Annotated in this window: 100 protein-coding genes, 1 tRNA gene and 3 pseudogenes (2 of these 104 only partly in view); 22 read left to right on the plus strand and 82 right to left on the minus strand. The window is 70.3% G+C overall.

Annotated elements, in window-relative coordinates:
* From IF12_RS0114955 to IF12_RS0114965, 3 genes are all read right to left on the minus strand, one after another.
* A protein-coding gene (locus IF12_RS0114955) for a PH domain-containing protein (protein WP_051704425.1) crosses the window boundary here: on the minus strand, positions 1-1,095 show its 5' portion. It extends 474 nt beyond the left edge of the window; only the first 1,095 of its 1,569 coding nucleotides appear in the window; it begins with the start codon at positions 1,093-1,095; its stop codon lies off the left edge, out of view.
* On the minus strand, positions 1,092-1,598 hold the full coding sequence (locus IF12_RS0114960) for a PH domain-containing protein (RefSeq protein ID WP_030159679.1): 507 nt from the start codon (positions 1,596-1,598) through the stop codon (positions 1,092-1,094). Before IF12_RS0114960 ends, IF12_RS0114955 begins: the two co-directional genes overlap by 4 nt.
* A gap of 190 nt (positions 1,599-1,788) precedes the next feature.
* Positions 1,789-2,415, minus strand: coding sequence for a DoxX family membrane protein (locus tag IF12_RS0114965; protein WP_231492612.1), 627 nt, complete (start codon positions 2,413-2,415; stop codon positions 1,789-1,791).
* A 267-nt stretch (positions 2,416-2,682) separates the two neighbouring features.
* Between IF12_RS0114965 and IF12_RS23150 the strand changes: the two genes are divergently transcribed.
* On the plus strand, positions 2,683-3,693 hold the full coding sequence (locus IF12_RS23150) for a glycosyltransferase family 2 protein (protein WP_166659603.1): 1,011 nt from the start codon (positions 2,683-2,685) through the stop codon (positions 3,691-3,693).
* Positions 3,690-4,652, plus strand: coding sequence for a lysylphosphatidylglycerol synthase domain-containing protein (locus IF12_RS23155; protein WP_051704428.1), 963 nt, complete (start codon positions 3,690-3,692; stop codon positions 4,650-4,652). Before IF12_RS23150 ends, IF12_RS23155 begins: the two co-directional genes overlap by 4 nt.
* Here IF12_RS23155 and IF12_RS0114975 read toward each other — a convergent pair.
* The 20 genes from IF12_RS0114975 to IF12_RS0115070 form a co-directional block, all read right to left on the minus strand.
* A complete protein-coding gene (locus IF12_RS0114975) occupies positions 4,610-5,737 on the minus strand; it encodes a glycosyltransferase family 4 protein (RefSeq protein ID WP_030159688.1) in 1,128 nt (375 codons plus the stop codon). The two genes, IF12_RS23155 and IF12_RS0114975, sit on opposite strands and share 43 nt — an antisense overlap.
* A gap of 10 nt (positions 5,738-5,747) precedes the next feature.
* Positions 5,748-6,881, minus strand: coding sequence for an endonuclease/exonuclease/phosphatase family protein (locus IF12_RS0114980; protein ID WP_051704429.1), 1,134 nt, complete (start codon positions 6,879-6,881; stop codon positions 5,748-5,750).
* A gap of 12 nt (positions 6,882-6,893) precedes the next feature.
* Positions 6,894-7,835, minus strand: a complete 942-nt coding sequence (locus IF12_RS0114985) for a UbiA prenyltransferase family protein (protein WP_051704430.1) — start codon at positions 7,833-7,835, stop codon at positions 6,894-6,896.
* Positions 7,783-8,892 carry an NAD-dependent epimerase/dehydratase family protein gene (locus tag IF12_RS0114990; protein ID WP_369807730.1) on the minus strand — a complete coding sequence of 370 codons (1,110 nt, stop codon included), beginning with the start codon at positions 8,890-8,892 and terminating at the stop codon, positions 7,783-7,785. The genes IF12_RS0114985 and IF12_RS0114990 overlap by 53 nt, the downstream gene beginning before the upstream one ends.
* Positions 8,893-8,894: 2 nt before the next feature.
* Complete coding sequence (locus IF12_RS0114995) at positions 8,895-10,307, minus strand: aspartate aminotransferase family protein (protein ID WP_030159696.1); 1,413 nt, start codon at positions 10,305-10,307, stop codon at positions 8,895-8,897.
* Positions 10,294-11,379, minus strand: coding sequence for a glycosyltransferase family 2 protein (locus tag IF12_RS0115000; RefSeq protein WP_051704431.1), 1,086 nt, complete (start codon positions 11,377-11,379; stop codon positions 10,294-10,296). The genes IF12_RS0114995 and IF12_RS0115000 overlap by 14 nt, the downstream gene beginning before the upstream one ends.
* Positions 11,380-11,618: 239 nt before the next feature.
* Positions 11,619-12,599: an aldo/keto reductase gene (locus IF12_RS0115005; RefSeq protein WP_030159700.1), complete on the minus strand. Its 981-nt coding sequence runs from the start codon at positions 12,597-12,599 to the stop codon at positions 11,619-11,621.
* A gap of 19 nt (positions 12,600-12,618) precedes the next feature.
* Positions 12,619-13,425: a BTAD domain-containing putative transcriptional regulator gene (locus IF12_RS0115010; RefSeq protein ID WP_030159702.1), complete on the minus strand. Its 807-nt coding sequence runs from the start codon at positions 13,423-13,425 to the stop codon at positions 12,619-12,621.
* Positions 13,426-13,780: 355 nt separating this feature from the next.
* Positions 13,781-14,977 (minus strand): sulfotransferase, encoded by a 1,197-nt coding sequence (locus IF12_RS0115015; RefSeq protein WP_030159704.1) that lies wholly within the window; start codon positions 14,975-14,977, stop codon positions 13,781-13,783.
* A 77-nt stretch (positions 14,978-15,054) separates the two neighbouring features.
* Positions 15,055-15,384 (minus strand): hypothetical protein, encoded by a 330-nt coding sequence (locus IF12_RS0115020; RefSeq protein ID WP_030159705.1) that lies wholly within the window; start codon positions 15,382-15,384, stop codon positions 15,055-15,057.
* Between the two features lie 379 nt (positions 15,385-15,763).
* Positions 15,764-16,894, minus strand: a complete 1,131-nt coding sequence (locus IF12_RS0115025) for a cytochrome P450 (protein ID WP_030159706.1) — start codon at positions 16,892-16,894, stop codon at positions 15,764-15,766.
* 8 nt (positions 16,895-16,902) lie between these two features.
* Positions 16,903-18,072, minus strand: a complete 1,170-nt coding sequence (locus IF12_RS0115030) for a cytochrome P450 (protein WP_051704432.1) — start codon at positions 18,070-18,072, stop codon at positions 16,903-16,905.
* Between the two features lie 2 nt (positions 18,073-18,074).
* The gene (locus IF12_RS0115035; protein WP_081913625.1) at positions 18,075-19,505 is read right to left on the minus strand and encodes an amino acid--tRNA ligase-related protein; all 1,431 of its coding nucleotides are present in this window, start codon (positions 19,503-19,505) and stop codon (positions 18,075-18,077) included.
* Positions 19,506-19,557: 52 nt separating this feature from the next.
* Positions 19,558-20,769 carry an MFS transporter gene (locus IF12_RS0115040; RefSeq protein WP_030159709.1) on the minus strand — a complete coding sequence of 404 codons (1,212 nt, stop codon included), beginning with the start codon at positions 20,767-20,769 and terminating at the stop codon, positions 19,558-19,560.
* Positions 20,770-20,810: 41 nt separating this feature from the next.
* Positions 20,811-21,698, minus strand: a complete 888-nt coding sequence (locus tag IF12_RS0115045) for a radical SAM protein (RefSeq protein WP_030159715.1) — start codon at positions 21,696-21,698, stop codon at positions 20,811-20,813.
* Positions 21,688-22,521 (minus strand): hypothetical protein, encoded by an 834-nt coding sequence (locus IF12_RS0115050; protein ID WP_030159717.1) that lies wholly within the window; start codon positions 22,519-22,521, stop codon positions 21,688-21,690. The genes IF12_RS0115045 and IF12_RS0115050 overlap by 11 nt, the downstream gene beginning before the upstream one ends.
* Positions 22,518-23,489, minus strand: a complete 972-nt coding sequence (locus IF12_RS0115055; protein ID WP_030159719.1) for a hypothetical protein — start codon at positions 23,487-23,489, stop codon at positions 22,518-22,520. Before IF12_RS0115055 ends, IF12_RS0115050 begins: the two co-directional genes overlap by 4 nt.
* Positions 23,486-24,823 (minus strand): radical SAM protein, encoded by a 1,338-nt coding sequence (locus IF12_RS0115060; RefSeq protein WP_030159721.1) that lies wholly within the window; start codon positions 24,821-24,823, stop codon positions 23,486-23,488. The genes IF12_RS0115055 and IF12_RS0115060 overlap by 4 nt, the downstream gene beginning before the upstream one ends.
* Positions 24,824-24,978: 155 nt before the next feature.
* Positions 24,979-25,164, minus strand: coding sequence for a hypothetical protein (locus tag IF12_RS0115065; protein WP_030159723.1), 186 nt, complete (start codon positions 25,162-25,164; stop codon positions 24,979-24,981).
* Between the two features lie 234 nt (positions 25,165-25,398).
* Positions 25,399-28,374 (minus strand): glycine--tRNA ligase, encoded by a 2,976-nt coding sequence (locus IF12_RS0115070; protein WP_030159725.1) that lies wholly within the window; start codon positions 28,372-28,374, stop codon positions 25,399-25,401.
* Between the two features lie 363 nt (positions 28,375-28,737).
* Between IF12_RS0115070 and IF12_RS27035 the strand changes: the two are divergent.
* Positions 28,738-29,094 (plus strand): annotated as a pseudogene (locus IF12_RS27035) (ATP-binding cassette domain-containing protein); the annotation flags it as partial.
* A 13-nt stretch (positions 29,095-29,107) separates the two neighbouring features.
* Here IF12_RS27035 and IF12_RS0115080 read toward each other — a convergent pair.
* Together IF12_RS0115080 and IF12_RS0115085 are read right to left on the minus strand one after the other, a co-directional pair.
* Complete coding sequence (locus tag IF12_RS0115080) at positions 29,108-29,524, minus strand: arsenate reductase ArsC (protein WP_030159729.1); 417 nt, start codon at positions 29,522-29,524, stop codon at positions 29,108-29,110.
* Positions 29,525-29,622: 98 nt separating this feature from the next.
* Complete coding sequence (locus IF12_RS0115085) at positions 29,623-31,080, minus strand: FAD-dependent oxidoreductase (protein WP_030159731.1); 1,458 nt, start codon at positions 31,078-31,080, stop codon at positions 29,623-29,625.
* A gap of 112 nt (positions 31,081-31,192) precedes the next feature.
* Here IF12_RS0115085 and IF12_RS0115090 point away from each other — a divergent pair, with 112 nt between their 5' ends.
* The gene (locus IF12_RS0115090; protein WP_030159733.1) at positions 31,193-31,555 is read left to right on the plus strand and encodes a helix-turn-helix transcriptional regulator; all 363 of its coding nucleotides are present in this window, start codon (positions 31,193-31,195) and stop codon (positions 31,553-31,555) included.
* 43 nt (positions 31,556-31,598) lie between these two features.
* Here the strand turns inward: IF12_RS0115090 and IF12_RS24240 are convergent, their stop codons facing one another.
* The gene (locus tag IF12_RS24240) at positions 31,599-32,177 is read right to left on the minus strand and encodes an alpha/beta fold hydrolase (protein ID WP_030159735.1); all 579 of its coding nucleotides are present in this window, start codon (positions 32,175-32,177) and stop codon (positions 31,599-31,601) included.
* A 110-nt stretch (positions 32,178-32,287) separates the two neighbouring features.
* Complete coding sequence (locus IF12_RS0115100; RefSeq protein ID WP_030159737.1) at positions 32,288-32,821, minus strand: hypothetical protein; 534 nt, start codon at positions 32,819-32,821, stop codon at positions 32,288-32,290.
* A gap of 360 nt (positions 32,822-33,181) precedes the next feature.
* Between IF12_RS0115100 and IF12_RS0115105 the strand changes: the two genes are divergently transcribed.
* From IF12_RS0115105 to IF12_RS0115120, 4 genes are all read left to right on the plus strand, one after another.
* The gene (locus tag IF12_RS0115105) at positions 33,182-33,556 is read left to right on the plus strand and encodes a helix-turn-helix transcriptional regulator (protein WP_030159739.1); all 375 of its coding nucleotides are present in this window, start codon (positions 33,182-33,184) and stop codon (positions 33,554-33,556) included.
* Positions 33,549-35,540, plus strand: coding sequence for a cation-translocating P-type ATPase (locus tag IF12_RS0115110; protein ID WP_030159740.1), 1,992 nt, complete (start codon positions 33,549-33,551; stop codon positions 35,538-35,540). Before IF12_RS0115105 ends, IF12_RS0115110 begins: the two co-directional genes overlap by 8 nt.
* A 119-nt stretch (positions 35,541-35,659) precedes the next feature.
* Positions 35,660-36,616, plus strand: coding sequence for a cation diffusion facilitator family transporter (locus IF12_RS0115115; RefSeq protein WP_051704433.1), 957 nt, complete (start codon positions 35,660-35,662; stop codon positions 36,614-36,616).
* Positions 36,617-37,108, plus strand: a complete 492-nt coding sequence (locus IF12_RS0115120) for an HXXEE domain-containing protein (protein ID WP_030159742.1) — start codon at positions 36,617-36,619, stop codon at positions 37,106-37,108.
* Between the two features lie 261 nt (positions 37,109-37,369).
* Here IF12_RS0115120 and IF12_RS0115125 read toward each other — a convergent pair whose 3' ends face one another.
* The 3 genes from IF12_RS0115125 to IF12_RS0115135 form a co-directional block, all read right to left on the minus strand.
* A complete protein-coding gene (locus IF12_RS0115125) occupies positions 37,370-38,803 on the minus strand; it encodes an MFS transporter (RefSeq protein ID WP_081913627.1) in 1,434 nt (477 codons plus the stop codon).
* Positions 38,804-38,875: 72 nt separating this feature from the next.
* Positions 38,876-39,235, minus strand: a complete 360-nt coding sequence (locus IF12_RS0115130; protein WP_030159747.1) for a metalloregulator ArsR/SmtB family transcription factor — start codon at positions 39,233-39,235, stop codon at positions 38,876-38,878.
* Positions 39,236-39,330: 95 nt separating this feature from the next.
* Positions 39,331-39,819 (minus strand): MarR family winged helix-turn-helix transcriptional regulator, encoded by a 489-nt coding sequence (locus IF12_RS0115135; RefSeq protein WP_030159749.1) that lies wholly within the window; start codon positions 39,817-39,819, stop codon positions 39,331-39,333.
* 118 nt (positions 39,820-39,937) lie between these two features.
* On the opposite strand from IF12_RS0115135, the gene IF12_RS0115140 reads away from it, so the two are divergent.
* Entirely contained in the window at positions 39,938-40,729 is a 792-nt protein-coding gene (locus IF12_RS0115140) for an SDR family NAD(P)-dependent oxidoreductase (RefSeq protein ID WP_030159751.1), read from the plus strand.
* 284 nt (positions 40,730-41,013) lie between these two features.
* Positions 41,014-41,340 (plus strand): NAD(P)H-binding protein, encoded by a 327-nt coding sequence (locus tag IF12_RS0115145; protein ID WP_030159753.1) that lies wholly within the window; start codon positions 41,014-41,016, stop codon positions 41,338-41,340.
* A gap of 444 nt (positions 41,341-41,784) precedes the next feature.
* Here IF12_RS0115145 and IF12_RS0115155 read toward each other — a convergent pair whose 3' ends face one another.
* Positions 41,785-42,468, minus strand: a complete 684-nt coding sequence (locus IF12_RS0115155) for a type 1 glutamine amidotransferase domain-containing protein (protein ID WP_030159756.1) — start codon at positions 42,466-42,468, stop codon at positions 41,785-41,787.
* Positions 42,469-42,557: 89 nt separating this feature from the next.
* Here IF12_RS0115155 and IF12_RS0115160 point away from each other — a divergent pair, with 89 nt between their 5' ends.
* On the plus strand, positions 42,558-43,499 hold the full coding sequence (locus tag IF12_RS0115160) for an NAD-dependent epimerase/dehydratase family protein (RefSeq protein ID WP_030159763.1): 942 nt from the start codon (positions 42,558-42,560) through the stop codon (positions 43,497-43,499).
* A 452-nt stretch (positions 43,500-43,951) separates the two neighbouring features.
* Here the strand turns inward: IF12_RS0115160 and IF12_RS0115165 are convergent, their stop codons facing one another.
* The gene (locus IF12_RS0115165; RefSeq protein WP_030159765.1) at positions 43,952-44,512 is read right to left on the minus strand and encodes a hypothetical protein; all 561 of its coding nucleotides are present in this window, start codon (positions 44,510-44,512) and stop codon (positions 43,952-43,954) included.
* A 1,159-nt stretch (positions 44,513-45,671) separates the two neighbouring features.
* Here IF12_RS0115165 and IF12_RS0115170 point away from each other — a divergent pair.
* Positions 45,672-46,874, plus strand: a complete 1,203-nt coding sequence (locus IF12_RS0115170) for a sulfotransferase (protein ID WP_030159767.1) — start codon at positions 45,672-45,674, stop codon at positions 46,872-46,874.
* A gap of 205 nt (positions 46,875-47,079) precedes the next feature.
* Here IF12_RS0115170 and IF12_RS0115175 read toward each other — a convergent pair whose 3' ends face one another.
* From IF12_RS0115175 to IF12_RS27275, 4 genes and pseudogenes are all read right to left on the minus strand, one after another.
* Positions 47,080-48,168, minus strand: coding sequence for an acyltransferase (locus tag IF12_RS0115175; protein ID WP_030159769.1), 1,089 nt, complete (start codon positions 48,166-48,168; stop codon positions 47,080-47,082).
* Positions 48,169-48,290: 122 nt separating this feature from the next.
* Positions 48,291-49,031, minus strand: a complete 741-nt coding sequence (locus IF12_RS24245) for a DUF4097 family beta strand repeat-containing protein (protein ID WP_051704434.1) — start codon at positions 49,029-49,031, stop codon at positions 48,291-48,293.
* The gene (locus IF12_RS0115185; RefSeq protein ID WP_035749177.1) at positions 49,028-49,669 is read right to left on the minus strand and encodes a TetR/AcrR family transcriptional regulator; all 642 of its coding nucleotides are present in this window, start codon (positions 49,667-49,669) and stop codon (positions 49,028-49,030) included. The genes IF12_RS24245 and IF12_RS0115185 overlap by 4 nt, the downstream gene beginning before the upstream one ends.
* Positions 49,670-49,783: 114 nt before the next feature.
* Positions 49,784-49,943: pseudogene (locus tag IF12_RS27275) on the minus strand (transposase); the annotation flags it as partial.
* An 82-nt stretch (positions 49,944-50,025) separates the two neighbouring features.
* Here IF12_RS27275 and IF12_RS25705 point away from each other — a divergent pair.
* Complete coding sequence (locus tag IF12_RS25705; protein ID WP_133884310.1) at positions 50,026-50,700, plus strand: hypothetical protein; 675 nt, start codon at positions 50,026-50,028, stop codon at positions 50,698-50,700.
* A 40-nt stretch (positions 50,701-50,740) separates the two neighbouring features.
* Here IF12_RS25705 and IF12_RS23170 read toward each other — a convergent pair.
* From IF12_RS23170 to IF12_RS0115220, 6 genes and pseudogenes are all read right to left on the minus strand, one after another.
* Positions 50,741-52,294 (minus strand): annotated as a pseudogene (locus IF12_RS23170) (ISL3 family transposase).
* A gap of 121 nt (positions 52,295-52,415) precedes the next feature.
* The gene (locus IF12_RS0115200) at positions 52,416-56,897 is read right to left on the minus strand and encodes a tetratricopeptide repeat protein (RefSeq protein WP_030159775.1); all 4,482 of its coding nucleotides are present in this window, start codon (positions 56,895-56,897) and stop codon (positions 52,416-52,418) included.
* Positions 56,894-58,120, minus strand: a complete 1,227-nt coding sequence (locus IF12_RS0115205; protein ID WP_081913629.1) for a 5'-methylthioadenosine/S-adenosylhomocysteine nucleosidase — start codon at positions 58,118-58,120, stop codon at positions 56,894-56,896. Before IF12_RS0115205 ends, IF12_RS0115200 begins: the two co-directional genes overlap by 4 nt.
* Positions 58,117-58,857: an NUDIX domain-containing protein gene (locus tag IF12_RS0115210; RefSeq protein ID WP_231492613.1), complete on the minus strand. Its 741-nt coding sequence runs from the start codon at positions 58,855-58,857 to the stop codon at positions 58,117-58,119. Before IF12_RS0115210 ends, IF12_RS0115205 begins: the two co-directional genes overlap by 4 nt.
* A gap of 313 nt (positions 58,858-59,170) precedes the next feature.
* Entirely contained in the window at positions 59,171-60,352 is a 1,182-nt protein-coding gene (locus IF12_RS0115215) for an IS701 family transposase (RefSeq protein WP_081913664.1), read from the minus strand.
* A 59-nt stretch (positions 60,353-60,411) separates the two neighbouring features.
* Positions 60,412-61,212, minus strand: a complete 801-nt coding sequence (locus IF12_RS0115220) for a Nif3-like dinuclear metal center hexameric protein (RefSeq protein ID WP_030159783.1) — start codon at positions 61,210-61,212, stop codon at positions 60,412-60,414.
* A 107-nt stretch (positions 61,213-61,319) separates the two neighbouring features.
* Between IF12_RS0115220 and IF12_RS25710 the strand changes: the two genes are divergently transcribed.
* The gene (locus IF12_RS25710; protein ID WP_133884311.1) at positions 61,320-61,592 is read left to right on the plus strand and encodes a hypothetical protein; all 273 of its coding nucleotides are present in this window, start codon (positions 61,320-61,322) and stop codon (positions 61,590-61,592) included.
* Between the two features lie 297 nt (positions 61,593-61,889).
* Here the strand turns inward: IF12_RS25710 and IF12_RS0115225 are convergent.
* The 11 genes from IF12_RS0115225 to IF12_RS0115275 all read right to left on the minus strand — a co-directional run bounded on the left by IF12_RS0115225 (position 61,890) and on the right by IF12_RS0115275 (position 70,653).
* Positions 61,890-61,963 (minus strand) — tRNA-Pro (locus tag IF12_RS0115225).
* Positions 61,964-62,053: 90 nt separating this feature from the next.
* Positions 62,054-63,427 carry a ribosome biogenesis GTPase Der gene (der, locus tag IF12_RS0115230; protein WP_030159785.1) on the minus strand — a complete coding sequence of 458 codons (1,374 nt, stop codon included), beginning with the start codon at positions 63,425-63,427 and terminating at the stop codon, positions 62,054-62,056.
* Positions 63,420-64,097, minus strand: a complete 678-nt coding sequence (gene cmk, locus IF12_RS0115235) for a (d)CMP kinase (protein ID WP_030159787.1) — start codon at positions 64,095-64,097, stop codon at positions 63,420-63,422. The genes der and cmk overlap by 8 nt, the downstream gene beginning before the upstream one ends.
* A 91-nt stretch (positions 64,098-64,188) precedes the next feature.
* Complete coding sequence (locus tag IF12_RS0115240) at positions 64,189-64,563, minus strand: YccF domain-containing protein (protein ID WP_030159789.1); 375 nt, start codon at positions 64,561-64,563, stop codon at positions 64,189-64,191.
* Between the two features lie 44 nt (positions 64,564-64,607).
* Positions 64,608-65,345: a pseudouridine synthase gene (locus IF12_RS0115245; protein ID WP_030159791.1), complete on the minus strand. Its 738-nt coding sequence runs from the start codon at positions 65,343-65,345 to the stop codon at positions 64,608-64,610.
* A complete protein-coding gene (gene scpB / locus IF12_RS0115250; RefSeq protein ID WP_030159793.1) occupies positions 65,332-66,081 on the minus strand; it encodes an SMC-Scp complex subunit ScpB in 750 nt (249 codons plus the stop codon). Before scpB ends, IF12_RS0115245 begins: the two co-directional genes overlap by 14 nt.
* Entirely contained in the window at positions 66,074-66,940 is an 867-nt protein-coding gene (locus tag IF12_RS0115255; protein ID WP_051704437.1) for a ScpA family protein, read from the minus strand. The genes scpB and IF12_RS0115255 overlap by 8 nt, the downstream gene beginning before the upstream one ends.
* 78 nt (positions 66,941-67,018) lie before the next feature.
* Positions 67,019-67,948, minus strand: coding sequence for a ParA family protein (locus IF12_RS0115260; protein WP_030159797.1), 930 nt, complete (start codon positions 67,946-67,948; stop codon positions 67,019-67,021).
* A gap of 167 nt (positions 67,949-68,115) precedes the next feature.
* On the minus strand, positions 68,116-69,237 hold the full coding sequence (gene ald / locus IF12_RS0115265) for an alanine dehydrogenase (RefSeq protein ID WP_030159798.1): 1,122 nt from the start codon (positions 69,235-69,237) through the stop codon (positions 68,116-68,118).
* A gap of 275 nt (positions 69,238-69,512) precedes the next feature.
* Complete coding sequence (locus IF12_RS0115270) at positions 69,513-70,082, minus strand: NUDIX domain-containing protein (RefSeq protein ID WP_051704438.1); 570 nt, start codon at positions 70,080-70,082, stop codon at positions 69,513-69,515.
* 31 nt (positions 70,083-70,113) lie between these two features.
* A complete protein-coding gene (locus IF12_RS0115275; protein WP_030159803.1) occupies positions 70,114-70,653 on the minus strand; it encodes a TetR/AcrR family transcriptional regulator in 540 nt (179 codons plus the stop codon).
* A 92-nt stretch (positions 70,654-70,745) separates the two neighbouring features.
* Here IF12_RS0115275 and IF12_RS0115280 point away from each other — a divergent pair, with 92 nt between their 5' ends.
* Entirely contained in the window at positions 70,746-72,269 is a 1,524-nt protein-coding gene (locus tag IF12_RS0115280) for an MFS transporter (protein WP_035749180.1), read from the plus strand.
* A gap of 85 nt (positions 72,270-72,354) precedes the next feature.
* On the opposite strand, the gene IF12_RS0115285 is transcribed toward IF12_RS0115280, so the two are convergent.
* From IF12_RS0115285 to IF12_RS24250, 15 genes are all read right to left on the minus strand, one after another.
* A complete protein-coding gene (locus tag IF12_RS0115285; RefSeq protein ID WP_030159807.1) occupies positions 72,355-74,739 on the minus strand; it encodes an excinuclease ABC subunit UvrA in 2,385 nt (794 codons plus the stop codon).
* A gap of 202 nt (positions 74,740-74,941) precedes the next feature.
* Complete coding sequence (locus IF12_RS0115290) at positions 74,942-75,352, minus strand: VOC family protein (protein ID WP_030159808.1); 411 nt, start codon at positions 75,350-75,352, stop codon at positions 74,942-74,944.
* 10 nt (positions 75,353-75,362) lie between these two features.
* Positions 75,363-75,782, minus strand: coding sequence for a helix-turn-helix domain-containing protein (locus IF12_RS0115295; RefSeq protein WP_030159810.1), 420 nt, complete (start codon positions 75,780-75,782; stop codon positions 75,363-75,365).
* An 88-nt stretch (positions 75,783-75,870) separates the two neighbouring features.
* Entirely contained in the window at positions 75,871-77,565 is a 1,695-nt protein-coding gene (locus tag IF12_RS0115300; RefSeq protein ID WP_133884312.1) for a CTP synthase, read from the minus strand.
* 93 nt (positions 77,566-77,658) lie between these two features.
* The gene (locus tag IF12_RS0115305; protein WP_030159814.1) at positions 77,659-79,887 is read right to left on the minus strand and encodes a hypothetical protein; all 2,229 of its coding nucleotides are present in this window, start codon (positions 79,885-79,887) and stop codon (positions 77,659-77,661) included.
* Between the two features lie 7 nt (positions 79,888-79,894).
* Positions 79,895-80,992 carry a glycosyltransferase family 4 protein gene (locus IF12_RS0115310; protein WP_030159816.1) on the minus strand — a complete coding sequence of 366 codons (1,098 nt, stop codon included), beginning with the start codon at positions 80,990-80,992 and terminating at the stop codon, positions 79,895-79,897.
* Complete coding sequence (gene murJ, locus IF12_RS0115315) at positions 80,989-82,644, minus strand: murein biosynthesis integral membrane protein MurJ (protein ID WP_051704439.1); 1,656 nt, start codon at positions 82,642-82,644, stop codon at positions 80,989-80,991. Before murJ ends, IF12_RS0115310 begins: the two co-directional genes overlap by 4 nt.
* A complete protein-coding gene (locus IF12_RS0115320; protein ID WP_030159820.1) occupies positions 82,641-83,537 on the minus strand; it encodes a hypothetical protein in 897 nt (298 codons plus the stop codon). Before IF12_RS0115320 ends, murJ begins: the two co-directional genes overlap by 4 nt.
* A 10-nt stretch (positions 83,538-83,547) precedes the next feature.
* A complete protein-coding gene (locus IF12_RS0115325; RefSeq protein WP_030159823.1) occupies positions 83,548-84,477 on the minus strand; it encodes a copper transporter in 930 nt (309 codons plus the stop codon).
* Entirely contained in the window at positions 84,474-85,670 is a 1,197-nt protein-coding gene (gene steA / locus IF12_RS0115330) for a putative cytokinetic ring protein SteA (protein ID WP_030159825.1), read from the minus strand. Before steA ends, IF12_RS0115325 begins: the two co-directional genes overlap by 4 nt.
* Positions 85,671-85,742: 72 nt before the next feature.
* The gene (gene recN / locus IF12_RS0115335) at positions 85,743-87,491 is read right to left on the minus strand and encodes a DNA repair protein RecN (protein WP_030159827.1); all 1,749 of its coding nucleotides are present in this window, start codon (positions 87,489-87,491) and stop codon (positions 85,743-85,745) included.
* A gap of 58 nt (positions 87,492-87,549) precedes the next feature.
* Positions 87,550-88,464, minus strand: a complete 915-nt coding sequence (locus IF12_RS0115340) for an NAD kinase (RefSeq protein ID WP_030159829.1) — start codon at positions 88,462-88,464, stop codon at positions 87,550-87,552.
* A gap of 80 nt (positions 88,465-88,544) precedes the next feature.
* Positions 88,545-89,342 (minus strand): TlyA family RNA methyltransferase, encoded by a 798-nt coding sequence (locus tag IF12_RS0115345; protein ID WP_030159831.1) that lies wholly within the window; start codon positions 89,340-89,342, stop codon positions 88,545-88,547.
* Between the two features lie 45 nt (positions 89,343-89,387).
* Positions 89,388-89,594 (minus strand): hypothetical protein, encoded by a 207-nt coding sequence (locus IF12_RS0115350; RefSeq protein WP_030159833.1) that lies wholly within the window; start codon positions 89,592-89,594, stop codon positions 89,388-89,390.
* Positions 89,591-90,307 (minus strand): hypothetical protein, encoded by a 717-nt coding sequence (locus IF12_RS24250; protein ID WP_030159841.1) that lies wholly within the window; start codon positions 90,305-90,307, stop codon positions 89,591-89,593. The genes IF12_RS0115350 and IF12_RS24250 overlap by 4 nt, the downstream gene beginning before the upstream one ends.
* Positions 90,308-90,534: 227 nt before the next feature.
* On the opposite strand from IF12_RS24250, the gene IF12_RS0115360 reads away from it, so the two are divergent.
* Both IF12_RS0115360 and IF12_RS0115365 read left to right on the plus strand, forming a co-directional pair.
* Positions 90,535-90,873 carry an SCP2 sterol-binding domain-containing protein gene (locus tag IF12_RS0115360; RefSeq protein ID WP_030159843.1) on the plus strand — a complete coding sequence of 113 codons (339 nt, stop codon included), beginning with the start codon at positions 90,535-90,537 and terminating at the stop codon, positions 90,871-90,873.
* A 236-nt stretch (positions 90,874-91,109) separates the two neighbouring features.
* Positions 91,110-91,457 (plus strand): SCP2 sterol-binding domain-containing protein, encoded by a 348-nt coding sequence (locus IF12_RS0115365; protein WP_030159845.1) that lies wholly within the window; start codon positions 91,110-91,112, stop codon positions 91,455-91,457.
* A gap of 124 nt (positions 91,458-91,581) precedes the next feature.
* Here the strand turns inward: IF12_RS0115365 and IF12_RS0115370 are convergent, their stop codons facing one another.
* Together IF12_RS0115370 and IF12_RS25715 are read right to left on the minus strand one after the other, a co-directional pair.
* Positions 91,582-92,628 carry an HAD-IIA family hydrolase gene (locus IF12_RS0115370; RefSeq protein WP_030159846.1) on the minus strand — a complete coding sequence of 349 codons (1,047 nt, stop codon included), beginning with the start codon at positions 92,626-92,628 and terminating at the stop codon, positions 91,582-91,584.
* Positions 92,603-93,310, minus strand: coding sequence for a hypothetical protein (locus IF12_RS25715; RefSeq protein ID WP_051704441.1), 708 nt, complete (start codon positions 93,308-93,310; stop codon positions 92,603-92,605). The genes IF12_RS0115370 and IF12_RS25715 overlap by 26 nt, the downstream gene beginning before the upstream one ends.
* Between IF12_RS25715 and IF12_RS25720 the strand changes: the two genes are divergently transcribed.
* Positions 93,227-94,858 carry a hypothetical protein gene (locus IF12_RS25720; protein ID WP_133884313.1) on the plus strand — a complete coding sequence of 544 codons (1,632 nt, stop codon included), beginning with the start codon at positions 93,227-93,229 and terminating at the stop codon, positions 94,856-94,858. The two genes, IF12_RS25715 and IF12_RS25720, sit on opposite strands and share 84 nt — an antisense overlap.
* Here IF12_RS25720 and tyrS read toward each other — a convergent pair.
* From tyrS to IF12_RS0115410, 6 genes are all read right to left on the minus strand, one after another.
* Positions 94,848-96,104, minus strand: coding sequence for a tyrosine--tRNA ligase (gene tyrS / locus IF12_RS0115385; RefSeq protein ID WP_030159848.1), 1,257 nt, complete (start codon positions 96,102-96,104; stop codon positions 94,848-94,850). The two genes, IF12_RS25720 and tyrS, sit on opposite strands and share 11 nt — an antisense overlap.
* Before the next feature lie 69 nt (positions 96,105-96,173).
* A complete protein-coding gene (locus tag IF12_RS24260) occupies positions 96,174-98,021 on the minus strand; it encodes an RNB domain-containing ribonuclease (RefSeq protein WP_051704443.1) in 1,848 nt (615 codons plus the stop codon).
* Positions 98,022-98,151: 130 nt separating this feature from the next.
* Positions 98,152-98,868: a cupin domain-containing protein gene (locus IF12_RS0115395; RefSeq protein WP_030159852.1), complete on the minus strand. Its 717-nt coding sequence runs from the start codon at positions 98,866-98,868 to the stop codon at positions 98,152-98,154.
* A 2-nt stretch (positions 98,869-98,870) separates the two neighbouring features.
* Positions 98,871-99,782: a PmoA family protein gene (locus IF12_RS0115400; RefSeq protein WP_035749183.1), complete on the minus strand. Its 912-nt coding sequence runs from the start codon at positions 99,780-99,782 to the stop codon at positions 98,871-98,873.
* Between the two features lie 49 nt (positions 99,783-99,831).
* Complete coding sequence (locus IF12_RS0115405) at positions 99,832-100,929, minus strand: Gfo/Idh/MocA family protein (protein WP_197034740.1); 1,098 nt, start codon at positions 100,927-100,929, stop codon at positions 99,832-99,834.
* Between the two features lie 121 nt (positions 100,930-101,050).
* Positions 101,051-103,363: a beta-glucosidase gene (locus IF12_RS0115410; protein ID WP_035749185.1), complete on the minus strand. Its 2,313-nt coding sequence runs from the start codon at positions 103,361-103,363 to the stop codon at positions 101,051-101,053.
* A gap of 306 nt (positions 103,364-103,669) precedes the next feature.
* On the opposite strand from IF12_RS0115410, the gene IF12_RS0115415 reads away from it, so the two are divergent.
* Positions 103,670-104,692 (plus strand): LacI family DNA-binding transcriptional regulator, encoded by a 1,023-nt coding sequence (locus IF12_RS0115415; RefSeq protein WP_030159856.1) that lies wholly within the window; start codon positions 103,670-103,672, stop codon positions 104,690-104,692.
* A gap of 64 nt (positions 104,693-104,756) precedes the next feature.
* Here the strand turns inward: IF12_RS0115415 and bioB are convergent, their stop codons facing one another.
* Positions 104,757-105,812, minus strand: coding sequence for a biotin synthase BioB (bioB, locus tag IF12_RS0115420; protein WP_030159857.1), 1,056 nt, complete (start codon positions 105,810-105,812; stop codon positions 104,757-104,759).
* Between the two features lie 238 nt (positions 105,813-106,050).
* On the opposite strand from bioB, the gene IF12_RS0115425 reads away from it, so the two are divergent.
* The gene (locus tag IF12_RS0115425; protein WP_133884314.1) at positions 106,051-106,986 is read left to right on the plus strand and encodes an NlpC/P60 family protein; all 936 of its coding nucleotides are present in this window, start codon (positions 106,051-106,053) and stop codon (positions 106,984-106,986) included.
* Positions 106,987-107,046: 60 nt separating this feature from the next.
* Here the strand turns inward: IF12_RS0115425 and IF12_RS0115430 are convergent, their stop codons facing one another.
* Entirely contained in the window at positions 107,047-108,090 is a 1,044-nt protein-coding gene (locus tag IF12_RS0115430) for a TerC/Alx family metal homeostasis membrane protein (RefSeq protein WP_081913634.1), read from the minus strand.
* A gap of 269 nt (positions 108,091-108,359) precedes the next feature.
* Here IF12_RS0115430 and IF12_RS0115435 point away from each other — a divergent pair, with 269 nt between their 5' ends.
* Positions 108,360-108,650, plus strand: a complete 291-nt coding sequence (locus IF12_RS0115435; RefSeq protein ID WP_030159863.1) for an antibiotic biosynthesis monooxygenase — start codon at positions 108,360-108,362, stop codon at positions 108,648-108,650.
* Here the strand turns inward: IF12_RS0115435 and uvrB are convergent.
* Entirely contained in the window at positions 108,647-110,728 is a 2,082-nt protein-coding gene (gene uvrB / locus IF12_RS0115440) for an excinuclease ABC subunit UvrB (protein WP_030159865.1), read from the minus strand. The genes IF12_RS0115435 and uvrB overlap by 4 nt on opposite strands.
* A 78-nt stretch (positions 110,729-110,806) precedes the next feature.
* On the opposite strand from uvrB, the gene IF12_RS0115445 reads away from it, so the two are divergent.
* Positions 110,807-112,222 (plus strand): hypothetical protein, encoded by a 1,416-nt coding sequence (locus tag IF12_RS0115445; protein WP_030159867.1) that lies wholly within the window; start codon positions 110,807-110,809, stop codon positions 112,220-112,222.
* Between the two features lie 124 nt (positions 112,223-112,346).
* Here the strand turns inward: IF12_RS0115445 and coaE are convergent, their stop codons facing one another.
* From coaE to polA, 3 genes are all read right to left on the minus strand, one after another.
* Entirely contained in the window at positions 112,347-113,537 is a 1,191-nt protein-coding gene (gene coaE, locus IF12_RS0115450) for a dephospho-CoA kinase (protein WP_030159869.1), read from the minus strand.
* Positions 113,538-113,611: 74 nt separating this feature from the next.
* On the minus strand, positions 113,612-115,114 hold the full coding sequence (gene rpsA / locus IF12_RS0115455) for a 30S ribosomal protein S1 (protein WP_030159872.1): 1,503 nt from the start codon (positions 115,112-115,114) through the stop codon (positions 113,612-113,614).
* 214 nt (positions 115,115-115,328) lie between these two features.
* Positions 115,329-115,343, minus strand: partial view of a DNA polymerase I gene (gene polA / locus IF12_RS0115460; protein WP_030159874.1) — the 3' portion only. The gene runs 2,685 nt beyond the window's last position; only the last 15 of its 2,700 coding nucleotides appear in the window; the start codon falls outside the window, past its right edge; its stop codon occupies positions 115,329-115,331.

Below are 115,343 nucleotides of genomic sequence, written 5' to 3' on the forward strand. Positions count from 1 at the left end.
CGGGAGCGGCGCGTCGAGCGGGCAGGGGTCGCCGAGCACGCGCGCGGCGACTCGCCGGGCGACGCGGACCGGGCCGCGCGGCAGGATCGCGGTGGGCTGCTCCATGTCCCACACGCTCAGGCCCGTGGTGATGACGTTGGTGTCGGCCATGCCCATCCAGCGCCACAGCAGCGGCTCGCCGATCGAGAGGCCGCGCAGGCGCGCCTCGTCGCGGTTGACCTCGCGGGTGCTGAACAGGCCGCGTCTGGTGCGCAGGTGGGTGCTGCCGCCCGTGCGCACCCGGGCGAGTTCGAACTTCCAGTACGCGGTGAAGAAGTTGACGCCCATGCCGATCGCGCCGACGGCCCCGCCGACGACGAGCACGGCGACGGTGACGCCGAGCCAGCCGAGGGCGTCCCAGTCGGCGGCGCGCGAGGCGGCGCCGTAGAGGTCGACGCCGAAGGTCGAGACGAGCCAGAACAGGCCCCACAGCAGGCCGGCGGCCATGAGGTACGCCCAGACGCTGAACATGTTGTAGACGACCCACCAGGGGCGGAGGGTCGCGAGCACCTCGGCGTCCGGTTCGGTGTCAGCGTTCTCGGCCGCGGGCGCGGCGAGGCCGAGCAGTTCGCGCCGGAGCCGCGCGGCGTCGTCCTTGGACAGGGCGTCGAGCAGCAGCGCGGCCTCGCCGGCGCCGTTCTGCTGGCCGGCGCCGACGGTGACGACGCGGAGCCCGGCCGCCCGGTGCCGGAGCTTGGCGTGGGTGTCCACGCTGCGGATGCGGTCGAGGTGCACGGTGCGGTGGCGCCGCACGAAGGCGCCGGTGCGGCGCTGGATCTCGGTTTCGGTGACGCGGTAGCTCGTGAACGCCCACCGCACGATGTCGGTCACGGCCCCGAGGCCGCCGAACAGGGCGACCAGCAGCAGTGGCCACAGGGTCGACAGGGTCGGTTCGACGTCGAAGAATCCGACGGCGACCACGCCCGGGGCCAGGGACAGGACGGTCTTGGCGAGGTCGACCCAAACCACTCGGACGCTCAGCCGCCGCCACGGCTGCTCGGCCGGGTCGGTGTCGGTCGGGGCGGTGATCGCGGCGTCGTCGGTCGGGGCGCTCATGTGGCGTCTCCTTCGGCGAGTTCGGCGACCATCGCCAGGCGCTTGGCGGCCTCCTCGGCGGTGCGCCGGTCGAGCCCGCGGATGCTCACGGCGCCATAGGAGGAGGCGGTGGTCACCCGCAGTGTGGACAGACCCAGCAGTTGCTCGAAGGGGCCGCGCACGGCGTCGACGGTCTGGATCCGGGAGGTCGGCGCGACCCGCCATTCCTGGACCAGCCACCCGCTCGAGGCGTAGGTCGCGCGTTCGGTGATCTCCCAGCGGTGCACCCGGTAGCGCCACCACGGCTCCACGAGCAGCCGGGCGGCCAGGACCGCGCTCGCGGCGACGATCGGCGCGACGAGCCAGACGCGGGCGGGTTCCCAAACGGCGTAGGAGACGACGAGCGCCGCGAGCACCGGGCCCCAGCGGGACAGGGCTCGCAGCATCCACCACGCCACCGCGCGCCGTTCGATCCGCAGCCGCGGGGCGCGGATCGCGATCGCTTCCGCCTCAACCGATGTCATGATCTCCGACTCCAACCTTCAACGGCCGACCGAGCGTCGGTCGGTGGCGTGATCGGTCGGGGACGGGTCGAGGTGAGCCACGGCGTTCGCAAGCCATGGTGCCGAGGAGGCCAGTCTTGACCGATCGGTCTAATCATATACCGATCGGTCAAGACTTTTGCGACCACGGGTTCCGCCGGAGGCGGCGGGGTCAGCGCAGGATCGGGAAGCGCCGCACGAGTCCGACACTGCGCCAAGGGAGGCCGAGACCCCAGCGGTCGCCGGCGCCGGTGAAGACGAACGCGACCATGACCGCCGCGAAGACGAGGTGCGGGTCGACGAACGGGTTGGTCTCCAGCGGGAGCATCGAGTACCACAGGGCCAGCATGAGCACCGCGCCGCCGATCGACGCCAGGCGCATGAGAACGCCGAGGATGAGGCCGAGGCCCAGGCCCGCCTGGGCGATCATGAACAGCCAGTCGGCCCAGGGCTGCCCGGCGACACCGCTGAACATGCCGGCAGTCCCGCCGGCGAAGAACCCGGCGGTCGGGCTGCCGCCGTCGATCCACCCCTGGCCCGAGGGGGTGTTGTAGCCGAGGCCGAAGGCCTTGTCGAGGAAGGCCCACAGGAAGATCCAGCCCAGGAGAATCCGGACGACCGCGAGGCTGCGCGGCGGTCGGGGCTGGGTCGCCGATTCGCTCTCGGTCGCGGGTTCGGTGTCGGCGGGTTCGTTCAAGGAGGTGTTCGCGGCCATGCGCAATCCCTTGGGGGTAGGGACGACGGCGGTGCGGGGCGGGCCGTCGCCGGAGAACATCGAGAAGTGAGCCGAAATTAGCATGTGGACGATGCGAGCACAATCCGATGGGCCCATTGGAAGCCGTTTCGAGCGGGCTCGTCAATGAATATTCCAGGTGGAGTTCAAGCGGTGATCAAGCCGTCGTACAGGTGCCTGTGAAAGCGGTTGAGCTGGTGATTCGTGATCGTGTGTCGTCGCGGTGAAATGAGGCGCGCAATGGCCTGGTCCCATTGTTCAGGCTATTGCAGGCCGTACTCCGTTCAGGTCGAATATCGGTTCGCTCCAGTGCCGTCCGGGATGCTGGAGGGCATGACGACGCAGCTTCCCTGGTCGGTGGTCGTCCCCTGCCACAACGCCGCCAAGACCCTCGAACGGTGCCTCGCCGCCGTGGCCGCGCAGACGGCCGCCCCGGCGGAGGTCATCGTGGTCGACGACGCCAGCACCGACGCGACGGCCGCGATCGCCGAGCGGTTCCCCTGCCGCGTCGTCGAAGTCGACCCGAACCGCGGACCGGCGGCCGCCCGCAACCTCGGCGCGGCGGAGGCCGGCGGGGAGGTCCTGTTCTTCCTCGACGCCGACATCGAGTTGCACCCCGACGCCCTCGAACGCGCGGCCGCGGCCCTGGAGGCCCCGGAGGTCGGCATCGTCCAGGGGATCTACGCCGCCGAGCCGATGATCGACGACGGGCCGGTCGAGCGGTACAAGACCCTCTTCGAGCATCGCTGGCGCTCTGACGCGGCGGGCAGGACCGACGTGACCCTGTTCGCGCTCACCGCGATCCGCGCCGAGGTCTTCGCCGAGGCGGGCGGCTTCGACGAGGCCCTGCGAGCGGGCGAGGACGTGGAGTTCGGCTCCCGCGTGCGGCCTGAATGGACGGTGTGGACCGATCCGTCGGTGCTCGGACGCCATGACGACGTGGACCGGCTCGGCGGGCTGCTGTCCGAGCAGTGGCGCCGCTCGCTCCGGTTCGCCGAGCTGTTCGCCCGCGCCCGCCGCTCGCCCGCCGCGGGGAACACCGTCCGCACCGGCGCGTACGGCCCGGCGGCGGTGCTCGCCGCCGCAGGGATCGTCGCCACCGCACCGCTCGCGCTGTGGTCCCCTTGGCTCGCAGTGCTTCCGGTGGTCTTCGCCGTCGCGTTCGGCATTGCGAGCGCCCCGCTCCTCGCCGACGCCGCGACCCGCGGCCTCCGTTGGGCCGCGGCGGTGTACGCGCTGCACCTGCTCTACGTCGGCACGGCCGGACTCGCGAGCCTGGCCGGGATCGCGCGACCCGCCGTCTGGCGCTCCCCCGCCCGCGAACACGGAAAGGTCCGCGCGTGAAACGACTCCTCTGGCGCCTCTCGGGAATCGCCGTCGTCGTCGCGGTCGCCGTCGCGATCGCCGTGGCCATGCGCGGCCAGGACTGGAGCCAGGCCCTCGACTTCGCCACCGGCGAGCACGTGCCGCAGATCGCCTTGGCCGCGTTGGTGAACCTCGCAGGACTGGTGCTCGGGATGCTCGCCTGGCGGGCGCTCGTGAACGGCGCGGGCGAGCCGATCCCGCTGCGGGAGGCCGCGAACATCCACTTCGCCGGGATGCTCGTCAAATACCTGCCCGGTCGATTGTGGACACTCCTGGTGAACATGCGCATGGGCGCGGACGTGGGCGTCGGCGCGGGCCGCATGGCGGGCGTCTACGTGCTCAACATCGGGGTCATGGTCACCACCGGGATGCTCGTGGGCCTCATCGCGGCCCCGGCCGCCCTCGGCGACCGCGGCTGGTGGGTACTCCTGGCCGCGCTCCCCGCCCTCGTGCTCCTCGCCCGGCCGACGCTGGTCAACAAGGGCATGGGACTGGTGCTGCGCGTCTTCCGAAGGCCCGCTTCGCCCCTCGTGTACAGCGGCCGGTCGATCCGCGGTTCGCTGGTGTACCAGACGATCGCGTGGCTGGTTTCCGGACACCACCTGTGGCTGCTGGCGGTGGCCGCCGGCGCCGACCCGGGCCGGTCGTACCTGCTGTGCGTGGGCCTGTTCGGTCTCGCGCTGGTGATCGGCTCGCTGGTGGTGATCGTGCCCGACGGTCTCGGCGTGCGCGAGGGAATCCTCGTGGCGGCGCTGACGCTGGTGCTGCCACTGCCGATGGCGGGCGCGGTGGCGGTGACGAGCCGGGCCGTGGCGACCCTCGGCGAGGTCGGGGCCGCGCTGGCGGTCTACGCGTGGGCGGCCCGGGCCCGCCGCAAGCGGACCCGGACCGCCGATCAGAACGAGCCCGAGGCGGTCTCGGCGAGCAGCGCCGCGTAGGCGTCGAGCGTGGACGCGGCACTGAACGAGGCGGCCGCGCTCGCCGCTCCGGCGGCCCGCCTCGACTCGCCATAGCGGCAGACGCGTTGGAGCGCCGCGAGGAGCGCGGCCTCGTCCCCGGCTTCGAACAGCTCGCCGAAGCCGGTGGTCTGCAACGGCACCCGCATACCGGGCAGATCCGAGGCGACCACCGGGACCCCGGACATCATGGCCTCGGTCTGCGTGATGCCGAAGGACTCCTCGGCGACCGAAGGCAGCGCGAAGGCGTCGAGCGACGCGTGGAAGTCCGCGATGGACTCCTCGTCGAGGCGGCCGAGGAACCGCACGCGGTCGTCGCCCGCGGCCAGGCGCCGCAGGTCGGCGACCACCGCGCCGCCGGCCACGCCCTCGTCGCCGGCCAGGAGCAGCCGGGCGTCGGGGTCCTCCCAGTCCAGGAAGGCCCGCACCAGGTGGTGCAGCCCCTTCTCCGGCGCCATGCGCCCCAGGAAGCCGACGTGCGGTCCAGCGCCGTCGCGGAACGCCGGGAGGCCCGGTTCGCGGCGGCGGCACGGTGGCGAGACGGCGCACACCCGCCGCTGTTCCATGATGGACCAGTGCCGGGAGGACTTCGCGTGGTCGGTGTTGGCGACCACCACGGCGGCCGAACGGCGCAACGCAGCCGCCACGGATCGCTCGACGATCGCCACCTGGGCGCCGGTCATGAACCCGCGCGAGAGCCACACGTCGTCGTGGTGGTGGGCCACCACGGGCGTGCCGCGCGCGGCCCGCGCGACCGGCCCGGCCTCCAGCATCGGCAGATGCAGGTTCACCACGCCGGAGTCGCGGGCGATGCGGCCCGCCAGCGCGGCGAATCCCGGGCTGATCACGCCGCGTCCGATGCGCGCGGCGACGCGCGCGCGGTGGACGTGCACGCCGCCGCGGATCTCGAAGCGCGGCAGCGAGTCGTCGTGCCTGGAGGCGACGGCGGCGACCCGTTTTCCCTTCGCGGCCAGGGCTTCGGCCACGTCGACCGCGACCTTCGTGAGCCCGCTGGTGTAGGGGGCGTAGTAGTTGAGCACGACGCAGGCGTCGTATCGTCGGTTCACCGGCGGTCTCCTATCGGATGTCGAGGCCGACCGTCTGGGCGTCGTGGTCGGAGAGGCCCTCGCCCGAGACGAGCGAGTATTCGGTGACCGCCAGGCCGCCGCCGACGCACACCCAGTCCAGGCGCCACCATTTCGGGAACGGGAAGCGGATCGCGGGCCAGCTCACGGGCATCACCGAGTCGGGGTCGGGGCAGACGAGGCGCTCGCGCATGGAGGCGATCCCGGCGCTGAGGATGGTGGAGTTGAAGTCGCCGCCGACGAACACGGGGTTCGGGTTGGCGTCGAGGTCCTCGTTCAGGACGGTGAACTGGGAGGTGCGCCGCTGGTACTGGGCGCGCACGTACTCGTAGAAGTCGGCCTTCAGCGGCGAGGCCTCGCCGGTGGGGACGGGCACCGAGAGGTGCAGGTTGTACATGGAGACGATCTGTCCGTCGACGTCGAGGTCGGTGCGGAGGATCTTGGTGGTCCAGTACTCGCGCCACGGGTCGTCGGCGGGCGGGGCGCCGGGGTCGCCGGCGTCGATGAGGGCCTCGGTGTCGAGGGCCTTGGTCTCGACGATGGGGTGGCGCGAGAGGGTGACCATCTCGCTGGCGATGGCGATCTCGTAGTCGGGGAAGTGCTCGCGGAGGGCGGCCTCGTCGTCGATGCGCTCGACCCGGTCGGTGCGGGTGAGGTACTCGGTGAGGAGGTAGACGTCGGCGTCCTGGGCGAGCAGGTAGTCGTAGAACTCGTCGGCGTCGTCCCAGCGGTAGTGCCAGTAGTCGGCGTTCCAGGTGAAGACGGTCAGGTCGGTCTCGCCTTCGGCGCCGGCGCCGCCGACCAGGGCCGAGAGGTTGATGCCCGCGATGGGGTAGGCGATCGCGAACAGGGCGATGTGGACTATCCACAGTCGCCAGCGGATGCCACGGAGGGCGCGGATCGCGGCGAGGGCGAGCAGGGCCGAGGGCACCAGGAGCGCGAAGGGCGGCACCATCTCGATGAGGGACCACCACCAGACGCGGCCGCTCAGGATCAGGTGGGCGAGGAGGAAGGCCGCCCAGAAAGCGGTCGCGCCGACGACGAGGCGGGTGCCCCAGCACCATCGCCGCCGCGGCGTCTCGGGCTCCGCGTCCGCTTCGGGGGCGCGGTTCTCGGTCAGGCTCATGGTCTCTCGCAATCATTCGCCGTAGAGGGCGGACAGGTCGAACAGGGCCGAGGCCCCGATGAGGGCCAGGCAGCCCGCGGCGATGGCGAGGAGGACGGGGTCGCGCAGTAGCAGCCGCGTCGGGTCGCCGTCCCCGCCTCGCAGTTCGAGCCGCTGGAGGTAGCGGAACAGGGCCATCAGCAGCAGCGGCACCAGCAGCATCGCAAGGGGGCCTTTGGATTCGCCCGCGTGCGGGCCGCCGAGGGCGAACAGCAGGAACGTGGCGGTGGCGAGCCCGCCGGAGATGGAGATGAACTGCTCCAGCAGCGTGGCGGTGTACCCGCGCAGGGCCGACCGGTGGGCCTCGCCGGCGACCTCGATCTCCCTGCGGCGCTTGCCGAGCACGAGCAGCAGGGAGAGGAACAAAGTCGAGAGGACGACGAGGCTCGCCGGGGTGGTGTCGAGCACGAGGTACCCGGCCAGGGCGCGCAGGGGGAATCCGGCGGCGACGGCGAACATCTCCAGGACGGGTACGCCTCTGAGCTTGCGGCTGTAGGCGAAGTTCAGGCCGACGTAGGCGCCGATGGGGATCAGCAGTTCGGGGGCCGCCGCGATCGCGAGGCCGGCCGATCCGACGCCGCAGACGACGGCGACGAGCACCGCCTGGCGCACGGTGATCGCGCCCGAGGCCAGGGGCCGCAGCCGCTTGACGGGGTGGTGGTGGTCGCGGAACCGGTCGGCGATGTCGTTGACCGCGTAGACGAGTGAGGACGCGAGCATGAACGCGGCCACCGCGAGCGCGGGTCCGGCGAACGTGGCGCGCTCCCAGACCTGCGGGTCGAGGAACGGCAGCAGGACCGCGACGTTCTTGACCCATTGCCGGGGCCGCGCCAGTGCGACGGCGCCCGAGACGGTGCGGAGGCTACGCGTCCGAGGATCGGCGGGGGCGATCCCTGGGGACTTGAGGCTGGTCATGGCGGCGCTCCTGCGTTCGTGCGGGTGGGAAGAGGATCTTGGCGCCGGCGAGCATCCCCTGGCGCCACCGGTCCGAGCTGGTGGCCCCGGCGGCGCCGCGGGGGGCTTCGGGACGCTCGCGCCACCACCGGAAGGTGCGCAGGATCGCGTCGCGGTTGGCGTGCTCGGGGGTGAACCCGAGCCGCTCGGCGGCCTTGGATATGTCTACATAGGAGTCGGCTTTGAGCTTGCGCACCAGGCGGTCGTAGACCGGTGAGAGTCCGAGCGCCGAGGCGGCGCGGAGCATCGCGATGGCGGGGGCGGCCGGGACCGACCGGATGCGGGCGCCGCGGCCGACCTCGTCGAGGACGGCCTGGAAGTCCTCGCGGATGGTGCCGAACTCGGCCGCGCCGATGTTGTACGTGCCGGCGGCGGCCGCCTCGGGGGCGGTGAGGACGCCGCGCACGGCGCGGGCGAGGTCGTCGATGTCGAGCATCTGGACGCGCACGTCGCCCTTGCCGATGACGGGGAAGCCGCGGCCCTCCTCGGCCCATTCGAAGAGCATCCCGAACAGGCCCAGGCGGCCCGGCCCGAGGAACGTCTTGGGCCGCACGACGGTCACGCACCGGTCGGCGCGGTGCGGGACCACGAGCGCCTCGGCCTCGGCCTTGGCGGCGCTGTAGGCGTCGACCGGTTCGTGCGGGTGGTCCTCGGGCGTCGGCACGAGGCTCGGGAGCCCGTAGACCGCCGTGGAGGAGATGTGGACGACCCGGCCGACGTCCGCCTTCGCGGCGGCGCCGACCATCGACCTGGCGCCGTCGACGATGATGGACCGGATGTCGGCCTTCGGGTACGAGGGCAGGGCCGAGGCGCAGTGGACGACCGCGTCGCAGCCCTCGGCCGCTTCGCTGAGCGCGGTCTCGTCGCGCACGTCGCCGGTGTGGACCGTCAGGCCCTCGGCGGGCGGGACCGGCCGCAGGTCGTAGGCGGCCACGGCGACGCCGTCGGCGAGGAGGTCGGCGGCGACGCGCGAGCCGAGGACGCCGGCGGCGCCGGTGACGAGCACGCGGGAGGGCAGGGCTACCACAGGCTGCTCACCTTCTGGACCAGGAAGCGGCGCACCAGTCGGCCCAGACCCGCCGCGAGGGTCTCCTCGATGGCGGCCAGACATCGGTGCACCTCCTCGACGGGCGTCACCAGAGGCGGGCCGATCACGACCGGATGCTCCCCGTTGAGCGTGTAGTACAGGTAGATCCCGTGGTCCTCGTACATGGCCTGGAGGAACGCCGAGGACAGGAGCTTCTGCTGGAAGCCGGGGTCCTTCGCGAGGCCGCCGGGCACGACCTTCATCAGCGGCTCCACGAAGGACGGTCCGCCCTGGAGGAACAGGCCCCACAGGGCTCCCGAGCCGCGCACGTCGGCGACCTCGTCGGGGAAGGCCTTCGCGATCCGGTCGAGCCCTTCGGAGAGGACGGTCCCGATCTCGCGGGCGCGCGCCGGGTAGTCGTCCTCGATCGCGATGTTGACCGCCTCGATCGCCGTCGCGCACTCCTCGCCGAAGCCGTAGTAGGTGGTGCTGGTGGTCTGGAGCAGCGCGTCGCCGAGGTTGTCGTACGCCTTCTTGTAGACGCGGCCGCGGACGGTGAACCCGGAGATAGAGGACTTGCCGCCGCCGAAGGCCTTCGAGGTGCACAGGATGTCGGGTACGAGGCCCTCGTAGCGCATGAAGTGGAAGAGGTTCCCGGTCTTGCCCCAGCCGGTGTAGATCTCGTCGAAGACCAGGACGATGTCCTCGCGGTCGCACAGCTCCCGGAGCCCCCGCAGGAACTCCTCGGAGCACTGGCCCATGGTCGAGGCGCTGAACGGCTCGATGAGCAGCGCGTACACGTCGCCGGGGTGGGCGGCCACGGCCTTGCGCACCGATTCGAGGTCGTCGTACACGAAGTCGTCGATGCCGGGGATCGTGGGGAAGCTGAACCCGTGCCCCTGCGAGCCGGTGAGCCCGCCCGAGCCGAGCAGCTTGCCGTGGAAGGCGGAGGTGGCCCGCAGGACCGTGTTCCTCCTCCCCCGGTGGTACTTGTAGGCGCACTTGACGGCGCCTTCGACGGCCTCGGCGCCGGAGTTGGGGAAGAACGAGTGGTCCAGGTCGCCGGGGAGGACTTCGGCGAGGTTGTGGCTCAGCGCGGCCAGGTACGGCGAGAAGAAGGTCTTGTGGACCTCCATGCGCCCCTTGTCGGCGAAGCGGCGGCGCGCCTCGATGATGCGGGGGTGGTTGTGGCCGTGGGTGAGCACGCCGACGCCACCGGTGAGGTCGGTGACGCGCCGGCCGTCCTTGAGGTGCAGGTAGCAGCCCTCGGCCCGGTCCACGAGCTCGCGCCCGAACCCGAACGAGGTCATGAGCGAGACCTGGCTGCTGTTGATGTAGCGCCGGTAGAGCTTCTGGACCTCCTTCAGGTCCATCGACTCGGCTTCATCGATGTCAATGAGTGGCATAGGGTTCGCTCCTCGAGGGGTGGCCAGTGGGGTGGTCGGTGGAGTGGTCTGCGGCGTGGGTCGGGGCGGTGGTCGCCGGGGTGCGGCTCCGGGCTGCGGGCAGGCCGCAGAGGATGCCGCAGCCGAGCACGGCCGTGAAGCACAGGTGCACGGCCGCGAGCTGCGCGGTCTTCGCGAGGCCGAGGTGCCGCCGGGCGTAGGCGTAGAGCCCCGCGTCGGAGGCCAGAGCGATGAGGAGCGCGGCGGCGGTGACGAGCAGCGCCTGCGGTGCGAGGAGAACGAACGGCAGGGACGCGAGTGCGGCGCCGACCGCCGCGAGGGACCGCATCCGGTTGATCCGCTCCAATCGCACCCCGCGGGGCTTGAGCGACGGCAGCGGCACCGACCGCTTCCATTGCGTGCGAAGGGCCTTCGCCAAGGTCGAACCGGCGTCGTGGCTCCCGGCAACGGTCTCTGTGATGAGGAGCTTCGCGCGCCCGGCCATCCGCGCCGAGTACTCGACGTCCTCGCAGTCGCGCAGGCGCTCGTCGAGGGGCCCGAACCGGTCGAACACGGACCGGCGCACGGCCGCCACGGCGAACACGACCACATTGGCCGGTCCCGCGAAGCGGTGGCGCCAGTACGCCTCGCGCAGCACCAGGTAGTGCTCCACGATGCCGCGCCCGCGCAAGGGAACGGGCACGTAGGTGCCGTGCACGATGTCGAGTTCGGGGTCCTCGGCGAGCAGCGCCGCCGCCCGCTCGACCGCGTCGGGACGCAGCGCCACGTCGGAGTCCACGAAGAACAGGACGTCGCCGCGGGCGGCCGCGATGCCCTCGTTGCGGGCCCCGGACGGGCCGCGGTTGCGCGCCAACCGGACCACGGTGCAGCCGAACTCGGCGGCGATCAATGCCGAGTCGTCGGCGCTGGCGTCGTCGACCACGATGATCTCGTCGGGCGCTCGGGTCTGGTCCCGCAGCGCCGCGAGGCACTCGCGGAGGGTCCCGCTCGCGTTGTGGCAGGGGACGATCGCGCTCACGACCGGTGGCGCGCCGTCCCCTCGGTCGGGTTCGGCGGAGCGGTCTCGTCCCATGGCTCACACTCGCTCAGTTCCGTGGCACCTGTGGTGAATCATCTGGTACTGAACGTAATCGTCGCTGCTGGACCGCACCTCGATCCGGTCTCGACCGTGCCTCAATCGCGCCTCGACTTCGCCTCGACCCTGCCTCGACGGGCGCTCGATCGCTGCTCGACCTCGCCTGGAGCGGAACTGAATCGCGCTCCGCGTCCGGTCGGACGCGGAGCGCGACGGTACGTCGGGACGCCTGCGGATCAGGCCTCGGAGAGGCGCCGGTAGGTCTCGGCGTCGAGTTCGATCGCCGAGGCCCCGAGCGCCTCGTCCAATTGGGACACGGTGCTCACGCCGAGGATCGGGATCACGGTCGCCGGGCCGGCGGTCAGCCAGGCGAGCGCGAGCTGGTTCGGCGTCACGCCGAGCGCCGCCGCCTCCTCGCGCAGCACCGCGATCCGGCGCTCCGAGCCCGCGTGGTCGTAGTCCACAGGCGCGCCGGGCGGCCTGCGGTCCGAACGGGAGAAGGCCCCGTTCGACAGCGGCGAGTACGCGAACACCGGCAGGTCCTCGGACACGGCGTAGTCGAGGAGCTCGTCGCTCGCGCCGAGCTGGATCGAGTCGGGCACCGGCACGGTCAGCGGCCGCGGGTACAGGTAGGTGTGCCGCTGCTGGATCGCCTGGTAGCCGGCACGGCCGGCGCGCTCGGCCGCGGACCTCGCCCGCTCCAGCCGCCAGCTCGCGTGGTTGCTGGCCCCCAGCACCCGCACCGAGCCGTCCTCGACCAGGCGGCCGAAGGCGTCGACGGTCTCCTCCAGCGGCGTGGCCCGGTCGTCGGCGTGCGCGTAGTACAGGTCCACGGTCGCGACGCCGAGCCGCTCGCGGCTGCGCGCGAACTGCTCCTCGATCACCTTGGGAGACAGCCCTTCACGGTTTCCGCCGTGGTAGGGCTCCTCGGGTCGGGCCGGCGCCGAGCCGACCTTGGTCGCGATCCGCACCGTCCCGGCCGCTCCGCGGGCGGCGAGCCAGCGGCCGATGAGCGCCTCGCTCTCCTCGCCGGTGCCGCCGTCGGCCCAGAACGCGTAGCAGTTCGCGGTGTCGAGCAGGTTCCCGCCCGCCTCGGCGTAGCGGTCGAGGATCGCGAACGCCTCGCCCTCGGCCACGGTGGTCCCGAAGTACATGGTCCCGAGGCTGAACTCGGCGGCGTCGAAACCCGCGGCGCCGCCGATTCGGTGCTGTCGCATGGTGCTCCTTCTGTTCGGCTCACCGCTGCTGCGCGGTGAGGGTCAGGTGTTCGGTCCACAGCTCGTCCTGGGACCGGTCGGCCAGCAGGTCGCAGAACAGGTCCTGCGCGCGCTGGGACGGGCCGATCCCCAAGTCCTCCTTGAGCAGCGAGCGCAGGTCATGGTAGGCCACGAGCGCCTCGCCGCGCCGGTCCTCGCGGGCGAGGCCGAGCATCAGGAGGATCCAGAGCCGCTCGCGGAACGGGTGGCGCCGCACGAGCGTCGCCAGCTCCGCGAGGGTGTCGCTGCGCGCCCCGGCGCGCAGCCGCAGCGCGAGCGAGGTCTCCAGCGTGTCGATCCGCAGCTCGTCGAGGCGGCGGCGCTCCTGCGTGGCGAGCGGGCCGGTCGCCCCGTGCAGCGCCTCGGCGTTCGACCAGTGGCCCAGGGCCCGGTCGAGCGCTTCGGCGGCCTGGTCGAAGTGGCCGGCCCAGAGCGCGGCCATGCCGGTGCGGCGGTCGGACTCGAACTCGTCGACGTCGAGCGTCACCGAGGCCGGGTCGATCGAGTAGCCCGGCCGCAGCGACCGCAGGAGCCCCTGCTCCTCGGTGCTGTCGGTCCTGCGGCGCAGGCGGCTGATGTAGGTGTGGACGACGTTGACGGCGCTCGCGGGGGCCGCGTCGCCCCACAGGTCGGCGATCAACTGGTCGACCAGGACCGGGGTGCCGCGGCGGATGACGAGGATGCCGAAGCACTCCCGTTCGCGCGCCGGTCCGAGATGGACGGACTCGCCGTCCCGGGTCATGCCGATGGCGCCGAATAGGCGCACGGTGGTGTAGGGGGTGCTCATGCTCACCTTCGAGTAGTCGCGACGGCCCGCGCCGGGCGCGGGAGTGGGTGGCGGCGCGGAGTGGCGGTGGGCGGCGACTTCGTTGGCGCAGCGCTCCCATGGACGGCGGTCGAGACATGGGATCTGAAACGGTGCCTGGTGGGCGAAAGGGGGTTTCGAGTGATTTGTGAAGCCGCGGCGGCATGTTCGTGACGCGCCGGACACGGAGATGAGATCATCCTAACAGGATCCGACCAGGGATGCGCAAGTGAACGGTCACCGAACGTCAAGTCGCCCACCGATGTGGTGGCGATTCGGAACGGCGGCGCGGTTCCGCATGGGAGCGATGACGATCGGGCGGGCGTCGCCCCCGGCGTCAGTTCAGGTGGGTGACGAGTTTGATGTAGTCGCCGAAGGCCTCGTCGACGTCGGCCTGGGTGAGCCCGTAGTCGGCGAGGGCGTACTCGTGCTTGCGGCTGTCCGTGGGCCGCTCCAGCGAGCGCTGGAGGTTGGCCTCGTCCTTCGGCCCCCACTGCGCCCCGATCTTCTCGTAGAGTTCGGGCACATAGGTGTAGGGGTCGGCGTTGAGCCGGTGGTAGGGCACGTCGATCACCGAGCCGGGCCGCAGGTGCGGCCGGGCCTGGCGGGCGCGGGCGATGCCGCCGGAGAGCAGGTCCAGGAACCTCCGGCCCTGGGCGTGCCTGTCGACCCGGCGCAGCATGAGTCCCATGGCGGTCTCGTTGAGGGAGCAGACCGAGGCGATGACGGTCATGGGGTCGCGGTGGTTCCACACGAAGATCGCGTCGGGGAACACCGTCTGGATCTCGCGGAGGTTGAAGGTGTCCATCGGGGACTTGAGGATCCAGCGTCTGCGCTCGCGCCCGTACTGGAGGACCTGGAGGGACTCCTTGAGGTAGAGGTACTCGGGGACCCTGTCGTGGGTCTCGAGCCACTCGGCGTAGTGCGGGACGGGCGCTCGCGTGAGGTGGTAGTGGGTGTGCGGGACGATCAGGAACGACTCCTCGGGCCCGGTCGCCGACATCGGGTGCTGGGAGGGGAAGACCGGCATGAGCTTCTCGAGCATCGACAGGCCCTTGGCCACCTCGGCGATCCGCGCGTCGCGCACCTCGGGAGGCTGCTCCAGGTCGATGTTGTACATCTCCCACGTGAGCGGGCCGCGGTGGCCGGGCGAGCCGGCGAGGATCTTGTGCGTGAGCGTGGTCGCGGTGCGGGGCAGGCCGATGATGAAGACGGGCCTCTCGATCGGCTCCTCGGCGATCTCGGGGTGGGCCTCGCGCAGGCGGCGCACCCGCAGGCGGTTGACCAGGCGCCCCGCGAACTCGGCCTTGACGCCGAGCCAGCCCATGGGGGTCATGCCCTTGACCTGCGTGTAGCAGTCGAACGCGAATTCGAGGTCGTCGAGCCACTGGCGGTCGTAGTCGAAGGTGAACCGTTGATCGGCCTCGGCGGCGGCGACGAGCTTGGACCAGGTCCGGGCAGAGTCGCGGCGGGAGGCGAGCGCCGGCGTCAGCACGACGTTCAGGACGGAGGCGAGGGCGGAGACGCGGCGCATGGGGGATGCATCCTCTCGAGGGGGTTCGGCGCCACCCTACTACTTCCCATCGGCTAGGGGGACAAGCCGTTCGCGCCTCATCCGGTCGCCGAGCCTCCGAGCGGGCACACCGCGCGGCAGTCGCCGGCGCGTCCCATCTGGAACGCGCGCTCGCCGATGCTGCCCTCGGGAAGGGACTTGGGGTCCACCAGTCCGCGGAACGCGGCGAGCACGACCATCTGGAGTGTGGTCTCGGCGCCGAGCTTCTCCTTGATCGTCTCTATCTGCCGCCGCAGATGGCGGACGGAGATGTCGAGCCATGCCGCCGCGGTCTGCTGGTCCGGGGCGGCGATGACGTGCGAGAGGATTTTCAGTTCCGATTCAGTGAGCGGCGCGATCTTCGAGGCGCGCGGTGCTGAAGGGCTCACTTGCAGTCCTTTCCATCCATGATCACTCGGGTGCGGTCGAGGATCCGGCGGCGGTGAAACCGCTGCGTGCGGGGTGCGATCGCGGTCCGGCGATGGCGTGTCACGGCGTGGTCCTCATTTTAGGGCGGCGGAACTACTCTGCGCGGCAATCGATTACGACACGAGTCGTGATCAGAACCTTTGAGACGCAGGGGTTTCGGGGTGGGGAAGTCGCGGTAGGCGACCTTTGATCCTGTTGTGGCGCGAGGGGGCGCAATGGCGGTGGACACCGCATTGAGGACCATTCAAGTATCGTTCTCCCGTCCCTTCAAGGCAGGCGACCGGCGAATGACAGGCGGGATCGCGCCGGCACGGTGAATAGGGTGGACACGGTCGGGCCTCAGACGAGCCAGCGCCGCATGCCCGGACCGATGTCCCATCCGTCCGTCCGCAGCCGCATCGCGGTCAGCGCATCGACTCCGGTCGACTCCAGCAGCGCGGTCACCGCCCGTCGGGCCAGCGGGGCCCCGATGCAGGCGTGGCGTCCCTTGCCGAACGAGAGGTGGAACGGGCCTTCGCGGTCGGTCCGGATCCGTTCGGGGTCGGGGAACCTCCTGGGGTCGCGGTTCGCCGCGAGCAGGACCAGCACGACCTGGTCGCCGGCCCGTATCGTCTTGCCGTGCAGGTCGATCGGGTCCTTCGCGAACCGCACGGCGAAGTGGAACGGGGCCGCCAGCCGGATCAGCTCCTCCACGAACCGGTCTCGGTGGGCGGTGAAGTCGGACCACAGGCCCGGATCGGCGCGGATCCGCTCGACGGCGTACATGGCGACGCTCAGGGTCGGCTCGATCGCGCCCGTCAGGACTTGGGCGTAGATCGCCACGGCGTCGTCGCGGTCGATGGCGCCGCTCCTCCGTTCGTCGCCGAGCGCGGCGCCGAGGGGGCCGCGCCGGTCGGCGACGGCGGCGTCGACGTACTCCCCCAGTGCCGCATAGGCGGTGAGGGCTTCGGTCAGGCGCTGTTCGGTGGCCTCCTGCCCCGACATGGGCGCGAGGATCGCCTCGGCCCACAGCGAGAGTGCACCGTAGTCGGCCGGTTCGGCGCCCAGGAGCCGGGTGAGGCCGGCGCCGATGGCGTCGCGCAACCGCTGCGGCGTCTCGATGTCGGGGCCGCCGCGCAGCGCCTCGCCGACCGCTCGGGCCGCGGCGTCGATCTGCCGGGGTTGGAAGAGCGGGTGCATGAGTCTTCTGAGGACGGTGTGGTGCGGCGGGTCGGTGAAGGCCGGCCATTTGGCGATGAGCGCGTCGAGACGGGCGCGCGCGGTCGCGGGCGGTTCGTCTGGGGCGGCCACCGGCTGCGCGGCCAGTCGCGGGTCGGTCAGGAGCGCGGCCACGTCGTCGTAGCGCGTGACGAACCACGATCCCGATCCGGGTTCCCGGAAGGCGGGTGCGCGTTCCCGGAGGGCGTCGAACCACCGGATCGGCCTCGGAGCCGCGGTCGACTCCGGTGCTTGGGCCGACAGGTCTGCCATGGCGGCTCCTACCACTCGACCGGCAGTGCGGTGACTCCGTAGGAGCCCGCGGTGTCCTGCATGGGGACCTCGTGTTCGGGCACGGCCAGCCGCAGGCCGGGGAACCGGCCGAAGAGCTCCTCGAAGATCACGCCGAGCTCGACGCGGGCGAGGTTGTGGCCCAGGCATTGATGCGGCCCGTAGCCGAACGCGAGGTGTGAGTGGCGTTCAAGGTCGGGGCGGTGCGATTCGGCGTCCTCGAACCGCGCCGGGTCGCGGTTGGCGACCGGCAGCGCGGCGACGACCGGCTGGCCCGCGCCGACCGTTCGGCCGCCGATCGCGACGTCCTCGGTGGGGAGGCGCAGCACGCCGAGGTTGTTGGTCGGCAGGAACCGCAGCAGCTCCTCGACCTCGGCGTCGCGGCGGTCGGGGTCGCCGAACCGATCGGCGGCATCGGGTCCTTCGGTGAGGTAGTAGAGGACGCCCATGCCGACGATGTGGGAGACGGGGGCGTGGCCGGCCATCCGGAGCGCGAGCGCGAACGAGGCGCCGACCTCGTCGGTGGCCTCCTTCGCGGTGAGCAGTTCGCTGAGGAGATCGTCGCCCGGGTCCTCGCGCTTCCGGGCGGCCAGGCCGACCAGGGCGTCCCACATCGCCTGCATCGCGCCGAGTCGGTCCGCGCCGAGGTCGTCCCCGTCGATGACCTCGATCTGCTCGCTCAGGAGCGCCTCCAGCTGCGGCGGCACGCCGATCAGGTCGCAGACGACCCGGGCGGGAGCCGGCCACGCGAACGCCTCGAACAGGTCCGCGGGAGCGCCGCCCCGCCGCATCCGCTCCAGTTGCTCGACGACGATCGCCCTGATGCGCGGGGCCGCCTTCCGCGCGGCGCGCATCGTGAACTGGCCGGTGAGGAGCCTGCGGTACCGGGCGTGCTCCTCGCCGTCGAGTCCGAAGAACCAGCCCGGAATGCCCTCGCCGCCGTCGAGCGGCGGCGGCTCGTTGACCGCGGAGACGAACCGCGGATCGGCCAGCATGGACTTGACCTCCTCGAACGAGGCGAGCAGCCACGCGGGCCTGCCGCTGGGGGTGTCCAGCGGGGCGGGGGCGGCGGTGTCCCGCACCCGCTCGTAGTCCTCGATCACCCCGAACGGGCAGCGCCGCTTGAGCCCTTCGGCGCCGGGGACGGGCAGGTTCGCCATGGTCACTCCTCCCCGGCGGCCGGCGGGCGGTTTCGGCGGTGGGCGTGCGGACCGGCGTCCCCGACGAGGCGGCCGGTGCCGTCCCGGGGGTACAGCTGCGCCTCCTGCGTCGCGAGCAGTCCTTCGAGGACGGTGAGCAGGCGTTCCCAGCCGACGAACATGCCGACCATGCCCGGGGGCGCGGATTCGAGCGCGTCGATCAGGTAGCCGAAGCGCCCTTCGGGGTCGGCGATCCCGGCCCTGCCGAGGTTCTCCGCGAACTGGGTCCGGTCGGCGTAGGCCCGCACGTGCGCGACTTCGATGCCCTTGAGGTACAGCTCGGCGTCGGCGATCCGCTCGTTCCCGTCCGGGTCGGTCGCGCGCCGGGAGGTGATCGAACGGACCGGGTAGGCCGATTCGGACTGCTCGTCCTCGCGCCACTCCAGCGGGAGGTAGGCCTCCCAGGCCGGGTTCCACTGGAGCGCGACGGCGGCGGAGATGTCGTTGCCGGGCATGACGTAGGAGGCGGCGGTGTCGAGGATGCGGTGCACGGCGGCGGCGGTGGCGTCGCCGGTCTCGACGGCCAGCCGCACCTCGGCGCCGCCGCGCCGCAGCGCGTCTTCGTCGCCTTCGAGGGCGATGACGCTCGCCCCGGCCTCCTCCAGTCGGTCGACCAGGACGCGGCGGGCGGCCGCGGGCCAGGTGGAGGGGACGGTGAACAGCGCGACCCGCTCCAGTTCCACCGCCCGCCCCGTCGCGGTCACGTCGGGCATCCCCTCGGGCGCGCTCACCAGGAAGTCCACGTCGTCGAGGTCCACGCCCACGGCTTTCGCGAGGGTGCGGATCAGGTCCTCGACCTGCGCCATGCAGTCGCCGAGGCCCTCGAAGGTCGTCGCGAACACGAGCTGCTCGAACTCCATGAGGTAGTGCTCGGAGGAGGCCGCGCCGTCGCCCCCCTCGTAGCGGAAGCACCGCCCGAAGGCGAAGCTGCGGTCCAGGCCCTCGGCGAGGGCGGTGTAGAGCGGGAACTCGGGCGATTGCAGGATGCGCAGGTCGATGCCGTCCATGCGGCTGTGCGCGAGCTGGAACTCCTCGGCTCCGTACTCTTCGGAGCGCGACCAGATCATGGGCAGCGCGATCTCGTCGAAGCCGCGCTCGACCAGCCACTCCCGCGCGGTCCGGCGAAGCCCGGACGCGGTCGAGAGGTGGCCGGCGGGCCGCACCGCGAGGCGGGGCCTGCGGCGGGTGCCGGACTCGCCGGTCCCGTCCACCTCGATCTTCCCGACGGTGAGCCGGGCCGGTTCGGTCCGCTCGCCGAAGACCACCGCCGGGGCCTCCCGGGGCAGTCCCCTGGGGACGCCTTCGAGCTCGATCCAGCCGCGCATGGTCGCGAGGTAGTCCGTGCCCTTGTCCCGGATCAGCCAGCCCGCAAGCCGCTCCATTCGATGCTCCATCCGATCGTTCCTCTCCTTCAGCTTCCGGCCCGCGACGCCGGCTTCGCCTTCATCAGGGACGCCGCCCCGCCGGTTCGAGCGCTTCGGCCGCGGCCTCCGGTTTCGACGCGGACCTGGAGCGGTCCGCGATGAAGACGGCCGCGCATCCGGTCGCCACGGCGATCGCGCACCAGCGCACGGCCCCCTCGACCCCCAAGAACTCCCACAGCAGCCCGGCCACCAAGTCCCCCAAGGCCATCGAGAGGCCGAGGACGGCGCCCATGATCGAGGTCATGGTCGACCGGAGCCGGTCGGGGAACAACTGCTGCGCGCGGATCGCGTTGACGCACATCAACAGGCCCGTGAGCGCCTCGGCGGCGACCAGGGCCGCGCCGGTCGCCACCGCGCCGGTGCCGACGGCGCACATCACCGCGCAGGTGAGGACCAGTCCGACCGGGAGCACCCGCCGCGCCGGGAACCGCTGCGTGAACTTGGTGGCCCACGCGCCCACGGCCGAGGCCACGGTGAACACCAGCAGCACCAGGCCGAGCGACTCAGGCCGCAGCCCGATCGTCTCCATCGACAGCGGCTGCCAGGTCAGGATCAGGACGGTGAGGAGGAACCCGATGAGGGCCGCGTGGATCATCTGCGTGCGCAATTCGCCGGTGGCCGCCAGCCGCAGGCCGCGCCCGAGCAGGCGCAGCGTGGAGTCCCTCGTGGCCGACCGCTGCTCGGGCCAGCGCAGGCGTACCCACAGCGCCACCGGCAGCAGCAGCGCCCCGGCCACGATGATGGTCCGGTCGACGGCGAGGTGGTCGGCGGTGAGGAACACGCCCGCGGCGGCGGCGCTGGAGGCGGTCCACCGGACCACGTGGACCCGGCGCATCACCGCGGCGATGCCCTCGTCCCCGATCTCCTCGCGCAACCGGTTGAGCACCAGCGAGGTCGGGGCCCCGGAGTAGCAGGACTGGCCGATGCCCCACAGGGCCAGGGCGACGGTGAACATGAGCATCGACTGGGCGAACCCGAACGCCACCAGTCCCAGGCCCCACATCGCCAGGCCGGCCACGAGGATCCGGCGCTGGCCGTACTTGTCGCCCCAGGCGCCGCTGGGGGTCTCGACGGCGTTCGCGAGCACCCCGGAGATCGCCAGCGCGATGCCGATGGTGGCCCCGGTGAGGCCGCCGTCGAGCATGTGGACGATGACGGTGGCGCCGAACACGAAGTCGGCGAACGAGACCAGTGCGACGAGGACGCACAGGCGGCGTATCAGGACGCGTTGCATGTCGAGGGGGGCTCCATTCGCGGTCGGGTGCCGGGGCGGGGTCAGGTGAGCACCAGGCAGTCGAGCTTCACGCAGGATCCGGGGCGTTTGGCGGCCGCGGCGGCGCTCTTGCGTTCGAGCACGTCGCCGGGCTCGGCGGTCGCGATGTTGCCGAAGGATTCGGCGCCGCGTTGCGGGCACAGCCAGATCTCGCCGTCGGAGTTGACGAAGACGCCGCGCTCGGCGGCCCCGCAGCCGGGGGTGGGCGAGATCTGGCCGGTTCCGAGGAATCTGCGGAACCGGCGGTAGTAGCCGTCGCGGCCGAGCAGGTCGCGGTGCTCGTCGATGAGGGCCGACAGCGTCGCGGTGGCTTCGGGGCCGATCGAGCGCAGGCTCAGGGGGTGGGTCTCGGGGACGCCGACGGGCATGAGTTCGAGGGCGAGTCCGTGGGTTCGGGTGAAGCGGACGATCTCGGGGAGGTCGGCGTGGTTCTTGGCGGTGACGACGACGCAGACCTGGAGGTCGCGGACGCCGTGCTCCACGAGGCGGGAGATGCCTTTGAGGGTGGCCTTCGTGCCGCCGCGCACGCGGTCGCCGATGTGGTCGGAGACGTGGTCGATCGAGACGTGGACCTCGGTGCCGGAGGCTGCCAGGAGTTCGGCGGTCTCGTCGCGGACGAGGACGGCGTTGGTGAAGACGGCGGCGCTTCCGGCGTGGCGGGTGGCGACGTCGAGCAGTGCGGGGAAGTCCTCGCGCAGGAGCGGTTCGCCGCCGGTGAAGTTGACGCGCTCGATCGCGATGCCGGCGTTCTCGCAGCGTCGGAGCCAGCGGTCGTAGGTCTCGGGTCCGACCGGGGTCGGCGCGTATTCAGAGGTGCCGACCTCGTACCAGCAGTAGGTGCAGCTGAGGTTGCAGGAGTTGGCGATCATGAACGTCTGCTCAGACAGCATCGGAGGGTCCCTTCATCGCGTCGGGCGGCGGTGCGTCCGCGATCGTGCGCGGCAGTCCGGCCCGGGCGCGCCGTTCGGCTTCGTTCGTGGCGGCGGTGAACCGTTCGAGTCCGGTGTCCTCGCGCAGGGTGCGGCGGAGGTCCAGGACGAGCGAGGCGCGGTCGGCGATGCCCGGGTCGTCGGCGCTCGTCTGGCGCTTGTAGACGGTCGCGTAGATCTGGTCGGCCTCGTCGCCGAGCACCCGCACGGCGATGGTCCAGGCGATGGCGTCGATCCAGGCCTCCCAGCGGGCGTGGGTGGCGGGCGAGAGCCGCAGGCGGGCGCCGAACCACTGGTGGAGCAGTTCGTGGAGGACGTAGAGCCATTGGGTGCCGACGGCGGCGGGCTGGAGGCGGTGGGAGATCAGGACGGCTCCGGGGAGGGAGAGCGCGCGGGGCCAGTCGTGCCGGCTGGAGTAGACCTCGACGTCCCAGTCGAGGGGGCCGAATTCGGCGAGGCAGTGGCGCCAGGCGGCGGCGAGTCGGCTCCAGGCCGGGTCGCCTTCGTATCCGCCGTCGGAGCGGAAGCGGACGCGGTGCGCGAAGCCGTGGTCGCCGTGGGGCACGGCGAGGAGTTCGCCGGTGCGGGGGTCGGCCAGGCGCGCGAGGGCGTCAAGGTTGTGGAGGGCGAGGTTGTGGATCGCGAGCCGTTCCCAGGTGAGGGATCGGGTGAGGGTCTTGTCGAGCGGTGCGTCGAAGGCGTGGGCGGCAAGGGCCGGGTCGCCGCTGCCGGCGACGACGGGTTCGGTGAGGGCGCCGAGGTCGGGCGCGGCGGTGCGGTTCACGGCGACACCGCTTCCGCCCCTTGGTCAGCCGAGATGAGTTCGAGCTGCGCCGAGCGCGGCAGCGGGAGGTCGTAGTGGCGGTCGTCGGCGATCTCGCCGCCGATCAGGGTGTTGTCGCCGAAGCCGACGTGCATCGAGTCGGCGGCCTTCTCCCCCAGGGAGGTCACGGGCAGCCAGCGGGCGTCGGGGTTGACGCCGAAGCCGATCTCCACGATCGGGCGCGGATCGGCGGGTCGGTCACTGCCCGGTTCACTGATTTGTCCTTCATGGACGGTGTAACGGCGCGGGCCGCTCGTCGCGTTGTGCACGTCGAGGTCGCCGCTCACGGCCTCGGGTCGGCAGGCGATCCAGACCTCCCCGAGGGGCAGTTGCAGGATCGGCAGGTCCGTTCGGGCCGAGCCGAAGTCGGTCCGGACGGTCCAGGGGCGCCGCACGCGCAGTGTCCGATCGTCTCCGAAGTGGATCTCGATCGCCGCGCTGTCTTCGAGCGTCGCGGCCAGTCGGTCGGCGCGTTCGCGCAGGGCCGCCACGGGTGTCGCGAGGGCGCGCAGGTAGACCGATTCGAGCGGTTCGGTGAGGGCCGGGTCGGTGAGGCCGTGCGGGAAGTCGACGCTTGCGAACGCGATGCCGTTGCCGCACAGGAGGCGCAGCGCCTCGGGTCCGCCCGCCTCGTTGCCGTCGCCGCCGAACGGATCGTGGTAGACCACCGCGTCGCAGGCGAGGCGTTCGCCTTGGAATCGGACGTGGGACGCGTGTTCGTCAGGGGCGGGAGGGCCCCAGCGGCGGTCGCCCTCGGCCAGGGTCCGCCGGATGGGGTCCCAGCCGCGGCGGGCGCAGTGCTCCGCGAAACGGGTCCATAGGGGATGGTCGCCGCGCGAGACGATCAGGACGCGCCCGGGTGCGGGGCGGAGGCCGTCGAGGGCCTCCGCCATCTGCGCCGCGGCCGCGTCGGAGCGGGAAGGGCTCATGCACCACTGCCCGAGGTGAGGACCTCGGTGGTCATGGTGCGCATGAAGTCGCAGCGGTCGGCGCTGAGCTTGTCGCCGCCCCAGAGCAGCTTCTCGAGCGTGCAGGGGCCGCCGCAGATCTGGCTGGCGATGCAGCCGTCGCACTCCTCGACGGTCGGGCCCTCGAAGTGCCAGCGGCGTCCGAGTTCGATCGGGTCGCCGCCCTTGGGGACCTCCACGCGGTGGTCGTTGTGGTGGACCAGGCACAGCGAGCGGCGCCCGTCCGCGCTGACGTACACCGGCCAGGTGCCAGCCTCGGACTGGAAGAGGTTCCCGTCGATGCAGTGGTCGGACTGCGGGATCTTGGTGCGCAGGTGGAGGGGGATGAACGTGCCCGGGGCCTGGAAGGCGATCCCCCGCTCGTCGCAGTACAGCCACATCTCGAAGACGGCCTGGGCGAGTTCGACGCCGCCGGTCTCCCAGCCGGTCGCGGTCGGCTGCGGCGAGTTCAGGGCGATGACGGCCGGTTCGATGCCGGACTCCTCGGCGAACCAGCGCACGTATCGGGGCAGGGACCGGAGGTTGAGCTGGGTGGCCGTCATGAGGATGGCCGGCTCGCCTCCGAGGGCCGACCAGCGTTTGATGCCCTCGGCGGCCTTCTCGTAGCTGCCGCGGCCGCTCTTGAAGATCCGCATCTGGTCGTTGATCTCGGGCGGGCCGTCGAAGCTGAAGATGAGTTCGAACCGCTGGTCGAGGAGCCACTTCGCGCGGGTGTCGGTCAAGACGGTGCCGTTGGTGGTCATCGTCTGGCGGTAGCCGGAGATCCGGCCCTCCTTGAGGGCCTTGGCGACGGTCGCGTTAGCGAGCTGGATGAGCGGCCATTCGAGGAGGGGTTCGCCGCCGAAGTACTGGAGGCTCACGGCGTCGCCCTCGGCCTGCTCGATGAACCATTCGAGCGTCTCGGCCATCGTCTCCTCGCTCATGCGAGGCTGGTCCTCGGGGTAGAGCGCCTGCTGGAAGCAGTAGGTGCACGCCATGTTGCACCGCTCGGTGAGCGACATGCGCAGGCTGTTGAAGTGGCCGCGGCCCTTGGCGGAGGTGGACTTGCGGCTCTCGAGGAGGCGTTCCATGGCCTTGCCCGGCCGGGTGGGCTCGGGGACCAGCAGCCCCTCCTCGATCAGGGCCTCGACGTCGACGCCGGCGGCGTCCACCGCGCTCGCGCCGCCTTCGTGCTCCTTGAGCACGCGGGCCTCGGCGGCGGTCAGCTCCCAGGAGTCGAGGCTGACGCTGTTGAAGGCCAAGTGGCGTCCCTGGCGTTCGATCAGGTGGACGTAACGATCGAGGAAGAGTTCCACGCTTCTGCTCCAATGCACCGGGACCTGCGACGTACGGGCGATCACGGATCGATCTCGAGGTGACTTCGAATCCCCGGCGTCGGAGCGGGGCTCCTCGGCGGGTTGACGGTTCAACGTGGAGGAGTGCGTCCTCGCACGTTGAACCCAGTCAGCCGTTAACGACTGGCCGCTTCCGCCAATTCGGCGGCCGGGGCCTCGACGGTCTCGGACTGCTCGAGGGCGGCCAGGAGCGCCGCCTCGAAGCTCTCCTCGGACCCCTCGTCCGGAGACATCAGGGGGGAGTAGGAGGAGCGGGCACAGATGTTCCCGTGCCCTTCAAGAGCGACTTCGAACTTGCGCATGTCGTTCCCCAATCCTAAATAGACCTACTTGGCGTAGGCGAGGTTGCTGACGCGCACAATGCTCCCGAAGCGGCGCGCTCCACGCAACGGCGATGTCCCAATGCGGACCCGGGCGAAAGCGCGTAATCTGCCGATACTGTCGGTGCACTACGATGGGTGGTTTTCCCCGTTTCGTCGGCGGCGCAGCAGAAGACCGGCTGCGCTGGGCGCAGCCGGTCTGGTCGTGCGGGTCGGTCAGAGCTGGACGGCACTCCAGTCCAGGAGGGCGGCCGCGTTCCGGTCGAGGGCCGCGAGGAGTCCGAGGCGCTGGGACCGGACCTGCGGGTCCGGGTCCATCACCAGGACCTCTTCGAAGAAGGCGTCCACGGCCCCGGGCAGGCCCGCGGCGCGATCGATCCACTCCCCCAACCGGTCGCCGCCGAGGGCGCCGAGTTCGGCGATGAGCTGCTGTTCGCTTGCGGCCGTGAGGAGGCCGAAGTCCGACAGCGGTGCGGCGTCCGCGGGCAGGATGCGGCCGACGCGCTGGATCGCGGCGGCGAGCCGCTGGAAGCGGTCCGTGCCGACCGCGGATTCGAGTTCGCCGAGGCGCTCCTCGGCGAGGGCGGGGCGGTCGGCCAGCGGCAGCACCGCGGCCACCAGGTCGAAGCGGTGGCCCTCGTCGTTGAGCTGCTGCGCGAGGCGGTCCCGGAGGAACCCCTCCATGGCGTCCGCGTGCGCGGCGGTCACCTCGACCGGTTGCGCGGCGGCGGCCGCGCGCAGGCCCTCGTGGAGCGAGACGCGGGCGAGAGCGGGAGCGGCGGCCCGGTGGACGGCGATGAGGCCCAGTGCGGCGCGGCGCAGCGCGAAGGGGTCCTTCGAGCCGGTGGGCATGCCCACCGTCGAGCCGAGCCCGGTGAAGAAGTCGAGGCGGTCGGCGAGGGCCAGGAGCGCCCCGGCGGTGCTGCGGGGCACGCGGTCCCCGGCGTGGCGGGGCAGCTCGGCCTCGAACAGGGCCTCGGCGACCGCGCCGTCCTTTCCGGATGCCACGGCGTAGGTGCGCGCCAGTGTCCCTGCGAGACTGGTCATCTCGGTGACCAGCTGCGAGCCGAGGTCGAACTTCACCAGCGAGGCCGCCTCGGTGAGGACGCGCCGGTCCTCGCCGGCGACCCCCGCGAGGTCGGCCAGGCGGTGGGCGATCGCGCCGACGCGTTCGGCGCGGTCGGCGATGGAGCCGAGCTTGTCGGCGAACGCGAGGCGGCCGAGCCGCTGCCGCATCTCCTCGATCGGCGTCTTGAGGTCGGCGCGGTAGAAGAACGCGGCGTCCTCGAAGCGGGCGCGGAGCACGGCCTCGTTGCCGACGCGGACCGTGGCCTCGTCAATCGGGCCGTTCGCCACGGCCACGAAGTGCGCCAGCAGTTCGCCGTCCGCGCCGCGAACGGGGAAGTACCGCTGGTGCTTGCGCATCACCGAGGTGAGCACCTCGTCGGGAAGGTCGAGATAGGACTCGTCGAAGGACCCGAGCACGGCCACGGGCTGCTCGACGAGGAAGTTGACCTGGTCGACCAGTGCCGCTTCGGCTTCGAAGTCCACGGTGCCGTCCACCGAGCGGGCCGCCGTCGCGGCCTGCTCGACGATGAGGCGGCGGCGGGCGCCCTCGTCGAGGACGATCCCGTTGCGCTCCAAGGCCGCGGCGAACTCGTCGGCGGCCGCGACCTCCAAAACGGGGGCCTGCGAGGAGCGGTGGGCGCGGGTCAGGCGGTCGGCGGCGAGCCCGGAGGCCGCGGCGGGGACGACGTGCGGCCCCCACAGCGCGGTGAGCCAGCGGAACGGGCGGGTGAAGGCCAGGTTCGGGTCGGACCAGCGCATGTTCTTGCCCGAGCGCAGGCCCGCGGCGATGTCGCCGACGAGGCCCGCGAGGACTTCCAGCGCGTGGCGGCCGGCCTGGTGGCGGACCACCGCGACGTGCGTCGTCCCCGAGTGCTCCACAGTGGTGAGATCGGCGACGTCCACGCCGTTGGAGCGCGCGAAGCCGAGCGCGGCCTTGGTCGGGTTGCCGTCCGCGTCGAAGGCGGCGGCGGTCTTGGGGCCGCGCGCGGTCACCGTCCGGTCGGCCTCGGCGGCCGCGACCGCCTCGATGCGGGCGACGATCCGGCGGGGGGTCGCGTGGACCGCCACGTCGCCGTGATCGAGGTGCGCGCCGTCGAGCAGCGCCTTGAGCCGCTGCTCGACATGGGCCCTGGCCGCCTGCGCTTCGGTCGGCGGCATCTCCTCGACGCCGATCTCGAACACGGCGGTCTGCGGCAGGGTGTCGGCGGGGACGACGAGCGGCGCGGGGGCCGCCTCGACCTGCGGCGAGGCGGTGCCGAGCGGGAAGCCGTCCTGGCCGCGCTTGGCGATCCACTGCTCGGCGACCTCGTGGGCGAGGCTCCGCATCCGGGCGAAAGCGGTGGCGCGGTCGGAGGTCGACACCGCGCCGCGGGCGTCGAGCACGTTGAACGCGTGGGACATCTTCAGCACGTTGACGTGCGCGGGGATCGGCAGCCCGAGCTCGACCATGCGGGCGGCCTCGTCGCCGTAGCGGTCGAACAGCTCGCGGTGGGTGGCGATGTCGGCGTCGTCGAGGTAGTAGCGCGACATCTCGTACTCGCCCTGGCCGAAGACCTCGCCGTACTTGACGCCGGGCGCGTAGGCGATGTCCTTGAAGTGCGTGACCCCTTGCAGCGCCATGAGAATGCGCTCCATGCCGTAGGTGATCTCCACCGACACCGGGTCCAGGGCCACGCCGCCGGACTGCTGGAAGTAGGTGAACTGGGTGATCTCCAGCCCGTCGAGCCAGACCTCCCAGCCGAGCCCCCAGGCGCCGAGGGCGGGCGAGGCCCAGTTGTCCTCGACGAAGCGGATGTCGTGGGCGCCGGTGTCGATCCCCAACGCCTCCAAGGACTCCAAGTAAAGCTCCTGGGCGTTCCCGGGTTCGGGCTTGAGGATCACCTGGAACTGGGTGTGCATCTGGATGCGGTTGGGGTTGTCGCCGTACCGGGCGTCGTCGGGCCGCACGGACGGCTCGACGTAGGCGACCTTCCACGGCTCCGGCCCGAGCACCCGCAGCGAGGTCGCGGGGTTCAGCGTTCCCGCACCGACCTCGGTGTTCATCGGCTGGACGGTGAGACAACCACGGCCGCTCCAGAAAGCAGTCAGGCGCGCCAGGGTGTCTTGCATGGTCAGGTCGGTCACGGTACTCACCTCGGATTCAGGGTTCATGTCGGATTGCCCTCAGAGGACGCGGGGCGGCCGCGCCTCGCGGCGGATTCGGGCTCCGAAGGGCGCGGCGCTCGGGACACGCGGCCCGGCGGGCGCTGGAAAGCGATCGTCAACATGTGCAAGGTGTTCCTCAATGCGAACGGAGTCCCAATCGCGAGTCCCCTCGCACGGCACCTGGATGGAGTCGCTCAGGGGGCATGGTATCGGTCCCGCGCCCGGATTCCCCGGCCGGGTTGAATCCCGAAGACGGCATGTATCAAACGATGCAGATATCTCGACCATGCTGCGCGCCGTCGGCGGGGCCGTGCGCCGGTCGGGAGGGCGCGTCACCGTCGCAGTTTGTCCGGCGGCGAGCGGCGGCGGGCCCTCATCGCTTGGGCGCTGGCGCAGGCCGCGACCCACCTGCTGCTCGACGAACCGACCAACCACCTCGATGTCCGCTACCAGCACGAGATCCTCGCGCTCGTGGCCGGACTGGAGCTGTGCACGGTCGCGGTGCTGCACGACCTCAACCTCGCGGCCCGCTACTGCGACGCGCTGGTCCTGCTCGACCGCGGCCGGATAGCCGCCGCCGGAACCCCCGACGAGGTCCTGCGGCCCGAGGTCATCGAACCGGTCTACCGCATAACCGCCAGGCGCTTCGACATAGAGGGCGTCCCACAACTCCTCTTCGCCCCGGGCTCAGGGCGATAGGTCGGCGCTCGGACTAGCAGGGAGGCTCCGCGGGCAGCAGTTCGCCTATGAGGGCTTCGACGCGGGCCTTGATCTCGTCGCGGATGGGGCGGACGGCTTCGATCCCTCGACCGGCGGGATCGTCCAGTCTCCAGTCGAGGTAGCGCTTCCCGGGGAAGACCGGGCAGGCGTCGCCGCAGCCCATGGTGACGCACACGTCCGCGGCCTCGACGGCGTCGGCGGTGAGGAGCTTCGGGGTCCGGTCGCCGATGTCGATGCCGACCTCCTTCATCGCCTCGACCGCGGCCGGGTTGACCCTGTCGGCAGGGGCGGACCCGGCCGAACGGACCTCGATGCGGTCGCCCGCGAGGCGGGTGAGCCAGGCGGCGGCCATCTGCGAGCGCCCTGCGTTGTGGACGCAGACGAAGAGCACGGACGGTTTTGAGGACATGTCGGCGTTCCCTTTTCGGTCGGATGTCGGCGGGCGGTCTCGGTTGCGGGCAGCGGAAAGCGCTCCTCGATCGAGCAAGAAGACGGCACTCACTTTGGTCAGCCGCAGCAGCCGCCGGTCTGCTTGAGTTCGATCCGCTCACCGGCACGGCCGTGCACGGCGCCGGTGGCGAGGCCTCGCGAGCCGATCGTCACCGGCTCGGGAGCGGCAGTGCCGCAACCGGAGTCGGCGCTCGCGGTCGATCCGCAGCAGCCTTCCGCGTCGGCGATGCTGGTGGCCTCCAGGGATCTACTGGAAGAGCAGACGCCGGTCTCGGGCAGGTCGAGTTCGACCTTGTCGGCGGCCTCGCGGTCGCCGGCCAGCGCCGCGGCGATGGAGCGGACCTGCTCGTAGCCGGTGGCGAGCAGGAACGTCGGCGCTCTCCCGTAAGACTTCATCCCGGCGAGGTAGAACCCCTCGTCGGGCTGCGCGAGGTCGGCTTCACCGTGCGGCGGGACGGTGCCGCAGGAGTGGAAGTTCGGGTCGATGAGCGGCGCGAGCCTCGCGGGCGCCTCCACGGTCGCGTCGAGGTCGAGCCGGATCTCCCGCAGCATGTCGAGGTCGGGGCGGAATCCGGTCGCGGCGGCGACCTGGTCGGCCTCGATGACACGCTCGCGACCGTCCACTTTCCCGACAACCGCGACCGAGCCGTCGTCGCGCTCCTCGAAGCGGTCGACGGTGAACCCGGAGACCAGCTCGATCGCGCCGGACTCGACCAGTTCGCGCAGGCGGGTGCCGATCGTGCCGCGCGCGGGGAGCGCGTCGGCGGACCCGCCGCCGTACAACCGCGCCGGGGAGTCGCCGCGGATCGCCCAGGTCACGGTCGTGCCCGGTGCGGCTTCGGCGAGGCTCGCGAGGTTGAGCAGCGTGTTCGCCGCCGAGTGGCCCATGCCGACGACCAGGGTCCGCTTGCCCGCGAAGCGGTCGCGATCGGCGCCGAGGACGTCGGGCAGCGGCCCGGCCGCCCAGGAGGCGTCGTGGTCCTCGCCCCGGGCGGCGAGCCCGTGGGCGCCGAGGGGATTGCGCCGGCCCCAGGTGCCGGAGGCGTCGATGACCGCGTCCGCGGTCAGGTCCTCCCACTCCCCCGCCGTGTTCCGCGTCCGCAGCAGGTAGGGGCGGCCCTCGCGGCCGATGGTGCGGGTCTTGTCCACGCCTTCCCGGGCGACGGCGACGACGCGGGTCCCGTAGCGGAGGTGCGGGGCGAGCTGCGGTGTCTCGGCGAGCGGGGCGAGGTAGGCGTCGATGAGTTCGGCGCCGGTCGGGAGGCCGTCGGGGTCGGGCGCGGTCCAGCCGCGGGCTTCGAGCAGGCGTCCGGCGGCGGCGTCGATGTCGAAGCGCCACGGGGAGAACAGGCGCACGTGCCTCCATTGGGCGATCGCCGAGGCGGGACCGTCTCCGGCTTCGAGGACGATCGGGGTCAGTCCGCGCTCGACCAGGTGGGCGGCTGCGGCCAGACCGACCGGGCCGGCGCCGATGACGGCGACGGTCGACACCTGGCGGTTGACGGGATTCGACATGGGAGGGCTCCTGGAATCAGCTCTAGGTGACCGCTTGAGGCGATCACATCAACTGACGTAAGTAATATCAGTGATTGCTGTTGATAGCAAGTTCTGTGGTTTACTTGACGGCATGACCCGCCTGATCGAGCTGGAACTGACCGACGTGAGCGCCGAGGAGCACTCCGACGCCTCCTTGATCGCGCACGCCAAGGACCTCGCCCCGAAGTTCAAGGCCCTGGCCGACGAGAACCGACTCGCGATCGTCCTGCTGCTCTCGGAACACTCCCGGACCGTCCGCGAGCTGACCGAGGCCACCGGCCTGGCCCAGACGCTCGTCTCCCACCACCTCACGCCACTGCGCGAACTCGGCCTCGTCTCGGTGACCCCCAAGGGCCGCAGCAACGTCTACTCCCTGTGCTGCGAGGCCTTCTCGGCGCCCATGCGCGCGCTCGCCGGACTGTCGAACCCGGTCGAGCACAACGGCTGCTGCTAGGGCGTGTTTGGGCCACGGGCCCGACCGCGCGAAGGTGAGCAGGTCAGCTCGCCAGAGCGCGGAGGTCGTCGGTGAAGCGCTCGGCCCTGCGCAGGTGCGGGAAGGGCGCGGGCGTCTCGTAGACCTCGCAGCGGGCCGCGGGCGCGCGTCGCCGGAGCCAGTCGGTGTAGCCGTCGCGCGGAGCGAGGGCGAACACCGACAGGTACGGGCAGCCGAAGCTCCTCGATCCGTCCACGATCGCCCGCAGCTCGGGGCAGGGACTCTCGGCGGTGTCGAGGTAGTGCTCGACGGCGACCACGGCGTGGGCCAGGTAGCGGGCCGCGAAGACCGCGGCGACCAGCGCCGCAGACTCGTGCCCGACCACGATCGGCGCGCGCGTCCCCGACCCGGCGGTGAACGACGCCAGGTCGTCGGCGAGATCGCCCGCGTCGCCGTGGCCGGGCGGGTCGAAGACGGCGACCGCGCAATCGGCGGCGAGGCCGGCGGCCACCGGCCACCACGCGGAGCGGTCGAAGGACGGGTCGTTGATCAGGTGCACGGGGCGGCCGCGGCCGCTCCACTGTTCGCGGGTCCACGCGCGGTCCTGGTGCCTGCGAAGGTTTTCGGCACGCGGAGTCGACATGGCAGGTCTCCTGTCAGAAGGAGGGAAGCACGAGGGCGCCCGGCACGGCCGGGCATGACGCGGCCGGCGCCCGGTCGGGCGCGGCGGCGCAGGGAAGTGCTGCGAAGCGTTCAGGAAGCGGCGGTCGCGGGCGGCGCGCGGCCGGCGACGGCGGGCGCCCAGTACCGTGCGGGGAATCCGCGCAGGCGGGACGCGTGGATCGTTTTGGCCGCCGCGGGTTGGCGCGGCGACTCGTCGGGAGCCATGAGCGTGCGCAGGTCGAGGTCGAGCAGGCGGTGCCACAGCAGTGAGGAGACGGAGCCGATGAGCGCGTAGACGCTCGCGCCGATCAGCAGGACCAGGAACGAGGGCATGCCGTGCTGCCCGGCGACCGCGCGTTCGGCGAAGTCGGTGGCGATGAACGCGCCGATCGACAGCACCAGCGGCAGCCGCGGAGCCCCGGGGCGCCGGCGCGCGGCCGAGGTCCGCTTCGGAGCGGGTGAGGCGAGCAGGGCCAGCAGGGCGCCGACCACCAAGCAGCCGAACAGGAGCGCGGCGGTGCCGGCGTTGTGGTCGAGGTGCCAGGCGTCAGGGGCGGCACCGGCGATGTGCGCGTGGTCGAACAGCCACGTGGAGGCCTCGTGCGCCGCCGTCCAGCTCAGCAACCCGAACGCGAGGGCCGAACCTGCGCTCAGCAGGCCGATCCCGGTACGTCGGCGCTGGCCGTCGATGGCGTCCTCCTCGCTCGGGTTGTGTCGAGCCTATCGGGTCGCGCCGGTCGCCCGTCCGGCAACAAGAATGATATTCGGATCTCTTCGGCGACAATGCCCTTACGCGCGGACACAACCTAGTGGAGGGGCGGGACGCCGATTGCAGCGGTGTCCCGTCGACTCGCAGGCCGAAGGCGGGCGGGCCCCGGCGCAAGGGCCGGCGCTCAGCCGAGGTCGATCACCGACCCCGTAGCGGCGCGCCATCGCGCCGCAAGAGGCCTTGCATTCATCGTCACTCAACGATAATATCGCAAAATGGTGATGAATGAAGTCGGCGCGTGCCGCCCCACGGGCACCGGCGCCGCCGAAGCCCTGTTCCACAGCCTCTCGGACGGCGCGCGCCTGGCGATCGTGCGCCGCCTCGCCGACGGCGAGGCGCGCGTGGCCGACCTGGTGACGCAGCTCGGACTCGCCCAGTCGACCGTGTCCCAGCACGTCGCGTGCCTGCGCGACTGCGACCTCGTCACCGGCCGCGCCGAAGGCCGCCAGGTCTTCTACTCCCTCGCCCGCCCCGAACTGCTCGACCTGCTCGCCGCCGCCGAGCGGCTCCTCGCCGCCACCGGCAACGCCGTGGCCCTGTGCCCCAACTACGGCGTCGACAGCCGGGACGACGAGGCGTGCTGTGAGTGAGGCCTGCTGCGACCACGACTCGCCGCGCCCTGAAGCCGACGAGCACGGCGACGACCACGGCGTCCGGACCCTCTGGGATGTCAAGGAACTGCGCTTCGCCGCCGCGGCCGGGCTCGCCCTGCTGGCCGGTTACGCCCTCGGCTGGGCCGACGCCCCCGACCGGGCCGCACTGGCGCTCAAGGCACTCGCGCTGGTCATCGCCGCCTGGACCTTCGTGCCTTCGACACTTCGGCGCCTGGCGCGCGGCCGGATCGGCGTCGGCACCCTCATGACCATCGCCGCGGTCGGCGCCGTCGCCCTCGGCGAGATCGGTGAGGCCGCGACGCTGGCCTTCCTGTACGCCATCGCCGAGGGGCTCGAAGAGTACGCCGTCGCCCGCACCCGCCGCGGCCTGCGCGCGCTCCTCGCGCTCGTGCCCGACCGCGCCACAGTGGTCCGCGGCGGCAACGAGACCGTCATCGACCCCGCCGAACTCCGCGTCGGCGACACCATGATCGTCAAGCCCGCCGAGCGCCTGGCCACCGACGGGATCGTCCGCGAAGGACGCACCGCCCTCGACCTCTCCGCGATCACCGGCGAGTCCGTACCGGTCGAAACAGGCCCCGGCGAGGCGGTCCACGCCGGATCGATCAACGGCACCGGAGCCCTCACCGTCGAAGTGACCGCCGGCGCCGAGGACAACTCCCTGGCCCGCATCGTCGCGATCGTCGAGGCCGAGCAGTCCCGCAAGGGCGCCGCCCAGCGCCTGGCCGACCGCATCGCCAGACCCCTCGTGCCAGCGGTCATCGCCGCCGCGGCACTGGTCGCCGCGCTCGGCAGCCTCCTCGGCGACCCTTCGGTGTGGATCGAACGCGCCCTGGTCGTGCTCGTCGCCGTCTCCCCCTGCGCGCTGGCGATCGCCGTACCGGTCACGGTCGTGGCCGCCGTCGGCGCCGCCTCCCGGTTCGGGGCCCTGGTCAAGGGCGGCGCGGCCCTCGAAGCGCTCGGACGGGTGCGGACCGTCGCGCTCGACAAGACCGGCACGCTGACGGCCAACCGGCCCGCCGTAGTCGAAGTCCAGACCCGCCTGGGCCGGACCCGCGAGGACGTGCTGGCCGTCGCCGCGGCCCTCGAAGCCCGCAGCGAGCACCCGCTCGCGCGCGCCGTTCTCGCCGAAGTCGAGGCCCCTGCCGCCGCCACGGCGGTCGAGGCCGTCACCGGAGCCGGGATCACCGGCCGACTCGACGGCGCCGAAGTCCGCCTCGGCCGACCCGGCTGGATCGACCCCGGGCCCTTGGCCGAGGCCGTCGCGCGGATGCAGGGCGAGGGCGCCACCGTGGTCCTGGTCGAAGACGACGGCCGGCTCATCGGCGCGATCGGCGTCCGCGACGAACTGCGACCCGAGGCGCGGGAGGTAATCGAGGGCCTGCACCGCGACGGCTACCGCGTCGCGATGCTCACCGGCGACAGCGTCGCCACCGCGCGGGCCCTCGCCCGACAAGCCGGTATCCGAGACGACGCCGTGCACGCCGAGCTGCGGCCCGAGGACAAGTCCCGCCTCGTCGGCGAGCTCGGCCGCGGCGGCCCGGTCGCCATGGTCGGTGACGGCGTCAACGACGCCCCCGCGCTGGCGACCGCCCACGTCGGGATCGCCATGGGCTCCATGGGAACCGATGTGGCGATCGAGACCGCCGACGTCGCACTCATGGGCGAGGACCTGCGCCACCTGCCGCAGTCGCTGCGGCACGCCCGCCGCGCCCGGTGGATCATGCTCCAGAACATCGGCCTCTCGCTCGCCCTGATCGCGGTGCTGCTGCCGCTGGCGCTGTTCGGGGTCCTCGGACTGGCCGCGGTCGTGCTGGTCCACGAGCTCGCCGAGGTCGTGGTCATCGCCAACGGCGTCCGCGCGGGCCGCTTTCACGGCGCCCTTGCCGCGAGGCCGGGCACCTCCTCTACGGCAGTCGCCGCGCTCCAGCCGGTCGAATCACCCGAACCTATGCGCTGACGCCGAGCGGCACCCGGCGTCTGCCGGGTTCCGCTTGACTCGGCGTGCGAAGCCGCGTAACCTCCAACCTATACATGCACGCATTGCAATATGATATTGATTTTCAAGGTTAGGAACCCATGGGACACGCACACGACCATGCACCGGGGCACGCGGGCGGCCGACACGCCTGGCGACTGCGGGCGGCACTCGCCGTGATCGGCGCCTTCTTCGTCGTCGAGCTGGTCTTCGGCCTGCTCTCCGGCTCGCTGGCGCTGCTCTCCGACGCCGGGCACATGGCCGCCGACGTGATCACGCTCTCGGCGGCCCTGGTCGCCACCCGCCTCGCCACCAGGCCCGACACCACCGGGCGCCGCACCTACGGCTCCTACCGGGCCGAGATGTTCGCCTCGGGGTTCGCGGTCCTGATCATGCTCGGCATGGCGGTCTACATCGTCATCGAAGCGGTCGGGCGCATCGGCTCGGAGCCGGAGATCCAGGTGGGCCCGATGCTCGTCGTCGGCGCGCTCGGCCTGGGCGCCAACATCGCCGCGATGCTCCTGCTGCGCTCGGGCGCCGACGAGAGCCTCAACGTCAAGGGCGCCTACCTCGAAGTCGTCGCCGACACCGCGGGCTCGGTCGGCGTGATCATCGCGGGAATCATGGTCGCGGTCACCGGGCAGGCCGCCTGGGACACTGGGGTGGCCTTGGCGATCGGCGTGTTCATCGTCGCCCGCGCGCTCCCCCTCGGACGCCAGGTGCTGGCGATCCTCGCGCAGCACGCGCCCCCGGGCATCGAGCCGGCCAAGGTCGCCGACGACCTCGCGGCGATCCCGGGCGTCCGCGAGGTCCACGACGTGCACCTGTGGACGCTCACCTCCGGGATGCACGTGGCCACCGCGCACCTGGTCACCGAGCCCGGCACCGACGACCACGCCGCGCTCGACCGGGCGCAGCACCTCTTGCGCGAGGACTGGGGCATCACCCACGCCACCGTCCAGGTCGAACCCGCCGACCACGCCGACTGCGACGAACCGGGCCGCTGCCCGCCCCCGACGACCACCGGCACGAACAGCGTTTCGGCGCAAGGAAACTGAATGATCACCCTCCCGATCAGCACCGCCCGGCCGACCCGGGCGCAGCCGCAAGCGGAGTGGCCGTTCCTGCTGCCGTACGCGGTGTACGTGGTGCACACCCTCGAAGAGCTGCCGGGCTTCGCGGCCTGGGCGAGCGCGCACTTCGGACCCGAGACCACCGGCGCCTTCGCGGCCTACCACATCCCGCTGATCCTCCTGGTCGGCCTGACCGGCTGGCGGGCGATGCGGACCGGCGGCCGCGTCTGGGTCGTGCTCGCCACCGCCTTCCAGATCCAGTTCGGCCTCAACGCCCTGTTCCACCTGACCGTGTGGGCCGGGACCGGCGACTACTCCCCGGGAGCAGTCACCGGCGCGACCGTGAGCATCCCCGCGACCGTGTACTACCTGGTCTGGGCCCGAAGGCACCGCATCGCCACCGGCCGCCAGGTCGCGGCGGCAGCGGTGATCGGGGCGCTCATCGCCGCCGCAACGATCGGGTTCCTCTTCCTCTGACCGGATCGGACCCTCGCACACCGCTGCGTCTTCCAGCACCGGGCCGCGTCCGACGCGGCATCGCCATACCCGCCGTAGACCTTCCCGTGCCTTCCCGATCCCGCTCCGGCGACACGCCGGCCTGAACATCGACACCGAATTCGCCCCGGGACCGAACGGGTTCTGGACCGAACTCGAAGGCCCCGGAGGCGTCAAGGACCGTGCCGCGCCTTCACTCCTGGCGTGCCGAGCTTCGCCGGTGCCGCACCGCGTGCCGCCTGGTCAGCGTCGAGCGGAGGCGACTCGGGCGGGTTCGTCGGGAACCGGAGTCGCGGTCCTTGGCCAGGCCGCCCGCTCCTCGTCGCACGGCAAAGCGGTCGCCGTCGCGGGCCAGCGGTGATGCAAGGGGTCGATGACGAAGTCGTGCGTGTGGGCCCATCCGCGATCGGTCGGGCGGGCGTCCGCGAGATGCGGGTCCTGCGGGCTGAGCCGGGCGTGGACGTGCGCGAGGGCCGTGGATTCACGGGCGGGCCAAGACGCGAGGCCCGCCGACGCCGCGGCCATGGCGACGACCGCCAGTACGGCCGCCGCGGTGCCCATGCCCGCCTGGGCCGCAAGCCATCCGGCGACCGGATAGGTGATGAGGAACCAGCCGTGCGAGAGGGAGAACTGCGCGGCGAACGCGGCGGGGCGGTCGCCCGGGGAGGCGGAGGCGGTCACCAGGCGGCCGGTCGGCGTCAGGATGGCGCCCGTGGCGGCCCCGAGCAGTGCCCAGGCCGCGAGCAGACCCGCCCACCCCAGGAGGTTCAAGTGCAGCAGGGCCGCGCTGACACTGAGGACCGCCCCGAGCGTGAACGCCGCCGGGACCATGACCTGCCGGTCGGTGAGGCGGCGCAGCAGTCGCGGCAGCAGCAGCGCGGCGAGCATCGAGCCGCTCCCGTAGGCGCCCAGCGCGATCGCCACAGCGGTACGGTCGCCTCCGAGCGTGTTCTGCACGAGGACGACGGTGTTGACGACGACCATGGCGGTCGCGGCGGCCACCGCCAGGTGCATCAGCAGCAGCGCCCGCAGCCGGGGCGTGGCCAGGTAGATCCGGAAGCCCTGTGTCGTTCGCTCCCAGCGCCTTCGCTCATGCCGGGCCGGGGCGAGCCGGGGCAGGACCACCGAGGCGACCAGGACGGCCGAGGCCACGAAGCCGAGGGTGGTCCCGGTGAACAGCCACTGGTAGCCGACCGCGGTCAGCAGCACCGCCGCCAAGGCCGGGCTGAACAGGCTCTCCAGGTCGTAGGCCAGCCGGGAGAGCGAGAGCGCCTTGGTGTACTCGTCCTCGTCGCCGAGCACGTCGGGAATGGTCGCCTGGAAGGCCGGTGTGAACGCGGCCGAGGCCGATTGCAGGACCAGGACGAGCACGTAGATCTGCCAGACCTCGGTGACGAACGGCAGCGCGAGCGCCACGGCCGCGCGGGCGAGGTCCATCGCGACCATGAGGGTCCGGCGGGACAGGCGGTCGGCCAGAGCGGTGGCGATCGGCCCGATGAGCAGGTAGGCGAGCATCTTGATCGCCAGCGCCGTCCCGAGCACCGCGGTCGCGTCGGCGCCGGCGAGGTCGAAGGCGAGCAGGCTCAGCGCGACGGTGGCCAGGCCGGTGCCGGTGAGGGCGACGACCTGGGCGGCGAACAGGTGGCGGTAGGTGCGGTGGCGCAGTACGGCGAGCACGGTGCGGTCCTCGGTCCGGAGCGGGTAAGCATCGAACCGTAACATATATGTGCGCAATTGCGCACATGACATCTACGCGTGCCAGGGCTCGCCGGTGACCTGGTGATCGGCGCGGCTGAGCGCTTCGAGCACGAGCCTGCGCAGATGCCCGTCGGTCATCGAGTAGACCACGCGCCTGCCTTCGCGGCGCGAGTTGACCAGCCCGGCAAGCCGCAGTTTCGCCAGATGCTGGCTCACCGCCGGACGCGCCGCCTCGGTCGCCGCGGCCAGCGCGGTCACGTCGGCCTCGCCCTCGGCCAGGGCCCAGAGCAGTTGCAGACGCGTCTGGTCGGCCAGGAGCGCGAATACGGCTGCGGCGGTGGCGAACTGCTCGGTGCTGGGAGCGGCGTGATGCAACTGGGGTGCAGGAGCCTGCTCCTGGCGATCGGGCATGAACCCATCCTAGAACCCCCGCCGACCCCAAAGCGCCCCGCAGAAGAAGGAGAACGCCCGCCGGAGAGCGAAGGGGACTCAGACGAACGCCTCCATCACCTCGGCGGTTCCCACTCCTGCCCGTCGCCGATCGCGCGGGTGATGCGGCGGCTGATCTCGCGCAGCTGCCGGACCTGCGGCTTGGTCAGGCGGTCGAGGACCAGGCGGTGAACGGTCTGCGCGTGGCCGGGCGTGGCCTCGTCCACCTTCGTGCGTCCGGAATCGGTCAGGATCGCGAGCGTGAAGCGTCCGTCGACGGGATCGGGTTCCCGCCTCACCCATCCCCTGGACTCCAGACGTGTGACCGCCCGGGACAGGCGTGAGAGGGAGCTGTTCGCGTAGCCGGACAGAACGCTCATCCGGAGCGTGCTGTCCGGTGCGTTCGCGAGCGCGTAGAGGACGCCGTACTCGAAGTGCGTCAACTGGGCGTCTCGTTGGAGCTGGCTGTCGAGTGCCGCGGGCAACCACTCCAGGACGGTGGCCAGCGCGGCCCAAGTCTCGAGATCCTCGCCGACGAGAGCAGTAGGAGTATCGGGAGTCGTCATGTGAGGCAGCCTACCGGACGGTCCGTTCGGATTGACTTGCTCAGTCAAGTGAAGCGGCCTAGCATTCACTTGACTGAGCAAGTAATCGCCGCAGCGCGGCCCGAGCGAGACGGACATCATGGATCTGGAACTGACTGGCAGGCGAGCTTTCATAAGCGGCTCGACGCAGGGCATCGGCTACGCGATCGCGGAGGCACTGCTCAACGAGGGCGCCGCCGTGGTCGTCAACGGACGCAGCGAGGTTCGTGTACAGGCGGCGATCGACAGCCTCCGAACAGCGGTTCCCGGCGCGGACGTCACGGGCATCGCGGCGGACTTCGAGAAACCGGAGCAGATCCAGCACCTGCTCGATCAGTTGGGCGACGTCGACATCCTCGTCAACAACGTCGGCGTGTTCGAGGTCAAGAACTTCACGGACATCTCGGATGCGGACTGGCAGCGCTACTTCGACGTCAACGTCATGAGCGGCGTTCGGCTCTCCCGACACGTGCTCGGCCGCATGATCGACCGTGGATGGGGCCGGATCATCTTCATCGCGAGCGAGTCGGGCGTGAACGTGCCGGCCGACATGACGCACTACGGCATGACGAAGGCCGGCATGCTGGCCCTCGGCAACGGGCTGGCCAAGCTCACCCGGGGAACCCAGGTCACGGTCAACACCGTCGTCGGCGGGCCGACGTACTCCGAGGGCGTCGCCCAGGCGGTCGAGCAGATCGCACAGGCGCAGGCGATGCCCGCAACCGACCTTAAGAACGCGATCGCGGCGGGGAACCAGACTTCCCTACTACAGCGGTTCATCGAGCCGGCCGAGATAGCGAGCCTCGCGACCTATCTGGCGAGCCCCCGCGCATCGGCCACGAACGGCGCGGCACTACGCGCCGACGGAGGAGCCCTGACAACGCTCCTCTGACCCCGCCGGCCCCGCAAACGTGGTGACCGGCGTCACTCGGTCGGCCAGGTCGGCCCAGGCCACGCGACTGCTGGCCGAATGACTCGCCCCCGCATTCGCCGACACACGAACGCGACGAAGTCGACCTCCATATAGGTGCCGAGGCCGCTGCCGCGCTCGGGCCGATCTACTATCGGGCCACGATAGAACACGGCGTCGCGGATCGACCCCTCTAGACACCGCCGTCGGCACCTGGCCGGACCGACTACTTTGTTCTCACCCCCATCCTCCCGAGGCGGGCTGTCATGGGGAAGACGGCCGATCGAGCCGCGCACGGCGTGCCCGAATCCCGCGACCGCTCGCTGTACTCGCTCGCGACCTGGACCGGCGTCGCCGAGAAGCTGAAGGACAAGGAGTCCATGGAGCCGTTGATCACCGGCTCCGATCTGGACTGGACGAGCGTGCGTCCTCCAGCACCGAAGTACGCCAAAGCCACCGGGAGGTACGGAGTCGGCGAGCAGCTCCCGATCAAGCTCCGGCATTCGATCGGCCTGGGCGACCTCGCCACGTCCATCGTCGGCGAGGCGGAGGACCCCCGCTTCGTGCAGGGCTGTCCGAGGATCCACCGATGAGCACGGCCCCCGCTGAAGGAAAAGGTAGCGGCCGTCACCGGCGCGACCGGCGGGATGGACCGGGTCGCATTTGAACTCGCGCGGGCCGGCGCGCCCGTGGTCACGGTCGCCCGCGCGGACGCACTCCAGAAACAGATCTGACGCCGTGCACCTACTGGTGAACAACGCCGGCGCGTGAACCTCGACGGGCTCGAAATCCACATCGCGGTCGACCACCTCGCCGCATTGCGCATAGATCCCGGCGAGCTCTTCGATGCCCGCCTTCGTGACCATCGAAAGTGGATCGTAAGCACCGATCGATTCGACACGAGCGCATGCATGATGAGCGAGACCCTCCGTGTCAGCGTCGCCGCTTTCGGCGAACGCCCTATATCGCGGCCACTCTCGCCTGCTGGGGCCCTGTGGCCTTCACCTTCGCATGAACCCTCATGCGATCTGATCGGCTCAGAGGAGCGCGGCGACGTGCTCTGCGGTCGCTTTCGCGGATTGGGGGTTCTGTCCGGTGACCAGGTTGCCGTCGCCCACGGTGTAGGAGACGAAGGGCAGTTTGGCTTTCTCGTAACGCGCGCCGCGCCGCCGCATCTCCTCTTCGGCGTTGTACGGCACAAGCTTGTCGACCCTGGCGAGCACCTCCTCGCGCCAGGCGAAACCGGTGACCTTGCGCCCGGCGACCAGAAGCGACCCGTCCGAGAGCCGGGTGTTGAGCAGGCCGCAGTAACCGTGGCACACCGAGGAGACGATGCCGCCTCGTTCCCAGATTTCTCGCGTGATGCGTTGCAGGCCTTCGCTGTCGGGGAAGTCGTACATCACGGCGTGCCCGCCGGTGAAGTAGACGGCGTCGAATTCGGCCGGGTCGATCGCGTCGGGGTGCGCGGTGTCCTCCAGCAGTGTCATGCGCGCCGGGTCGGCGTGCCAGGCCTTCGCGGTCTTGTCGTAGTTCGGGAACTTCAGCGACCGCGGCTCCAGTGGGGCGGCCCCGCCTCGCGGGCTGACGAGGGCCTGCGTGAAGCCGCGCTCTTCGAAGACCGCCCACGCGTGGGTGAGTTCAGAGAGCCAAAGGCCGGTGGGGTGGGACGGATCGTCGTAGTGACCGACGTTCGTGACGACATGCAGGATGCGTTTGGTCATGGAAATGCCTCCCCGATCCGGTCGGGACGAGCGTACTCCCGCGATACGCTCCCCCGGAAGAGTTCACGCATCGGAGGTCGAGGTCAGGTATGCAGACAATCCTGGGGGCGAACGGGCAGATCGCGGTGGAACTCGCACGGCAGCTTCACCAGAGTTACACCACCGACCTGCGGCTGGTCAGCCGCAACCCGCGCAAAGTCAATCCCACCGACGTCCTCGTGTCGGCCGACCTGCTCGACGCCGAGCAGACTACCGCGGCCGTCGAGGGCAGCAGCATCGTCTACTTCACGGCAGGGCTGCCGCCGAACACCCGGCTGTGGGAGCAGCAGTTCCCCACCATGCTCCGCAACGCGCTGGACGCGGCCCGCGCCGCAGGTGCGAAGTTCGCCTACTTCGACAACACCTACATGTACCCCCAAGACGACCGCGTCCAGACCGAGGACACCCCGTTCGCGCCACTCGGCCGCAAAGGCCGCGTCCGCGCGGCCATGGCCTCGATGGTGCTCGACGAGATGCGCCGCGGCGACATCCCGGCCCTCATCGGCCGCGCTCCGGAGTTCTACGGCCCGGGCAGGACGCAGAGCTTCACCAACGCCTTGATCATCGACAACCTCAAGGCCGGCAAGAAACCCCGCGTGCCGGTGCGGGACGACCGCCGACGCACCCTGATCTGGACCCCCGACGCCAGCCGAGCGCTCGCGGCCTTGGGGAATACACCGGATGCGTTCGGGCAGACCTGGCACCTGCCGGTCTGCGAGGACCGGCCCACCTACCGCGAGTTCGTCGCCTTGGCCGCGGCAACTTTCGACCGCGACGGCGGGTACGCCGTGATCCCCAAATGGGCACTGCAACTGGCAGGGGTGTTCTCCCCGCAGGTACGGGAACTGCGTGAGCTCCTGCCGCGATACGAGCACGACAACCGTTTCGACGCCACGAAGTTCACGACCAGGTTCCCGCAGTTCGCGATCACCGACTACCGCACCGGACTCGACCTCATCCGCTCCGAAACCGGCCACACACCCGCGACCTGACCAGGCCACATGCACGAGCCACCGCCATCGTGGTGCGACCAAGCGGCATGCCCGCGGCAAGCAAACGTGTCGGAAAGCGTCGGGTGCAGTTCCTTTCAAAACCGGATCACGCCGCCAACGCAGTTGAGCGCGCCCGAGCGAGGGTGCGGGAGGCATCTCCCGCTCGCGGGCGCTGCCCGACGGCCAATCCGACTGGGCTGCGCCCTCCACGACGTCAGTCTCTTAGCGCCACTCCGGTCGGCCACCTCGGCGAAGCGCGTCCCGACCCGTCCGACCAACCCACCGAGATCCTCGCCTTCCCGCAACCGCCATCGTGTCTCGGCGGTCTTCACCCTCGAAATGCCCTACTCTGCGATGTCCACTCTGGCGTCAGCACCAAAATCATCGCAGTTAGAAAGGCACTTTCCGGGCCACTACACCCCAACGTGACCAATGGCCATGAAATCATCAGGTCAACTCATCGCCGACAGGACCTGATCGAAGACAGGTGTCAACTGCGCCGCGAACTCGGCGTCCGCGTTCACCACGTAGGCACTCACGACACCGTCCTGGGTGACGCCTTCGATGATGCTGCCGTTGCGGTCGCACACCCGGCTCTGGCCGTCCGCGCCGGCCAGGCTAGAACCGCTGTTGTCGGCACACAGGCTCTCGAACTCGCTCCAGATGGTGGGGGCGTCGGCATCGCTCACCACATCGGTGCGCAGCGAGTACGGGTCTCCATATTCGTCCTGGCCCGTGGTGAAGAGGCAGACGGTGGCAGAGACAGTCTCATTCGTCTCCAATGGATGATCGGTGAGCCGCTGCTCCATCACCCAGTCGAGTCCGGTGATGTCGGAGAGCTCGGACTCGCTGATCGGGCAATCCTCGGCAACCGCCTCAGGCTGCGCCGCAGCTTCCGCAGTGGTTTCGCCCATGCCGTCAGGCTCGGTTGTCTGCTCGTCGTCGCCGCAGGCTGCCGTCAGGACCAGGAGCCCGCCGACAAGTACGGCACTGGTAAACGTCTTCAGGGACAAGATCGTTCCTCTCGTGGGAGCTTTGTCCACTCTGCCCGTGATCGGGACCGGTGAAGTTCCACCCCGGAGACTGAACACCGGGTTTCATGCCGTGGGGGCGTTGGGTTGACGGTAGCAGACATGAGCCTCGTAAGTGGTGCGTCGAAGTTGGACCGTTGCAGCTAGAGTGAGGGGCATCCGCGTCATCCCCGGTTTCGAGGAAACGACTTGGGACCTCGCCTACGACCTGCCGACGGGCCCTACGAGACCGAATTTGAACAAGACTGACCGTAAAGCAGGGACCTCCACGCCCAAGGCTCGGTGCGGCCCGCAAACGCTTCGCGGCCAACATCACCAACTGCAACACCACCGCGCTCCACTGCCGCGCCGACCGAGTGTCCTTCATCGATGCACCGCGCGACGGTCGGGTCGAGCCGGAAGCATCGAAGCGCGTCTTCGCTCGATAAGCTCCGATTCGAGGACCAATTCGTGGGCTACGGCGCGACCGTCCGCGGCGACCTGATTGCAGGATCGGCCACTGTTGCGTCGTTGCCTTCGACGGTCCCGTAAGGCAATCGTGTTCAGCCGCATCGGTTCCCCACGCTTGCTCGGAAGCGGCGTTCTCCGGCCTTCTGGGCTCGGGCTTGGCGGCAAGGGAACCGTCTTCGATGCGCTGGTACTCCTCGGGGGACGGTCGCGACTTCGCCGTCTCCGTCGCGCTAGTCACGGCGGTACCTGGCGCGGGCGGTGAGGTGCAGGACCGTGGCGGTGATGAGCAGGACCCCACGCCTGCGGTCACCCAGCCCCAGGTGATCGGGCCGATGCCGAGCAGGGTGCCCGGTGCGCCGATGGCGAGAGCGAACAAAGCGAGGATCAACAAGCCCTTGGCCGAGGCGATGTTCGCCGAGTGGGCGGCCGAGCGAGACGTTGAGCGGCCGGCTGATAGACGCGGTGCCGATGCCGCGTCTTCGCGGCACCGGCACCGTCTACGACACCGACAGCCTGAGTTGGCTGTACTCATCCACGCTAGATCTACGCCAGACCCGTTGAGAGTCAACCGAGACGCGCTATCAACGGTGGGCTGAACTGCGGGCCCGCACTGCCGCCCAGGACGGCGTCCGAACATGACCGTGAGAGACTGACTCGCGTTCGTTCCACTGCCCCGAGAGGACGTACCCCCATGCGCCGTGTCGCCGGTTGGGTCAAGCCCCTGAACGCCGTGATGTCCCCCGCCCTGTCCCGGGCGGTGAAGAACCCGGACAAGGCCTTCGCGCAGGCACTGGCGAAGGCCGAGCAAGCCGCAGGCGCGAGCGCCGACATCGACCCCGCGTTCATCGTGGACTACCGGGAACTGATGCGCCGTTTCGCGCAGGTCCACGACATCTCCTACCTGGGCTGGGCCGCGACGGTGTCTGAACTCCAGATGCGCATGGAGAACCGGCTGCGGATCAAACGCCTCCACGCCGACCACCCCGAGATCGCCCACCAGCCCATCGACCGGCCGATCGTGGTCGTTGGCCTACCGCGGACCGCGACCACACTGGCGCACAAGGTCATCGCCGCACCGGAGGGCAACCGCGCGCCGATGATGTGGGAGTTCCACCACGCCGACCGGTTCGACATCGACCCAAACCTGCGCGAACAGCGCCTCAAGAAGGCCCGCCGGATCTCCGCGGCGGTCAACGTCATCACCCCGATCTGGGAGACCATCCACCCCAGCACCGCCGAGACCCCCGAGGAATGCGTGCTCTCCCTCCCGCACGGCCTCCAGTGGGGCACCCGCTTCAAGCTCGACGGGTACCGGGAGTGGCTGGCGCAGCGGGACTTCGTGCCGGACTACCAGTACCTCAAGGAGTTCCTCCAGGTGCTCCAAACCGGCGATCGGCCGCGGCGCTGGGTCCTGAAGTCCCCGTTCCACCTGTACAATCTGGGCGCGCTCCTCAAGGTCTTTCCCGACGCCCACATCATGTGGACACACCGCGACCCGCAGACCGTGATGGGCTCGTGGTGCTCGCTCGTGGAGACCGGTACGGCCCTGTGCAACCGGCACCTCGACCTCCACCAGATCGGCCGCGAGTGGCTCGACTCCCTGTCGTGGATGGTCGAGCAGGGCCGCATGTCGCGCCTGGAGATCCCGAAAGAGCGGATGATCGACGTGTCGTACCACCAGCTCACCGCCGACCCGTACGGACTACTCCCCCGCATCTTCGAGCGGCTCGGCCTCGACTGGACCTTCCGCGAGGAGGGCAACCTTGAGACCGTGCTCGCGCGGCCCGGCATGCGCCGCAACCACGAGTACACGCTCGAACGCTACGGCCTCGACTCCGACATGGTCGACGAGGCGTTCGGCGACTACACGAAACTCGTCAACTCGATCCGTTAGCGCGGCGCCACAAGCGATTCTCCAACCGGGCGGCGTGCGCGGTCCTCGATCAGCCACAGCCGCATCCGCTCACCACGATCGCGACTGGCGTCCAATTGGACCGTGTGTCTCAGTTGGCGAGTTTCTTGTAGCAGGTGGGCCGCATCGGATTTGCGCCTCGGCGACCAGGACGTCCCCGGTCACCGAGGCTGGCGATCGTTCCTTGCTACCGTGCTCGGACGGCCTTCGAGGCCGGCGTTGTGTTCTTGAGTCCGAACATGAACCGGTTGGGCCCGGTTCTGCGGATGACCTCATAGGTGCCGAAGCTCAGCCCGAGCGTGCCGATGGCGATGAGCGCATAGGGGATCGGCCCGTGGTCGATGACGCCGACGACGTAGAAGGCGACGGCGACCAAGATGGTCTGGTGCACGATGTAGACGGGGAAGGCCGCCGGATTGAAGTAAGCGGTGAACTTCGAGTGGACGTTGAAGTAGCGCTTGCCGTAACCGAGCATCGCCAGCAGCGTCACCCAGGTAGCGGCGGCTCGCCATGCCTCCGTGAGCGGGCCCGATTGCGGGCCGAGGACCGTGAGTTCGACGGCGATGCCTGCGGCCCCGAGCAATGCGAGGGCCAGGAACGTCCTGCGGGAGCGTTCGAGTCGGTCGAGGACGGCGTCGTCGGAGGCGATGAGGAAGCCGAGCAGGACATAGGCGGCGTACACAAAGATGTTCTTGCCGCTGAGATCAGGCAGCATCGCCAGGGCGGCCAAAGCAAGGGACGGAACGATGACCAGGCCCGCGCCACGCAGCGGGCGCGGCAGCCGGTCGTGGTGCCCCAGCCGGGTCATCAGCGGCAAGAGTGCGAGTGAGATGACGAGCAGGAACAGGATGAACCACAGGTGCGCCGGTGAGATGCCGCCGGCGTACTCGGACCAATCGGAGAAGTCAGTGAAGTACTTCACGAGGAAGTCCAGGTAGTCGTCCTTGTAGCCGAGGTGGAACCTCATCGCGTAGTACGCCTGGGGCGGGACGATCAGCAGGCAGCCGAATAGGAACGGCACCAGCAGCCGGGCGAATCGCTCGCGTGCGTACTCGCCGCCCGTCCGCTTCCGGAGGGCGTAGCGGCTCGACACGCCGGAGAGCAGGAACAGCAGCGGCATGAACCAGTACGACGAGGAGACAATGACGTCAGCGACGGCGTTGGGTTCGCCCTTGATGTAGAAGTCGTTGCGATCGTCGAAGATACGGGCACTGTGGTAGGGGATCAGATAGAGGATGGCGAGGTTGCGTAGCCAGTCGATGTAGTCCTTGCGCATGGCCCAGTGCCTTTCGGGGGGAAGGTGCGGGGGCGGCGATCCTGGTCAGTCGCCTAGGAATCGGGAGCAACACACATCGGCCCGGTGGTCAAGGGTGCGCGGGTGCGATCGCTCTTGGGTGGTCAATCGGCGGTGAGCAGACTGATGGCGCCGTTCTCGGTGGTGATGTCGACGCGGCGAGGACTGGTGTCGGTCCCGGCGAGGTCGTTGTCGATGGCGCCGTTGTCGGTCGTTGTGGTGACCTGGTAGTCGGCCGGGGGAACTGCGACGGTGACCGCGCCGTTCTCGGTGGTGACGCGCACCAGGTCGGGGACCGTGCCGAAACTGAGGTCGACGGTGCCGTTCGAGGAGACGGCCTCGACGCTCTTGGAGGAGACGTCGGTGACGGCGATCGCGCCGTTGTCGGTGCGCAGGTCGAGTGGACCTGCGGCCTCCTCGATCGTGATCGCGCCGTTGTCGGTGCTGACGGTCGTCGCGGCCCCGAGGGCGATGGCGGTGACCGAGCCGTTCTCGCCCTCGACGGTTACCGGGGTCGCGGGCGGGACGGTGATCTCGTAGCGGATCGTGCAGTCCCCGAAGAAGCTGAAGCCGCAGTCGGCGGTCAGATCGAGGCGCTGGTCGTCGAGGACCGGTCCGGCCTCGACCTCGCGGCCGGCTGTGACGTGGCGCGTGACGGTGATGGCATCGTCCGCATCGCCGGGCTCGGCCTCGCGGATGTCGAGGTCGGCGCCCGCGACCTCGATGGTCAGCTCGCCGCTGAACGCGCCGAGGTTCCAAATGCTGTCATCGGTCCCGGTCGCGCACCCGCCGAGTGCCGCGGTCAGGGCGAATCCAATGGCTGCCGCGATCGGCGCGACCCTCATCGGTTCTCTCCGGGTCGCTCGGGGGCGATGAGCGCGGTGAGCGTGGCGCTGATGGCCGCCTCGACGGCCGCGGCGTCGACGCGCTCAGGATCGACGGCGTGCTCCATCGACAGGCCGTTGCTCAGGCAGTGGACGATGAGCCCGGCCATCTCAGGATCGACGGCGGTGCCGCCGCCCAGCCGTTCGGCCACGGCGGCGATAGCCTCGGCAGCGGCCTGCCGCTGGGACCGACGGAGCGGAGCGAGGACCGCCCGGACCTGCTCATCGTGCCTGGCCCGCGAGGCGAACTCGAGACCGAGCTGGCCGCGTTCGATGTCGCCGGTGATTTCGCTGGCGACGAGCCTGGCCGCACCGGCAACGGCCCCTTTGATGTCGTCGACACCGTGCAGGTGCTCCATGACCGCGCTGAGCTCGGTGTCGGCACGGTCGGCTAGGACCGAGCCGAAGAGTTCCTGCTTGGACTCGAAGTTGGAGTAGACGGCGCCCTTGGTGAATCCGGCGCGAGCGGCGATGTCCTCCAAGCGGCTCTCGCTGTAGCCGCGTTCGGCAAACTCTTGTGCAGCAGCCTCACGGAGTCGCCGTCGGACCTCGGCGCGCGGTGTCCGTCTGGCGACGGCAGGCGTGTTGGAGTCGATCATGACTGAACCGTAGCATACTCACGAGTATTGAATACTTTCCAGTATTGAAAACGCGGATCTTCAGAGCGTGTCTCGGTTAGCGAGTTTCTTGTAGCAGGTGAGGGCGGCGACGAGGGTCGGAGGCAAGTGCCACCAGGCGCAGCCGGTCGTCAACACGTACACGATCGCGCAGAACACCTGCCGGTCATCGACTCGCGGGATACCGGCCGCCCTGGGCTCGCTTCGGCGAGGCCGGGAGCAGCGGCTCGGTGATCTCCCACAACCCATCAGGCACAAGGCGCTTGGAGAACTCATCCACACCAGATCCATACGAGACACCTTGTACACCAACTGAGACACGCTCTAAGCAACTGAGAATGGCTAATACGCCCTATGAGCGCATCGCTCGGGAACGAATATTCAAGGCAGGGCAGAAGTTTAGTACCTTCCCTTGGGTGAACACCGCGACAGCACTCTTCGAACATGCCGGGCGGTGCTGGCTTGCCTCCGAAATTGCAATCATTGGTGCTGCAGCTCCGTTGAATCTTGGATATTCGAAGCGGCCCGGAGCGTCAGCATTTGGACAGACATCACATCCGTCCGAGTTGGTTGCCCAGACTCGCGAGCATTCCAAGAACACGGAGTGGTGGCAAGAAGAACTCGCCACAGTCAAGGACGAACTGGGACGGGCGGAATGGGCTCTGGCGCTGTGGAGCGTAGCGGATGGCGTAGTGATTTCGAACCTTCTATCCCTCTGGTCTGATGTTATCGGCGAGCTGCCAGAAGCTCGCCGCCGAACCGTACTCCGCGCAGCAGAGCAGATTGCTCAGAGCGGCTGGCTAAGCGCACGGCCGGTTACCGGTGAGACGAACGATGCTGAGCTGGCAGCCTTGATTGAAATCCGCGCACCAGATGTCCGTTCGACCAGGCCACGAACTCGGACCCCTCAGGACGTAGCATCGGTCGTTACTGCTCACGTGCCGAAGTCGCTCCTCAGCGTCGCCCGATCTCACCGATGGCTCAAGGTTGATTCCATGGCTACCTACCGGTGACGGAGGTGTCAGAAAGATGGCTCTGTCGCACTTTCGGTGGTCACGAAGGGTGATTGAGTCTGAGCAGGATTCGGTGGCGGAGGAGCTCGAAGCCGGCCCGTCCGTACATCTGGCGCATGAGCTGCTTGGTCCTTGTGTTGACGCCCTCGGTGCGGCCGTTGTGGAACGGGAGGGTGAGGGCGGCGGCAACGGCAGCCCGGTCCTGGTCGAGGCCGCGGGTGAAGGAATGCAGGTGCGGCAGGTCCTCGGCCCGGACGGCGTCGATCCACGCTTCGAGCCGGTCAGCGTTGCCGGCTGCGGGACGAAGGAGCGTCGCGAAGTTCCGGGTGTGCCCGGTCAGGGCCTTCATCTCGGGGCAGCGGCCGGTGATCTCGTCGAGCAGTCCGCGCTGCTTGTCGCTGAGGTGGGCGGGGTCGGTGAGGATCAGGCCGGTGAGGCTGCGCGGGGAGATCGGGCGGCGGTCGGCTTCGACCCGGTCCTGGTTGATGTAGCGGTGCAGCAGGTTCGAGGTCCCGGTGTAGCCGAGTACCTTGATATCCCGCAGCAGCTGCGCCACGGCCACGGCGCGCTCGGCCCTGCGGCGTTCGCGTAGGTAGTCGCGGTAGGGGTCGACCAGGGTGGTCCGGTATTACGGGGCCGAGCGGAGCCGTTCGGGCTCGGCGGCCCGGGCGTAGCGCTTGACGGTGTTAAGCGAGAGCTGCAGGCGGCGGGCGCATTCGAGGAGTCCGGCGCCCTTGTCAACGAGGTCGTGGACGGCATGCCATCGTTCGAGCGTGTTCCAGGCCTGCTTCGTCGCGGTCGATGCGGGGCCGCCCTTGGCCCAGCAGGCGGCATGTGCGCGGACTTCTTTGAGTGCGGCTTCGGCGTAGTTCTTCCACACGTGCCACCGGTCGGCGACCTGGACCGCGTCGGGGAGGGCATTCGTGACGGCCTGGGCGTAGGCGGCCGAACCGTCGCGGCACACGACTTCGACGCCCGGATGCGCCTTCAGCCAAGTCTGGACGGTGTCGGCTTTCCGGTCGGGTAGGACGTCGACGCGGGCGCCGGTGGCGGCGTCGATCAGGACGGTCGCGTAGCGCAGGCGTCGTTTGAGAGCGAAGTCGTCCACGCCGAGCACGACCGGGACCGGACGCGTCGGCAGCGGGAGGCGCATGAGGATCCGGATCGCGGTGTGACGCGAGATCTCCATGGCGAGGGCAGACAGGGTCCGCTGGCTCGCGCGTCCGGCCAGCTCACGAACCACCGCACCCAGTTGGGTTGCGAGCCGGACCGTCCGGCGCTGATAGCGTTCGAGCGCCCCGGGGACCTGTTCGCGGAACGTCCGGCGCCCGCAGCCGGAGTTCTGGCAGCGCAACCGCCTCACGTGCACCGCCACAGTCACCGGGCGTCCGTCGACCGGCAGATCCGCCACCGTTCGCTCCTCGAACGCATGCACGCGCGCCGAGGGGGAACCGCAATCGAGGCACGCCGCCGGGCCTTCTCCGGTTCTCGCCTGGATCAAGATGCGATCACCCAGGTCAGTGGACCTCTGAAAATCCAATCTCGATAGTCCTGAGAAGACTATTCCTGTGATCTCGTTGCTGCTACACCAGATCGATCATCCCCGATCACTCTTCGTGACCACCAAAAGTGCGACAGAGCCAACTTCCTGACACTCCCCGACGGAGCCCTGGTGTCGCAGGCTATCTGGAACGCACTGTGCGGCGACTTGGCTACTATGGGTTGGAACGACTTTGCTTTCGCCTGGCAGTCTCAACGAAACCAAGGACGGCCTGCTCCATGCTGTGGTTGCCAATCGCCTGGAAGAAGGCCGCGGACTCCAGGTTGAAGGCGATGCCCTCCTCGAGGTGATTCGTGTCGACGAGCATGGCACCGAGCATCATTCGCGCGATGCTCTCCTGCTCGTGGTCGCCAGATGCTCGAGCGAGCTCGAAGTGCCGCCTTGTGATGGGCGTGGCTTCTTCGTAGCGTCCGAGCTTCATGAGGTTCATCCCGAGGCTTCTCAGCGCCGCGGCCTCGTTGTCGTGGTTGCCCACCTCGCGGTAATCATTCGCCGCCGCCATGAACGCACGGAGGGACGCCTCGACCAGTCCGCCCCTGTGGAGTGCGGCGCCGAGGAGGTGGTGGCTCATCGCCCGTTCCCCGAGATTTTCGGTCCGACCGTATGTGTCGACCGCTCGTCTGAGGGCGACTATGGACTCCTCGTATCGTTCCAGGCCCATGAGGGCGTCGCCGAGCAGTCGCAGGGCCCTCGCCTCGTAGAGTGGGAGACTACCAATCTGCCCGTAGATGCCCGCGGCCCGCTGGGCGGCGGTGACAGTTTCGGCGAACCTTTGGAGCTCCATCAACGCGGAGCATTCGTTGAGCAACGCCGAGCCTTGGACGTCGGGCATGCCCAGCGGTTCGAAAAGCGCCCCGGCTTCGCGGTTGGCGGCGACCGACTCCTCGTACCGTCGCTGCTTGTAGCGGGTCTCTCCAAGGCCGTAAAGCGCCAGGGCTAGGTTGTTCAGCGCCAGTTTCTCGCGTCGGCCGTCGCAGGTCCGCTGGAAAATTGCGGCGGCCCGGCGGCTGACGGCGACGGATTCCTCGTACTGACCGCCTGACCTCAGGAGGTTGGAGAGCTCTCCTAGCGCCTTGCCTTCTTCGGCGAGAGCCCCCGCGCTCCGGTAGGCGGCGACAGTGCGTCGGCCCGCGAGGATGGCCTCGTCCGTCCGGTTCAAGCCTTCGAGCGCCTCCCTGACGCGGCTCGAAGCGAAGCCCTCGTTGCGATGGTCGCCCAGGTTCCGGTAGAGGTCGGCTGCCTCGTTCCCGGCTGCAGCGGCCTCCTCGAAGTGCTCGGCGTACCCGAGCGCGGCCGCGAGACCGACGAGGGCGCCGGCCTGGCCGGAGGGGTCAAGTTCGCCTCGGCCGATTTCGAGTTCACGCCGGTAAGCGGCGGCGGCCTCCTCAAAGCGGCCCGCTGAGAAGCTCGCGATGCCTAGGTGGTGCCGCGTCTGCCGCTCCAAGGTGCGGTCGCCGACGCCCGCGAATAGATCTGCGGAGCGGCCGAAAGCCCCTGCGGCCTCCTCGGACCGTTGCAGCTCGTTGAACGCGTTGCCCAAATTACGCAGCGCCATCGCTTCTCGGTCGCGGGCACCGATCTCGCGGCAGATGGCGGCCGCCTCCTCGCATACAGTCACGGCATCCTCGGCCCGTCCGACGGAGGCGAGGGCGGCCCCGAGGTTGGTCAGCACGCTTGGCAGGTTGTCGCGGTCGCCCGTGCTTCGAAGGATCTCCTCGGCGCGCCGCAACGGGACCAGCGCCTCCTGAAACTGTCCGAGGTTGAGCAGAATGACGCCGAGCCTGGCGCCGAGCCTGCCCTCGCGAGTGCGGTCGTAGGCGGCTTGAAGGGCGGCAGCCCGCTCATACGCGGGCACAGCTTCGGCCAATCGCCCCATTTTGTACAGTCCGTCGCCGAGGTGCTCCAAGGAGTCCGCCTCTTCCGACTGATGGCCGCTCTCTTTGTAACTCTCGGCGGCCTGGCGGCTGAATTCGATCGACTCCTCGACCTGACCCACTTCGAACAGCGCGCGGGCCAGGTTGTAGAAGGGCCTCCCGTCGGCGGGCGTGGCCCCTTCCCCTATCGCCAGCTTGATGTTGAGAGCACGCTGGCAGGTGGTCACGGCCTCTTCGTACCGCTGGGCTTTGATCAGGGCGGAGCCGTAGTTGGTCAGCGCCACCATCTCGAGCTTGCGGTCCCCGATCCGGTGGAGGATGTCGACGGCCTCCTTGCAAGCAGCGACCGCCTCGGCGGCGCGTCCGGACCGCTCCAGGCCGAGGCCCAGGTTGAGTAGCGCCGCGGCCTTGCTATTGAGATCGTCTGCGCGCTCGTCGAGGTCGGCTGCCCACTGCGAAAGGACGGCGGTGTCCGCATATCGCTGCTGGTCGGTCAGCTGGGCGCCGAAGTTCAGGAGCATTTGTGAGACTGCTTCGGGTGCATCGGGCTGATACAGGGGCGTGGCCTCACGGAACACGGCTAGTGCCTCGTCCCGGCGGCTGAGCTCGGTCAGGCGGATGCCGCGCTCGATGAGAGCCACGGCGAGGTCGGTGCGGTAGTTGGATGGATGCGCCTCGAACTGACTGCGGCTCAGAGCGACCGCCTGCTCGGCCGCGTCGAGGGCCTCGCCCCTGCGGCCGAGGCCGGACAGCTGGATCGATTGGTTGAGAAGGCACTTCGCCAGGAAGTGGCTTCGCTTGCCGGGATCCTCCTCGTTCGACCACAGGTCGATGGCCTCCATGCCGACAGCCAGCGCCTCCTCGAAGCGCCGCATGCCGGCGAGCACGAGGCCGAGGTTGTTCAGGCTGACCGCGAGCCCGCCCCGATCGGCGGCGGGGCCGGCAGTGAGCTGCTCGCGGAACAGGGCCACGCCTTCCTTGACGGCGGTGAGGGCTCTTTCCTTGCGGCCAAGGAAGAACAGTTCGATACCTAGGTTGTTCAGCGCGCCGGCGAGCTTGGTCTGCTCCACAGCGATGTCGGTCGCCGCCAGCTTCCGGTAGATGGCCACGACCTCCTCGTATGCTTCCACGGCCGCCACCCGATGGTCGGCGTTGGAGCGATGCAGCCCAAGGTTGTGGAGCATCCGGGAGCGCTCGGCGAGGTCGGTGACCTTCGTGAGCCGGTACGCGGTCAGGCGTTCGACTATCGCCAGGATGCCGGAGTTGAGACCGGACCGGCTGCCGCTGGGGAGTAGCGGTTCGATCGCCTCCAGCACGGCCAAGAGGTCGGGGTCGACGTTCTCGTCCGTGGGGTGAGTCGAACCGAAACCGATTGCGATCAAGGCGGCATTGCCAGCGGCGACGGCGAGTCCAGGCGCCGAGCGCAACAGGGGGTACATGACCTTCCTGGCCAAGTGCGGCCACCGGGCTGCGGTGGTAACGAGCACTGTCACCGCTCGCGGGGTCCAGGGCCGGGTCGGGTCGGCCAGGAGCGCGGCCGGCGCCGAGGTCGTCCAAGGGTCGGGGAAATGGTCAGCGCTGCCGTGGCCGGGGGTGAGGAGAGCGACGAAGTCCTCAGCGAGCCGGTCGGGGTAGAGCGGTTCGAGCACCAGCGTCGGATCCTTGGACGGGTAGCAGAACCCGTGGTCGTCGAGAAGGCGCCTCGGACCCCCCGGGATCGACAGCGGCGCGACGGCCGCGACGCCGACAGCGTGCTCGACAGCTCCGGTGAGGGCGGCGGTGTACACGACCTTCGCCATTGCCATCGGGCTGGTCACGAACTCCAGTCCGTCGCGGACGTTCTCGTGGAGCCGCGTCCAGAATTCGCGTTCGCGGTCGAGCAGGTAAGCCGAGAGGCCCGCGCTGTCGACCGGCACGCTGCGGCCGCTGATGTGCGCGTCGGCGCCGACCAGGGCGCTGATGTGCAGGGTCAGGGTGAGCCCGAAGTCGTAGTGGCCTAGTGCCCTCGGCTCGCGGATTACGCTCGGGTCGTCGATCCCATAGAGCTGTGCGAAACGCGATCGGGCGGCGTCGAACACGCGCTCGCGGTCGCCAGCCCGATGAGGCAGCTCATCCAGCGCTTGTGCGGAGGTGTCGCCGCGGCGGGCGAGTTGGCTCCGCACCGCGGGCCACGAGTGAGCTGATCGCGCGATCAGCAGGACGCGTACCGGGACCGGGGTCTGACGGGAGAACAGCCGGTTGGCGAAGAGCCAGTCCAAGTGCTGCATCGACCAACGGTCGGCGTAGTCGACGAGCACCAGCAGGCCTTTCCGGTCACCAGTGCGTATGTCTTGACTGCCTTGGGATTCGGGGGTGATCTGCCCGCCATGGTGGACTTCGATCAACTTCCATCCGGCCGCGGCCGACAGCTCCGCGAACCGACCGGCAAGGCGGGTCTTGCCGCGCCCGCCGGGGCCGTGGAGCCAGCGCACCGCCAGGTCGTCTTCCTGGTCCCGCCAGGCCGCGAGGTCGGCGAGTTCGCTCTCTCGGCCAGTGAAGGGGACGACGCCGAACTGCGCGTCGAGAAGTCGGCTGGGCTGCTGTCTCCATCGCGGGTTCGGCTCGCCGGTTGGAGGTCGGTGTTCGGCCAGGGTGTAGACGGGGCGGCCGTCGCCGTGGACGTGCACGTCGGCGTTGATCGCGCCGTAGGCGAAGCCGCCGAAGGCGTAAACGTTCTGGATGATACGCGGTGTTTCGCCGCCAGGTTGCCGCTCGAGGTTCACGATCGCCTCCCGCCATCAGCGGTGTCCTGGCTGGGCAGGCCGTAGTTGTAGATGCTGCCTCCGATGACGCCCTGGGTGATGGTTCCCTGGCCGTTGGCGATGTTGTGCTGCTGGATCGGCGGTTGCGACGGGGTCAGTTGCTGGAGCGCGATGAGGACCTTGCGCAGCTCGTGCTGCGCCTCGGGGTGCTCTTCGAGGAGATGGCGCAACTCGGTGCGCCAGTCCTCGGTGACGCGATCGCGGGTGGCTTCGTCGCCTGCGGCGAGTTCGGCGGCGGAGTGGTGCAGTTTCTCGCTGATCCGCGCCTCATCGCCTTTTCCCGAACGGCGCCATAGCTTCGGGATCTTCTTCAGCGATGCGAGGAGTCCGGCGGCAAGGGCTTTGACCAGTTCATTGCCGCCCTCTACAGCGAGAGCCTCGATCGGGTTCACGGGGTGCTCCTCGGCTTGGTCGGTTGATGGTGCTGCGAGTGCGGTGTCGCTGATCAGTGCTGCCGCGAGTTCGACGGCGAACGCGGCGGCGTTGGCGGCGGCGCGTGGCTGCCAGTTGGCGTCGTTGGCTGAGGTCTTGCCGCCATCCGCGCGGTCGCTGATGCCCCGGATGATCGCGGCGGGGGCGCCGTTGAGGTGGCTGGCTTGCGCGACTCCGGCGGCCTCCATTTCGATGGCGGCCGCGTCGTTGTAATGGTCGCGGATCCAGAGGGCTTCGTTCGAGATCCGTGAATTCTGGACGATCTCGCCGGCGGCAATCGGCCGGAAATGGACCTTCGGTGGGCTGGTTTCAGGGGGTAGGCGGTGCCTCCAAGTATCGGAGCGGTCGACCTCTTGGGCGAGCTGCAGAAGTTGGTGTGCTGTCTCCCAGGTCCGGGGCCGTGCTCTGAGGCCGTCATCCTCGCTGGTGCCACCGTGGTAGGCGTACACATGCGAGGCCACTACTACATCCCCGAGCTCTACAGCGTTTCCAAGTCCTCCTGCTACTCCGACGAACAGTACGGCGACAGGGGAGAATTCCTGGATCGCCCGCTCGGCGACAACTGCAGCTGGAGCATTGCCGACCCCAGTGAGGCAGAGGGCGATCCGGCATATGGAATCGTCGACGCTTCCCGCCTCGAAGAGCGTTCCGGCTTTGTGGCGGTGCCGCTCGATGCTGCGGAGGTGTTGTCGAACTTCCATGTATTCAGTGTTCAACGCCGTCAATATAACGACGGTGCGTTTGTCGCTCATTGGTGTTCCTCGGCTCTGGGGGTTCGGTCGGGGCGTGTCAATGGGGGGTGCAGTGCGGTGGCAGAGCCGGCGCGGAACAGTCGCGCCGGACGCCCTTTGGCTTCGCGCCGTTCGGTTCCGGTTGACTCGATGAAGCCTTCGACACGCTGGACCTTGCGGTAGAAATTCCGCAGGTCGAGATCGGCACCCCAAACGGCTTCGTATACGCGCTGGAGATCCGCGATCGTGAATCTCTTGCCGCAGAATGCCGTAGCGAGCGGTGTGTGTTCCAGTTTGGCGCGGGCCCGCTCGACGGCGTCTTCAACGATCGCCAAGTGGTCGAAGGCCAGCTTCACATGGCCTGAAAGGACGTCGTCGACCGCAGTCCATGCCGCCGCGGAGGCATCGGTCCCCGCGACAGGCTCGGGTAGGCCGGGGGCGATGGCCAGGTATGCCACGGACAGCACCCGCCCGCGCGGATCACGGTCAGGTGCGCCGTAGGCGCCGACCTGCTCGATGTGCAACGCGGAGCCGTCGAGTCCGGCCTCTTCGTGCAGCTCGCGAAGGGCGGCGTCATAAATGTCCTCGCCTGCGCTGCTGAGGAACCCACCGGGGAGCGCCTGGCCGCCCTTGAACGGCTCGATCCCGCGCTCAACCAGCAGCACGTCGAACCGGGACTCGCGCAAGGTCAGGATCACCAGGTCGACCGCAATGGGGATCGCCGGCGGCACCCACGATTCTGTTGCATCCTGCTGCACTGAGACCTTCTGATTACTGTCTAAATGACAGTAATATTAGAGGATGATGCTTAGCAAGGCAACCCCTCCAAAGTTCGGTTTCGACGGACGTGTTGGCGTAGCCGCCGACCCCGAGTGGTTGAGTTGGGCATTGGACTCAAATTCGGAAGCAGCGCAGCTATTTTCGCTGGTCGATGGGTCTAGCACGACAGCCGTAATCCGTTGCGTTGCTTGTGTTTTCGCTGGTAATGGGATTGTCTAGCGCGCGCCTGGTGGCGGCGGCGCCAGTACGAGGCTTGGAGGGCGCTGGTGAGGGTGCGAGCGGGGTGAAGGACTATCGCCAGGAGACGGCGGATTTCGGGGACTGTGAGGTTTCCCAGCTCGCGTGGGCTTTTGGGTCGGTGGCGGCGGTGACGGCGAGAAAGGCGTGCGCGAGCATCGCCATGGAGATGTGCCGGTACCAGCAGTTCCACTTGCGGACCTGGTAGTGGTCGAGTCCGCATTCGTTCTTCGCGGCTTGGAAGCACTCCTCGATCGCCCACCTGGCTCCGGCGACACGAACGAGCTCGGCCCTGTCGATCGAGTCGGGGTGGAAACACAGGTAGTAGGCGATGTCGGTGGGGTCGGGGAGCGAGCGGCGGGCCAGCAGGGTGCGGGCGAAGCCGATCGGGACGTCGCCGAAGTTGGGGACCGTGGCCCAAGCCCAGTCGTACTCCCGCTCACCGCGGACCCCGGGCCCGGCCGAGACGGTATGCCACGCCTCCTCGGGCGCACGAGCGACCAGGGTGTCGACTCGACGGTCCCCGTCGAGGTCAGCCACGGTCTGCTTCACGGGCACCTCAACCACATAGGGCATCCGGCGGGCTTCGAGGAAGGCGCGGAACTTCCCGTCGCGTCCGTAGGCTGAGTCTGCGGCCACCCACCCGGCCTCGACCCCGGCATCGAGGGCGCGGCCGATCATCGCCTCGGCCAGGCGGGGCTCGGTCAGTACCCCGGCGGCAACCCGCTCGGCCGGGATGCCGGCCTTCGTGCAGCGGTCGGGTTCGTCAATCCACGATTTCGGCAGGTAGAGCTCGCGGTCGATCAACGCCCGGCCGCTCTCACCGGCGTAGGCGAGGAACACTCCCAGCTGGGAGTTCTCGATCCGGCCCGCGGTCCCCGAGTACTGGCGCTGCACCCCGGCCGACCTGCGGCCCTTCTTGACGAAGCCGGTCTCGTCGACCACGAGCACCCCGCCGGGACCAGCAAGGTGATCAGCCACATAGGACTGGAGTGGATCCCTTACAGTGCCGGCGTCCCACACCGCCCGGTCCAGGAAATACTGCACCCCATCGGGGTTCGGATCCCCAGCCGCCTCGGAAAGCTGCCAAGCCGTCTTCCGCTCGATCGGCGCCAGCAGCCCCGTCAGATACGCCCTCGCCCGCCACCGCACACTCGCCGTCCGGAACACGCCAGCAACCTGCGCGAACGCGTCATCCAGCCCCGAGCTCCACACCGAGATGTCCTCTACCGCAATATCATCAAACACCGAAGGATGATAAACACCTTGCCGCACAACGGATTACGGCTGTCGTGTTAGCCAGGCAGGGTGCGGAAGGGATCGGCGGTGGGGAGGAAGGCGACGGGGAGTCCGGGCAGCATGCCCGCCAAGCGGTCCGCCGTCTCGGACATGCCCTCCTGCTCGGAGGGCACATGCCCGATGACGATGAGCCCCTTGGCCAGACCGGCGCTCACAGCGTCCGCGGCGTAGGCGGCGGTCTCCCACTCATTCGACTCTCCAATGAGGAGCGCATCGACTTCGGGGAGGGCGAGTACGGCACGGTTCTTCTCGAAACCCCAAAAGCCGGGATGGATGCCGGCGACGGCGACGGGCAGCCCGGGGTCGCCGATGTAACGGAGGGCGCAGGCGCCGAAGGCCCGCGCCGCATGCTCGGCGAGCGAGCCGAGCGTCGTGGCCGGGATGTCGAAGACCGTCGGCAAGTCGGCGCGTTCGAAACCGTGCCAGCCCAGGGCATGTGCGGCTCCAGCGACGATCCGGTCAGGACGCGTGTCGTGCACCGCGTCGTGGAGACGTCGCACGACCAGCCGGTGCCCAGCGATGAACGCCGACTTCTCACGGTGGACGGGGTCGGTCTCAGCCGCCAGCATCGCGCTCCACTCCTCGCGGTGGTGGAAGTACAGCGGCTCGTGCGAGATCACCAAGTCGAGGCCCTGTGCAACCGCGCGCTGTAGCACGTCCAGCGTGGCCATCATGGTGAAAGCGACGCCGTGGACCTCCTGATCCGGGTCGCCTGCAAGGAACTCGTCGACGGTCGCCTCCCGTCGAGGCACTCCCAGCAGAACATCAACCAGATTCACCACGTCGTGCGCCGTCATCGCCACGTGAGCACCCCTTTTCGAGACTCGCACCGGTTCCGGCGGGAACCCCGGTCCTGGCAAGACTATCCAAGGCGAGCGGGCGTCCCCCACGGGAACGGGCAGGAATGACGCCCCGCGAACGCTGCGGTGGTCGCGACGAGGCGCTCGCGTGCGGGGACGGTCTCGTCATCGCCCCTACCGGTTCCGGCAAGACCCTCTCCGCGCTCGACGGCCTCGCCACCGCGACCCACCGACTCGAAGCGCGACTGCCGCGTCCTCTACCTGTCCCGTTCAAGGCCCTCGGCGTCGATATCGAACGTAATCTCAGCGCCCCACTCGTCGGCATCCACGCAGAGAGCACCCGTCTCGGCCTGCCCAGCCCGGCATCCGCGTCATGAACATCACCACCGGCGAGAACCTCCGCGAACTGACCCTCGACCCGGGCCGCGACTGTCAATCCACCGGCCGACCCGAAGGCCCCACCAGACCCGCATAGCAAAACAGGCCGAACCCATTGCAGGTTCGACCTGTTTCGAATCTCCTGAGAATCGACCGCCCGGACCTCACCAATGCCCTCGAACTGCTCCGCCGCTACTGCACGGATGTCATGACCGACCTTCCCAGTGGACAGCAAAAGAGCCGCGACTCCCGTCACGGCTCTTCTCGTGCCCAAACCTCAAATAAGGCACCTTCTGTCGGGCTGACAGGACTTGAACCTGCGACCCCTTGACCCCCAGTCAAGTGCGCTACCAAGCTGCGCCACAGCCCGTTTTCCGCCGCGTTGTCCGCAGCGGTGACAACTTTAGCGCATGGGATCCGGCTTGGATGAGGCGAGGTCCCCGCTGTGAAGTTGCTTGCGTTATTTCTTGGGGCGCTTGCGCGGTTCGCGGGGTTTGACCACCAGGTCGATGGGGCTTCCCACGAAGCCGAAGTCCTCGCGCAGGCGGCGCTGGATGAATTTGAGGTACTGCTTGTCGAACGGCGCGTTCGTGAAGAGGATGAAGCGCGGCGGTTCGGTGGTCGCCTGGGTCGCGTAGATGACCTTCGGGGCCTTGCCTGAGCGGGTCGGGTGCGGCGTGGCCGCCTGGAGCGCGCTGATCCACTGGTTGAGCTCGCCGGTGGTGATGCGCTGGCCCCAGCCTTCGAGCGCCTCGCGCAGGGCCCGGGCGATCTTCTCGACCGCGCGGCCGGTCATCGCCGAGACGTTGACGCGGGGGGCCCAGGAGACCTGCGCCAGTTCGCGGTCGATCTCCTTTTCGAGGTAGTAGCGGCGGTCGTCGTCGACGAGGTCCCACTTGTTGAAGACGAGGACCATCGCGCGGCCCGACTCGGTCACCTGGGTCAGCACGCGCTGGTCCTGCTCCGAGATGGTCTCCGAGGCGTCCAGCATCACCAAGGCGACCTCGGCGGCCTCCACGGCCGCCTCGGTGCGCAGCGCGGCGTAGTACTCGGTGCCCGAGGCGAACTTGACGCGCTTGCGCAGGCCCGCGGTGTCGACCAGGATCCAGTCCTCGCCGTCGATCTCCACGATCGAGTCCACGGGGTCGACGGTGGTGCCGGCAACGTTGTCGACGACGGCCCGGTCCTCCCCCGCGATGCGGTTGAGCAGGCTCGACTTGCCGACGTTCGGGCGCCCGACGAGGGCGACCCGGCGCGGCCCGCGCTCCTTGAGCTGCCCGGTGGGCTCCTCGGGGAACGCCCAGATGATCTTGTCGAGCAGGTCCCCCGAGTTGCGCCCGTGCAGGGCCGAGATCGGGAACGGCTCGCCCAGGCCGAGGCTCCACAGCTCGTGGACGTCCGCCTCCTGGCGGTCCGAGTCGGCCTTGTTGGCCACCAGGATCACCGGCTTGCGGGTCGAGCGCAGGATGCGCACGGCCGCCTCGTCGGCGTCGGTCGGGCCGACACGCGAGTCGACCACGAACACGATCACGTCCGCGGTGCGCATGGCCAGCTCGGCCTGCGCGGCGATGGACCTCGCCATGCCCTCGGCGTCGGGGTCCCAGCCGCCGGTGTCGACCAGGCTGAAATCGCGCCCGGCCCATTCGGCGTCGTAGGCCACCCGGTCGCGGGTCACGCCCGGCTCGTCCTGCACCACCGCGGCGCGGCGGCCCAGGATGCGGTTGACCAGGGTCGACTTGCCCACGTTGGGGCGCCCGACCACGGCCACCGTCGGGACCGGACCTCGCTCGTCGTCTTCGGCGTCGAGTTCGGTCCAGGTCGCTTCGTCACTCATCAATGTCCCTGTTGCTCAGCAAGGCCAGAATCTTGGCCACTACCTCCACGATCGGCAGCGTCGTGGAGTCGATCACCACGGCCCCCTCGGGGGCCTCCAGGGGCTTGGTCGTCTTCGAGTCGACGCTGTCGCGCCGCTCGATGTCCTGCTTCGTCGCCTGCTCGTCGGCGCCCAGCTCGGCCGCGCGGCGCTTGGCGCGCTCGACCGGGTCGGCGGTGAGGTAGACCTTGACGTCGGCGTCGGGGGCGACCACCTCGACGATGTCGCGGCCCTCCACGACGATGCCGGCCTTCGCTTCGGCGATGATCCGCCGCTGCTCCTCGATGAGGAACTTGCGGACCGTCTTGTTCCCGGCCACCGCCGAGACCGCCTTGGTGACGTCCTCGCCGCGGATCGCCAGGTCGGCGTCCTCGCCGTCGACGCGGGTGAAGGGGTCCTCGGGGGTGGTCCCGAACTCGAGCTTGGCGTTCTTGACCGTCTTGGTGACCTGCGCGGTCTGGGAGGGGTCCACGCCCGCCTTGAGGACGGCCAGGGTCGCGGCACGGTACATCGAACCGGTGTCGAGATAGGCGGCGTCGATCGCGGTCGCGAGGGTCTTGGACACGGTCGACTTACCCGCCCCCGACGGGCCGTCGATCGCGACGACCGGTCCGCTCTTCTGCTCAGGCACTATCGCGCTCCGTTCTTCAACTGCAAACCACGCAAACCTACATCATGCCGGGCCGCGCGCTCCCCACGGCGAACGCCCGGCCCGGTCGGGATCAGGCGCGATCGACCACCCGCGCCCCCATGGGCCACAGGGCGAGGGGGATCATCTTCCAGTTCGCAATCGCCAGCGGGATGCCGATGACCGTGATCGCTTGCAGCAGACCGGTGAACAGGTGCGCCAGCGCCAGCTCCCAGCCGAAGAGGATCAGCCAGAGGATGTTGCCGACCAGTGAGAAGCACCCGGCCGACCGGTCGTAGACGACGGTGCGCCCGAAGGGCCACAGCACGTATCCGGCCAGCCGCATGTTGGCGATTCCGAACGGGATCGTGACGATGAAGACGCAGAACACCAGCCCGGCGACGAAGTACCCGATCGCGAGCCACAGCCCGGCCAGGACGAACCAGATGACGTTCAGAATGAGAGACATGCTGAAACCCTAACCGGCCCAAACGGGTCTGTCGGTACAGCCAGCTAGAGTCCGACCTCGCGGTAGAGCAGTCCGACCTCGTCGGGGGTGAGCCTGCGGATGGTCCCGGGCTTGAGGTTGCGCAGTTTGATCGGGCCGATCTCGGTGCGCACCAGGCGCGAGACGTGGTGGTCGACCTCGTCCATGAGCCGCCTCACAATGTGCTTGCGGCCCTCGTGGATGGTGATCTCGATCAACGACTGCCCGGCGTGCTCGTCGATGATCTTGAGCTTGTCGGCCTTCGCGGGGCCGTCCTCGAGTTCCACGCCGGCGAGGAGCCGGTTCCAGGTGGCCTTGTCCATGATCCCGTTGACCTGCGCGCGGTAGACCTTCGGCAGCCCGTGCGAGGGGTGCATGATGCGGTTGGCGAGCTCGCCGTCGTTGGTGAGCAGCAGCAGGCCCTCGGAGTCGGTGTCGAGCCTGCCGACGTGGAAGACCCGCTGGTCGATGCCCTTGGCGTACTCGGCCAGGGACAGGCGGCCCTCTTCGTCGTCCATCGTCGAAATGACCCCGCGCGGCTTGTTGATCGCGAAGTAGACGGTGTCGACGTCGGTGATCACGCGTTTGCCCGAGACGTGGATGACGTCCTTGTCGGGGTCGACGCGCTGGCCGAGGCGGGCGGGCTCGCCGTTGACCTTGACCTTGCCGCGCGAGATCAGGTCCTCTGCGGCCCGTCGGGAGGCGATCCCGGCTTGGGACAGCACTTTTTGCAGGCGAATGCCTTCGGCGTCAGCGTTGTTCATCTTCCTCGATATCCGTCACGTCGTCGGGCAGGAACGGGGCCAGCTCGGGTAGCTGGTCGACCGAGTCCAGGCCGATCTTCTCCAAGAACAGGGTGGTGGTGCGGTAGAGCGTCGCCGTCGAGTCCGGGTCGGTCCCACACTCCTCGACCAGGCCGCGCGCCAGCAGCGTGCGGATGACGCCGTCGCAGTTGACCCCCCGGATGGCCGAGATGCGGCCCCGGGTGACCGGCTGCCGGTAGGCCACCACGGCGAGCGTCTCCAGCGCCGCCTTGGTGAGGCGGGCGGAGGCGCCGTCGGTGACGAACCGCTCCACGTACTGGGCGTAATCGGCCCGGGTGTAGAAGCGCCAGCCGCCGGCTTGGCGACGCAGATCGAATCCGCGCCCGTCGCCAGTGTATTCGGCGCTCAATCGACCGAGCGTCTCGCGCACCTGTGAACGTGGCCGCTCCAATACCGCGGACAGGAACTCCTCGGTCAGGGGCTCCTCGGCGATCATGAGGATGGCCTCCAGGACCGCGCCGAGGTCGACGTCCTCGGGGACGGGGACGGTGTCGATGACCTGGTCTTCGGGTTCGTCCTCGGCCTGCTGGGGGACGACGGCGACGGCGCGGGCGTACTCGTCGGTGTCGCCGACCGGTTCGTCGGCGGGCGTGTCCGCGCGGGCCGGCGCGCCCTCCTCGCGCTGCCACGGCGGGCGCCATTCGGCGATCTCGTCCGGTCTCAGGTGCTCACTCATTCGTGGGTTCCTCCCCCGTCTCCGGTGTTCCCGCGTATTCGTCGACGTCGATCTCGGCGGGTGCGGTGCCGCCGAGCCAGCGCACCGTCAGCTCGCCGAGGGCCTGCATCTGCTCGAAGCCGACCAGGGCCTCCCGGTAGAGCTCCAGGAGCGCGAGGAACCGGGCGACGACTTCGAGGTGGGTCTCGCAGTCGGAGGTCAGGGCCCGGAAGGTCGCGGTCTGGACGCGGTTGAGGCGCCTGCTGAGGATGACGGCGTGCTCGCGGACCGAGACGCGCTGCATGTGGACGTGGTCGGTGCCGACCACTTGCGCGGGTTTGGGTCTCATGGCCTTGCCGGCCAGGATCGCCAGGGCTTCGGGGGTGAGGTCGAGCACGAGTTCGGGGAGCAGGCCTTTGAAGCGGTCTTCGAGGCCGACGTTGCGGGCGACGCGGGTCGAGGCGGACTCGGCGAGTCCGGCGAGGGCGCCGGCGGCCTCTTTGTAGGCCTTGTACTGGAGGAGGCGGGCGAAGAGGAGGTCGCGGGCTTCGAGGAGGGCGAGGTCCTCTTCGTCGTCGACGACGGTGCCGGGCAGGAGCCGGGCGGTCTTGAGGTCGAGGAGGGTGGCGGCGACGAGCAGGAACTCGGAGGTCTCCTCGAGGTTCCAGGCCTCGTCGAGGTTGGTGACGTAGGCGATGAAGTCGGAGGCGACCTGGTGGAGGGCGATCTCGGTGACGTCGAGCTTGTGCTTGCCGATGAGCTGGAGCAGCAGGTCGAAGGGGCCCTCGAAGTTGTCGAGCCGGAGGTGGAAGCCGCTCTCGGCCTCCTCCGGTTCGCCCTCCCGCTGGGTCGGGAGCTGGGGCGGCTGCTGGTCGGTCACGCACGCAAGCTTAGACGGGCCCTGCGGCCACTACCGGGTGAACTCTGGGTTTCCTGGGGCGGAAGGCGTTCGGCGGGGTCAGGACTTGTCGGTCGCGGCGATGAGCTCTCTTGCGAGCTGGCGGTAGGCGCGGGCTCCGGAGGAGGCGGGGGCCCAGGTGGTGATGGGCTCGCCGGCGACGGTGGTCTCGGGGAAGCGGACGGTGCGGGTGATGACGGTGGAGAAGACCTTGTCGCCGAAGGCCTCGGCGACGCGCTGGAGGACCTGGCGCGAGTGGGTGGTGCGCGAGTCGTACATGGTCGCGAGGATGCCGTCGAGTTCGAGGTCGTAGTTGAGGCGCTCGCGGACCTTGTCGACGGTGTCGAGGAGCAGGGCCACGCCGCGCAGGGAGAAGAATTCGCACTCGAGGGGGACGAGGACGGAGTGGGCGGCGGTGAGCGCGTTGATCGTCAACAGCCCCAAGGAGGGCTGGCAGTCGATGAGGACGTAGTCGAAGTCGGGGATGACCGGGCGCAGGACCCGCGCGAGGGTCTGCTCGCGGGCGACCTCGTTGACGAGCTGGATCTCGGCGGCGGAGAGGTCGATGTTGGCCGGGAGGAGGCGCAGGCCCGCGACGTTGGTCTTGACCATGACGTCGTCGATGTCGACGTCCTCCTGCATGAGGAGGTTGTAGACGGTCAGGTCGAGCGTGTGCGGGTTGGTGCCGAAGCCGACCGACAGCGCCCCCTGCGGGTCGAAGTCGACCAGGAGCACCTTGCGGCCGTATTCGGCAAGGGCCGCACCGAGGTTGATGGTCGTGGTGGTCTTGCCGACCCCGCCCTTCTGGTTGGCCATGGCGATGACGCGGGCGGGCCCGTGGCGCTCCAGGGGCTGGGGCTGGGGGATGTCGCGTTTGCCGGTGTAGGTCTCGGGGTCGGGCGAGGACAGGTCCCCGTCGCCGTCAGCGGGAGGCACCTGCGCGGCCCCGCGCAGGGCCGCCCATTTGTCGTTGCTGTCCACACTGCTCATTTCCGCCTCCGGGTGAAGAGTCGACACCGGGTGCCGGGGGTCTCACCATTGCCTGTCATAGCGACTGTACGTCAGTGTATCGAGGCTGTCGACGGCTTGGGAGACTCCGAGGCACCCGGCGTGAGTTCGCCCGCTGTGCATTGGGGGCGCTGGGACCCGAGGAGGCCTCAGTGTTCGGCGAGCACCTGTTCGACCGGCTTGAGCGGCAGGTGGTGGGTGATGGCGACGGGCACGTTGGCGACCTGCCCCGCATGGGTGTTGAGGCCGCGGGCGAGGGCCGGGTCGGCTTTGAGCGCGGCGGCCCAGCCGAGGTTGGCGAGCTTCATGACGTACGGGAGCGTGGCGTTGGTGAGCGCGTACGTGGAGGTGTTCGGGACGGCGCCGGGCATGTTGGCGACGCAGTAGAACAGCTTGCCGCCGTGGGTGAACGCGGGCTCGTCGTGGGTGGTGGGCTTGGAGTGGGCGAAGCAGCCGCCCTGGTCGATGGCGATGTCGACGAGGACCGCGCCGGGCTTCATGTCGGCGAGGACCTCGTCGTCGACCACGGTGGGGGCCTTGGCTCCCGGGACGAGGACGGCGCCGATGACGAGGTCGGCCTCGCGGCAGGCGCGCTTGACCTCGAAGCGGTTGGAGACGATGGTGCGCAGGCGCCCCTGGTAGAGGTCGTCGGCGGCGTGGAGCTTGTCGAGGTTGAGGTCGAGCAGTTCGACGTCGGCGTGCATGCCGACGGCGATGGCGGCGGCGTTCATGCCCGAGACGCCCGCGCCGATGATGACCACTCTGGCGGGGGCGGTCCCGGGGACGCCGCCCATGAGGGTGCCGCGCCCGCCTTCGGGCCGCTGGAGGTGGTAGGCGCCGGCCTGGACGGCGAGGCGGCCGGCCACCTCGCTCATGGGGGCGAGGAGGGGCAGGCGGCCGTCGGCGGCCTGCACGGTCTCGTAGGCGATGCCGGTGACGTGGTGTTCGAGGAGCGCGTCGGTGCATTCGGCGCTCGCGGCCAGGTGGAGGTAGGTGAAGAGGGTCTGGCCGGGCCGCATCCGGTGGAACTCGGCGTAGATGGGCTCTTTGACTTTGAGAACGAGATCGCCTGCGTCCCAGGTGGAGTCGGCATCGGGCCGGATGTTCGCCCCGGCCTGGCGGTAGTCGTCGTCGGTGATGGCCGAGCCGAGTCCGGCGCCGGTCTCGATGAAGACGTCGTGTCCGGCGGCGACCAGCTCGTGGACGCCGGCGGGGGTGAGGGCGACGCGGAATTCGTTGTTCTTGATCTCGCGGGGGACGGCGACTTTCACGTTGCGGGTTCCTTCCGAAGCGTTGTGCCTGTTCGGGGCCGGTCGGCATCCCGCACGGGCAGTCTATGACGCGTTTCGTCCGGATTCCCGCAATTCCTTCCGCGGCATGGCCTTCTGCAACAGGGCCTTCCGCGGCACAGTCGCGCGACTCGGTGTCGCGGCACCTGCGGGACGGCCTTGTGGGCCGGTCCGGACGGCGTCTTCCGCGCTGATCGTAACGTCAGGCCCGCCGTTCGGGGAAGCGGCGAGCCTGAAGTTTCCTGAGCGGATTCGCGTTACCGGCGTTCGAGGTGGAGTCGGGTGAGGTTGAGCGCGAGGGCGCAGACACCGTTGCGGATCTCGCCCTCGGCGACGGCGGCGAGGGCCTTGTCGAGGTCCCACCAGACGAGTTCGATCTGGGTCTCCTCGTCGGTGCGCTCGTGGCGCTCGGCCTCGGGGACGGGTGCGAGGCCGGTGGCGAGGTAGTAGTGGATGAGCTCGTTGGAGATGCCGGGGCTGGTGTAGAACTCGCCGAGTTCGACGAGCGCGGTGGCGTGGAGGTCGACCTCTTCGGCGAGTTCGCGGCGGGCGGCCTCGGCGGGGTCCTCGCCGGGCAGGTCGCGCAGGCCCGCCGGGAACTCCCACATGAGCTCCTTGGCGGGGACGCGGTACTGGCGGATGAGGCCGACGCGGCCCTGCTCGTCGAGCGGGACGGCGACGACCGCGCCGCAGTGGTCGAGGAACTCGCGTCGGGCGGTCTTGGGCGGCGCGTCCGCCTCGACGGGCATCGCGACGGTCTCGGCGGTCAGGTCGTAGCACCAGCCGCGGTGGATGATTTCGCTGTCGAGAACTCGGTACTCATGCACGAGGCCACACTAGTCCGCGCCGATGACGGGTTCAGGACTCTCCCGCGGCGGCCTTGAGCCGTTCGAGGACGCCGTTCACGATCTCGGGGGACGGGAGGGGCACGCCGGAGAGGGCCGAGAGGAACAGGCCGTCGCCGACGAGGCGGACGATCTCGGCGGTCACGGGGTCCTCGATCTGCTCGTGGAGGAGCGCGGCCCAGCCCTCGAAGATGAACAGCACGTCGGCCTTGGCGGTCTCGGAGAGGCCGTCCTGGCCGCGCATGGCCGTCAGCAGGGCCCACAGGCCCGCGGCGGACTCGGCCGATTCGACCCCCGAGACGCGCAGGAAGGTCTCGACCGCGCCGGTCTCGCGGGCCTTGGCGATGTGGCCCTCCTCCTGGGTGCGAAAGCGCGCGGCGAGGCCGTCGTAGAGGTCGGACTTGGACTTGAAGTGGTAGAGCAGGCCGCCCTTGGAGACTCCCGCCTCGGCGGCGACCTTCTCCAGGGTCACGCCGGAGCTGCCCTCGTCGACGAGGATGCCTTGGAGCGCATTGAGAATCCGATCACGCGTGGTGATCTCAGGCTCGTTCATGTTTCCTCCAGGTGACTACTGTACCGTCCGGACGGTATAGTTACTCATCGGTGCCGATCAGCGGTGCTTCCCCGTACAGAGAGAGTGAACCAATGGCCAGTACGCTGCCCGCGACCGAGCCCCGCCGCGCCCGCCTCAGCGCCCGGCAGGGCGCGGCCCTGGCGGTGCTGGTGCTGCCGGTGCTGCTCATCTCCATCGACATGACCGTCCTCGGCTTCGCCGTGCCGTTCCTGTCCGAGGACCTCGCGCCCACCAGCTCCCAGCTGCTGTGGATCGTGGACGTCTACGGGTTCGTGCTCGCCGGGCTCCTGGTGACCATGGGCTCGGTGGCCGACCGGATCGGGCGGCGCAAGCTGCTGGTCTTCGGCTCGGCCGCGTTCGCCGCGGCCTCGGTCGTCGCCGCCTACGCGCCGACCGCCGAGACCCTCATCGCCGCCCGCGCGCTGTTGGGCGTCGCCGGGGCGACCCTCATGCCGACCACGCTGGCGCTCATGCGCAACCTCTTCACCGACCCCCGCCAGCGCCTGTTCGCCATCGCGATCTGGGGCGCGGGCTTCTCGGCCGGCTCGGCCGCGGGCCCGGTCATCGGCGGCTGGCTGCTGGAGCACTTCTGGTGGGGCTCGGTGTTCCTCATGGCCGTGCCGGTCTCGATCGCGGTGCTCGTGGCCGCGCCGATGCTGCTGCCGGAGTCGAAGAACGACCGGCCCGGTTCGCTCGACTGGCCCGGGGTGGGCCTGTCGTTTTTGGCGATGTTCCCGTTCGTGTACGCGATCAAGAGCGTCGCCGAGCACGGGTTCTCGCTCGCGGCGGCGGCCGCTCTGGTCTTCGGGGTGCTCGCGGGCTGGGGGTTCCTCAAGCGCCAGCTCACGGCGCGGCATCCGCTGATCGACGTGCGGCTGTTCCGGATCCGGCGCTTCAGCGCGTCGATCTTCACGAACTTCATGATCGTCTTCGCGATGATCTCGGCGCTGTTCCTGCTGACGCAGTATCTGCAACTGGTGCTGGACTACTCCCCCATGCGGGCGGGGCTGCTGCTCCTGCCGGGCATGGCGGTGTCGGTCGCGGCGGGTCTGGTCGCGGTGCGGCTGGCGGCGCGGTTCGGGCTGGTGACGATCATCGTGGGCGGCCTGGGGTTCATCGTCGCCGGGTTCGGGGCGATGTACCTCATCGGCGTCCACGAGGGCGCCTTCGTGGTCGCGGGGGCGTTCGCGCTCATCGGGATCGGCTCGGGCATGGTGCAAACGGTGACGAACGACGCGGTCGTGACCGCGGCTCCGGCCGACAGGGCCGGTGCGGCGGCGGCGATCTCGGAGACCGCGTACGAGTTGGGCGGCGCGATGGGCGTGGCGGTGCTGGGTTCGCTGGCGACCGGGATCTACCGGTCGGAGCTGGGCGAGGCCCCCGCTGGCGCGTCGGAGACGCTCGGCGGGGCGGTGCACGTGGCCGGGACGTTGCCCGGTGAGGCCGGTGCGGCGCTGCTGGAGGCGGCGAAGACGGCGTTCACGGACGGGTTGCGGGTCACCTCGCTGCTGGCGGCCGGTCTGGTGCTGGTGGCCGCTGTGGCGGTCGGTAGGGCGCTGCGGACGAGGCGGTCGGAGGCGGTCGCGGGTTCCTGACCGCGCCGGGTCCTTTGAGGGTTCGAGGGCGGCGGTGGCCAGAGCGGATTCGCTCCGGCCACCGCCGTTCGCATCATGGTTTCGGTCAGGCGCCGACGTAGGTCGCGAGGTGCTCCCCGGTGAGGGTCGAGCGGTCGGCGACGAGGTCGGCGGGCGTGCCTTCGAAGACGATCTTGCCTCCGTCGTGGCCGGCGCCGGGGCCGAGGTCGATGATCCAGTCGGCGTGGGCCATGACCGCCTGGTGGTGCTCGATGACGATGACGGACTTGCCGGCGTCCACGAGCCGGTCGAGCAGGCCCAGGAGCTGCTCGACGTCGGCGAGGTGGAGGCCGGTGGTCGGCTCGTCGAGGACGTAGACGCCGCCCTTCTCCCCCATGCGGGTGGCGAGCTTGAGGCGCTGGCGCTCGCCGCCGGAGAGGGTGGTGAGCGGCTGGCCGAGGGTGAGGTAGCCGAGGCCGACGTCCACGAGGCGCTGGAGGATCTTGTGGGCCGCGGGGATGCGGGACTCGCCTTCGGCGAAGAAGGCCTCGGCGTCGGTGACCGACATCGTGAGGACCTCGCTGATGTCGCGGCCGCCGAGGCGGTACTCCAGGACCGAGGCGTCGAAGCGCTTGCCGTCGCACTCCTCGCAGGTGGACTCGACGGTGGCCATGACGCCGAGGTCGGTGAAGATGACGCCGGCGCCGTTGCAGACGGGGCAGGCGCCTTCGGAGTTGGCGCTGAACAGGGCGGGCTTGACGCCGTTGGCCTTGGCGAAGGCCTTGCGGATCGGTTCGAGCAGGCCGGTGTAGGTGGCCGGGTTGCTGCGCCGCGAGCCTTTGATGGCGCCCTGGTCGATCGCGATCACGCCGTCTCGGCCCGATACCGAGCCGTGGATGAGGGAGCTCTTGCCCGAGCCGGCCACGCCGGTCACGACGGTGAGCACGCCGAGGGGGATGTCGACGTCGACGTCTTGGAGGTTGTTCGCGGCGGCACCGCGGACCTCCAGGACGTCGGTGGACTTGCGGACCTCGTCCTTGATGGCGGCGCGGTCGCCGAGGTGGCGGCCGGTGAGGGTGTCGCTGGAGGCGAGGTCCTCGACGGTGCCTTCGAAGACGATCTCGCCGCCGGCGGAGCCGGCGCGGGGGCCGAGGTCCACGACGTGGTCGGCGATGGCGATCGTCTCGGGCTTGTGCTCGACGACGAGCACGGTGTTGCCCTTGTCGCGCAGTTGCAGCAGGAGGGCGTTCATCCGCTCGATGTCGTGCGGGTGGAGGCCGATGGTGGGCTCGTCGAAGACGTAGGTGACGTCGGTGAGCGAGGAGCCGAGGTGGCGGATCATCTTGGTGCGCTGGGCCTCGCCGCCCGAGAGGGTCCCGGCGGGGCGTTCGAGCGAGAGGTAGCCCAGGCCGATCTCCACGAACGAGTCGAGGAGGTGCTGGAGGCCCTTGAGGAGCGGGGCGACCGAGGGCTCGTCGATCCCGCGGATCCACTCGCGCAGGTCGCTGATCTGCATCCGGCACACGTCCGCGATGCTCTTGCCGTCGATCTTCGAGGAGCGGGCCTCGGGGGCAAGGCGGGTGCCCTCGCATTCGGGGCAGGTCGTGAAGGTGACCGCGCGTTCGACGAAGGCGCGCACGTGGGGCTGGAGCGAGTCGACGTCCTTGGAGAGGGTGGACTTCTGGAGCTTGGTGATCACGCCCTCGAAGGTGATGTTGATGCCGTCGACCTTGATCTTGGTCGGTTCCTTGTAGAGCAGGTCGTTGAGCTCGCGCTTGTTGTACTCGCCGATCGGCTTGTCGGGGTCGAAGAAGCCGGAGGCGCGGTAGATGCGCCCGTACCAGCCGTCCATCGAGTAGCCGGGGATGGTGAGCGCGCCCTCGTTGAGCGACTTGGTGTCGTCGTACAGGGCGGTGAGGTCGAAGTCGGTGACCGCGCCCATGCCCTCGCAGCGCGGGCACATGCCGCCGAGGCGGTTGAAGGTGGCCTTCTCGGCCTTGGTCTTGCCGCCGCGCTCGACGGTGATCGCGCCGCTGGCCTTCACCGAGGGGACGTTGAAGGAGTAGGCGTTCGGGGAGCCGATGTGCGGGTCGCCGAGGCGGCTGAAGAGGATGCGCAGCATCGCGTTGGCGTCGGTCGCGGTGCCGACCGTGGAGCGGGGGTTGGCGCCCATGCGCTCCTGGTCGACGATGATCGCGGTGGTGAGGCCTTCGAGGTGGTCGACCTCGGGCCGCGCGAGCGAGGGCATGAAGCCCTGGAGGAAGGCGCTGTAGGTCTCGTTGATCATCCGCTGCGACTCGGCGGCGATCGTGGCGAACACCAGCGAGCTCTTGCCCGAGCCGGAGACGCCGGTGAAGACCGTGAGGCGGCGTTTGGGCAGCTCGACGCTGACGTCTTTGAGGTTGTTCTCGCGCGCGCCGTGCACGCGGATGAGGTCGTGGCTGTCGGCGGCGTGCGACCCGGGCGGCGGGGTGCCCTTCTTCGCGGCCATGCAAGTCTCCCTCTGTGGGGCGCCCGCTCGCGCGGGCGCGTCGTTCCTCGCCGACCGGGACGGGCCGGCGCCTGGCTTCCTGGACTCCGTTCGCCGCCGCGGCGGCGCTGGACTCTACAACGTATCGGCTGCCACCGACAATGCGCGCGACCCCGGTCGGCTCACGCCGGACGGGGTCGCGGATCGAACGGGTCCGGGCCCCTCAGAGACGCTGGTTGACGCGGATCATGTTGCCCGCGGGGTCCCGGAACGCGCAATCCCGTACGCCGTACGGCTGATCGGAGGGCTCCTGGAGCACCTCGGCGCCGGAGGCGCTGACGCGCTCGAACAGCGCGTCCACGTCGTCGGTGCTGAAGATGACGCCGCGCAGCAGGCCCTTGGCGAGCAGGACCGCCGCGGCCTCCTTGTCGGCCTCGGAGGCGTTCGGGTCGCCGACGGTCGACTCCAGGACGATGTCCACGTCGCTCTGTCCGGGCGGGCCGACGGTGACCCAGCGCAGGCCCTCGTAACCGACGTCGTTGCGCACTTCGAGACCCAGCGCGTCGCGGTAGAACCCGAGCGCCTTGTCGTGGTCGTCGACGGCGATGAAGCATTGTGCCAGCTTGATGTCCATGCGATTCACGCTACCGCCGGGACGAGGGCTTCGCTTCTCCATTCCTGACCGGTCTCGTGTAGATCTTGGCGACGCACGCGGGGATGGCCGCGCCCTCCTCGTGGTCGCGGGCTCTGTAGGCGCTCGGACTCTCCCCGACCAGCTCGGTGAAGCGCGAACTGAACGAGCCGAGCGAGGTGCACCCGACCGCGAAGCAGACCTCGGTGACCGACAGGTCCCCGCGGCGCAGCAGCGCCTTCGCCCGCTCGATGCGCCGCGTCATCAGATAGCTGTACGGCGTCTCTCCGTACGCCGTACGGAAGCTGCGGGCGAAATGACCCGCCGACATGTGGGCCGAGCGCGCCAGCGCCGCCACGTCGAGCGGCCGCGCGTACTCGCGGTCCATCAGGTCCCGCGCTCGTCGCAGGCGCACCAGGTCTTCCAAGATCACCCGGCAAGCATCGCACAGACCGGGCCCGGCGGCCCGGACAAGCGAAGGGCGGGACCCGGTGCGGGTCCCGCCCCTCGACGAGCGTGGATCAGGCGGCGCCGAGGTCGAGGCGCTCGCCCGCCTGGCGCTTGAGCGCGGCCTCCACGAGACCGGAGAACAGCGGGTGCGGCCGGGTCGGGCGCGATTTGAGCTCGGGGTGGGCCTGGGTCGCCACGAAGTACGGGTGCACCGAGCGGTCGAGTTCGATGAACTCGACCAGGCGCCCGTCGGGCGAGAGCCCGGAGATCACGAAGCCGGCCTTGACGAGCTGGTCGCGGTAGGCGTTGTTGACCTCGTAGCGGTGGCGGTGGCGCTCGTTGACCTCGGTCAGCCCGTACGCTTCGGCGACCAGGGAGCCCTCGGCGAGCTGCGCCGGGTAGGTGCCCAGGCGCATCGTGCCGCCCATGTCCCCGCGCCCGGCGACGATGTCGGTCTGGTCGGCCATGGTGGAGATGACCAGGTGCTCGGCGTCGCGGGCGAACTCCTCCGAGTCGGCGCCGACGAGGCCGGAGATCTCCCGCAGGGCCTCGATCGCCATGCACTGCATGCCCAGGCACAGGCCCAGGGTCGGCACCTGGCGGGTGCGGGCCCAGGTGAGGGCCCTGATCTTGCCGGGCACGCCCCGGTCGCCGAAGCCGCCGGGGATGACCACGGCGTCGACCCCGGCGAGGGCCTTGGCGGTGGCGTCGGCGGCGCCGCACTCGTCGGAGACGACCCAGCGGACGTTCACCTTCGCTCGGTGGGCGAACCCGGCCGCGTGCAGGGCCTCGACCACCGACTTGTAGGCGTCGGGCAGCTCCACGTACTTGCCGACGATCGCGACCTCCAGGGTCGCGGCCGGGTTGTGGACCCGGTCGAGCAGGTCGTCCCAGGAGGTCCAGTCGACGTCGCGGAACGGCAGGTCGAGCTTGCGGACCACGTAGGCGTCCAGGCCCTCGGAGTGCAGGGTCTTGGGGATCTCGTAGATCGACTTCGAGTCGGGGGCCGAGACCACCGCCGCGTCGTCCACGTCGCAGAATCCGGCGATCTTCTGCTTGAGGCCGTCGGGCAGCGGCCGGTCGGAGCGGCAGACGATCGCGTCGGGCTGGATGCCGATGCTGCGCAGCTGCGCCACCGAGTGCTGGGTGGGCTTGGTCTTCATCTCCGAGGACGCCGCGAGGTAGGGCACGAGCGAGACGTGCAGGAAGAAGCAGTTGTCGCGGCCGATGTCGTGGCGATACTGGCGGATCGCCTCCAGGAACGGCAGCGACTCGATGTCGCCGACGGTCCCGCCGACCTCGGTGATCACGACGTCGGGGACGCGGCCGGACTCGGGGTCCGGGTCGGCCATCGCCGCGAGGCGGGACTTGATCTCGTTGGTGATGTGCGGGATCACCTGGACCGTGGCGCCGAGGTAGTCGCCGCGGCGCTCCTTGGCGATCACGTCGGAGTAGACCTGCCCGGTGGTCACGTTCGCGTGCTTGGACAGGTTCCGGTCGAGGAACCGCTCGTAGTTGCCGATGTCGAGGTCGGTCTCGCCGCCGTCGTCGGTGACGAAGACCTCGCCGTGCTCGTACGGGTTCATGGTTCCGGGGTCGACGTTGAGGTACGGGTCGATCTTCTGCATCACCACGTACAGGCCGCGCGCGGTCAGCAGGTTCCCGAGACTGGCGGCGGTCATGCCCTTGCCGAGGGCGGAGGTGACCCCACCGGTGACGAAGAGGTGCTTCGTGTTGCGGATATGACCATTGACGGCGCTGGCCAAAGCGGACTCCCGTGGTAATCGTGCCGATCGAGCGGTCGAGCCGTTGCTCACCCGGGGCTCGAAAGCCGAGCCGCGGACCGCCGGTGGATCGCATCATCCACGGGATTCCACACTAACACTTTCACCGTCGTTTTCCTCATCGACCCACGACGGTGCGTCGACGATCATGTCCGAGTACTGGCCGTCCTTGACGTGCGCGCGGGCCAGGACGCGGTGACTGATGATGACCGCCAAGGGAACCATGACGGCGAGGGCCGCGCCGAGGCTCATCAGGCCCTTGCCGAGGAGGAGCCCGGCGACGGCAGAGCCGGCGACCGCGGCCGAGAAGGCCGCGCGCAGGGGCGGGTACAGGCCCCAGGCGCGCCGCAGGCCGCCTCCGGGGCGCAGGAGGACCAGCCAGCAGTAGGCGCCGGCCAGGACGGTGAGGACGCTCAGCGGGGAGGTGAAGACCGCGACGATGTTCGAGCCGAGCCCGGAGGCGATGACGCCGTTGGTGTCGCCCATGACGTCGCCCATGAACGAGCCGAGTTCGCCGCGTTCGGCCGCGGGCCGCTGGTAGTCGATCCAGGAGAGGCCGACGAGCACCGCCGCGCCGGCCAGGCCCGACCACACGAAGCGCGAGAACGTGACCCAGCCGCCGGTCGCCAGCGCCGCGGCGAGGCAGGTGCCGACGATGATGGCGACGGCCGCGGGCACGGAGTTGCCGAGGAACCCGGCGGAGACGACGAGGACGCCGAGGCAGCCGATGCCGGCCATGACCGGGGACTGGTAGCGGCGCGGCAGCCGCCAGGCGGCGACGGCGGCCAGGAGCCACAGGGAGGCGATGAACATGCCGGAGGCGACGGGCCCGAGTTCGTTCGAGGCGGAGTCGGCGACGGTGTAGTCCCCCAGGAGGGTGCCCAGGGGGTCCTCGGTGTGGATGACCATGGCGAGGACGGTGACGATGACGCCGAACGCGGAGACGCTCACCATGAGGCCCGCGGGGCCGTGGCGTTTGGGCAGGACGATCGCGGCGAACGCGCAGACGACGGCGATGCCGAGGGCGGTGAGGGGGCCGACGAGTCCGGGGCGCGGGGCCGACCACCAGGCGAAGAAGTCGGCGAGCATCGCGGCGGCCACGAACAGGGCGCACACGAGGGCGGTGACGATGTTGAGGCGCATGAGCCACAGCGGCGGGGGTTTGACGCCCGGCTGCCCGGCCCGGCGCAGCAAGTGCAGGAGCGGCCAGGCGACGAAGGTGAGGGCGAGGAACAGGAAGACCTGGAGCCACTGGGTGGCGGGTGCGGCCACGGCGGCGGCGATGAGCCGGGTGTCGGTGTCGTCGAAGACGGACTGGCGTTCGCGGTAGGTGAGGGCGTCGGCGGTGACGCCGGCGGCCGTGCCGGTCACGGTGTCGGGGAACGGGGCGTCCAGGAGGGTGAGGACGGTCGCGGTCAGATCGGTGAGCCTGAGGTAGCCGGGGCGTTCGGCGGGCAGGTCGACGAGGTTGTGGCCGCCGCGGTTGTCGAAGTTCACGACGGTGGCGAGGAGCCGGTTGGGCTGCTCGACCTGGCCGATACCGGTGACGATGAGCGCCGAGTCGCCGCCGCGGGCGGCCTGGAGCGCGCCGACGGTGGCGTCGAGGGTGTCGAGGGCGGCCGCGCGCGCGGCCTCGGCGGTGGGCAGGACGCCGCCGTCGACGACGGTGAGGGGGCACGCGGCGAGGGCGACGGCGAGGTCGCGGCCGGTGGGCATGACGGGGAGGTAGTCGCCGACGCGGCCGACGGAGTTGGCGGTGGCGTAGGCGGCGCCGGGGCCGATGGCGGTGGCGCAGGTGGTGCCCGCGGCGAGCATGCCGAGTTCGGCGCCCTGCTCGAGTTCGCGGTTGAGGGAGACGAGGTCGGGCATGTCGGCGACGGCGGCGCCGGATTCGGCGACGGCGACGCGGTCGGCGGTGATCTCGCCGCAGTCGGAGGGGCCGCCGTAGGGGGTGGAGACGGCGGGCGATCCGGCCGAGAGGGTGAGCCAGCCGTCGAGGGTGCAGGTGAAGGCGCGCCCGGAGTCGGTGTTGAGTTCGGCGAGCGAGCCTTCGGCGGCGAGCGCGGCGAGGTTCGGGGTGGTCTCGGCGTCGATGTCGGTCCAGGTGAGGCCGCCGACGCCGAGGAGGACGACCGAGCCGACGGTGTCGGGGACGGACTCGTCGGTCTCGTCGGGGAGCAGTTGGACGACGCCGACGGCGATGAGGGCGACGACCAGGGCCCACATGCCGATGGGGCCGCGGTTGCGGGCGGCGCTCCTGGCGAGCCTGCGCAGCCGGCGTCCGAGGTCGTTCTGTTTGGACACGGTGGGGTTATCTTCCGGTCAGTTCGAGGTAGAGCGCGTCGAGGGAGTCGAGGACGCGCGCTTCGTCGGGCCAGGTCGCGGCCTGGGCGAGGCCGGCCTCCCCGAGGCGGGCGAGGCGTTCGGGGTCGGCGAGGAGTTCGCGCACGTGCCGGTCGAGGGCGTCGACGTCGCCGACGGGGAACAGGATCGCGCCCTCGCCGACGAGGTCGGGGATGCCGCCGGTGCGGGTGGCGACGAGCGGCAGGCCGGCCTGGAGGGCCTCTTGGAGGGACAGCGGGTAGCCCTCCCAGGTGCTGGTGTTGACGACGAGGTCGGCGGCGGCGAGGAGGTCGGCGATGTCGCTGCGGTGGCCGAGGAGGCGCACGTCGGCGCCGGTGGCGTCGATGAGGTCCTGGAGGCGGGCGCGTTCGGGGCCGTCGCCGGCGATGGCGACGACCGGTGCGGGGTCGAGGTCGGTCCAGCGCAGGGCGGCGGCGATGAGGGTGTCGTGGTCCTTCTGGACGTTGAGGCGCCCGATCGAGAGGAGCAGGGGCCGGTCGCCGATGCCGAGCTGCTCGCGGATCGCCTCAGGGTCGCCGGCGGGGCGCAGCGGCGGGGCCGGGGCCTGCGCGAGGCGCGCGTCGGAGGCGCCGAGTTCGACGAGGTGGGAGTGGAGGTCGGGCGAGATGGCGAGGGCGACGTCGACGCTGCGGGCCAGGCGGCGCTCGGCGAGGTCGTAGGCGCGGCGCTTGAGGCCGGTGGCGAGCTGCGTGTTGTGCCAGGTGGTGACCAGGGCGGCCCCGGCGGGGCGGGCGGCGAGCGCGGTCATCCCGGCGGTCATGCCGTGGGCGTGGACGAGGTCGACGCCGCGTCCGGTGACCCCGCGCAGGGCCCGGGAGACGGCCCACCAGGCGGCCGGGAGGCCGGGGGTGGGCTTGGAGGTGATGGGGGCGGGGATGAAGCGGGCGCCGGTGGCGCGGAACCCGAAGCGCTCCTCGGTCTCGGGCGGGCCGATGACGGTGACGGCGTCGCCGCGGGCGACGAAGCCGGCCGCGACCGAGGCGACGTGCGTGCCGACGCCCCCGGTCGAGGGTCCGAGCACCAAGGCGATCCTCCGGTTGCTCACTTGTCGGCTCCGCTCTCTGGATCATCGGGTGCTGGTTCTGCGTCTGACTTCCGTATTCTGCCAGCGCGTCTCAGGACGGGGCGCACCACGGCGGAACCGCCGATGAGCGCGCCGAGCCCGAGGTAGACGACGGCGGTGGCGGCGCCGACGACCATGCCCTGGACGAGGGCGTCCATGGTGGATCCGGCGTGGCCCCACAGGAGGATGAACTCGCGCGCGGCGAGGACCGACAGGACGGCGGCGACGACGGTGGCGAGCGCGGCGCGGGGAATCCCGGCGAGGCTCGCGGCCCCGGTGTGGCGGGCGACGGCGGCGGTGAGGGCGAGGCCGATGGCGGTCATGCCGATGGTCCAGGCGATGGCGAGGGCGAGCGTGCGGTCCTCGACGGGCATGACTTGGGACAGGACGATGGCGGCGACGGCGCCGACGGCCCAGCCGAGCGAGGTGGCCCCGGCGGCGTACTTGTTGCGGCCCACGGCGTAGAGGCCGCGCGAGTAGATGGCGAACAGCGAGTAGCCGAAGAGGCCGAAGGCGAGGCCGGTGAGGGTGGCCTGGAGCTGCGATTGGGTGGCGTCGCCGCTGCCGGGGGCGACCGAGGCGAGGACGGTGCCGATGGGTTCGGCGAGCCCCGCGAGGGCCGCGACGCCGAGGCCGGACAGCAGCAGGATGGCCCGGCCGGTCTGGGAGAGGCGGCGCTGGTAGCGCTCGTGCTCGCCGAGGGAGTAGGCCTCGGCGAGGATCGGGTAGGCGGCGGTCGCGAGCGGTACGGCGAGCACGGCCCACGGGAGCAGGAAAAACGTCTGGGAGATGGTGAAGATGGCGACCGGGCCGTCGCCGGCGTCGTTGGCCAGGCGCATGAGCAGCGCCTGGCAAAGCTGCTGGGCGCCGACGGTGATGGCCCCGGCGATGGCGAGGGACTTGAGGCTGGCGGCGACGTGGGTCTCCAGCCGCCAGGCCGGTCGCAGGCGCAGCCCCAGGCCGCGCAGCGGCAGGATCAGGGAGCCGGCGAGGACGGCGACGCCGAGCGTGGTGCCGAGCCCGAGGAGGAGGATCTCGGGCTGGGAGATCTGGGCGGCGTCGTTCTCGCGGCCGGAGGCGAGGCCGTAGACGACGTACACGCCGGCCATGACGACGCTGGACAGGAGCGGGGCGAGGGCGGGCCAGGCGAAGCGGCGGTGGGACTGGAGGATGCCGGTGAGGACGATCGCGACGCCGTACAGCGGCAGTTGCGGGGCGAAGAGGACGAGCAGCTCGGTGGCCACGTCGACCGTCGTGGGGCTGATCCGCTCGCCGGGCATGAGCACGCTGACGATCGGGCGGGCGAAGACCGCGACGACGAGCCCGAAGGGGACCAGGAGGGTCAGGGACCAGGTGAGCAGGGCCGAGGCGATCCGGCTGACCTGCTCGGGCTCGTGCCGGGCGAGCGGGGCGGCAAGGAGCGGGATCACCAGCGCTGCAAGCGCTCCCCCGGCGACCAGCTCGAAGATGATGTTGGGGATGTTGTTGGCGGTCTGGTAGGCCGTGCCGAGGCTGGCGACGCCGATGGCCCAGGTGAAGACCATCGTGCGGCCGAATCCGGCCAGGCGGGAGGCGACGGTGATCGCACCGATGACCGAGGCGGCACGACCGACTTCGCGTCGGGTCTCGGTCAAGACTTCGTCCGACCCAGCTCGTCCAACTCGCGCAGTACGGGCGTCTCGGCGATGACCTTCGTGAAGCTGACCTTCTCGGAGGTGGCGATGAGCGCGGCGACGCCCGCGAGGGCGGCGTGGCGGCCGATCATGCCGGTCCGGGAGATGAAGGCGAGGCCGAGGAGCGCGCCGAGGGCGTTCGCGCCGCCGTCGCCGAGCATGGTCTTGCCGTCGAGGTCGTCGGCCATGGCGGCCCCGGCGGCCGAGGAGACGGCCAGGGCGGTGTTGGCGCCGCCGGCCGCGGTGGCGCGGCGGGACTTGGGGCCGACCGGGCGCGAGAGGGGCGCGGAGGCGAGGGTGACCACTTTGAGGGCGCGTCCGGGACGCAGGTCGAACAGGTTGATGAGGTTGGCGGTGCCGGCGATGACGCCGCCGCCGACGCCGACGTTCCACAGCCGCCGCGCCCAGTGGCGGCGCGCGTCGGTGAGTTCGCCGTTGGTGAGGTCGACCAGCGCCGCGGAGGCGAGCCCGGCGGTGGAGATGCCGAGGATCTTCACGAGCCCGGCCGACAGGCGGCCCTTGCGGAGCGCGCCGAGGTGGCCTTTGAAGCCCTTGGCCTTCTCGCCCTTGGCGTCGGCGATGTCGTCGTAGAGGCCGACCGCGCCGGAGGTGAGTCCGGTGGCGGCCGCGGCGACGGCATAGGCCGGGGAGTTCGCCCCGGCCACGGCGGCCGCGGTCGCGCCGATGGTGATGCCGGGGCCTTCGGCCAAGCTCACGGTGTCGCCTTTGTGGTTGACGCGCTCCAGTTCGGACGCCCACCGTGATCGCCGTACGGCGCCGATCGCGGCGATCGTGCCGCCCGCTGCGAGGCCCCCTAGGAACGCCCGCCCGACAGTACGCGTTAGCTGGCTCATGGGCGCGATACTAGGCCGCGTCGGGAAGCAGGCCTGAAGCGCCCTCCCCGATCCCGAGATGGTCCACGGTCCCGTCGTTGACGAAGTCGGCGAGCGCGATGACCGCGGCGATCTGGCCCTGGGTGGTGGAGACGTGGTCGACGGTGGCGACCGTCTCGGCCTCGTCGGCGCGGATCGTGTCGATCGGGTTGCCGTCGCCGGTCGAGGTCGTCGCCGCGTAGACGGTGGGCGCGTCGGCGGCGAAGGCGTTGGTGAAGGCGACCATCCCGGTGTTGCGGTCCTCGGCGTCGGAGTCGGTGGAGCCGGGCCCGGTGAGGATGAGGACGCCGTCGGCGACGCCGCTGGGGTCGGTCTCGACGGTGAGCATCGAGAGTTCGTTCAGGCTGGTGGTGACCTTGGTGATGTCGCCTTCGACGATCTCGACCGGTTCGCCCTCGGTCGTGCCGGTGGCGACAGCGGCGAGGACGTAGCTCATCGCGGCGACCCCGTCATAGGTGACGGGGGTCTGGACCGTCGCGGGGGTGGTGGTGTCGACGAGGTCGACGAGCTTGTCGCCGTTGGCCGGGTCGAAGAACTCGTCGAGGACCGCCATGCGGCCGGCCACGGTGGCCCCGGCGTAGCCGAGCATCTCGATCGCGCTGTCGACGGCCTCGGTCTCGACGCCGGGCAGGGCGATGACGAGGATGCTCTTGTCGGTGAGCCGCTCGGCGAGGTACGAGGGGGCGATCTCGGCGGCGAAGGCCTGGTCGTCGCCGAGCTGCTCCTCGAGCTCCTTGATCTCGGCGCGCAGCTGGTCGTTGGAGTCGCGCAGCGCCTGGCCGTTGGACTGCATCGCCTCGATGGCGGGGCCGTTGAGGGCGGCGGTGCCGAGGATGAGGCCCACGGTGAGGGCGAGGAACACCGCGGTGAGGCTCACCAGGTGGTAGCGGAAGTTGATCACGAGAACAGCCTTTGGATTTGGAAGATCAAACCTTCCCACCAGTCGGCGATCACGTCCACGAACGAGCGTCCGACGGTGGAGATGGCGACGGCGGTGGCCATGGCGGCGAGGGCGGAGACGATGAGCAGGAGCAGCGCGGAGATCGACATGTCCTGGCGGTAGAGGCGCGAGACGCCCTTGGCGTCGACGAGCTTGCCGCCCACGCGCAGGCGCGTCAGGAAGGTCGAGGCCATCCCGCCGCGCCCCTTGTCGAGGAACTCGACCATGGTGACGTGGGTGCCGACCGCGCAGATGAGCTCGGCGCCCTTCTCGTCGGCCATGAGCATCGCGATGTCCTCGGAGGTCGCGGCGGCCGGGAACGGGATCGCGGGGACCCCGAGCTTGTCCATGCGCTCCATGCCGGGGGCGCGCCCGTCGGCGTAGGCGTGCACCACGATCTCGGCGCCGCAGCGCAGCGCGTCGTCGGACACCGAGTCCATGTCGCCGACGATCATGTCGGGCGTGTACCCGGCCTCGAGCAGCGCGTCCGCGCCGCCGTCGACGCCGACGAGGACGGGCTTGAACTCGCGGATGTACGGCCGCAGGACGTCGATGTCCTCCTTGTAGTTGTAGCCGCGGATGACCACGAGGGCGTGGCGGCCGTTGAAGGAGGTCTTGACGTCGGGCACGCCGACGCCGTCGAGCAGGAGGTCCCGCTCGCGCTTGAGGTACTCCATGGTGTTGGCCGCGAAGGCCTCCAGCTGGACCGACAGGCCCTCCTTGGCGGCCTCCATGTCGGTGGCCACCGACTCGGTGGTCTGGACCGCGCCCTCGCCGATGAGCTCGTCGCCGAAGTAGATCTCGCCGCCGCTGACGGCGACGGTCTTGCCTTCGCGCACGTTGTCGAAGATCTGCTCGCCGACGCCGTCGACGAGCACGATCCCGGCCTTGACGAGCACTTCGGGGCCGAGGTTCGGGTAGCGGCCGGAGATGGACTTGGCGGCGTTCACAACCACGGCCACGCCGGTGCCGACGAGGGTGTCGGCGGCGACCCGGTCGAGGTCGACGTGGTCGATGATCGCGATGTCGCCCGGTTCGAGCCGGCCGCACAGGCGCTTCGTGCGGCGGTCGAGACGGGCGGTGCCGACCAGCCGTCCCTCGGACGGCTCGTCCTCCGGGTTACGCCCGGGCAAACGCAAGCTAGGTACACGCATCGTGCATCATCATGCCATTCGATCGCTCGGGTCGCGGCGACGGCGCGCCGCTTCCCACTGGAGGGAACACCCCTAGGACTTCATCTTCGCGGCCTCGGCCAGGAGCTCCTCGGCGTGGGCCACGCCGAGGTGGGAGTCGGGCATCCCGGCGAGCATGCGAGCAAGCTCACGCGCCCGCGCGGCGTCGTCGACCACGCGCACGCCCGAGACGGTGACCGCCCCCGAGGTGTCCTTGGAGACCACGAGGTGGCGGTCGGCGAACGCGGCGACCTGCGGCAGGTGGGTGACGACGAGGACCTGGTGGGTGCGGGCGAGCTTGGCGAGGCAGCGGCCGATCGCGATGGCCGCGCCGCCGCCGACGCCGGCGTCGACCTCGTCGAAGACGAGGACCGGCGGGCCGCCGATCTCGGCGAAGACCACTTCGATCGCGAGCATGACCCGCGAGAGCTCGCCGCCGGAGGCGCCCTTGTTCAGGGCCGCGGGCACCGCGCCGGGGTGCGGTCGCAGGAGCAGTTCGACCTCGTCGGCGCCGTCCTCGGTGGCGCCCGAGACCGCGATGTCGGAGCCGGTGCCGACCGTGAGGTCGACGCCGCCGCGCCCGGCCGGGCGCGGCTCGACCGCGGCGGCGACGGTGGCGTGGGGCATCGCGAGGCCCTTGAGTTCGGCGGAGACCGACTCGGAGAACCGCGCGGCGGCCTCGCGGCGCGAGACGCGCAGCTGCGTGGCGAGCTCGGCAGTGCGCGCGGTCAGGTCCGCGTGGCGCGATTCGAGTTCGGCGACGCGCTCGTCGGAGACGTCGAGCTCGTCGAGTCGCTTGCGGGCGTTCTCGGCCCAGGCGAGGACGCCGGGGAGGTCCTCGGCGTACTTGCGGTAGAGGGTCTTCAGGGCCGCCTGGCGCTGGTAGATCTCCTCCAGGCGCCGCGGGTCGGCCGAGAGGTCGTCGAGGTAGGAGGAGAGGTCCACGGCGGCCTCGGCGAGCAGGACGCCGGCCTGGGCGAGGCGCTCGGCGAACTCGGCGAGCTTGGGATCGGAGTGGGCGTCGTGCTCCAGGGCGCGGGCCGCGGCGCCGACGGTGTCGGACGCGCCCCCGTCGCCGGTGCTCGGGTCGCCAGTGATCGCGGCGTGCGCGGTGGCGGCGGCCAGGCGCAGGGCCTCGGCGTTCTCCAGGCGTCGGGCGTCCTCGGCGAGTTCGGTCTCCTCGCCGTCCTGCGGGTCGACCGCGGTGATCTCGTCGAGTCCCAGGCGCAGCAGGTCGGCCTCGCGGGCCATCTCGCGGGCGCTGGTGCGCAGGCGCGACAGCTCGGAGGCGCAGGCGCCGAGTTCGAGGTAGGCCGCCCGGTAGGCGTCGAGGACCTTGCCGTGGTCGGCCCCGGCGAAGCGGTCGAGCGCGGCGCGCTGCTCGCTGGTCTGGAGCAGCCGCATCTGGTCGGACTGGCCGTGCACCGAGATGGCCAGTTCGCCGAGTTCGGACAGGACGCCGACGGGCGCCGAGCGGCCGCCGACCCAGGCCTTCGAGCGGCCTTCCGAGGAGACCGAGCGGGCCAGGAGCAGCTCGCCGTCCTCCAGGTCGGCGCCGGCCTCGACGGCGCGTTCGCGCAGTTCGAGCGCGGCCTCGCCCACGGTGAAGCGGCCCTCCACAAGGGCTCTCTCCACGCCGAGGGGGGCACGGGAGGCGCGACCGCCGAACAGCAGACCCAGACCGGCGACGACCATGGTCTTACCGGCCCCGGTCTCGCCGGTGATGCAGGTAAGGCCGGAGTCGAGCGGCAAGGTGGCGTCAGCGATCACGCCCAGGTTCTGGATGCGAAGCTCCTCCAACACGCTTCGAAGCCTAGCCGGTCCCACCGACACGCGTCGCGCGAGCGGAGCCTGGGGTGAACTAGATTCGGCCGTGGCGCCAACCGTCAACGGGCAGAGAGAGTTTCGAGACCAGCCGCGAGGCGAAGGGCTGACCGGACATGCGCACCAGGCGGACCGGGCGCTCGGATCGGCGGATCGTCACGGTCGAACCGGCCGTCAGGCGGGTGAGTTCCTTGCCGTCGGCGATGAGCGAGCCCTCGGTGCCGACCGACTCGACCCCTATGCGGATCTCCGAGGAGGAGTTGACGATCATCGGCTTGGCGAACAGCGCGTGCGCGTTCATGGGGACCACCACGAGCGCGTCCACATCGGGCCAGACAACGGGGCCGCCGGCCGACAGTGCGTGCGCGGTCGAGCCGGTCGGCGAGGCGACCACGACCCCGTCGGAGCCGTAGCGGGAGATGCGGGTGCCGTCGATCTCGATGAACAGCTCCAGCATCCGGGCCGGTTCGGCCTTCTCCACGGCGATGTCGTTGAACGCCCAGGAGCGGTGCAGTTCGCCGTCGGTGCCGAGCGCCTCGACCGCGAGCGCGGTCCGCTCCTCGACGAAGTAGTCCCCTTCGAGCAGGCGCGAGACGACCGTCTCGAGTTCACCGGTCTCGGCCTCGGCGAGGAAGCCGACCTTGCCGAAATTGACGCCCAGGAGCGGCACGTCGGCTTCGGCGGCGATCTTCGCCGAGCGCAGCACGGTGCCGTCGCCGCCGAGGGCGAGCACGAGGTCGGCGGTGTTGTCCACGGCGCCGTCCTCGTCGAACGCGGCGGCGACTTGGAGCGCGTCGGGGCGCAGGAGCGAACGGACCTCACCGGTCAGCAGGCGCACGGCGACGCCGGCGCCGCGCAAGGCGGCGGCGAGCTTCTCGGCGAGTTCGGCCACGTCCTCGCGGAGCGGATGGGTGACGACCAAGACGCGGCTCGGCTTCTGCTGCGACCCCACTCGCGCTCCTTCACAGACGGCTTCAGGGCCTCGAACTGTACCGCAGGCGAAGGGGTCCGCCGCGGTGTCGCCGTCTCGGATCAGGGGCCTTTCGGGCCGGCTGTGACGATCGCCGCAACCGCTTCCCGGTCGAGCGGCTCGCCGTCGCGACTCATGCGGCAGAAGAACTCCACATTGCCCTTCGGGCCGGGGAGGGGGCTGGCGGCGACGCCGGTGGTGGTCCAGCCGAGCCGCGCGGCGGCCTCGATGACGCCCCAGACCGCGTCGGCCCGCTGTTTCGGGTCGGAGACGACCCCTCCGGGACCGACCTGACCCTTGCCGACCTCGAACTGCGGCTTGACCATCGGCAGCATGACGCCTTCGGGGCCGGTGCAGGCGGCGAGGGCGGGCAGGACGAGTTCGAGCGAGATGAAGGAGAGGTCGCCGACGGTGAGGTCCACCGTGCCGCCGAGCTGCTCGGGGGTGAGGTGGCGGACGTTGGTGCGGTCGTGGACGACGACGCGCTCGTCGGTCTGGAGCTTCCAGGCGAGCTGGCCGTAGCCGACATCGACGGCGAGGACCTGCGCGGCGCCGCGGCGCAGCAGGACGTCGGTGAAGCCGCCGGTGGAGGCCCCCGCGTCGAGGACGCGCCTGCCGCCCGGGTCGACGCCGAGGGCGTCGAGGGCGCCGATGAGCTTGTGGGCGCCGCGGGAGACGTAGTCGTCCACGTCGCCGACGAGCCGGATCGAGTCGTCGCCGGTGACGCTCGTGGCGGCCTTGGTGGCGGGTATGCCGCGCAGGTGGATGCGCCCGGCCGCGATGAGCTCGCGGGCGTGCTCGCGGGAGCGGGCGATCTTGCGGCGGACGAGTTCGGCGTCGAGCCGGTAGCGCGTGGGCATGGCGCGGTCGCGGTGCTTTCTGGGTCGGTTCGGCGGCTGCGCCGGTCAGGCGTCGTCGACGTTGCTGAGGATCTCGGAGAGGCGCTGCTGGACGCCTTCGAAGACGTGGACGTGGTCGGTCACCGGCAGGTCGGGCAGCGCTTCGAGCTGCCCGAGGGCGGCCTCGACGGCGCCTTGGACGTCGTCGGGGTCGTCGGCGCGGTCGGGGCGCAGGCGGTCGGCCAGGGCCCCCGGGTTCGGCGTGTCGGTCATGCGTCCTCTTCGTCGGTGCCTGCTGCGGTGCCTTCGGTGGTGGCGTTCTGCGGGGCGGCGGGTTCGGAGGGCGTCTCGGCCGGCGGGTCGAAGAGGGCCTCGGGGTCGGAGAGTTCGACCGGCTCGACGTCCACCGGCTCGACATCGACCGGGGCGGCGTCCGCCGAGGCGGGCTCGACCGGCGCTTCGGCTTCGGCGGGTTCGGCGGCGGCCGGTGATGCGGCAGGAGTCTCGGGCTCCGGCTCGGCGGTTGCGGCCGCAGGCTCGGCGGCTTCGGGCTCGACCGGCGCGGGTTCTGCGGGCGGAGCGGCGGGGGCTTCGGCCGGTGCGGGGGTCGCCGCCGCTTCGGGAGCGGCGGGCTCGGCGGTCTTGGTCGCCGTGTTGAGGCGCGCTTCGGCTTCTGCGAGGCGGATGCGCAGGTCGCGGAGCTGGTCCTCGGAGTGCTCCAGGCGGAGGTTGAGGTCGTCGAGGTCGGCCTGGGTGGCGACGCCGAGACGGGTGAGGTTCGCGTCGAACTCGGCGCGCACGAGGCGGCCGATGTCGGAGGCGGTGCGCGAGGAGTGGTCGCGCAGCTGCTCGGCGCCGGACTTGAGGCCCTCGGTGCCGGATCGGAGGTCGTCGCGGACCCTGCCCGCGAACTCCCGGGCACGGCGGGCGGGGTCGCCGGCGAGGTCGCGGACGGCGTCAAAGTAGGTGCGTGCGCTGTCGGTCATGGCGCTCCCACTCCTTTCGGGGTTGTCGGGGTCTGCGGGACGGCGTCCCTCTCTGTGAAGCTCGCGGTCCGATACCGGCCCGGCGTGGCTCGCGGGCCATAATCTGGCCTTGGCGTCAACGGTACTGCCAAGCTACCGGTGACCGGCCTCGACCATGCGGCCGTACTGGCCGGTAACATTCCGACGGGCGCACCGCCGCGCCCGCCCCGATCGAACAGGAGGGCCCCATGGCCACCATCGACGAATGCCGGACCGCACTGGAGCAGTTCGCCGCGAACCTGGCTTCGAACCCGAAGTCGGTCAAGAAGCTCACCGGTTTCCAGCGCAACCTCGCCTGCGACATCACCGACCTCGGCGTCTCCTTCAACGGGAAGTTCGAGCAGGGCAAGCTGATCGACATCGTCGACGGCGACAACCCGGACGCGGAGATCCGCATGGTCGTCGGCTCCGACGACCTCGTCAAACTCGTCGCCGGCGAACTGGACTTCATGAAGGCCTTCACCGCGGGCCAGGTCAAGATCAAGGCCAACATGATGGACCTCATGAAGCTGCGCGGGGTCCTGTAGGACCGGCCGGATTCGCGCCGCGCCGCCGGGGGACGAGCGGCGCCCAGGGGGTGGGGGCACGGCCCGCGGGGCCGGCCCCGCCCCGCGCGCGGCGACCGTTTGCCGCCCGGAGTGCTCCGGACGGTCGGATGCGTCCCGGTCGGGCGCAACAGCATTCGGGCCACGTTGTAATCTTCTGCCCAGCCGCGAAGTGCAGTCGAGCACTCCGAGCCCTCAGACGAACCCGGGAGGACCATATGGCCACTGTTGACGAATGCCGCAATGTGCTGGAGAAGATGGCCGGCAAGGTCGCCAAGAAGTCCGGCGACTTCGACCTCGAAGACGGCTTCGAACGCACGCTGGCCCTGGAACTCACCGACCTGGGCCAGGCGTTCAACGCCAAGCTCTCCGGCGGCAAGCTGACCGACCTGCTCGACGGCGACGCCGCCGACGCCGAGGTCCGCGTCTCGCTCGCCTCCGACGACCTGATCGCCCTGTCGAAGAAGGAGCTCAAGCCCGCCAAGGCGTTCCTGACCGGCAAGATCAAGGTCAAAGCCTCCGTGAAGGACCTCGCGAAGCTGCGCAAGGCCCTGAAGGTCGACTAGTCCCCCGCGGTCGTTCGCCCCCGAACGACCTGTCGCGCCGCTGGTCGGCGCCGTGAAAGCACCGAGCCCGGACTGCGGCGGTCCGGGCTCTTCGCTTGCCGTTCAACTAAAAGTGCGCAAGTGTTCAATCGGCCAGGAGCTTGCGGGCGGCTTCGCTCTCGGGCACGGGTGAACGCGTCGGGTCGTAGCCGGTCATGTCGGCCGCGGCCCAGCTCAACTCGCACAGCGAGCGCCAGGCGTCCAGTTCGGAGCCCTCACCGCTGAGGCGGATCTCGCCGCCGCCGTCGGAGGCGGCGAGGACCGCCGTCCAACCGCCGCAGTCGATGCGGTCGACCGCTTCGTTCCACTGCGGTTCGGGATGCGCCTCGGCGAGGGCCGCGATGCTCCAGCCGAGATAAGTCGGACGCTGCTCGGGCGGCAGTGCCATCGCCTCGCGCGGCGATGCGACGCCGGTGAAGACCAGCAGGGAGTCGATCCCGGCCCGGTTCGCGCCCTCGATGTCGGAGTCGGGGCGGTCGCCGACCATGATCGCCCGGCCGCCGGCTTTGCGCGCCATGGCGGCCTGGTAGATGCCCGGCTCGGGCTTCCCCGCGACGACGTCCGGGCCGCGGCCGAGCGCGACCGCGATCGCCCCGGCCAGCGCGCCCGTGCCGGGCAGCGGTCCGTCTGGGGTGGGCAGGGTGCCGTCGAGGTTCGTCGCGACCCACACGGCGCCGTTGCGGGCCGCGATGGTCAGGTCGGCGAGGTCCCGCCAGGTCAGGGTCGGGATCATGCCGTAGGCGATGCCTTGGGCGTCTTTGGGATCCTTCGTGGTGGCCAGTCCCTGTGCTTCGACGGCGGCGCGCAGCGCCTCCGAACCGGTCACCAGGACCCGGGCGCCGGTCCCGAGACGCTCGCGCAGGATCTCGGCCACCACTTGGGCGGAGGTGAGCACCTGGGCGTCCTCGGCGGGGACGCCCATGCCGCGCAGGGCGTCCGCGACGGTCTCAGGGCTGCGGGAGGCGTTGTTGGTGACGAACACCGGCTCGCAGTCGAGCCCCGGAAGGGCCGCGATGGTCGCGGCCGCTTCCGGGATCGGCTGCTGGAGCAGGTAGACGACACCGTCGAGGTCGAGCAGCGCCAGGTCGTAGGCGCCGGCCAGTGCCTCAGGGGCGCCTTTCAGTCGGGTCATCGGACTCCTCAGCGTCGGGGTTCGCCACATCGTCGTTCGAGGGCGCCGGGTTCGCGGGCGCCGCCTCGGCGCGAGCGTCGTCCTTGACGGGCGCCTCGGTCTCGTCGTCTTCGAGGTCGTCGGACTCGTCGTCGTCGGATTCGTCGTCGTCGAGGTCCTCGTCGTCCTCGTCATCGTCGAGGTCGTCCTCGTCCTCGAACTCCTCGTCCAGCTCGTCCTCGAGTTCTTCGACGACGATGCCTTCGAGTTCGAGGAGGCGCTCGGCGGCGCCGGTCTCGCCGGTCTCGTCGGCGGCGACCGCCTTCGAGAGCCATTCGCGGGCCTCGTCCTCCTTGCCGTCGGCCAGGAGTCCTTCGGCGTAGGCGTAGCGCAGGCGCGCGACCCAGGGCTCGGTCTTCGGCGAGTTGAGGCCGCCGACCTTGAGCATCGCGGTCGCGGCCTCGCCCATGCCCATGTCGCGGCGGGCGCCGGAGGCCACGATGAGCAGTTCGACCCGGACTTCGGGGTCGACGCTCTCGTCGCTGCCGAACTCGCGGTAGAGGTCGATGGCCCGCTCGGGGTGGCCGAGGGCGCGCTCGCAGTCGGCGATGAGCGCGACGTGGTCGTGGTTGCCGCCCAGGCGCTGCGCGGCGCGCAGCTCGTTGACGGCGAGCTGCCACTCCTCCGCGCCGTACGCGGCCACACCGGTGACCTCGCGGACGATCGCGACGCGGGAGGCCTTGCGGCGCGCGTAGCGGGCCTGTTCGAGGGCCCCCGCGACGTCGTCTTCGGCCAGGAGCGCGGCGGCGGCGATGAGCCGGTTGCCGACGGCCTCGGCCAGTTGCTTGTTCAGGCTGCGGAGACCGGCCCTGGTCTCCTTGTCGAGCTGGTCGAAGCCGTACTCGAGGCCTTCGGGCAGGTTCGGGGCCTCGTCGGACTCGCCGAGGCGGATCGGGCCCTCGTGCCCGGCCTCGCGCTCTTCGAGGGGGCGCAGGTTGTCCTTGCCGCGGCGTTCCTTGCCGTCGCGGCCGAAGCGGTCGTCGCCGCGGTCGTCGCGCCGGTCGGAATGGCGGGGGCGGTCGTCGCGGTCGAATTTGCGGGGGCCGCGGTCGTCGCGGCGCGGGCCGCGGTCTTCGAAGTGGCGCGGACGGTCGCCGTCGCGGCGGGGACGGTCGTCGCGGTCGAACTTGCGAGGGCCACGGTCGTCGTCACGGCGCGGACCGCGATCGTCGCGGTTGAACTGACGCGGACGATCATCGCGATTGCCTTCGTAGCGGCGGGGGCCGCGGTCGTCGCGGTTGTAGCCGCCACGTCCACCGCGGTCGTCGCCGTCACGGCGCGGGCCGCGGTCATCGCGGTTGAACTGACGCGGACGATCATCGCGATTGCCCTCGTAACGACGGGGTCCGCGATCGTCGCGGTTGTAACCGCCACGGGGACGGTCGTCGCGGTCGAACTTGCGAGGGCCGCGGTCGTCTCCGTCGCGACGCGGGCCGCGGTCATCGCGGTTGAACTGACGCGGACGATCGTCGCGATTGCCCTCGTAACGACGGGGTCCACGGTCGTCGCGGTTGCCTTCGTAGCGGCGCGGGCCGCGATCGTCACGGTTGTAGCCGCCACGTCCACCGCGGTCGTCGCCATCGCGGCGCGGGCCACGGTCATCGCGGTTGAACTGACGCGGACGATCGTCACGGTTGCCCTCGTAACGACGCGGACCGCGGTCATCGCGGTTGTAACCGCCACGGGGACGGTCGTCGCGATCGAACTTGCGCGGACCGCGGTCGTCGCCGTCGCGGCGCGGGCCACGGTCATCGCGGTTGTAGCCGCCACGCCCGCCTCGGTCGTCGCGGTTGCCTTCGTAGCGGCGCGGGCCGCGGTCGTCACGGTTGTAACCGCCGCGGGGGCGGTCGTCGCCGTCGCGGCGGGGCCGGTCGTCGCGGTTGTAACCGCCACGTCCACCACGGTCGTCGCCGTCGCGGCGCGGGCCGCGGTCGTCGCGGTCCTCGTAGCGTCGAGGGCGGTCGTCGCGCCCTTCGTTGCGGCCGTGGCCGCCTCGGTCGTCCCCCCCGCGGCCTTCCTGGCGGTTGTAGCCGCCTCGGCCCGAACGGTCGCCGTAGCCGCCGCCCTCGCGACGGCCGTAGCCGCCTCGTCGGTCTTCTTCACCCTTGCGGGCGCGGCCGTCTTCAGCCACTTGCTTCTCCCCCTCGATTCACCGCGACAAAACCAACCAAGTGTATGCCTCAGTCGATGAACTCGACTCCGGCGACGGTCTTCTTACCCCGCCGGATCACTCCGTAGCGTCCGTGAAGCAGGTCAGAGGGGTCGATAACGGTCGCGGGATCGGTGATGCGGACGTTGTTGAGGTAGGCGCCGCCCTCCTTGGCCGCGCGGCGGGCCTCGCCGAGGCTCGCGACGACGCCGGACTCCTTCATCGCCTCGGCGACCGTGACGCCGGGCTTGTGGATCTCGGCGAGCCCGGCCTCCACGAGCGCGGCGCGCAGCGTCGCCTCGGGCAGCTCGGCGAGCTCGCCGCGGCCGAACAGGGCCTGGGAGGCGTCGATGATGTTCGCGGTCTCCTCGGCGCCGTGCAGGAGGGTCGCGAGCTCCTCGGCCAGCGCCTTCTGCGCGAGGCGCGCGGCGGGCTTCTCGGCGGTGGCCCGCTCCAGCTCCGCGATCTCCTCGTGGGACTTGAGCGAGAAGTACTTGAGGTAGTTGACGACGTCGGAGTCGGCGGCGTTCACCCAGAACTGGTAGAAGGCGTACGGGCTCGTCATCTCGCCGTCGAGCCAGATGGCGCCGCCCTCGCTCTTGCCGAACTTGCTGCCGTCGGCCTTGGTCACGAGCGGGGTCACGAAGGCGTGCACGGACTCGCCCGCGCGGCGGCGGATGTAGTCGACGCCGGCGGTGATGTTGCCCCACTGGTCCGATCCGCCGAACTGGAGGGTGCAGCCGTGGCGGCGGTTGAGCTCGAAGTAGTCGTGCGACTGGAGCAGCTGGTAGGAGAACTCGGTGTAGGAGATCCCGGCTTCGAGGCGGGACTTGACGACGTCGCGGGCGAGCATCTTCGAGATCGGGAAGTGCTTGCCGACGTCGCGGAGGAAGCCGATGACGTCCAGCTCGCCGATCCAGTCCAGGTTGTTCACCGGGACCGCGCCGTTGTCGCCGTCGTAGGTGACGAACGGGGCGACCTGGGCGCGGATCTTCTCGACCCATCCGGCGACGACCTCAGTCGGGTTCAGGGTGCGCTCGCCCGAGTCGCGGGGGTCGCCGATCTGGCCGGTCGCGCCGCCGACGAGCAGCACCGGCCGCAGTCCCGCCTGCTGGAGGCGGCGGGCGGTGATCAGCTGCATGAGGTTGCCGACGTGCAGACTCGCGGCGGTCGGGTCGAAGCCGATGTAGAACGTGACCTGGCCCGCGTCGATGTGCTCGCGGAGCGAGTCGATGCCGGTGGAGTCCTGGATGAGGCCGCGCCAGGCGAAGTCGTCGAGAATATGCACGCCCCCATTGTGCCTTAGCGGGCGAAACGCTTTTCCCGGTGCGCGGGGTGCGGTGAGCGGCCCCGCCCGTCAGGCGTTGGCGCGGCGGCCGGTCTCGCCGAGGGCGAGGGCGACTTCGATGTGCACGCGCAGTTCCTGGGAGGCGGCGGTCTTCGAGGCCTGCTTGGTCGGCCCCTGTCCCTCCGCGGCGACCTGTTCGCCGGTGTGGGGCATCCGGCAGGCGGCGCGGCAGGTGAAGGTCCGCTCGTGCGAGGGCCCCTCGACCTGGAAGTCCCAGGTCAGTCCTTCGATCACGCCGCGGGCGGCGTAGATCTGGACGGCCTCGGCGGGGTTGACGGCCACGGCCACCATGAGCTTGCGCGGTTCGGCGGCGCGGGTCTTGAGGCTCACGTCCCCCGAGAGGTCCGGCAGGTCCGCGAGGCCGGCGACGAGGCCCAGCGCGGCCTGGTTGCGCGCGTCCTTCTTGCTGCGCTGCAATCGTTTCGGGGAGTCGACCTGCTCGTCCTGGTAGCGGATGGCGACCTGTGCGGAGAACAGCGGGCCCTCGAAGCCGGACTCGGCCTCGACGGTCCAGAGGATGTCGGTCTCGTTGCTGATGGGTCCGCCGAGGCGGTCCTGGAGGTAGACGTTGACGATCGACTGGGCCTGCTGGGGCTCGGCGGCGAGGAGGCGGTTCATGCGCTCGCGCAGCGGCTCGAAGCCGCCGCGCCCGTAGAGGTAGACGGAGGCGAACTCGCGCAGTTGCAGTTCGCGCTCGTCGAAGCGGCGCGCGGTGTCCTCGACGAGCCCGGCGGGGACCTCGCCGTTGTCGACGGCGAACTGGAGGACGCGGGCGAACTGCTTGTAGGGCAGGCGGGCGAAGTCGGCGGTCTCGATCTGCCGGGCGGTCTCCTCGGCGGCCTTCTGCTTGAAGTACTCGGCCTTGGCGCGGCGCTCGCGCTCGACGTGCTCGTTGACGTGCTCGGCGACTTCGCGCAGGTCCTCGATCGGGTAGGGGCTCGGGCGTCCGATCGCGGCGGCCAGGAGGATCCGCTGGGTGATGAGGTCGGGGTAGCGGCGGATGGGGCTGGTCGCGTGCGTGTAGACGGGCAGTTGGAGGCCGTGGTGGCCGTGCACGGTGGGTCCGTAGGTCGCGGCGCGGGCGACCATGCGCATGCGGCTGCGGAGCATCTCGAAGGCGGCGCCGTCGCCGGCGGCGCTGATCGAGTCGAGTTCGGCGCGCAGTTCGGCCGGGTCGCCGGCGACGGCGGCGAGGCGGTGGTTGCGGAAGAGGATCGGCACGTCCTCGCGGACGGCCCAGGCCGCGATCTGCGCGTTGGCGGCGATCATGAACTCCTGCACGATGATGTACCCGGAGTTGCGTTCGGCGCTGTCGAGGCGGACGAGCTGGCCTTCCTCGTTGGTGGCGAAGCCGGAGAGGAGGTCGTAGAAGGCGAGGGCGCCGGCGTTGCGCCGGGCGGCGAGCATGGTCTGGGCGAAGCGCAGCGCGAGCGCGAGGGTGCCGTGGAGGCGGTGGGTGGGATCGGCGGCGGCGCGGGCGGCCTCGCCGTGGGTCATGATCCAGGAGCGGGTGAGCCGTCCGGGGCCGAGTTCGGCGGCGAGGACGTTCCCGGCGGCGTCGAGTCGCAGGTGGACGGTGAAGGTGTCGTTCTCGCGGCCGGGGTCGAGCGAGACGGTCTCGACGATCGGGGCGGGGAGCATGTGCCTGGTGCGCTCGGGCCGGTACCGGGTGTGGACGCGTTCGCGCGCTTCGATGTCGGCGCGGCCGCCGGTCATGACCTGGTCGGCGACGCGGGCGATGTGGATCCAGGCGTGGAAGCCGTCCCCTTCGGGTTCGATCCAGATCGCGTCGTCGCGGTCGACGGTGGTCGCGGCATCGATCATGATCCCGGTCTCGGCTGGGTTGTAGTCGACCAACTGCGCTCCTTCGAGGTCCAGCCGTCATGGTAACCGTCGGGGGGCGCGTCGGGTGCGAACGCATCGGGCCGGAAGTTCACATTGCGAACTTCCGGCCCTCGGTGCGTGTGACGGTTTCGGCTGGCGCCGTTCAGGGTCGAAGGTCCCAGGTCTCCAGTCGGCCGCACATGCCCCACTTGGCGGCCGGGTCGCCGGCGTCGGCGACGCGGGCGTCGCAAAGGTGGGCGCCGTCGGACGCGGCGAGGGCGTCGAGGTGGGCGCCGGTGGCGTCGGCCTGGGCCTTCGGCCCGTCGGCCCACAGGCGCCGCCAGGTGTCGGTGCGGCCCGAGACGAGGCGCGCGGCCCGGTCCCAGAGCGGGCGCATGGCCGAGGCCCCTTCGGCCTCGACGCGTTCGCGCAGGGCGAGGTAGCCCTCGATCGCGAGGTCCCGGCGGGCCCGGACGGCTTCGCCGCGTTCGGGTTCGCTCAGGTCCGGCGCCGCGGGCGCGGCAGCGACCGCCTGGTAGGCCTCGGGGTCGTCCAGGGTCGTGTCGGGGAAGGTGAGCACGGCGTCCCCGGCTTCGGGGATGCCGGCGTTCTGCATGACGACGACGAGCTGGAGGTCGCCCGAGCCGTTGACGAGCCGGTGGACCGTCCCGGGCGTGAACCACAGGACGGTGCCGCGCGACAGGTCGTGCCGCTCGTAGCCGTTCCCCGAGAGGGTCTCGACCGCTCCGGTGCCGCCGGTGACGACGTAGCCCTCGGTGGAGGCGGTGTGCAGGTGCGGCGAGCCGCCCGCCTGGCCGTCGACCGTGGGCCAGTCGTAGACGGTGACGAGGGAGACGGCCGTGCCACCGGGGAATCCCACCGCTACCCCAGCCGGGCCAGTTCGGTGGCGGCCAGTTCGGCGGCCTTGGAGGCGCCTTCGACGCCGGTGTCGCCGTTGACGACGGCGACGGCGTGGCGCAGGGTCACGGTGTCGCCGGGCGCCATCGGCAGCTCGGTGTCGAAGAACGGCGCGGGGCAGACCGCGGCGAAGGGGGTCGCGCGGACGAACCACTTGATCGGCGCGCCGGGGTTGTCGGGGTGGTCGGTGAAGACCAGGGTCGAGGCGGCGTCGACCGAGTCGTGCACGCCGCGGTAGGCGAGCCAGTCGCCGCGCACGCCCATGAGCTCGTCGCCGCCTTCGCCGTCGGCGGTGTAGACGCGGCCCTCGGTGAAGGAGCGCGGCCCGCGCCAGAAGAAGCCGCCGTAGCCGGCGTTCTCGCGGCCCTCGGTGGTGGGGCTGCCCATGACGACGGTGTCGGCGGTGTCGTTGGTGAAGGCGGTCGAGAAGGAGAGCACCCAGGTGTCGTCGGAGAGCACGCTGACGGCGAAGGCGCGCCGCTCGGAGAAGAAGTGGCGCCCGTCCTCGGTGATCCAATCGAGGCGCTCGACGGCCTTGACGGCGCCGTCGTCGGCGGTGAGCTCGCTGAACTCGCGGTGGACCATGGCGCCGTCGTTCTTCTCGTCCACATAGCCCTTGCCGCGGCGGAAGGTGCGCCCGCCCCAGAAGTTCTCCGGGCCCGCGTTGGGCAGCGACAGCGCGATGCCCTTGTGCCACACGTGGTCGTGCGGGCGGTAGAGGCTCACCTGGTGCCCGGCGAGGTCGCGCAGGGGCTCGAAGTAGGGCCGGGGGGACTCGAACTGGTCGTTGTCGGGACGGTAGACGTATCGCAGGATCTCGAGGTCGCCCTTGGCGATCGAGAGCGCGGTGTCGTTGTCGGCGAGTCGCAGCGTCATCGGTGTTCTCTCCACTGTGTCTGGGACGTCGGTATGGTCGGCGGGGGCGTCACTTGAGGTCGGGCCAGGGCGTGCCCGTGCCGTTCATGCGCTGGTAGAACGGCGAGGTCGGGTCGATGTCCCCGGCGCGGACGCGCTTGCCGGTGAAGGCGGAGGCGTAGACCGCGGCGAGGAGTTCGAGGGTGCGGCGGGCGTCGTCGACGGTGACCGGCGGGGCGGCCTTGCCGTCGAGGGCGTCGGCGATCTTGGCGAACTGGGCGCCGTGGCCCGAGGGGCGCCCGTGCGGCTCGCCGGCCCAGGCCCGGTTGACCTCCTCGGCGGCGGACGGGATCGGGTGGACCGACCAGTTGTCGTCACCGTAGCCGTAGAGGTGGTCGAGTTCGACCGTGGCGGTGTCGAAGTCGAGGCGGATCTGGGAGGTCTCGCGCGGGGAGAGCAGCGAGTTCGTGATGACCACCGAGGCGCCCGACTCGAGGGTGACGATCGCGTGTGAGACGTCCTCGGTGTTCGTGGCGCGGCGATGGCGGTGGGCGGTGGCGACCACTTCGGACCAGGGGCCGACGATCGACAGGAGCGTGTCGATCTGGTGGATGCCGTGGCCCATGGTGGGCCCGCCGCCCTCGGTCTCCCAGCGGCCGCGCCATTCGACCGCGAAGTACTCCTCGGGCCGGAACCACAGCGTGTCGCATTTGGCGACGGCCAGGCGCCCGAGGACCCCCGAGGCCATCATGTTCCGCACCCGCTCGGCCGCCGAGCCGAACCGGTGCTGCGAGATGACCGCGAAGTCGGCCGTCGAGGAGGCGGCCGCGGCCGCGACCCGGTCGAACTCCTCCAGGCTCAGGGCCGGGGGCTTCTCGCAGACGACGCCGACGCCCGCCTCGAGCGCGGCGATCGCGCCGGGCGCGTGGGCGACGGGCGGGGTGCACAGGTCGACCAGGTCGAGCTCCTCGGCGGCGAGCAGCGCTTCGATGGAGGCGTAGCCGCGGTCGAGGCCGAACTTCTCCTTGAACGCGTCGAGCCGGGCCTGGTCGGGGTCGACGGCCGCGACCAGTTCGAACCGGTCCGGGACGTGCTTGCGCAGCTCGTCGGCGTGGAGGTGGGCGATGCCGCCGGTGCCGACGATGGCGAGGCGGTGGGGGGAGGTCACGGTGGACTCCTTCAGCACTGAGGGCCTGTAAACGTTTTCCAGCGTTGGGTTCGATATTAGCCGATGACGGCGCCGATGGTGACCTGGGTCGCCTCCGGCGGGTTCGATCGGGGGCGGCCGGTCACCGCTCTTCGACGGCGACCCGGGTCGTCAAGGCGCGGGTCCCCGGCTCGAACACCCGGGTGCCGGTGACCTCGACCGCCAGCGCGGCGACCGTGTCGGCCGCGGAGCGGGCCAGGCGGAATTCGAGGGCGCCGGCCTCCACCGTCCACTGGCCGTCGAGGCCGATGAGGGCGGCCAGGTCGACCGGGACCGAGAAGCGGACCCTGCGGGCCTCGCCGGGGGCGAGCGGGAGCCGGGCGAAGCCGACGAGGCGCTGCACCGGGCGGACGGTGGAGGCGACCGGGTCGTGGAGGTAGAGCTGCACGACCTCGGTGCCCTCGCGTTCGCCGGTGTTGCGCACGCTGACGGCGACCTCGACCGCGCCTTCCGGGCCGACCTCGGGGCCCGAGACCAGTTCGGGTTCCTCCCAGGCGAACTCGGTGTAGGTCAGGCCGTGCCCGAAGGCGTAGAGGGCGGTCGGGTCGACCGAGGACACCTCGGAGCGGCGGGCGAGCTGCGGGCCGAGGTAGGTCGCGGGCGGGGAGTCGCGGCGGGCCGGGACGCCCAGGGGCAGGCGGCCCTCGGGGGCGGCCGCTCCGGTGAGGATCGCGCTGATCGCGGCGGCGCCCTCTTCGCCTGGCAGGAAGGCCTGCACGACGGCCGCGGCCCGCTCGGGCGCGGTGCCGAGGGCGTACGGGCGCCCCGAGATGACGACCACGACGGTGGGCGTGCCGGTGTCGAGCACCGCTTCGAGCAGCTCGTTCTGGCGTCCGGGCAGGGCGTGGTCGGAGGCGTCGCAGCCTTCGCCGGAGCTGCCGCGGCCGAACAGGCTCGAGCGGTCGCCGACGGCGACGATCGCGAGGTCGGATCCTGCGGCGGCTGATGCGGCGGCGGCGATCTCGGCGTCGGTCGCGTCGCCGACCCAGCCTCCGGCGACGTGCTCGACGGCGGCGTCGGGCAGGTCGGCGGCGAGCCGGTCGGCGAGGCTCTCGACCGGGGTGCCCGTGTCGACCACCGGGTAGGGCTCGCCGCTGCCGGCCTCGTACGGGAAGTGGTGGTTGGGGAAGGAGTAGCAGCCGAGCATCGCGGCGGGGTCGGCGGCGACCGGTCCGAGGACGGCGACGCGGCCGGGGGCGGGGGCCAGCGGCAGGGTGCCGTCGTTGGCGAGCAGCACGATCGACTTGCGGGCGACCTCGGCGGCGAGCGCGCGGGCTTCGGGCGGGTCGAGGTCCACCGAGGCGGGGGGCTCGGGGAGTTCGTCGAGCAGGCCGAGCTCGATCTTCTGGGTCAGGACGCGCTCGACGGCGCGGTCGAGGGTCTTCTCCTCGACGGCCCCGGCGGCCACGGCGGCGCGGAGCGGTTCGCCGAAGCAGTCCGAGCCGGGCAGCTCGACGTCGACGCCCGCGTTGAGGGCGAGACCGGCGGCGGAGGAGCGGTCGGCTGCGATGCCGTGGAGGGAGTTGAGGAAGTTGACGCCGAAGTAGTCGGCCACGACGGTGCCCTCGAAGTCCCACTCCTCGCGGAGGATGCCGGTGATGAGGCGCGCGTTGGCGTGGGAGGGCACGCCGTCGTTGGCGGCGTAGGAGGGCATGACGGAGCGGGCGCGCCCGAGGCGCACGGCCATCTCGAAGGGGGTCAGGTAGGTCTCGGCGAACTGCCTGGTGCCCAGGTAGACCGGGCCGAAGTTGCGGGCCGCGTGGGAGGCGGAGTAGCCCGCGAAGTGCTTGAGGGTCGCGATCAGCCCGGTCTCCTGGAGGCCCTCGACGTAGGCGGTGCCGAGCACGCCGGTGAGGTAGGGGTCCTCGCCGATGGTCTCCTCGGTCCGGCCCCAGCGGGAGTCGACGACGACGTCGAGGACGGGCGCGAGTCCTTGGTGGATGCCGACCGAGCGCATGGTCGTGCCGATCTGGCGGGCGACGGCGTGCACGAGGTCGGGGTCGAAGGTGGCGCCCCAGGCGAGGGCGGTCGGGAACATGGTGGCGCCGTAGGCCATGAAGCCGGCGAGGCATTCCTCGTGGGCGAGGGCGGCGATGCCGAAGCGGCTGTTCGAGCGGATGCGCCGCTGCTGCGCCGCGAGCCTGGCGGCCCCTTCGGCGGGGTCGACGCGGGCCGAGCCGAAGGGGCGGGTCAACTGGCCGAGCCCGTGGGCGGTCGGGTCCTCGGGGGCAGCGCTCCCGCCGGTCTGCTCGCTCTGGTGAGGGGCCATGTCTCCGGCGTCGGCGTCCACCCCGAGCCACAGACTCGTCAATTGGGCGCACTTCTCTTCGAGGGTCATCCGCTTGACCAGACCGGCGGCCCGTTCGGCCGCCTCCGCGGGGGTGTCGGTGTCCATGCTGCTCCACTCAAGCGGCCCGCGACACGCCACTGGCGGCTTTAACGGGGCCGATAGTTTCCGAAAATTTACTGATCGCTTTCGATACGGGTTTGCACACCATAACATTGATGACGGCCTACTTCTAGCGTCAATCGGATCGTGGGATGCGCTTGCCCCAGGCGCTGAAACGTCTCATTCCTTCGAAACTTTCGGACGGAATCCGGGAGCCCGGGACGACCCTTATAGGATGTCGGCATTACCGTTGGGTGTACATCACCCGCGGAATCGCTCGCGGAGTGGTGAACTGGAGCATCGGGAGGACCCTTGAGCGAAGCCGAACACGGGCGCATCACGATCCGCGCCATCGCCGACGAGGCGGGCGTCAGCGTGCCCACGGTCTCGCGCGTCATCAACGGCCGCTCAGACGTCGCCCCCGATACCCGCAAGCGCGTCGAGGAGCTGCTCAACGAGCGCGGCTACCAGCGGCGGCGCTCGACGCGGGTCCCGAGCCGCGCGCGGCTGGTGGACCTGGTGTTCAACGAGCTCGACAGCCCGTGGGCGGTGGAGATCATCCGCGGCGTCGAGGACGCGGCCCACGCGGCCGGGGTGGGAACGGTCGTCTCGGCCGTGCACCGCCGCCGCGCCTCCACCGAGCAGTGGCTGGACAATCTGCGCACCAGGGCCTCCGACGGGGTGATCCTGGTGATCTCGCAACTGGCCTCGCCGATCCTGGAGCAGCTGCGCCACCTCGGGGTCCCAATGGTCGTGCTCGACCCCTCGGGCGGGCCCACCATGGACGCCCCGGCGATCGGCGCGACCAACTGGGCCGGCGGCCTGGCCGCGACCGAGCACCTCATCTCACTGGGCCACCGCAAGATCGGCTTCATCCACGGGCCGAAGCAGGTCCTGTGCTCGCGGGCGCGCTTCGACGGCTACCGGGCCGCGCTGGAGGCCGCCGACATCGAGTTCGACACCTCCCTGGTCTACGACGGCGACTTCTACCACCAGTCCGGCTTCGACGCGGCGGTCGCCCTGATGCGCCGCGAGGAGCCGCCGACGGCGATCTTCGCCTCCTCCGACCAGATGGCCTTCGGCGCCTACGAGGCGATCCGCCAGGCCGGGCTGCGCATCCCCGAGCACGTGAGCGTGGTCGGCTTCGACGACCTCCCCGAGTCGCGGTGGACCTCCCCGCCGCTGACGACGGTGCGCCAGCCGCTCGCCGAGATGGGCGCCCTCGCCGCGCGCACGGTCCTGGAGATGGCCGCGGGCAACGACATCGACTCCCCGCGGCTCGAACTCGCCACCGAACTGGTGGTGCGCGAGTCGACCGCGCGATACACGGGCTGAACCGCCGGCCGCTTCGGCGGCCGACCGGTCCACAGGCGCCGCAGACCGTCCCGGTCGGCGGCGCTCAGGCGTTCGGGGCCACTTCGGTGCCCGCGCCGCGGCGGCGGACCTTCACGGCCTCGCGGACGGCCTCAGTGGCCGCCTCCAGCCCGAGCGGGACGAGCCCGGCGTCGGCGATGAGCGCGAGGTCGTCCTTGGCGGCCTGGCCCTCGCTGGTGAGGTAGTCGCCGAGGAAGATCGAGTTGCAGACCTGGAGGGCCAGGGACTGCATCTGCCGCACGTGGACCTCGCGGCCCGCGGCGAGGCGCACCTCGGCGGACGGGTTCGCCAGGCGCACCATCGCGAGGATGCGCAGGCACCGGCGCGGGTCGAGCTCCCACGTCGCCTCCAGCGGCGTGCCGTCGAAGGGCAGCAGGAAGTTCACCGGGATCGAGTCCACCTGCAACTCGCGCAGACCCAGCGCCACCGACACCAGGTCGGCGTCGGACTCCCCCATGCCGGCGATGAGTCCCGAGCACGGCGACAGGCCCGCGCCGTGCGCGGCGTTCACCGTGTCCACCCGGTCGGCGAAGGTGTGGGTCGAGCAGATCTCGGCGTAGGTGTCCTCCGAGGTGTTCAGGTTGTGGTTGTAGGCGTCCGCCCCGAGTTCGGCGAGCCGGCCGGCCTGGCCGTCCTTGAGCAGCCCGAGGCAGGCGCACACCTCGACGCCGGGGGCGGCGTTCTTGACCGCGGCGATGGTCTTCCCGACCCGCTCGACGTCCATATCGGTCGGTCCGCGTCCACTCGCGACCAGGCACACCCGCGAGGCACCGCCGGCGACCCCGGCGGCGGCCTGCTCGGCGGCCTGCTCGGGGCTGAGCCAGGTGTACTTGAGGACGTCGGCCTTCGAGCCCAGGCGCTGCGAGCAGTAGTTGCAGTCCTCGGGGCACAGGCCGCTCTTGAGGTTCACGAGGTAGTTCAGCTTGACGGTGTTCCCGAAGTGGCGGAAGCGAAGTCGCGCGGCCGCGGCCACCACGTCCATGAGCTCGGCGTCGGCGCTCGCCAGGACGGCTTCGAGGTCGGCGGCCGCCGGGACCGCCCCCGAGTCGGCGGCGGCGGTCAGTCGGCTGAGGGCGTCCATCAGTGCTGGCATGGAAAAAATCTTGCCACAGCGCAGGGCCGGACCGCTTTTCGGATGGTTCGCGGCCCCATGGGCGAAAAGGCCTCGCGACATCACGCTCGGGCCGCAGCGTCGCGATCCGCCTACACTTGCTACAGTGGGTGGTCGGTGCTGCGAAGAACGCGGTGGGCTGGTGGAGATCCCCCCTGCACGCGTCACGATTCACGAACCGCCCGAAACCACCCGGAGAGAACCAAACGTGCCGATCGCACCTGGACAACCGGCGTTGATCGCCGTGGCCGTCGCGACCCTCTGGTCCCAGCCCTCGGCCCCCCGACCGGAGGACCGACTCGCGCTGGGCGCCCCGTCCGCCATCCGCGAATGGGTCGCCCGGCTCACCAACGACATACGCGCCAACGGCCTCAAGGGACGGGTGCGCACGCAGTGCCTCCTGGGGACCCGGGTCGAGGTCGAGCGGATCGCCGACGGCTGGGCCGAGGTCTCCTGCCCGTCGCAGTCCGCCGCCGGCTGGGTCCCGCTCGACCAGCTCGCGATCCTCACCGAAGCCGACGCCGAGGGCGTGGAGTACCTCGTGAGCGCCACGGCGACCGCCGTGCGCGACGAACCCGGCGGCGACGTCGCCATCCCGGGGGTGACGTTCGGAACACGCCTGCGGGTGGTCGGCAAGGGCTACCGCGGCTGGGTGCCCGTGGCCCTGCCGGGGCCCCGGCAGCCCGGATGGGTGCCCCAGCGCGACCTCGCGCCCGAGCCCGCCGCCGACTCCGGCAAGCCCTCCACGGGCATGATCGCCGCCGGACTCGACGCGGTCAAGCTCGCCCAGCAGCTCCTGGAGATCCCCTACCTGCACGGCGGCGTCAGCGCCTACGGCATCGACGCCGCGGGCCTGGTGTGGATCGTCTACCGCCAGTTGGGGATCGACGTGCCGCGCTTCGGCGAGGACCTCATGGAGGCCGGCGACTCGGTCGAGTTCGAGGACCTGCACCCGGGCGACCTGGTGTTCCTGGAGCACGGCGGCGACCCGAGGACCCCGGCGATCATGGCCGAGCGGAGCCAGACGGACCTGCCCGAGATCATCTTCTCCTCCCCCGTCTACGGGAAGGTCGTGGTCGAGTCGCTCAAGGACGCCGCGCTGGCGCAGGTCACCGCCTGCCGCCGCCTGCCCTTCCCGGCCTGACGAATCGAGGCGGGCGGCCCGCCGGCCCTTTCCGGGGTCGGCGGGCCGCTCGCTTCGCGCCTACTGCTGCTGCTCGGTCGTCTCGATCTCCGGGAGGACCGGCTCGGCCGAGGCCTCGTGGAACAGGTCCCTCCAGGTCTTGCGCGCGCGGCGCAGCAGGACCCAGTTGGCCAGCACGACCAGGGCGAGCACGCCGGCGATGAAGCCCAGCGAGAGCGGGGTCGGGATGTGCGGCAGCCACTCGATGGGCTCGCCGTCGTTGAGGAACGGCAGCTGGTTCTCGGTCAGGCCGTTGAGCACCAGCTTGACGCCGATCCAGCCGAGGATCGCCGCCAGGCCCAGCGAGAGGAACTTCAGCGACTTGAGCAGCGCGGCCAGCAGGAAGTACAGCTGGCGCAGGCCCATGAGCGCGAAGATCGTCGCCGTGAAGATCAGGTAGGGCTCCTGGGTCAGGCCGAAGATCGCCGGGATCGAGTCGAGCGCGAACAGGATGTCGGTCGAGCCGATCGCGAGCATCGCCAGCAGCAGCGGGGTGACGAACCGGGCGCCGTCGATGCGGGTGAGGAGCTTGCCGCCGTGGTAGTCGGGCGCGACCCGCAGCTTCGACTCGGCGAAGGTCATGAAGCGGTTCTTCGGGTACTCCTCCTCGCCGCTCTCGCGCAGTTGGCTCCACGCCGTCCAGATGAGGATCGCGCCGAAGATGAGGAAGATCCAGCTGAAGCGCTGGATGAGGACCGCCCCGACCGCGATGAACGCGCCGCGCAGGAAGATCGACAGGATGATGCCTACCAGGAGCACGCGCGACTGGAGCACGTCCGGGACCCGGAAGCCCTGGATGATGAGCAGGAACACGAAGAGGTTGTCGACCGAGAGCGCCAGCTCGGTCAGGTAGCCGGCGTAGAACTGCCCGCTGTAGGACGCGCCGTGCGTGGTGAAGATGACGACGCCGAACACGAGTGCGGCGCTGATGTAAATGCCGGCCCAAGTGGCCGATTCCCTCGTGGAGAGTTTATGCGGATTGCGGACCGCCAATGCGAGGTCGAAGACGACCACCGAGGCGAGCACGCCCATGGTCAGCACCCAAGCCCAGGCCGGGAGTTCCAATGTGTTGCCTTCCTTGTCCTTGGAGGGTCACATGGTCTCTCCCGATCCTCGCGGACCAGCGCCACCGAGGACCGACCGCGGTCCCGTGCATTGACGACGACGCTAACAGCGGCATGCGCTGCGGGATACTCCCCATATACCTGATTGTGAACAGACGGGACCATTCTGCCCGCCCGAACCGGACTTGTCATCGGTCGGATATGTGACTTCACTCTCGACGGAACTCGGGGGTGGCGCCGGTGTGACGCCCGCTGTGGGAGGCTCCGCGAATGGTTCTGGAAGTCGCTGAAATCAAGATTACCCCCGGTCGAGAAGACGCTTTCAAAGAGGCGTACCGCGCCGCCCGGGAGCTCGTAAAGGTCTCCCCCGGCCTGCGGTCGATCCGCATGACCCAGGGGGTCGAGTCCCCCGACCGCTTCGTGCTCCTCATCGAATGGGACTCCGTCGAGGCCCACGAGCAGGGCTTCCGCGAGACCGACCGGTTCCCGAAGTGGCGCGAGGCGATCGGCCCGTACTTCGCGAAGCCCCCGCACGTCGAACACTTCGAAGACGTGGACTAACGAGCCGGGGCCGCGGCGAACCGTAACTGCGCCTCGTCGATCTGGCGGAGTTCTCGCTTGAGGTCGGCGATCTCGTCGCGGTAGGCCGCGGCGAGTTCGAAGCGCAGTTCCCTCGCGGCGGCGAGCATCTGCTCGTTGCGGTCGTCGATCTGCTGGACGATCTCCGAGCGGACCTTGGCCGCGCCCTTGGCCTCCTTGCCCTTGCCGCGCGCCGGCCGCTCGGACTCGACCAGCTTCGCGGTCTCGGCCGCCGAGTCGTAGAGGTCCTCCATGATGTCGCCGATGCGCTTGCGCAGCGGCTGCGGGTCGACCCCGTGCGCCTCGTTGTACGCGACCTGCTTCTCGCGGCGCCGGTCGGTCTCCTCCAGCGCGGCCTTCATCGAGTCGGTGATGTTGTCGGCGTACATGAGCACGGTGCCCGACACGTTCCGGGCCGCGCGGCCGATGGTCTGGATCAGCGAGGTCGCCGAGCGCAGGAACCCCTCCTTGTCGGCGTCCAGGATCGCCACCAGCGACACCTCGGGCAGGTCCAGGCCCTCCCGCAGGAGGTTGATGCCCACCAGCACGTCGTAGTCGCCGCGGCGCAGCTCCCCCAGCAGCTCGACCCGGCGCAGGGTCTCGACCTCGGAGTGCAGGTACCGCACCCGGATCCCGTTGTCGAGGAAGTAGTCGGTGAGGTCCTCGGCCATCTTCTTGGTCAGCGTGGTCACCAGCACCCGCTCGTCCTTCGCGGCCCGCTCGTTGATCTCGTGCATGAGGTCGTCGATCTGGCCCTTGGTCGGCCGGATCTCCACGTGCGGGTCGACCAGTCCGGTGGGGCGGATGACCTGCTCCACGAACTGGCCCTTCGTCTCCGCCAGCTCCCACTTGCCGGGGGTGGCCGAGAGGTACACGGTCTGGCCCACGCGCTCGCGGAACTCGTCGAAGCGCAGCGGCCGGTTGTCCTGGGCGCTGGGCAGCCGGAAGCCGTGGTCGACGAGGTTGCGTTTGCGCGAGGCGTCGCCCTCGGACATCGCCCCGATCTGCGGGACGGTCTGGTGGGACTCGTCGAGGATCGTGACGAAGTCCGGCGGGAAGTAGTCGAGCAGCGTGTGCGGCGGGGTCCCGGCCGCGCGCCCGTCGATGTGGCGCGAGTAGTTCTCGATGCCGTTGCAGGTGCCGGTCTGCTTCATGTTCTCCAGGTCGAAGACGGTGCGCATCCGCAGCCGCTGGGCCTCCAGGAGCTTCCCCTGGGACTCCAGCTCGGTAAGGCGCTCTTCGAGTTCGACCTCGATGTCGCGGATCGCGCGGGACATCCGCTCGTTGCCGGTCGCGTAGTGCGAGCCGGGGAAGATGAGGACCCGGTCGACCTCGCGGATCACGTCGCCGGTGATCGGGTGCAGGTAGTAGAGCCGGTCGATCTCGTCGCCGAACATCTCGATGCGGATCGCCAGCTCCTCGTACGCCGGGATGATCTCGATCGTGTCGCCGCGGACCCGGAAGGTGCCGCGGGTGAAGGCGATGTCGTTGCGGCTGTACTGGACGTCCACGAGGCGCCGCAGCAGCTTGTCGCGGTCCCACTCCTGGCCGACGGCGACCTCGGTGGCCTGCTCCAGGTACTCGGCGGGGGTCGCCAGGCCGTAGATCGCCGAGACCGTGGCCACCACGACCACGTCGCGCCGCGTCAGCAGCGAGTAGGTGGCGCGGTGGCGCAGCCGCTCGACCTCCTCGTTGATCGAGGCGTCCTTCTCGATGTAGGTGTCGGTCTGGGCCACGTAGGCCTCGGGCTGGTAGTAGTCGTAGTAGGAGACGTAGTACTCGACCGCGTTGTTCGGCAGGAGCTCGCGGAACTCCTTGGCGAGCTGGGCGGCCAGGGTCTTGTTGTGGGCCATCACCAGGGCCGGGCGCTGGAGCCGCTCGATCAGCCACGCGGACGTGGCCGACTTGCCGGTGCCGGTCGCGCCGAGCAGGACCACGTCCCGCTCCTCGCGGTCGATCCGTTCGGTCAACTCGGCGATCGCGGTCGGCTGGTCGCCGGACGGTTTGTAGTCGCTGACCACCTCGAAGCGCCCCTCGGCGCGCGGAATATCGAATGCCACCGCCCAACCGTAGCGCCGGGGTCCGACAACCCGTGCCCGCGGCGGTGACTTTTCCCGTTCCCGCTCGTTGGTCACTGCGTGAGCTCCACTACCGCAGTTACCTGGAAATCGGCCCTGCTCTGGGTCACGGCCATCATCGCGGCGATCGCCGCGGCCGGCTGGTTCGCCGTCTCGTGCAGCCCCGGCGGCGCCGGCGCCGAGCGGCCCGTCAACGAAGAGGAGGCCGCCCTGCTCGCGGGGATGCGCGAGCGCAACCTCGCCGAGGAGCCGGTCGCGCTGCGCATGAACCTGCCGGTCGAGGGCGAGACGATCGTCGTCGACGCCTACCTCGACTGGCAGACCCCGATGCTGTACGCGCGGGTGCCCGACACGCGGACCGCCGACGCCGAGGGACACCGCCTCGTCCAGGCCGTCCCCGGCCTCATGGCCTCCCGCGACGACGACGAGGAGGCCTTCGCCGAGGCCCGCGTCCCCGAGGACGGCTGGGCGACCCGGCAGATGCTCTCGGGCGCGACCACCCCGTTGGACACGACGCTCGACATCCTCGCCTCCTCCCTGTTCACGCTGACCGCCGAGCAGGCGGACGACCCGGCCGCGCTGGCGGAGCAGGCCACCTGGCGCGAGGAAGGGGTCATCGACGGCGAGGAGGTCGACTCCTTCCGCGCCCCGATCATGGTCGAGTCCGCCGTGCAGTCCGGCCCGGCCCCCGAGGCGCTGTACTCGCTCGACGCGGACGGGACCCTCCGGCGGTTCCAGGTCAACACCGGCGAGGAGACCCTCTCGGCCGTCGACTTCCTGCGCGAGGCCGAGTTCGACGCGACCGCCCTCGTGCCGATCGACCTCCTCGGCGGGCCGCCGATCGCGCCCGTCGCCGTCGACGAGGACCTGGCCGCGACCATCGCGAGCCTCCGCAGCGACAACCGGCTCCGGTCCGCCGAAGTGGCGATGACGGTGCCGACCGGGGACGACCAGGTCACGACCGCGCAGGGCTCGATCGACTGGCGCACCATGACCGCGTACCTGCACCTCTCCGACGACGCGGGCGAGCGGCTGTTCCTGGCCAGGCCCGGCGGGTTCGCGATCCTCCCGACCGAGGGCGGCGCGCTGCCGGAGGTCCCGCCGACCGAGGGCTGGGAGACGCACGCGCTCACCGACGAGGACGCGGCGGCGTCGTTCGGGCCGATCGAGTCGCTGGTCTACCGACTGCTGGAGATGAGCGCCGAGGAGGCCGAGGACGCCGAGGCGATCGGCGCGGCCGCGTCGCTGCTGCGCGTGGACGGGACGGGCGAGGACGCGACGTACGTGGTGGAGTACCCGGTCGCCGGGGACGCCGAGGTGCCCGCGGGCCAGTCGGCGTTCCGCTACCACGTGAGCGGCGAGCGGCTCAGCGGCGTGGAGATGATGACCTACTACGGGGTCGCCGGCGCCGAACTCGAATACGTGGAGCTCGCGATGGTCGCCATACCGTGGGAAGTGAGCGAGGCGATCGGCTGAGGGGCTTGCGCGTCGCTCGCCGCTTCGGTGAAGGGCCTCGCGGGGTGCCGCGGGTTCTGAGACGCGTGGCGGCGGGCCCGGTCGTACGACCGGGCCCGTCTGCTCACCTCCGTCTGCGCGCCGGTCAGCAGACCGGTGCGTGCCAGCCGGTCGCTTCGGCCCAGCGGTTCGCGCGAGGCCAGGCCTCGCTCAGGAACCAGGGTTCCTTGCCTTCAGCGTACGCGCTCGCCGAGTCGACCTTGGCCGAAAGCACGCCCTTGAGCTGGGCGTAGTCGGCCCTGGCCTGCGGGTCGGCGCGGAGCCAGTCGCGAAACAGCAGCGCGAAGCGCTGGCCGGGGCTGTCGATGGGCCGGAAGTGCAGGTGCGCGATGTTCCCCGGATCGGCGTAGCCGTAGAGGCGCTTCTCCCACTCGGCCTGGTCGGGCCGGTCCGGTTTGGGTTCGTCGAAGCCCTGGCCTCCGAAGAAGCCGGCGGCGGCGAGCGGCGCTTCGAGCCGGTCGACGCCCTTGAGGGTCACGACGGTGATCTGGATGTCGATGACGTCCTTGGCGGGCAGCCCGGCGACGGCGGTGGAGCCGACGTGGTCGATGCGGACGGCGAAGGGGCCCATGACGCGGCGCAGGCGGGCCGCGAGGTGCTCGAAGCGGCGGGGCCAGGCCGGGTCGGACTCGACGAACTGGAGTTTCTCGGGCCTGGGTTCGGCGCGGGCGGCGCGCAGGTTCTCGTTGAAGGGGACGATGCGCTCGTCCCACAGCATCGAGACGCGCCGTTCGAGGTCGAGCACGCTGTCGCGGTTGTAGAGGACCACGTCGCAGACTTCGCGGCGTTCGGTGTCCGACGCCTGGGCGTCGATCCTGCGGAGGGCGTCGTCGCGGGAAAGGCCCCGCTCGGCGAGCCGTTCGAGCCGGAGCTCTCGCGGCGCTTCCACGTCGATGTTGAGGTGGAAGCCGGGCGCCTGGCCGGTCTCGGCCAGGAGCGGGATGTCTTGGACGACGATCGCGTCGTCGGGCTGGGCGGCGGTGATCTCTCGGGCACGGGCGCGGACTCGCGGATGGATGATCGCCTCGAGTTCGGCCCGGGCGGGCGGCGAGGCGAAGACGATCTGGGCGAGTCGGGCGCGGTCGAGCGAGCCTTCGGCGGTGAGCACCTCGGGACCGAAGCGCGAGACCACTGCGGCGAGCCCCTCGGTGTCCGGGGCGACGACTTCGCGGGAGAGGGCGTCCGCGTCGATGACGCGGGCGCCCAGCTGCGACAGCTTCGTTGCGACCGTGCTCTTACCGGCTCCGATGCCACCGGTCAATGCGACTTTAAGCACAACTGAAACACTACCCGCCCCAGGCGAACAACCTGGGACGGGCAGTGGTCTGTCAGCTTAAGGAGTGACAGGGCCTAGTTTCCGGCGAGCTTCTCGCGCAGTGCGGCGAGGGCCTCGTCGGTGGCCAGGGTGCCCTGCGGCTCCGCGGGAGCCGACTTCTTCTCGGAAGTCGTCTTCTTGGGGCCGCTGCCCTTCTCGCCCTTGGGGGCGGCTTCGCCCTCGGCGGGCTTGGCGGGGGCCTCGGTGATGACGCGCTCGGCGATCTGCTTGCCGTGCTCCTCCCAGCGGGTGCGGGCCTCGGCGTACTGCCGCTCCCACTCCTCGCGGGCCTCGTCGAAGCCTTCCATCCACTCGCCGGTCTCGGAGTCGAAACCGTCGGGGTAGATGTAGTTTCCCTGGTCGTCGTACTGCGCGGCCATGCCGTACAGCGTCGGGTCGAATTGCTCCTCGTTCTCGACGAAGGCCTCGTTGGCCTGCTTGAGCGACAGGGAGATCCGGCGGCGGTCCAGGTCGATGTCGATGACCTTGACCATGGCGTCGGAGCCGACCTTGACGACCTGCTCGGGCACCTCCACGTGGCGCTCGGCCAGCTCGGAGATGTGCACCAGGCCCTCGATGCCGTCCTCGACGCGGACGAACGCGCCGAACGGGACGAGCTTGGTGACCTTGCCCGGGACGATCTGACCGATCGCGTGGGTGCGGGCGAACTGACGCCACGGGTCTTCCTGGGTCGCCTTCAGCGACAGGGAGACGCGCTCGCGGTCCAGGTCCACCTCGAGGACCTCGACCTCGACCGGCTGACCGACCTCGACGACCTCGGACGGGTGGTCGATGTGCTTCCAGGACAGCTCGGAGACGTGCACCAGGCCGTCGACCCCGCCGAGGTCGACGAACGCGCCGAAGTTGACGATCGAGGAGACCGTGCCCTTGCGGACCTGGCCCTTCGCGAGCTGGTGGAGGAACTCGGTGCGGACCTCGGACTGGGTCTGCTCCAGCCAGGCGCGACGCGACAGGACCACGTTGTTGCGGTTCTTGTCGAGTTCGATGATCTTGGCTTCGAGCTCGCGGCCCACGTACGGCTGGAGGTCGCGCACGCGGCGCATCTCGACCAGCGACGCGGGGAGGAAGCCCCGGAGGCCGATGTCGAGGATGAGGCCGCCCTTGACCACTTCGATGACGGAGCCGCGGACGACGCCGTCCTCTTCCTTGATCTTCTCGATGGTGCCCCAGGCGCGCTCGTACTGGGCGCGCTTCTTCGAGAGGATCAGACGGCCTTCCTTGTCCTCCTTCTGGAGGACGAGGGCCTCGACGTGATCGCCCACAGCGACGACGTCTTCAGGATCGACGTCGTGCTTGATCGACAGCTCGCGCGAGGGAATGACGCCCTCGGTCTTGTAGCCGATGTCGAGCAGGACTTCATCCCGATCGACCTTGACGACGGTACCTTCGACGATATCGCCGTCATTGAAGTATTTGATGGTCGCGTCGATCGCGGCGAGGAGTTCCTCGTCCGAAAACGTCTCTTCGACCGTGCTGTTCTCAGCGTTGCTCGAGGTGGCCTCGATGCTGCTCGTCATGTGGGCTGGTGCTCCGGATACGTAAGAATCGTGGGCTCGCAGCCGCGCCCTCGCAAGACGCGAATGCTCGCTAGTCAGTTCCCGGGCCGCCCTTGCCGCTGGCAACGCGTCCTGCTCCCTTCTGAGGACGCGGACATGCCCAGGCAGGTCCAGGTTACCGTGCGCGATAGGGCCGCGCCAGTCCGGGCCGGAACCTGGTGTCGACAGCCACCGCCTAGTGGGCCGCCGC

It is taken from the genome of Glycomyces sp. NRRL B-16210 (assembly GCF_000719515.1).
Lineage (GTDB): Bacteria > Actinomycetota > Actinomycetes > Mycobacteriales > Micromonosporaceae > Glycomyces.

Coding starts and splice junctions, on each gene's coding strand:
- IF12_RS0114960 (WP_030159679.1), bottom strand. CDS start 1,598: ATGACATCGGTTGAGGCGGAAGCGATCGCGATCCGCGCCCCGCGGCTG.
- IF12_RS0114965 (WP_231492612.1), bottom strand. CDS start 2,415: ATGCTAATTTCGGCTCACTTCTCGATGTTCTCCGGCGACGGCCCGCCC.
- IF12_RS23150 (WP_166659603.1), top strand. CDS start 2,683: ATGACGACGCAGCTTCCCTGGTCGGTGGTCGTCCCCTGCCACAACGCC.
- IF12_RS0114980 (WP_051704429.1), bottom strand. CDS start 6,881: ATGAGCCTGACCGAGAACCGCGCCCCCGAAGCGGACGCGGAGCCCGAG.
- IF12_RS0114985 (WP_051704430.1), bottom strand. CDS start 7,835: ATGACCAGCCTCAAGTCCCCAGGGATCGCCCCCGCCGATCCTCGGACG.
- IF12_RS0114995 (WP_030159696.1), bottom strand. CDS start 10,307: ATGCCACTCATTGACATCGATGAAGCCGAGTCGATGGACCTGAAGGAG.
- IF12_RS0115000 (WP_051704431.1), bottom strand. CDS start 11,379: ATGGGACGAGACCGCTCCGCCGAACCCGACCGAGGGGACGGCGCGCCA.
- IF12_RS0115005 (WP_030159700.1), bottom strand. CDS start 12,599: ATGCGACAGCACCGAATCGGCGGCGCCGCGGGTTTCGACGCCGCCGAG.
- IF12_RS0115010 (WP_030159702.1), bottom strand. CDS start 13,425: ATGAGCACCCCCTACACCACCGTGCGCCTATTCGGCGCCATCGGCATG.
- IF12_RS0115015 (WP_030159704.1), bottom strand. CDS start 14,977: ATGCGCCGCGTCTCCGCCCTCGCCTCCGTCCTGAACGTCGTGCTGACG.
- IF12_RS0115025 (WP_030159706.1), bottom strand. CDS start 16,894: ATGGCAGACCTGTCGGCCCAAGCACCGGAGTCGACCGCGGCTCCGAGG.
- IF12_RS0115030 (WP_051704432.1), bottom strand. CDS start 18,072: ATGGCGAACCTGCCCGTCCCCGGCGCCGAAGGGCTCAAGCGGCGCTGC.
- IF12_RS0115035 (WP_081913625.1), bottom strand. CDS start 19,505: ATGGAGCATCGAATGGAGCGGCTTGCGGGCTGGCTGATCCGGGACAAG.
- IF12_RS0115040 (WP_030159709.1), bottom strand. CDS start 20,769: ATGCAACGCGTCCTGATACGCCGCCTGTGCGTCCTCGTCGCACTGGTC.
- IF12_RS0115045 (WP_030159715.1), bottom strand. CDS start 21,698: ATGCTGTCTGAGCAGACGTTCATGATCGCCAACTCCTGCAACCTCAGC.
- IF12_RS0115055 (WP_030159719.1), bottom strand. CDS start 23,489: ATGAGCCCTTCCCGCTCCGACGCGGCCGCGGCGCAGATGGCGGAGGCC.
- IF12_RS0115065 (WP_030159723.1), bottom strand. CDS start 25,164: ATGCGCAAGTTCGAAGTCGCTCTTGAAGGGCACGGGAACATCTGTGCC.
- IF12_RS0115080 (WP_030159729.1), bottom strand. CDS start 29,524: ATGTCCTCAAAACCGTCCGTGCTCTTCGTCTGCGTCCACAACGCAGGG.
- IF12_RS0115085 (WP_030159731.1), bottom strand. CDS start 31,080: ATGTCGAATCCCGTCAACCGCCAGGTGTCGACCGTCGCCGTCATCGGC.
- IF12_RS0115090 (WP_030159733.1), top strand. CDS start 31,193: ATGACCCGCCTGATCGAGCTGGAACTGACCGACGTGAGCGCCGAGGAG.
- IF12_RS24240 (WP_030159735.1), bottom strand. CDS start 32,177: ATGTCGACTCCGCGTGCCGAAAACCTTCGCAGGCACCAGGACCGCGCG.
- IF12_RS0115105 (WP_030159739.1), top strand. CDS start 33,182: ATGGTGATGAATGAAGTCGGCGCGTGCCGCCCCACGGGCACCGGCGCC.
- IF12_RS0115115 (WP_051704433.1), top strand. CDS start 35,660: ATGGGACACGCACACGACCATGCACCGGGGCACGCGGGCGGCCGACAC.
- IF12_RS0115120 (WP_030159742.1), top strand. CDS start 36,617: ATGATCACCCTCCCGATCAGCACCGCCCGGCCGACCCGGGCGCAGCCG.
- IF12_RS0115130 (WP_030159747.1), bottom strand. CDS start 39,235: ATGCCCGATCGCCAGGAGCAGGCTCCTGCACCCCAGTTGCATCACGCC.
- IF12_RS0115135 (WP_030159749.1), bottom strand. CDS start 39,819: ATGACGACTCCCGATACTCCTACTGCTCTCGTCGGCGAGGATCTCGAG.
- IF12_RS0115140 (WP_030159751.1), top strand. CDS start 39,938: ATGGATCTGGAACTGACTGGCAGGCGAGCTTTCATAAGCGGCTCGACG.
- IF12_RS0115145 (WP_030159753.1), top strand. CDS start 41,014: ATGGGGAAGACGGCCGATCGAGCCGCGCACGGCGTGCCCGAATCCCGC.
- IF12_RS0115155 (WP_030159756.1), bottom strand. CDS start 42,468: ATGACCAAACGCATCCTGCATGTCGTCACGAACGTCGGTCACTACGAC.
- IF12_RS0115160 (WP_030159763.1), top strand. CDS start 42,558: ATGCAGACAATCCTGGGGGCGAACGGGCAGATCGCGGTGGAACTCGCA.
- IF12_RS0115170 (WP_030159767.1), top strand. CDS start 45,672: ATGCGCCGTGTCGCCGGTTGGGTCAAGCCCCTGAACGCCGTGATGTCC.
- IF12_RS0115175 (WP_030159769.1), bottom strand. CDS start 48,168: ATGCGCAAGGACTACATCGACTGGCTACGCAACCTCGCCATCCTCTAT.
- IF12_RS24245 (WP_051704434.1), bottom strand. CDS start 49,031: ATGAGGGTCGCGCCGATCGCGGCAGCCATTGGATTCGCCCTGACCGCG.
- IF12_RS0115185 (WP_035749177.1), bottom strand. CDS start 49,669: ATGATCGACTCCAACACGCCTGCCGTCGCCAGACGGACACCGCGCGCC.
- IF12_RS25705 (WP_133884310.1), top strand. CDS start 50,026: ATGGCTAATACGCCCTATGAGCGCATCGCTCGGGAACGAATATTCAAG.
- IF12_RS0115205 (WP_081913629.1), bottom strand. CDS start 58,120: ATGAGCGACAAACGCACCGTCGTTATATTGACGGCGTTGAACACTGAA.
- IF12_RS0115220 (WP_030159783.1), bottom strand. CDS start 61,212: ATGACGGCGCACGACGTGGTGAATCTGGTTGATGTTCTGCTGGGAGTG.
- IF12_RS25710 (WP_133884311.1), top strand. CDS start 61,320: ATGACGCCCCGCGAACGCTGCGGTGGTCGCGACGAGGCGCTCGCGTGC.
- der (WP_030159785.1), bottom strand. CDS start 63,427: ATGAGTGACGAAGCGACCTGGACCGAACTCGACGCCGAAGACGACGAG.
- IF12_RS0115240 (WP_030159789.1), bottom strand. CDS start 64,563: ATGTCTCTCATTCTGAACGTCATCTGGTTCGTCCTGGCCGGGCTGTGG.
- IF12_RS0115245 (WP_030159791.1), bottom strand. CDS start 65,345: ATGAACAACGCTGACGCCGAAGGCATTCGCCTGCAAAAAGTGCTGTCC.
- scpB (WP_030159793.1), bottom strand. CDS start 66,081: ATGAGTGAGCACCTGAGACCGGACGAGATCGCCGAATGGCGCCCGCCG.
- IF12_RS0115260 (WP_030159797.1), bottom strand. CDS start 67,948: ATGAGCAGTGTGGACAGCAACGACAAATGGGCGGCCCTGCGCGGGGCC.
- IF12_RS0115275 (WP_030159803.1), bottom strand. CDS start 70,653: ATGAACGAGCCTGAGATCACCACGCGTGATCGGATTCTCAATGCGCTC.
- IF12_RS0115280 (WP_035749180.1), top strand. CDS start 70,746: ATGGCCAGTACGCTGCCCGCGACCGAGCCCCGCCGCGCCCGCCTCAGC.
- IF12_RS0115285 (WP_030159807.1), bottom strand. CDS start 74,739: ATGGCCGCGAAGAAGGGCACCCCGCCGCCCGGGTCGCACGCCGCCGAC.
- IF12_RS0115290 (WP_030159808.1), bottom strand. CDS start 75,352: ATGGACATCAAGCTGGCACAATGCTTCATCGCCGTCGACGACCACGAC.
- IF12_RS0115320 (WP_030159820.1), bottom strand. CDS start 83,537: ATGAGCCAGCTAACGCGTACTGTCGGGCGGGCGTTCCTAGGGGGCCTC.
- steA (WP_030159825.1), bottom strand. CDS start 85,670: ATGCGTGTACCTAGCTTGCGTTTGCCCGGGCGTAACCCGGAGGACGAG.
- IF12_RS0115345 (WP_030159831.1), bottom strand. CDS start 89,342: ATGCCCACGCGCTACCGGCTCGACGCCGAACTCGTCCGCCGCAAGATC.
- IF12_RS0115350 (WP_030159833.1), bottom strand. CDS start 89,594: ATGACCGACACGCCGAACCCGGGGGCCCTGGCCGACCGCCTGCGCCCC.
- IF12_RS24250 (WP_030159841.1), bottom strand. CDS start 90,307: ATGACCGACAGCGCACGCACCTACTTTGACGCCGTCCGCGACCTCGCC.
- IF12_RS0115360 (WP_030159843.1), top strand. CDS start 90,535: ATGGCCACCATCGACGAATGCCGGACCGCACTGGAGCAGTTCGCCGCG.
- IF12_RS0115365 (WP_030159845.1), top strand. CDS start 91,110: ATGGCCACTGTTGACGAATGCCGCAATGTGCTGGAGAAGATGGCCGGC.
- IF12_RS0115370 (WP_030159846.1), bottom strand. CDS start 92,628: ATGACCCGACTGAAAGGCGCCCCTGAGGCACTGGCCGGCGCCTACGAC.
- IF12_RS0115400 (WP_035749183.1), bottom strand. CDS start 99,782: ATGACGCTGCGACTCGCCGACAACGACACCGCGCTCTCGATCGCCAAG.
- IF12_RS0115410 (WP_035749185.1), bottom strand. CDS start 103,363: ATGGACACCGACACCCCCGCGGAGGCGGCCGAACGGGCCGCCGGTCTG.
- bioB (WP_030159857.1), bottom strand. CDS start 105,812: ATGGACGCCCTCAGCCGACTGACCGCCGCCGCCGACTCGGGGGCGGTC.
- IF12_RS0115435 (WP_030159863.1), top strand. CDS start 108,360: ATGGTTCTGGAAGTCGCTGAAATCAAGATTACCCCCGGTCGAGAAGAC.
- rpsA (WP_030159872.1), bottom strand. CDS start 115,114: ATGACGAGCAGCATCGAGGCCACCTCGAGCAACGCTGAGAACAGCACG.